The organism is Sphingomonas sp. LaA6.9, from assembly GCF_022601895.1.
In the GTDB taxonomy this organism is placed as follows: domain Bacteria; phylum Pseudomonadota; class Alphaproteobacteria; order Sphingomonadales; family Sphingomonadaceae; genus Sphingobium_A.
The window spans coordinates 1-115,343 of record NZ_JAKVIO010000001.1 but is presented as its reverse complement, the minus strand read 5'-3'; the positions used below and the strand labels follow the sequence as shown (position 1 = coordinate 115,343).

104 protein-coding genes and 2 tRNA genes (1 of these 106 running past the window's edge) are annotated in these 115,343 nt (G+C 64.7%); 46 read left to right on the top strand and 60 right to left on the bottom strand.

Going from position 1 to position 115,343, the window contains the following annotated elements:
- From MKI88_RS00525 to MKI88_RS00475, 11 genes are all read left to right on the top strand, one after another.
- Positions 1-6,364 carry the 3' portion of a hypothetical protein gene (locus MKI88_RS00525; RefSeq protein WP_241628325.1) on the top strand. It extends 1,211 nt beyond the left edge of the window, so only the last 6,364 of its 7,575 coding nucleotides appear in the window; its start codon lies beyond the left edge, outside the window; the stop codon is at positions 6,362-6,364.
- A 162-nt stretch (positions 6,365-6,526) separates the two neighbouring features.
- On the top strand, positions 6,527-7,966 hold the full coding sequence (gene cysS / locus MKI88_RS00520) for a cysteine--tRNA ligase (protein ID WP_241628323.1): 1,440 nt from the start codon (positions 6,527-6,529) through the stop codon (positions 7,964-7,966).
- A 120-nt stretch (positions 7,967-8,086) separates the two neighbouring features.
- A complete protein-coding gene (locus MKI88_RS00515; protein WP_241628321.1) occupies positions 8,087-9,031 on the top strand; it encodes a D-2-hydroxyacid dehydrogenase in 945 nt (314 codons plus the stop codon).
- A gap of 139 nt (positions 9,032-9,170) precedes the next feature.
- Positions 9,171-10,814 carry an acetolactate synthase large subunit gene (locus MKI88_RS00510; protein ID WP_241628312.1) on the top strand — a complete coding sequence of 548 codons (1,644 nt, stop codon included), beginning with the start codon at positions 9,171-9,173 and terminating at the stop codon, positions 10,812-10,814.
- 135 nt (positions 10,815-10,949) lie between these two features.
- Positions 10,950-12,383, top strand: a complete 1,434-nt coding sequence (locus tag MKI88_RS00505) for an aldehyde dehydrogenase family protein (RefSeq protein ID WP_241628311.1) — start codon at positions 10,950-10,952, stop codon at positions 12,381-12,383.
- Positions 12,384-12,490: 107 nt separating this feature from the next.
- A complete protein-coding gene (locus tag MKI88_RS00500; protein ID WP_241628642.1) occupies positions 12,491-13,888 on the top strand; it encodes a cytochrome c family protein in 1,398 nt (465 codons plus the stop codon).
- Positions 13,888-15,858 carry a heme-binding protein gene (locus MKI88_RS00495; protein ID WP_241628308.1) on the top strand — a complete coding sequence of 657 codons (1,971 nt, stop codon included), beginning with the start codon at positions 13,888-13,890 and terminating at the stop codon, positions 15,856-15,858. The genes MKI88_RS00500 and MKI88_RS00495 overlap by 1 nt, the downstream gene beginning before the upstream one ends.
- 2 nt (positions 15,859-15,860) lie before the next feature.
- Complete coding sequence (locus MKI88_RS00490) at positions 15,861-17,786, top strand: hypothetical protein (protein ID WP_241628306.1); 1,926 nt, start codon at positions 15,861-15,863, stop codon at positions 17,784-17,786.
- A gap of 80 nt (positions 17,787-17,866) precedes the next feature.
- Positions 17,867-21,913: a multiheme c-type cytochrome gene (locus MKI88_RS00485; protein WP_241628304.1), complete on the top strand. Its 4,047-nt coding sequence runs from the start codon at positions 17,867-17,869 to the stop codon at positions 21,911-21,913.
- Positions 21,914-21,990: 77 nt separating this feature from the next.
- Positions 21,991-22,266 carry a hypothetical protein gene (locus MKI88_RS00480; protein WP_241628302.1) on the top strand — a complete coding sequence of 92 codons (276 nt, stop codon included), beginning with the start codon at positions 21,991-21,993 and terminating at the stop codon, positions 22,264-22,266.
- A 190-nt stretch (positions 22,267-22,456) separates the two neighbouring features.
- Complete coding sequence (locus tag MKI88_RS00475; protein WP_241628300.1) at positions 22,457-22,582, top strand: entericidin EcnA/B family protein; 126 nt, start codon at positions 22,457-22,459, stop codon at positions 22,580-22,582.
- Positions 22,583-22,648: 66 nt separating this feature from the next.
- Here the strand turns inward: MKI88_RS00475 and MKI88_RS00470 are convergent, their stop codons facing one another.
- The 4 genes from MKI88_RS00470 to MKI88_RS00455 form a co-directional block, all read right to left on the bottom strand.
- Positions 22,649-23,497, bottom strand: a complete 849-nt coding sequence (locus MKI88_RS00470) for a phosphodiesterase (protein WP_241628298.1) — start codon at positions 23,495-23,497, stop codon at positions 22,649-22,651.
- 141 nt (positions 23,498-23,638) lie between these two features.
- Positions 23,639-25,456, bottom strand: a complete 1,818-nt coding sequence (locus MKI88_RS00465; RefSeq protein ID WP_241628296.1) for a cytochrome c3 family protein — start codon at positions 25,454-25,456, stop codon at positions 23,639-23,641.
- Between the two features lie 7 nt (positions 25,457-25,463).
- Positions 25,464-26,339, bottom strand: a complete 876-nt coding sequence (locus MKI88_RS00460) for a hypothetical protein (protein WP_241628294.1) — start codon at positions 26,337-26,339, stop codon at positions 25,464-25,466.
- A 127-nt stretch (positions 26,340-26,466) separates the two neighbouring features.
- Positions 26,467-28,968 (bottom strand): cyclic nucleotide-binding domain-containing protein, encoded by a 2,502-nt coding sequence (locus MKI88_RS00455; RefSeq protein WP_241628292.1) that lies wholly within the window; start codon positions 28,966-28,968, stop codon positions 26,467-26,469.
- A 151-nt stretch (positions 28,969-29,119) separates the two neighbouring features.
- Between MKI88_RS00455 and MKI88_RS00450 the strand changes: the two genes are divergently transcribed.
- The 3 genes from MKI88_RS00450 to MKI88_RS00440 all read left to right on the top strand — a co-directional run bounded on the left by MKI88_RS00450 (position 29,120) and on the right by MKI88_RS00440 (position 31,819).
- Positions 29,120-30,079: a tetratricopeptide repeat protein gene (locus MKI88_RS00450; RefSeq protein ID WP_241628290.1), complete on the top strand. Its 960-nt coding sequence runs from the start codon at positions 29,120-29,122 to the stop codon at positions 30,077-30,079.
- Between the two features lie 127 nt (positions 30,080-30,206).
- Positions 30,207-31,580 (top strand): class II 3-deoxy-7-phosphoheptulonate synthase, encoded by a 1,374-nt coding sequence (locus MKI88_RS00445; protein WP_241628288.1) that lies wholly within the window; start codon positions 30,207-30,209, stop codon positions 31,578-31,580.
- Positions 31,581-31,660: 80 nt separating this feature from the next.
- Positions 31,661-31,819 (top strand): hypothetical protein, encoded by a 159-nt coding sequence (locus tag MKI88_RS00440; protein WP_241628286.1) that lies wholly within the window; start codon positions 31,661-31,663, stop codon positions 31,817-31,819.
- A gap of 315 nt (positions 31,820-32,134) precedes the next feature.
- Here MKI88_RS00440 and MKI88_RS21360 read toward each other — a convergent pair whose 3' ends face one another.
- Both MKI88_RS21360 and MKI88_RS00435 read right to left on the bottom strand, forming a co-directional pair.
- Positions 32,135-32,263: a hypothetical protein gene (locus tag MKI88_RS21360; protein ID WP_281063689.1), complete on the bottom strand. Its 129-nt coding sequence runs from the start codon at positions 32,261-32,263 to the stop codon at positions 32,135-32,137.
- A gap of 74 nt (positions 32,264-32,337) precedes the next feature.
- Positions 32,338-34,656, bottom strand: a complete 2,319-nt coding sequence (locus MKI88_RS00435) for an EAL domain-containing protein (RefSeq protein ID WP_241628283.1) — start codon at positions 34,654-34,656, stop codon at positions 32,338-32,340.
- A gap of 189 nt (positions 34,657-34,845) precedes the next feature.
- Between MKI88_RS00435 and MKI88_RS00430 the strand changes: the two genes are divergently transcribed.
- Positions 34,846-34,920 (top strand) — tRNA-Glu (locus tag MKI88_RS00430).
- Positions 34,921-35,136: 216 nt separating this feature from the next.
- Here the strand turns inward: MKI88_RS00430 and MKI88_RS00425 are convergent.
- Together MKI88_RS00425 and MKI88_RS00420 are read right to left on the bottom strand one after the other, a co-directional pair.
- A complete protein-coding gene (locus MKI88_RS00425) occupies positions 35,137-36,120 on the bottom strand; it encodes an aldo/keto reductase (protein WP_241628274.1) in 984 nt (327 codons plus the stop codon).
- 30 nt (positions 36,121-36,150) lie between these two features.
- Complete coding sequence (locus tag MKI88_RS00420; RefSeq protein ID WP_241628272.1) at positions 36,151-36,639, bottom strand: cupin domain-containing protein; 489 nt, start codon at positions 36,637-36,639, stop codon at positions 36,151-36,153.
- A 458-nt stretch (positions 36,640-37,097) separates the two neighbouring features.
- Here MKI88_RS00420 and MKI88_RS00415 point away from each other — a divergent pair, with 458 nt between their 5' ends.
- Positions 37,098-38,600, top strand: a complete 1,503-nt coding sequence (locus MKI88_RS00415; protein WP_241628269.1) for an arylsulfatase — start codon at positions 37,098-37,100, stop codon at positions 38,598-38,600.
- A gap of 173 nt (positions 38,601-38,773) precedes the next feature.
- Here MKI88_RS00415 and MKI88_RS00410 read toward each other — a convergent pair whose 3' ends face one another.
- From MKI88_RS00410 to MKI88_RS00375, 8 genes are all read right to left on the bottom strand, one after another.
- A complete protein-coding gene (locus tag MKI88_RS00410; RefSeq protein ID WP_241628259.1) occupies positions 38,774-40,252 on the bottom strand; it encodes a phospholipase D-like domain-containing protein in 1,479 nt (492 codons plus the stop codon).
- A 65-nt stretch (positions 40,253-40,317) separates the two neighbouring features.
- The gene (locus tag MKI88_RS00405) at positions 40,318-41,769 is read right to left on the bottom strand and encodes a PH domain-containing protein (RefSeq protein ID WP_241628256.1); all 1,452 of its coding nucleotides are present in this window, start codon (positions 41,767-41,769) and stop codon (positions 40,318-40,320) included.
- Positions 41,766-42,227, bottom strand: a complete 462-nt coding sequence (locus MKI88_RS00400) for a PH domain-containing protein (RefSeq protein WP_241628254.1) — start codon at positions 42,225-42,227, stop codon at positions 41,766-41,768. The genes MKI88_RS00405 and MKI88_RS00400 overlap by 4 nt, the downstream gene beginning before the upstream one ends.
- Before the next feature lie 29 nt (positions 42,228-42,256).
- Positions 42,257-44,056, bottom strand: coding sequence for an acyl-CoA dehydrogenase C-terminal domain-containing protein (locus MKI88_RS00395; protein WP_241628245.1), 1,800 nt, complete (start codon positions 44,054-44,056; stop codon positions 42,257-42,259).
- Between the two features lie 31 nt (positions 44,057-44,087).
- Positions 44,088-44,543, bottom strand: a complete 456-nt coding sequence (locus tag MKI88_RS00390; RefSeq protein WP_241628243.1) for a MerR family DNA-binding transcriptional regulator — start codon at positions 44,541-44,543, stop codon at positions 44,088-44,090.
- 217 nt (positions 44,544-44,760) lie between these two features.
- Positions 44,761-45,204, bottom strand: a complete 444-nt coding sequence (locus tag MKI88_RS00385) for a hypothetical protein (protein WP_241628241.1) — start codon at positions 45,202-45,204, stop codon at positions 44,761-44,763.
- 525 nt (positions 45,205-45,729) lie between these two features.
- The gene (hisI, locus tag MKI88_RS00380; RefSeq protein WP_241628238.1) at positions 45,730-46,092 is read right to left on the bottom strand and encodes a phosphoribosyl-AMP cyclohydrolase; all 363 of its coding nucleotides are present in this window, start codon (positions 46,090-46,092) and stop codon (positions 45,730-45,732) included.
- 63 nt (positions 46,093-46,155) lie between these two features.
- Positions 46,156-46,362, bottom strand: a complete 207-nt coding sequence (locus MKI88_RS00375; RefSeq protein WP_241628229.1) for a Rho termination factor — start codon at positions 46,360-46,362, stop codon at positions 46,156-46,158.
- A gap of 130 nt (positions 46,363-46,492) precedes the next feature.
- Between MKI88_RS00375 and purF the strand changes: the two genes are divergently transcribed.
- The 3 genes from purF (at position 46,493) to MKI88_RS00360 (ending at position 49,243) form a co-directional block, all read left to right on the top strand.
- Complete coding sequence (gene purF / locus MKI88_RS00370) at positions 46,493-47,950, top strand: amidophosphoribosyltransferase (RefSeq protein ID WP_241628227.1); 1,458 nt, start codon at positions 46,493-46,495, stop codon at positions 47,948-47,950.
- Positions 47,951-48,110: 160 nt separating this feature from the next.
- A complete protein-coding gene (locus MKI88_RS00365) occupies positions 48,111-48,824 on the top strand; it encodes an SDR family NAD(P)-dependent oxidoreductase (RefSeq protein ID WP_241628225.1) in 714 nt (237 codons plus the stop codon).
- A gap of 68 nt (positions 48,825-48,892) precedes the next feature.
- Positions 48,893-49,243 (top strand): PilZ domain-containing protein, encoded by a 351-nt coding sequence (locus MKI88_RS00360; RefSeq protein WP_241628216.1) that lies wholly within the window; start codon positions 48,893-48,895, stop codon positions 49,241-49,243.
- A 12-nt stretch (positions 49,244-49,255) separates the two neighbouring features.
- On the opposite strand, the gene MKI88_RS00355 is transcribed toward MKI88_RS00360, so the two are convergent.
- From MKI88_RS00355 to MKI88_RS00330, 6 genes are all read right to left on the bottom strand, one after another.
- Positions 49,256-50,443, bottom strand: a complete 1,188-nt coding sequence (locus MKI88_RS00355; protein ID WP_241628214.1) for a serine hydrolase — start codon at positions 50,441-50,443, stop codon at positions 49,256-49,258.
- Positions 50,444-50,460: 17 nt separating this feature from the next.
- The gene (locus MKI88_RS00350; protein WP_241628212.1) at positions 50,461-51,738 is read right to left on the bottom strand and encodes a cyclopropane-fatty-acyl-phospholipid synthase family protein; all 1,278 of its coding nucleotides are present in this window, start codon (positions 51,736-51,738) and stop codon (positions 50,461-50,463) included.
- A 43-nt stretch (positions 51,739-51,781) separates the two neighbouring features.
- Positions 51,782-53,161 (bottom strand): deoxyribodipyrimidine photo-lyase, encoded by a 1,380-nt coding sequence (locus MKI88_RS00345; protein ID WP_241628210.1) that lies wholly within the window; start codon positions 53,159-53,161, stop codon positions 51,782-51,784.
- A 17-nt stretch (positions 53,162-53,178) separates the two neighbouring features.
- A complete protein-coding gene (locus tag MKI88_RS00340) occupies positions 53,179-54,207 on the bottom strand; it encodes a 2-oxoacid:ferredoxin oxidoreductase subunit beta (RefSeq protein ID WP_241628203.1) in 1,029 nt (342 codons plus the stop codon).
- Positions 54,204-56,078: a 2-oxoacid:acceptor oxidoreductase subunit alpha gene (locus tag MKI88_RS00335; RefSeq protein ID WP_241628201.1), complete on the bottom strand. Its 1,875-nt coding sequence runs from the start codon at positions 56,076-56,078 to the stop codon at positions 54,204-54,206. The genes MKI88_RS00340 and MKI88_RS00335 overlap by 4 nt, the downstream gene beginning before the upstream one ends.
- Positions 56,079-56,153: 75 nt before the next feature.
- Entirely contained in the window at positions 56,154-57,056 is a 903-nt protein-coding gene (locus MKI88_RS00330) for a histone deacetylase (RefSeq protein ID WP_241628199.1), read from the bottom strand.
- Between the two features lie 51 nt (positions 57,057-57,107).
- On the opposite strand from MKI88_RS00330, the gene MKI88_RS00325 reads away from it, so the two are divergent.
- The 3 genes from MKI88_RS00325 (at position 57,108) to MKI88_RS00315 (ending at position 60,134) form a co-directional block, all read left to right on the top strand.
- Complete coding sequence (locus MKI88_RS00325; protein ID WP_241628198.1) at positions 57,108-58,085, top strand: alpha/beta hydrolase; 978 nt, start codon at positions 57,108-57,110, stop codon at positions 58,083-58,085.
- On the top strand, positions 58,082-58,570 hold the full coding sequence (locus tag MKI88_RS00320; RefSeq protein ID WP_241628195.1) for an RNA pyrophosphohydrolase: 489 nt from the start codon (positions 58,082-58,084) through the stop codon (positions 58,568-58,570). Before MKI88_RS00325 ends, MKI88_RS00320 begins: the two co-directional genes overlap by 4 nt.
- 64 nt (positions 58,571-58,634) lie before the next feature.
- Positions 58,635-60,134 (top strand): PAS domain-containing protein, encoded by a 1,500-nt coding sequence (locus MKI88_RS00315; protein ID WP_241628194.1) that lies wholly within the window; start codon positions 58,635-58,637, stop codon positions 60,132-60,134.
- 19 nt (positions 60,135-60,153) lie between these two features.
- On the opposite strand, the gene MKI88_RS00310 is transcribed toward MKI88_RS00315, so the two are convergent.
- On the bottom strand, positions 60,154-60,546 hold the full coding sequence (locus MKI88_RS00310) for a response regulator (protein WP_241628193.1): 393 nt from the start codon (positions 60,544-60,546) through the stop codon (positions 60,154-60,156).
- A gap of 169 nt (positions 60,547-60,715) precedes the next feature.
- On the opposite strand from MKI88_RS00310, the gene MKI88_RS00305 reads away from it, so the two are divergent.
- The 5 genes from MKI88_RS00305 to MKI88_RS00285 all read left to right on the top strand — a co-directional run bounded on the left by MKI88_RS00305 (position 60,716) and on the right by MKI88_RS00285 (position 65,551).
- Positions 60,716-61,657, top strand: a complete 942-nt coding sequence (locus tag MKI88_RS00305) for a YdiY family protein (protein WP_241628192.1) — start codon at positions 60,716-60,718, stop codon at positions 61,655-61,657.
- A 44-nt stretch (positions 61,658-61,701) separates the two neighbouring features.
- Positions 61,702-62,913 (top strand): hydrolase, encoded by a 1,212-nt coding sequence (locus tag MKI88_RS00300; RefSeq protein WP_241628191.1) that lies wholly within the window; start codon positions 61,702-61,704, stop codon positions 62,911-62,913.
- Positions 62,910-63,929, top strand: coding sequence for an arginine N-succinyltransferase (locus MKI88_RS00295; RefSeq protein WP_241628190.1), 1,020 nt, complete (start codon positions 62,910-62,912; stop codon positions 63,927-63,929). Before MKI88_RS00300 ends, MKI88_RS00295 begins: the two co-directional genes overlap by 4 nt.
- A 23-nt stretch (positions 63,930-63,952) precedes the next feature.
- Positions 63,953-65,206: an N-succinylarginine dihydrolase gene (locus MKI88_RS00290; RefSeq protein ID WP_241628189.1), complete on the top strand. Its 1,254-nt coding sequence runs from the start codon at positions 63,953-63,955 to the stop codon at positions 65,204-65,206.
- Between the two features lie 90 nt (positions 65,207-65,296).
- The gene (locus MKI88_RS00285) at positions 65,297-65,551 is read left to right on the top strand and encodes a hypothetical protein (protein ID WP_241628188.1); all 255 of its coding nucleotides are present in this window, start codon (positions 65,297-65,299) and stop codon (positions 65,549-65,551) included.
- Here the strand turns inward: MKI88_RS00285 and MKI88_RS00280 are convergent.
- Together MKI88_RS00280 and MKI88_RS00275 are read right to left on the bottom strand one after the other, a co-directional pair.
- A complete protein-coding gene (locus MKI88_RS00280; RefSeq protein WP_241628187.1) occupies positions 65,525-65,680 on the bottom strand; it encodes a hypothetical protein in 156 nt (51 codons plus the stop codon). The two genes, MKI88_RS00285 and MKI88_RS00280, sit on opposite strands and share 27 nt — an antisense overlap.
- 17 nt (positions 65,681-65,697) lie before the next feature.
- Complete coding sequence (locus MKI88_RS00275) at positions 65,698-66,930, bottom strand: hypothetical protein (protein ID WP_241628185.1); 1,233 nt, start codon at positions 66,928-66,930, stop codon at positions 65,698-65,700.
- 281 nt (positions 66,931-67,211) lie between these two features.
- Between MKI88_RS00275 and MKI88_RS00270 the strand changes: the two genes are divergently transcribed.
- Genes MKI88_RS00270 through MKI88_RS00255 form a run of 4 tightly spaced genes read left to right on the top strand, consistent with a single transcriptional unit; the run spans position 67,212 to position 73,209 of the window.
- Positions 67,212-67,946, top strand: coding sequence for an ImuA family protein (locus MKI88_RS00270; protein WP_241628183.1), 735 nt, complete (start codon positions 67,212-67,214; stop codon positions 67,944-67,946).
- Positions 67,837-69,402 carry a DNA polymerase Y family protein gene (locus tag MKI88_RS00265; RefSeq protein WP_241628181.1) on the top strand — a complete coding sequence of 522 codons (1,566 nt, stop codon included), beginning with the start codon at positions 67,837-67,839 and terminating at the stop codon, positions 69,400-69,402. Before MKI88_RS00270 ends, MKI88_RS00265 begins: the two co-directional genes overlap by 110 nt.
- On the top strand, positions 69,399-72,641 hold the full coding sequence (locus MKI88_RS00260) for an error-prone DNA polymerase (protein ID WP_241628179.1): 3,243 nt from the start codon (positions 69,399-69,401) through the stop codon (positions 72,639-72,641). Before MKI88_RS00265 ends, MKI88_RS00260 begins: the two co-directional genes overlap by 4 nt.
- Before the next feature lie 58 nt (positions 72,642-72,699).
- Positions 72,700-73,209 carry a YidH family protein gene (locus tag MKI88_RS00255; protein ID WP_241628177.1) on the top strand — a complete coding sequence of 170 codons (510 nt, stop codon included), beginning with the start codon at positions 72,700-72,702 and terminating at the stop codon, positions 73,207-73,209.
- Positions 73,210-73,252: 43 nt separating this feature from the next.
- On the opposite strand, the gene MKI88_RS00250 is transcribed toward MKI88_RS00255, so the two are convergent.
- Both MKI88_RS00250 and MKI88_RS00245 read right to left on the bottom strand, forming a co-directional pair.
- Positions 73,253-74,008, bottom strand: a complete 756-nt coding sequence (locus tag MKI88_RS00250; RefSeq protein WP_241628175.1) for an HPP family protein — start codon at positions 74,006-74,008, stop codon at positions 73,253-73,255.
- 203 nt (positions 74,009-74,211) lie between these two features.
- Positions 74,212-74,288 (bottom strand) — tRNA-Arg (locus MKI88_RS00245).
- Positions 74,289-74,371: 83 nt separating this feature from the next.
- Here MKI88_RS00245 and MKI88_RS00240 point away from each other — a divergent pair.
- Positions 74,372-74,890 (top strand): hypothetical protein, encoded by a 519-nt coding sequence (locus tag MKI88_RS00240; protein ID WP_241628172.1) that lies wholly within the window; start codon positions 74,372-74,374, stop codon positions 74,888-74,890.
- Here the strand turns inward: MKI88_RS00240 and MKI88_RS00235 are convergent.
- From MKI88_RS00235 to hemB, 4 genes are all read right to left on the bottom strand, one after another.
- Positions 74,877-75,425, bottom strand: coding sequence for a gamma carbonic anhydrase family protein (locus MKI88_RS00235; RefSeq protein WP_241628170.1), 549 nt, complete (start codon positions 75,423-75,425; stop codon positions 74,877-74,879). The two genes, MKI88_RS00240 and MKI88_RS00235, sit on opposite strands and share 14 nt — an antisense overlap.
- Positions 75,413-75,964, bottom strand: a complete 552-nt coding sequence (locus tag MKI88_RS00230; RefSeq protein WP_241628168.1) for a GNAT family N-acetyltransferase — start codon at positions 75,962-75,964, stop codon at positions 75,413-75,415. Before MKI88_RS00230 ends, MKI88_RS00235 begins: the two co-directional genes overlap by 13 nt.
- A gap of 24 nt (positions 75,965-75,988) precedes the next feature.
- A complete protein-coding gene (locus MKI88_RS00225) occupies positions 75,989-78,181 on the bottom strand; it encodes a fused MFS/spermidine synthase (RefSeq protein ID WP_241628634.1) in 2,193 nt (730 codons plus the stop codon).
- A 104-nt stretch (positions 78,182-78,285) separates the two neighbouring features.
- Positions 78,286-79,278, bottom strand: a complete 993-nt coding sequence (gene hemB / locus MKI88_RS00220) for a porphobilinogen synthase (RefSeq protein WP_241628166.1) — start codon at positions 79,276-79,278, stop codon at positions 78,286-78,288.
- A 78-nt stretch (positions 79,279-79,356) separates the two neighbouring features.
- On the opposite strand from hemB, the gene MKI88_RS00215 reads away from it, so the two are divergent.
- Positions 79,357-80,250, top strand: coding sequence for a diacylglycerol kinase family protein (locus MKI88_RS00215; RefSeq protein ID WP_241628164.1), 894 nt, complete (start codon positions 79,357-79,359; stop codon positions 80,248-80,250).
- Between the two features lie 324 nt (positions 80,251-80,574).
- Here MKI88_RS00215 and MKI88_RS00210 read toward each other — a convergent pair whose 3' ends face one another.
- From MKI88_RS00210 to petA, 5 genes are all read right to left on the bottom strand, one after another.
- Positions 80,575-81,297 carry a peptidase gene (locus tag MKI88_RS00210; RefSeq protein WP_241628162.1) on the bottom strand — a complete coding sequence of 241 codons (723 nt, stop codon included), beginning with the start codon at positions 81,295-81,297 and terminating at the stop codon, positions 80,575-80,577.
- A 166-nt stretch (positions 81,298-81,463) separates the two neighbouring features.
- Positions 81,464-82,012: an adenine phosphoribosyltransferase gene (locus MKI88_RS00205; protein WP_241628160.1), complete on the bottom strand. Its 549-nt coding sequence runs from the start codon at positions 82,010-82,012 to the stop codon at positions 81,464-81,466.
- 13 nt (positions 82,013-82,025) lie between these two features.
- Positions 82,026-82,868: a cytochrome c1 gene (locus MKI88_RS00200; protein ID WP_241628158.1), complete on the bottom strand. Its 843-nt coding sequence runs from the start codon at positions 82,866-82,868 to the stop codon at positions 82,026-82,028.
- Positions 82,869-82,882: 14 nt separating this feature from the next.
- Positions 82,883-84,175 (bottom strand): cytochrome b/b6, encoded by a 1,293-nt coding sequence (locus MKI88_RS00195; RefSeq protein WP_241628156.1) that lies wholly within the window; start codon positions 84,173-84,175, stop codon positions 82,883-82,885.
- Positions 84,176-84,188: 13 nt separating this feature from the next.
- Positions 84,189-84,758, bottom strand: a complete 570-nt coding sequence (petA, locus tag MKI88_RS00190) for a ubiquinol-cytochrome c reductase iron-sulfur subunit (RefSeq protein ID WP_241628154.1) — start codon at positions 84,756-84,758, stop codon at positions 84,189-84,191.
- Between the two features lie 207 nt (positions 84,759-84,965).
- Between petA and MKI88_RS00185 the strand changes: the two genes are divergently transcribed.
- Genes MKI88_RS00185 through MKI88_RS00175 form a run of 3 tightly spaced genes read left to right on the top strand, consistent with a single transcriptional unit; the run spans position 84,966 to position 86,832 of the window.
- Positions 84,966-85,415 carry a tRNA (cytidine(34)-2'-O)-methyltransferase gene (locus MKI88_RS00185; RefSeq protein WP_241628151.1) on the top strand — a complete coding sequence of 150 codons (450 nt, stop codon included), beginning with the start codon at positions 84,966-84,968 and terminating at the stop codon, positions 85,413-85,415.
- Positions 85,412-86,254: an oxygen-dependent coproporphyrinogen oxidase gene (gene hemF, locus MKI88_RS00180; protein WP_241628150.1), complete on the top strand. Its 843-nt coding sequence runs from the start codon at positions 85,412-85,414 to the stop codon at positions 86,252-86,254. The genes MKI88_RS00185 and hemF overlap by 4 nt, the downstream gene beginning before the upstream one ends.
- Positions 86,245-86,832, top strand: coding sequence for a GNAT family N-acetyltransferase (locus MKI88_RS00175; protein WP_241628148.1), 588 nt, complete (start codon positions 86,245-86,247; stop codon positions 86,830-86,832). The genes hemF and MKI88_RS00175 overlap by 10 nt, the downstream gene beginning before the upstream one ends.
- Before the next feature lie 631 nt (positions 86,833-87,463).
- Here MKI88_RS00175 and MKI88_RS00170 read toward each other — a convergent pair.
- Entirely contained in the window at positions 87,464-88,228 is a 765-nt protein-coding gene (locus MKI88_RS00170) for a hypothetical protein (protein ID WP_241628146.1), read from the bottom strand.
- Between the two features lie 101 nt (positions 88,229-88,329).
- On the opposite strand from MKI88_RS00170, the gene lipB reads away from it, so the two are divergent.
- From lipB to MKI88_RS00155, 3 genes are all read left to right on the top strand, one after another.
- Positions 88,330-88,989 carry a lipoyl(octanoyl) transferase LipB gene (lipB, locus tag MKI88_RS00165; protein ID WP_241628145.1) on the top strand — a complete coding sequence of 220 codons (660 nt, stop codon included), beginning with the start codon at positions 88,330-88,332 and terminating at the stop codon, positions 88,987-88,989.
- Between the two features lie 85 nt (positions 88,990-89,074).
- The gene (locus tag MKI88_RS00160; RefSeq protein WP_241628143.1) at positions 89,075-89,380 is read left to right on the top strand and encodes a hypothetical protein; all 306 of its coding nucleotides are present in this window, start codon (positions 89,075-89,077) and stop codon (positions 89,378-89,380) included.
- Positions 89,381-89,576: 196 nt separating this feature from the next.
- Positions 89,577-90,230, top strand: a complete 654-nt coding sequence (locus MKI88_RS00155) for a hypothetical protein (protein WP_241628141.1) — start codon at positions 89,577-89,579, stop codon at positions 90,228-90,230.
- A 24-nt stretch (positions 90,231-90,254) separates the two neighbouring features.
- Here the strand turns inward: MKI88_RS00155 and queE are convergent, their stop codons facing one another.
- From queE to MKI88_RS00120, 7 genes are all read right to left on the bottom strand, one after another.
- Positions 90,255-90,887, bottom strand: a complete 633-nt coding sequence (gene queE, locus MKI88_RS00150; RefSeq protein ID WP_241628139.1) for a 7-carboxy-7-deazaguanine synthase — start codon at positions 90,885-90,887, stop codon at positions 90,255-90,257.
- On the bottom strand, positions 90,884-91,576 hold the full coding sequence (gene queC / locus MKI88_RS00145) for a 7-cyano-7-deazaguanine synthase QueC (RefSeq protein WP_241628136.1): 693 nt from the start codon (positions 91,574-91,576) through the stop codon (positions 90,884-90,886). Before queC ends, queE begins: the two co-directional genes overlap by 4 nt.
- A 238-nt stretch (positions 91,577-91,814) precedes the next feature.
- Positions 91,815-92,234: a hypothetical protein gene (locus MKI88_RS00140; protein WP_241628134.1), complete on the bottom strand. Its 420-nt coding sequence runs from the start codon at positions 92,232-92,234 to the stop codon at positions 91,815-91,817.
- Positions 92,235-92,356: 122 nt separating this feature from the next.
- On the bottom strand, positions 92,357-93,277 hold the full coding sequence (locus MKI88_RS00135) for an Hsp33 family molecular chaperone HslO (RefSeq protein WP_241628632.1): 921 nt from the start codon (positions 93,275-93,277) through the stop codon (positions 92,357-92,359).
- 110 nt (positions 93,278-93,387) lie between these two features.
- Positions 93,388-94,326 carry an ornithine carbamoyltransferase gene (gene argF / locus MKI88_RS00130; RefSeq protein ID WP_241628132.1) on the bottom strand — a complete coding sequence of 313 codons (939 nt, stop codon included), beginning with the start codon at positions 94,324-94,326 and terminating at the stop codon, positions 93,388-93,390.
- Positions 94,319-95,515, bottom strand: a complete 1,197-nt coding sequence (locus MKI88_RS00125; protein WP_241628130.1) for an aspartate aminotransferase family protein — start codon at positions 95,513-95,515, stop codon at positions 94,319-94,321. Before MKI88_RS00125 ends, argF begins: the two co-directional genes overlap by 8 nt.
- A 260-nt stretch (positions 95,516-95,775) precedes the next feature.
- Positions 95,776-96,753, bottom strand: a complete 978-nt coding sequence (locus MKI88_RS00120) for an AraC family transcriptional regulator (RefSeq protein ID WP_241628129.1) — start codon at positions 96,751-96,753, stop codon at positions 95,776-95,778.
- Between the two features lie 112 nt (positions 96,754-96,865).
- Between MKI88_RS00120 and MKI88_RS00115 the strand changes: the two genes are divergently transcribed.
- Together MKI88_RS00115 and MKI88_RS00110 are read left to right on the top strand one after the other, a co-directional pair.
- Complete coding sequence (locus MKI88_RS00115) at positions 96,866-97,174, top strand: CC_3452 family protein (RefSeq protein WP_241628127.1); 309 nt, start codon at positions 96,866-96,868, stop codon at positions 97,172-97,174.
- A 145-nt stretch (positions 97,175-97,319) separates the two neighbouring features.
- Positions 97,320-97,685 carry a hypothetical protein gene (locus MKI88_RS00110; protein ID WP_241628125.1) on the top strand — a complete coding sequence of 122 codons (366 nt, stop codon included), beginning with the start codon at positions 97,320-97,322 and terminating at the stop codon, positions 97,683-97,685.
- 7 nt (positions 97,686-97,692) lie between these two features.
- Here the strand turns inward: MKI88_RS00110 and MKI88_RS00105 are convergent, their stop codons facing one another.
- On the bottom strand, positions 97,693-98,520 hold the full coding sequence (locus MKI88_RS00105; protein ID WP_241628123.1) for an ABC transporter permease: 828 nt from the start codon (positions 98,518-98,520) through the stop codon (positions 97,693-97,695).
- 79 nt (positions 98,521-98,599) lie between these two features.
- On the opposite strand from MKI88_RS00105, the gene MKI88_RS00100 reads away from it, so the two are divergent.
- The 3 genes from MKI88_RS00100 to MKI88_RS00090 all read left to right on the top strand — a co-directional run bounded on the left by MKI88_RS00100 (position 98,600) and on the right by MKI88_RS00090 (position 101,853).
- Positions 98,600-99,277 carry a GcrA family cell cycle regulator gene (locus MKI88_RS00100; RefSeq protein ID WP_241628122.1) on the top strand — a complete coding sequence of 226 codons (678 nt, stop codon included), beginning with the start codon at positions 98,600-98,602 and terminating at the stop codon, positions 99,275-99,277.
- Positions 99,278-99,466: 189 nt separating this feature from the next.
- A complete protein-coding gene (gene parE / locus MKI88_RS00095; protein WP_241628630.1) occupies positions 99,467-101,443 on the top strand; it encodes a DNA topoisomerase IV subunit B in 1,977 nt (658 codons plus the stop codon).
- The gene (locus tag MKI88_RS00090) at positions 101,440-101,853 is read left to right on the top strand and encodes a cytochrome c family protein (RefSeq protein WP_241628120.1); all 414 of its coding nucleotides are present in this window, start codon (positions 101,440-101,442) and stop codon (positions 101,851-101,853) included. Before parE ends, MKI88_RS00090 begins: the two co-directional genes overlap by 4 nt.
- A gap of 2 nt (positions 101,854-101,855) precedes the next feature.
- On the opposite strand, the gene MKI88_RS00085 is transcribed toward MKI88_RS00090, so the two are convergent.
- The 11 genes from MKI88_RS00085 to uvrC are packed head-to-tail and all read right to left on the bottom strand — an operon-like array spanning position 101,856 to position 111,724.
- Positions 101,856-102,110: a hypothetical protein gene (locus MKI88_RS00085; RefSeq protein ID WP_241628118.1), complete on the bottom strand. Its 255-nt coding sequence runs from the start codon at positions 102,108-102,110 to the stop codon at positions 101,856-101,858.
- Entirely contained in the window at positions 102,107-102,625 is a 519-nt protein-coding gene (locus tag MKI88_RS00080; RefSeq protein WP_241628116.1) for a GNAT family N-acetyltransferase, read from the bottom strand. The genes MKI88_RS00085 and MKI88_RS00080 overlap by 4 nt, the downstream gene beginning before the upstream one ends.
- Entirely contained in the window at positions 102,625-103,416 is a 792-nt protein-coding gene (locus MKI88_RS00075; RefSeq protein WP_241628114.1) for a LysR family transcriptional regulator, read from the bottom strand. The genes MKI88_RS00080 and MKI88_RS00075 overlap by 1 nt, the downstream gene beginning before the upstream one ends.
- A 44-nt stretch (positions 103,417-103,460) precedes the next feature.
- The gene (gene apaG, locus MKI88_RS00070) at positions 103,461-103,859 is read right to left on the bottom strand and encodes a Co2+/Mg2+ efflux protein ApaG (RefSeq protein WP_241628112.1); all 399 of its coding nucleotides are present in this window, start codon (positions 103,857-103,859) and stop codon (positions 103,461-103,463) included.
- Between the two features lie 8 nt (positions 103,860-103,867).
- A complete protein-coding gene (locus MKI88_RS00065; RefSeq protein ID WP_241628110.1) occupies positions 103,868-105,076 on the bottom strand; it encodes a PLP-dependent aspartate aminotransferase family protein in 1,209 nt (402 codons plus the stop codon).
- Positions 105,077-105,105: 29 nt separating this feature from the next.
- Complete coding sequence (locus tag MKI88_RS00060) at positions 105,106-106,077, bottom strand: threonine dehydratase (protein WP_241628108.1); 972 nt, start codon at positions 106,075-106,077, stop codon at positions 105,106-105,108.
- 8 nt (positions 106,078-106,085) lie between these two features.
- Positions 106,086-107,129 (bottom strand): 3-isopropylmalate dehydrogenase, encoded by a 1,044-nt coding sequence (gene leuB, locus MKI88_RS00055; RefSeq protein ID WP_241628106.1) that lies wholly within the window; start codon positions 107,127-107,129, stop codon positions 106,086-106,088.
- 48 nt (positions 107,130-107,177) lie between these two features.
- Positions 107,178-107,909, bottom strand: a complete 732-nt coding sequence (gene recO, locus MKI88_RS00050; protein ID WP_241628104.1) for a DNA repair protein RecO — start codon at positions 107,907-107,909, stop codon at positions 107,178-107,180.
- A gap of 14 nt (positions 107,910-107,923) precedes the next feature.
- Complete coding sequence (locus tag MKI88_RS00045) at positions 107,924-108,805, bottom strand: GNAT family N-acetyltransferase (RefSeq protein ID WP_241628096.1); 882 nt, start codon at positions 108,803-108,805, stop codon at positions 107,924-107,926.
- Positions 108,802-109,758, bottom strand: coding sequence for a polysaccharide deacetylase (locus MKI88_RS00040; protein WP_241628094.1), 957 nt, complete (start codon positions 109,756-109,758; stop codon positions 108,802-108,804). Before MKI88_RS00040 ends, MKI88_RS00045 begins: the two co-directional genes overlap by 4 nt.
- A 46-nt stretch (positions 109,759-109,804) precedes the next feature.
- A complete protein-coding gene (gene uvrC, locus MKI88_RS00035) occupies positions 109,805-111,724 on the bottom strand; it encodes an excinuclease ABC subunit UvrC (RefSeq protein ID WP_241628092.1) in 1,920 nt (639 codons plus the stop codon).
- Between the two features lie 127 nt (positions 111,725-111,851).
- Between uvrC and MKI88_RS00030 the strand changes: the two genes are divergently transcribed.
- Both MKI88_RS00030 and MKI88_RS00025 read left to right on the top strand, forming a co-directional pair.
- On the top strand, positions 111,852-112,571 hold the full coding sequence (locus MKI88_RS00030) for an SDR family oxidoreductase (RefSeq protein WP_241628090.1): 720 nt from the start codon (positions 111,852-111,854) through the stop codon (positions 112,569-112,571).
- Between the two features lie 35 nt (positions 112,572-112,606).
- Positions 112,607-113,359, top strand: a complete 753-nt coding sequence (locus tag MKI88_RS00025; RefSeq protein WP_241628082.1) for a class I SAM-dependent methyltransferase — start codon at positions 112,607-112,609, stop codon at positions 113,357-113,359.
- Between the two features lie 72 nt (positions 113,360-113,431).
- Here the strand turns inward: MKI88_RS00025 and MKI88_RS00020 are convergent, their stop codons facing one another.
- The 4 genes from MKI88_RS00020 to MKI88_RS00005 form a co-directional block, all read right to left on the bottom strand.
- Positions 113,432-113,803, bottom strand: coding sequence for a VOC family protein (locus MKI88_RS00020; protein WP_241628080.1), 372 nt, complete (start codon positions 113,801-113,803; stop codon positions 113,432-113,434).
- A gap of 180 nt (positions 113,804-113,983) precedes the next feature.
- The gene (locus MKI88_RS00015) at positions 113,984-114,610 is read right to left on the bottom strand and encodes a F0F1 ATP synthase subunit B (protein WP_241628079.1); all 627 of its coding nucleotides are present in this window, start codon (positions 114,608-114,610) and stop codon (positions 113,984-113,986) included.
- Entirely contained in the window at positions 114,603-115,097 is a 495-nt protein-coding gene (locus MKI88_RS00010; protein WP_241628077.1) for an ATPase, read from the bottom strand. Before MKI88_RS00010 ends, MKI88_RS00015 begins: the two co-directional genes overlap by 8 nt.
- 63 nt (positions 115,098-115,160) lie before the next feature.
- A partial coding sequence (locus tag MKI88_RS00005; protein ID WP_241628075.1) for a F0F1 ATP synthase subunit C occupies positions 115,161-115,343 on the bottom strand: 183 nt, incomplete at its 5' end.

Sequence of the window (115,343 nt, the reverse complement as noted above, 5' to 3'; positions counted from 1 at the left end):
CCTCACCGCCAACCGCGACATGACGGTCTCAGGCAACCTGACACTGGTGGCACGCAACCGCGCAAGCGCGACGCTGGGGGCCGAGAGCGGCTATGGCGGCACGCTCAGCGTCGGCGGCGACATGCTGATCGACGCAAGCGCAACCGGTGCGGCGGGCGGCGGAACCGGAACGGGTGGTATCGCCGAGTTGATCCTTCCCACGGGCTCGCTGTCGGTCACGGGCACGCTCAATATTCTCGCCAATGGCATAGGCGGGCTGGGTGGCGGCGACGGCGCCGGCGGCACCGCGCGGTTTTCGATGACCGGCGGCACCGCCGATCTTGGGGATGTCGTTATCCGCGCCGACGGGTTTGGCAATGGCGACACGAATGCCCCCGTCCTGAACGCGGGTGACGGCAGAGGCGGGCTGGCCGAGTTCACGCACACGGGCGGCGATCTGCTGCCGGCCCCGACCTCGATGACGCTGTCCGCCAATGGCGTGGGTGGGACGAACGATGTCAGCCTGCCCGGCGGTTCGGGCGGCGCGGGCGCGGGCGGAACCGTTCGCTTCACGGGTGCGGCCACGCGCACGGAAATCACCAATTTTCTGGATCTGTCGGCTCAGGGCATTGGCGGCGCGGGCACCGCGACAGGGGGAAGCGCAACCAGCGGCGACGCGCTGGTACAGGTGACCGGCGTTACCGCGCTGGGCTTCCTCACCACGGATATCTCGGCGACCGGAGGGACGGCGGAGCCCGGCGGTATCGATGGCGCGGCCATCGGCACCGGACATGCCGCGCGTATCGCAGTGAACGGCATCGGGGCACGGCTCGATACGGGCGGGCTGGTCGTCGACGCCAATGCCAGCGTCAATGCGGGCGGCGCCAATGGCGGCAACATTGCAGCGGGCAATATCGAAATCATCGCGCAGGGCGGCGGGACCGTCGCCGTGTCGGCCTTTACCCAGATGCTCGCCGAAGCCGGCTCCTCAAGTTCAGCGGAACGCACGGGAACAGCGCAGGGCGGCAACATCACCGTGAGCGCCACGGGTGGCGACGTCCGGTTCCAGGGCTCGGCGCTATTGAGCGTAGAGGCCCGATCGGGCAGCGGCACAGTCAGCAGCGGCGTCGCGACCGGTGGCAACGTCACGCTGTCTGCCAGCGCGGGCGGGACGCTGCAGTCGGGCGACTTTGCCGAGGTCCACGCCAATGCGTTCGGCGGATCGGCGCCCGTGGGCACCAATGCATTTGGTGGCACCATCCTGGCCTTTGCCGAGGACGGCGCGCTCGACCTCGGCAGCTCTACGCTTTTTAGCGCCACGGGCAGCGCGGGCTTCAACACTTCGGGCAGCAACCCCGCGACGGGCACCGGCGGCACGATCACGATCGAAAGCCGCGCGACCGCGGCCAATTTGTCGACGATAACGACGGGCAGCCTCCGCGCTTTTGCCGAGGGCTTCGGCGTCGACGACGGCGACGGCTTCACGCCCAGCAGCGGCGACGCCGGGATCGGCGTGGGCGGCAATGTGGCGGTCAATGTGCTGGGCGGCAGCTTCACCGCCGCGTCGCTCAGGCTCGATGCGGACGCGCTGGGCGGCCTCGCGGAATCGACCGCAAGCGGCCCGGCTTCCACGGGCGGCGACGCCATTGCAGGCAACGTGACATTCACTTTGTCGGGCGGCACCGCGACGATCGATCAGCTGTCGCTGACCGCCACGGGCCGGGGCGGAGATGTGTCGTCGTCAAGCAACAACGCGGTCGGCGGGCTCGCGGGCGCGGGAACGGGCGGCACTGCGCGCATCGATGCGACGGGTGGCACGCTGACCTCGATCAGCGTCGAAGTCGTTGCGGACGGGATTGGCGGCGACGGCGCATTTTCGACCAACGGCATCGCGTCCGCTGGCGGCGTGGGCCAGGGCGGCACCGCGCGCATCAACCTTGGCGCAGGCTCTTCGATCAGCACCAGCGACCTGATCGTCGCTGCAAGCGGTTTGGGCGGTTATGGCGGCGACACCGTCGATTCGACCGCCGGCGCTGGCGGCACAGGGACCGGCGGTGCGGCTGCGATCGAGATTCTGGGCGGGACGCTGACCGCCAGCTTCGTCGAAATCCTGGCCGACGGCGAAGGCGGGTTCGGTGGGCTTTCGCAGGGCATTGGCGCGACGGGCACGGGCGGCATAGGCCGCGGCGGCAGCGCGCGGCTCCATTCCAAGGGCGATTTCTTCACCATCGACGATCTGGCGATCGGCGCACGCGGCCTTGGCGGTCGCGGCGGTGACGAGTTTGGCTATGGCACGGGCAGCGGCGGCGGCGATGGCGGCAACGGTTTCGGCGGCGGCGCTACGCTCGATCTCGACTATGATCCCGTCATCGCGAACCTTTCGATCGACGCCAGCGGCGCCGGTGGCGCAGGCGGCAATGGCGTGATCGGTGGGAATGGCGGCGACGGATTCGGCGGCATCAATACCGCCGGCACCGGCGGGGCGAACCTCAACCTCAGCGCGGGCGCGCTGACCGTCAACAACGCGATCGTCCGGTCCGACGGAACGGGCGGCAATGGCGGCTCAGGCAGCGCCGGCAATGGCGGCAATGGCGGCAGCGGCACGGGCGGCGACGCGCTCATCACAGTGACGGGCGCAGGCGCGGTACTGACGCTCTCGCCCGACAGCGCGACCCAGGCCACGACGCTTTCCGCCAATGGTCTGGGCGGCAGAGGCGGCTTTGGCACGACGCCATCGACGGGAGTGGGCGCGGCGGGCGGCAATGGCGGAAACGGTAGCGGCGGTTCCGTGCGCTTCGATATCCTCGCCGGTGGCCAGGTGCTGGCCGGCCCGTCCGTCATGATCGCGGCCAACGGCATTGGCGGCCATGGGATGCCGGGCACCAGCGGCGCTACAGGTGGCGCCGGGGGCAATGGCGGCATTGGCGCCGGCGGCAGCGCGCTGCTCAACATCGATGGCGGCACATTGCTCGCGTTCGATCCTGCCATATCGCTCGACTGGAGCGTGACCGCCAACGGGGTCGGCGGCGGGATCGACGCGACCGGGGGCAATGGCACCAATCCGGGCAATTCGGGCGGTGCAGGTGGCAGCGGCGGCGCAGGGCGCGGGGGCGTGGCGCAAATCGCCGCGAACAACGCGCGCTACGAACTGGGTATCGTCACGCTTGGGGCAACAGGCATAGGCGGTCACGGATCGCCGGGCGGCAACGGCGCGGCCACGGGCAATGGCGGCGACGGGGTTGGCGGTACAGCGCGCTTCTCCAACAGTGATGACGGCGTGACGCCGCTCGCGGGTTCCCGCAGCATCACGACGCTCACCATGCGCGCCAATGGCAGGAGCGGCCTCGCCGCCGGGGTGCCCAACGGCCTCAACCTGGCCGGCCGTGTAGAGATCGTCGATACGGCGCGCGTCGCTGGCGGGTCGGTCATGTTCGACAGCCTTTCGGTGATCAATGGCGGATTCACGAACACCAATTCCGGCTTCTTCCTGACCTCTACGGGCGGGCCCATCGCGATTGCAGGGACGGCCAGCGTCAATACGGGCGGTCCGGCGACCTTCAGCTTCGATGGCAGCGGACGCCTTGCCGTGGGCGGGACGCTCTCCGTGAACGCGCAGGGCGACATCACGATCACGCATGCCAATCAGCCCGGCACCCCGGTCGATTCGATCAGCGCCGCCACGATCAGCTTCGGCACGCCCGGCAGTTTCAGTGCGGATGCCGCAAGCGTGCTGCGCAGCGGGTCGTCGATCAACCTCTTCACCGGCGGCAATATCGGCGCGGGCAATCTCTTCGCGCTCGACCGGATCACCGCGCAGGCGGGGGGCAATATCACGCTCGGCAACGCGGCGGTCACGGGCGCGGTTTCGCCACCTTTGGGCGGCGCGCCGACCAATGGCGTGATCGACCTGGCTGCGGGCGTCGATTCCTTGAGCGGTTCCACCAGCTTCGTGCCCGCCGACATCACGCTCACGGGCAATATCTCCGCCACTGGTCACATCGTGGCGCAGGCCGGGCGCGACATCATCGTAGCGAGCGGCGCCAATGTGATCTCGGACAACCGCATCACCTTCCGCTCAGGCGACGACATCCTCGTCCGTTCGGGCGCGCTCGTGCGCGCCGCGGCCAACCCGCTGCCCGAATTCGGCTATGGCGTGTCGGGGCCGCTCGACGAACCCGCATTGCTCGATTTCAACGCGGGCGCGATCGCGGTGACGCCTGTCGATCCGACCAATGTCGCGGCGATCATCGTCGACGGCACAATCGGTGCGCCCAACCGTGCGGTGACGCTGACCGCCGGCGCGATCCAGGCCGATGCCAACGCGATCGCTGGGCAGAACTTCTATGCGAACCTGCGCGGGGTGCCCGTGACGGGTGCGCCGGCCAACAATGACGGCGGCCAGCTCCGTACCGATTGCGTGGCTGGCAATATCTGCCTCGGTGCGCTGGGCGCGAGCAACGTCGTCCGGATCGGCCCCGGCAGCGGAACTGTCGACGTGCCCGCGCGCGTGTCGGTCGCGGGCAATATCAACGCGACCGACGTCGTGATCCGTGCGCGCGACGCGCTTGCCTTCAACGGCCCCGCCACGATCCACGGTACCGACCGCTTGTTCCTCGCCGTCCTCAACGGCGACCTGACGGGCAATGGCGCCTTCGCACTGTCGGGCGGCAATCTCGTCAATGTCTATGCGAGCGGCAGCATCATCGCGCCGCAGGGCTCGATCAGCGCCGCGGGCAATCTGGGCCTCGGCGCGAGCGGCGGTGTCGACCTGGCCACGATCCGGGCGGGCGGGCTGCTCCAGCAGATCGACGGCAATGGCGGGGTGACGCAGGCCGACGGGCTGACTCTCGGCGGCGCATTCCGCGCAGGCACGCTGCTCTCGGTGGGGGGCGGCAACCTGCGGGTCACCGCGCCCGGCGGCATCGCGATCGGCACGCTGCAGGTCGCCAATGGCAATGCGCTGCTTCAGGCGTCCAATGGCGCGGTCAGCGTAAGCACCGACGTGGCGACCGCGGGCGGGGTCACCGCCAATGGCCAGTCGGTCACGCTCACCGCGATCGGCGACCTGAACGTCACCGATGCGCTCGCCTCGGCTGGAGCGATCACGCTCACGAGCACGACGGGCAACCTCTCGCTCGGCGCCGCCAATGCGGGCACCGCCTTCACCGCCAATGCGCGCGGCACGGCGAGCTTCAACGGCCAGGTTGCGGCGCAGATCATCACGGTCAATTCGGGCGATATCGCGATCGGCGCGGGCGGCCAGCTCGGCGTGATCGGCCGCACCACCGGCGTTGCGATCACCAACAGCGATGCAACGCGCCAGACCTATATCGGCGGCGCAGATACCAGCGCGGGATACAGCCTGTCGGCGGTCGAGATCGGGCGGATCTTTGGCGACTCGATCGGCGTCACCGCACCCCGCGTATCGACGCTTTCGCCGACGTCGGTCGGCTCGACGCGCGCGCCCGATGTCATCGTCGGCGCTTTCACGCTGACCGGGCGCGCGGGCGGTGCGGGCGGCAATCTCGGTTCGGGCGCGCTCAGCATCACGACGCCGGGCAAGCTGCGCGTGACCGGCGCGGTACAGCTGACCGGTCTGACCGCCGCCAATCGCCTCTCCATCAGCGCAACCGATGCGCTGGAGATTGATGCGGCGTCAGGATCGATCGACCTGCGCGACGCCTCGGGCGGGCTCGGCGGCGTGCTGCAGCTCAGTTCCGACGACATCATCGCGGCCTCGCTCCAGGCGATCGCCGATGTTGGCTCCGCGAGCACGACCGATGCAATCGACGACCGGCTGGCGATCAATGATGGCGCGGTGGATGACGACGGCTATTTCAGCGCCAACCGGATCGAAGTGACCGCGCGCAACGGATTCTACGTCCAGAATTCGGGCGCGACCGACGAATTCGCCGATCGCCGCGGCTTCACCGTGGGCACCGGCGGGATGGCCATCACGACCGGCAGCGCGACGACGCGGATCGTGATCAACGGCCGGCAGAGCGATGGCGCGGGCAGCTTCACGACGGGCACCGACATGATCGGTCTGGTCAGCATCAACGGCCGCACGGGATTGTCGGTTTCGGGCATCGACCGGCGCTCGACGATCAATGGCTGCCTGATCGCCAATCCGCTATGCAGCGGCTTCGTCGTGCCCGGCACACTGCTCAGCCGTGAGGTCTTCGAGGCACCGGTCGATCCCGAAAGCGCGGAAGAAGCGCTCCAGCAGCTCTTCCCGCTGACGCTGATCGAGCTGAAGGAATTCGAGCCCTTCGGCTTCGAGCCGCTGATCGACGAGCCCGTCACCGGCGCGGGCAATGACGATCTGTGGATGCCCGAATGCGACCCGTCGATCGAACAGTGCGAGGCGCCGCCTAGACCTTGATCGCTTCAGGTTGAGTCAACCTGAAGCGTGAATCAAGGTCTCAACCATTTGAATAGAGCCTGATTCACGCTTTCGGTCGAAGCGCAGAGCGTTTCCACCTCAAACGATCAGGCTCTAAGCAGTGAGTTGACGCAAGGCGCTTTTGAGGGGAATGGGCTGGCCATGACCACAGAAGCGCCGCTCGTCCTCTACAACAGCCTCACCCGCTCGGCGGAGCCTTTCCAGCCGATCCACCCCGGCGAGGCGCGCGTCTATACGTGCGGGCCGACGGTCTACAACTTCCAGCATATCGGCAACATGCGCGCCTATGTCTTTGCAGACACGCTGGGGCGCACGCTCAGCTACAAGGGCTTCAAGCTCACCCACATCATCAACATCACCGATGTGGGCCATCTGACCTCGGACGCCGACGAGGGCGACGACAAGATGGAAAAGGCCGCGGCCGCGGCGGGCAAGTCGGCGTGGGACATCGCCAAATTCTACACCCAGGCCTATTGGGCGGACATCGACCGATTGAACATCCGTCAGCCTGCCAAATGGTCGATTGCGACCGACTATGTCCCCGCGATGATCGAGTTCGCGAAGGAGATCGCGGACAAGCATTGCTACGAACTAGACAGCGGCCTGTATTTCGACGTGTCAACGGTGCCCGATTATGGCCGGCTCGCCCGCCACTCGACCGACGAGGGTGAAGGCCGGATCGAGACCGTCGAGGGCAAGCGCCATTCGGCCGACTTCGCGATCTGGCGCAAGACCCCGGCGGGCGAAACGCGTCAGATGGAATGGGACAGCCCATGGGGTCGCGGAGCCCCCGGCTGGCACCTCGAATGCTCGGTGATGTCGGAAGCGCTGCTGGGTCATCCGTTCGACATCCACACGGGCGGCATCGACCACCGCGAGATCCACCACCCCAACGAGATCGCGCAGAACCAGGCGCATAGCTGCGATGCTGACAGCGGCGCACGCATCTGGATGCACAATAATTTCCTGATCGACCGTGGCGGCAAGATGTCCAAGTCGTCGGGCGAGTTCCTGCGACTGCAGGTGCTGGTCGATCGCGGATTCCACCCCCTCGCCTTCCGCCTGCTTGCGCTGCAGGCGCATTATCGCAGCGAGCTGGAATTCTCGTTCGACAACCTCGCGGCGGCGCTGACGCGGCTCAAGCGGCTGGTGATGGCCGTGCAGCCGCTGCGTGTCGCGGTGGAAACCGAGGTCGAGGATCGCCGACTGCTCGACTTGCTCGCGCGCTTCGATGCGGCGATCTCGGACGATCTCAACACCGCTATCGCACTGACCGCGCTTGAGGAGGCGGCGGCGTTCAAGAAGGTCGATACCGGGCAAAAGCGGGCGGTGATTGCGCGCATGGATGCCGTTCTCGGCCTCGACCTGCTCGCGCTCGATCGCGCCAACCTGCGCGTCCGCCCCGCCGATGCGGGGATCAGTGAAACCGAGATCGACGAGCAACTCGCACTCCGCAAGGAAGCACGCGCCAACAAGAACTTCGCCGCGTCCGATGCGATCCGCGACGCGCTGATCGCCAAGGGCGTGGAAGTGATGGACGGCGATCCGCTGGGCTGGGACTGGGCGGTGAAGCTGAACTGATTCATTGCGTCATTCCGGCGAAAGCCGGGATCGAATGCAGTGCGGGTTGCATCCGCCATCTTCCCCGATATCGTCTGGTCCCGGCTTTGCCGGGATGACGACAGAGGGGATCCGAGCCTGATGCCAAAGATCAACGCAGTCATTGCCGGCCTCATCCGCCCGCTGGTCGAGCCGCATTTGCCCGACGACGTCGAGGCGCACTGGTTCATGACAAAGGATCAGGCCTTCGCGCTCGCGCCCGAAGCCGAGATCGGCTGGTTCGACATGTACGATAAGAAGGACATGGGCGAGGCGATCAGCCGCGCGGGCAAGCTGAAATGGCTGAACTCGATCTATGCCGGCGTGGACGGCATGCCGCTGGATCTGCTCCGCGAACAGGGCGTTGCGGTCACCAATGGCGTGGGGATCAACGCGATCACGATCGCCGAATATGTGCTGATGGGCATGCTGACCATCGCCAAGGGGTATCGCCAGGTCGTGCAGGCGCAGATGCGCCATGAATGGCTGATCGATTCGCCGGGCAAGGTCGAACTTTACGGATCAAAGGCGCTTCTGCTTGGCTATGGCGCGATCGGCAAGCTGGTCGAGGAGCGACTGAAGGCCTTTGCGGTCGACGTCACGATCGTTCGCCGTACCCCCGGCCCGGGCATGCTTGGTCCCGATGACTGGCGCGCGCGGCTCGGCGAGTTCGACTGGGTCATCCTCGCGGTTCCCGCAACGGCCGAAACCGATGCGCTGATCGGCGCGACCGAGCTGGCCGCGATGAAGCCGGACGCGGTGCTCGTCAACATCGCGCGCGGAAGCGTGGTGGATCAGGATGCGCTGATCGCCGCGCTGAGCGCAAAGCAGATCGGCGGGGCCTTTCTCGATGTAACCACCCCCGAACCGCTCCCGCCGGGTCATCCGCTGTGGGGTGTCGAAAACGCGCATGTCACGATGCACCTGTCGGGCCGCGCACAGACGCTGATGTTCCAGCGATCGGCCGAGCGCTTCCTGAGGAATCTGGAACGCTATCGCACCGGCCAGCCGCTGGAACACCGGGTCGACCTCGCCCTTGGCTATTGAGGGTGTGACACGCGCCGCAAAGCGCGTTAGACCTTTGGACCGCAGCGCAAATCCGGCGTCATGACCGGGTAACCGCAACATCGCAGGGTCGCAATCCGAACGCAGTTGTCGCTGTCACGCGACGGGGGAGAAAAGCGGCATGACCAAGGCGTCCGACCTGTTCATCCAGTGCCTCGAGGAAGAAGGCGTCGAATATATCTTCGGCGTGCCAGGCGAGGAGAATCTCGATTTCCTCGACAGCCTTTCGCGCTCCGAAAAGATCCGGCTGATCCTCACCCGCCACGAACAGGGCGCAGGCTTCATGGCGGCAACCTATGGCCGCCATACCGGCAAGACCGGCGTGTGTCTGGCCACGCTCGGCCCCGGCGCGACCAATTTCGTCACCGCCGCCGCCTATGCCACGCTCGGCGGCATGCCCATGTTGATGATCACGGGCCAAAAGCCGATCAAGAAATCCAAGCAGGGCCGTTTCCAGATCCTCGACGTCGTCGCGATGATGGGCCCGATCACCAAATACACGCATCAGCTCGCCAGTGCGGACAATATCCCGAGCCGGATCCGCGAAGCCTTCCGGCTTGCCGAGGAAGAAAAGCCGGGTGCGACGCATCTCGAATTCCCCGAGGACGTGGCCGACGAACAGACCGACAGCCGTCCACTCACCCCAAGCCTCGCGCGTCGTCCCTCGGCTGAGGAAAAGGCGGTCCGTGCCGCGGTGAAGATGATCGAGCAGGCAAAGGCGCCGGTGCTCGTCATCGGGGCGGGCGCAAACCGCAAGATGACCGGGCGGATGCTGCTGCAGTTCGTCGAGAAGACGGGCATCCCCTTCCTCACCACCCAGCTCGGCAAGGGCGTGATCGACGAGACGCATCCCAAGTTTCTCGGCTGCGCGGCGCTCTCGGCAGGCGACTTCGTGCACAAGGCGATCGAGGCGTCCGACCTCATCATCAACATCGGCCATGACGTGATCGAAAAGCCGCCCTTCTTCATGAAGAATGGCGGGACCAAGGTGATCCACATCTCGACACGCTCGGCCGAGGTCGATCCCGTCTATTTCCCGCAGGTCGAGGTGATCGGCGACATCGCCAACGCCATCTGGCAGATGAAGGAAGACATCGTCCCCCAGCATTGGGGCTGCGAGAAGATGCTCGCCGCGCGCAAGGCCGAGCTGGCGCATACCGCCTCGCTCGATGGCGACATGCGCTATCCGATCTCGCCGTGCCACCTGGTCAAGAAGGTGCGTGAGGCGATGCCCGCCGACGGGATCATCGCGCTCGACAATGGCGTCTACAAGATCTGGTTCGCGCGCAACTACCCCGCGCGCAAGCAGAACACCGTGCTGCTCGACAACGCACTCGCCACCATGGGCGCGGGGCTGCCATCGGCGATGGCTTCGGCGATGGTCTATCCCGACCGCAAGGTCATGGCGATCTGCGGCGATGGCGGCTTCATGATGAACAGCCAGGAGATGGAGACCGCGGTGCGCCTCGGTCTCAACATCACCGTGCTGATCCTGAACGATGGCAGCTACGGCATGATTCGCTGGAAACAGGCCAATATGGGCTTCAAGGATTTCGGCCTGACCTATGGCAATCCCGATTTCGTGAAATATGCCGAAGCCTATGGGGCGCACGGCCACCGCGTGGAGAGCGCCGAGCATCTGCCCGAATTGCTCCGGCAATGCCTCGACACGCCCGGCGTCCACCTGATCGACTGCCCCGTCGACTATTCGGACAATGACCGGATACTCAACAACGAGATCAAGGAACTGAGCGCGAAGTTGTAACGAGCAGGCCATGGCCCCGCTCATCCTGAGGAGGGACTGAGCGTAGGCGAAGGCCCGTCTCGAAGGATCCTTCGAGACGCCGTTTCGACAGGCTCAACGGCTCCTCAGGATGAGCGGCAACCAGGACGACACGCCATGATCAAGCTCAAGGACACCTACCCGCTCTACCTCAACAATGAGGCGCAGCAGCCCAACACCGATCTGGAAGTCACCGACAAATATACCGGCGAGGTCGCGTTTCGCTGCGCGCAGGCGGACGCGAAGACGATCGATGCGGGCATCCAGGGCGCGGTCGAGGCGGCCGAGCCGATGGCGCGGATGGCGAGCTATGAGCGGCAGGCGGTGCTCCAGCACTGCGTCGATCGCTTCAGGGAGCGTTTCGACGAGCTGGCCTATGCGCTTTGCGTCGAGGCGGGCAAGCCGATCAAGGACAGCGAGGGCGAGGTAGGCCGCCTGATCGACACCTTCCGCATTGCCGCCGAGGAATCGGTACGCATGACCGGCGAGGTCCAGCCGCTCGACATCAGTCCGCGCGCCAAAGGCTATCAGGGCATCTGGAAGCGCGTGCCGATCGGCCCCTGCTCGTTCATCTCGCCCTTCAACTTCCCCTTGAACCTCGCGGCGCACAAGATCGCGCCCGCCATCGCGGTCGGCTGCCCCTTCGTGATGAAGCCCGCCAGCCGCACGCCGCTGGGCGCGATCATCATGGGCGAAGTCCTCGCCGAGACCGACCTGCCCAAGGGCGCCTTCTCGATCCTGCCCGCGCATCGCGAGGGCGCCGACCTCTTCACCGAGGATGACCGGCTGAAGCTGCTCAGCTTCACTGGCTCGCCGGCGGTCGGCTGGGACCTCAAGGCCAAGGCCGGCAAGAAGAAGGTCGTGCTCGAACTCGGCGGCAATGCGGCAGTGATCGTCGACCGGGACGCCAACCTCGACGACGCGCTCGAACGCGTGATCTTCGGCGCCTTCTACCAGTCGGGCCAGAGCTGCATTGGCGTCCAGCGCATCCTGATCCACGCAGAGGTCTATGACCGGTTCCGCGACATGCTCGTCGCGAAAACGAAGACGCTGGTCGCTGGCGATCCGCACGACCGCAAGACCTTCGTCGGCCCGATGATCTCCGAGGGCGAGGCGAGCCGGCTCGATACATGGATCCAGGAAGCGGTCGCCAAGGGCGCGAAGCTGCTCTGCGGCGGCAGCCGCGAGGGCGCAATGCTCGAGGCGACATTGCTCGAAAATGTCGACCGCGACACCAAGCTCAATATCGAGGAAGCCTTCGGCCCCGTCGCCTTCCTCATCAAATTCGACGACTTCGGCACCGCGCTCGACATCGTCAACGACAGCAAGTTCGGGCTTCAGGCGGGCGTGTTCACGCGCGACCTGTTCCAGATGTTCGACGCCTGGGACCGCCTCGACGTCGGCGGCGTCGTCATCAACGACGTGCCCAGCTACCGCGTCGACAACATGCCCTATGGCGGAGTCAAGGATTCGGGGCTTGGCCGCGAAGGCATCCGCTTCGCGATGGAGGACATGACCGAGATCAGAAACCTTGTGATCCGGCGCACCTGACGCTTGCCTCGAATCCGCTAAATCTACATAAACTGTCAAAAATATCGGGTCGCACCGCAAGATAAGACATGCCGGCATCAGGGGCCGGAAACGGGGACATGTTGCGCATGGGTGCTGGGGGGACGTTCGCCCAACGGATTGCCGGTTTCGGACTGCTGATCGCGCTTGTCGCGATGGCGGCGATTGCGCTTGGCATCGGCCTTTCGCCCTCGACCCCGCGCGCCACCGCGCAAAGCCCGGCAAAGGGCGTCCATCTGGGTGTCGCCTCGTGCAGCGGATCGACCTGTCACGGCCGTCAGGAAGCCGATGGCAAGATCGTCCGGCAGGACGAACTGATGCGCTGGCAGGAACCCTCCACCCCCGGCGGCGCGCACAGCCGCGCCTTCAACATCCTCTCCAATGCGCGCAGCCAGCAGATCGCATCGCGGCTCGGAATCGGCGCTGCAACCTCGGCCCCCATGTGCCTTGGCTGCCATTCCGCTCCCGCCAGCCAGCGCGGCCCGCGCTTTCAGGCGGGTGACGGCGTCGGCTGCGAAAGTTGCCACGGTGGCGCGTCAGGCTGGATAGCCGCACATTATTCGGTGGGCGCAAGCCACAAGCGCAATGTCTCACTGGGCATGGTGCCGCTCGAAAATCCGCGCGCGCGTGCTTCGGTCTGCCTCGACTGTCATTTCGGCAGTGCCGACGAGGGGCAGTTCGTCAACCACCGCATCATGGCAGCGGGGCATCCGCGCATCTCGTTCGAGCTCGATCTCTTCTCGACACTGCAACAGCATCACGACGAGGATGCCGATTATGCTGCGCGCAAGGGACGCAGCAATAATGTCCGCTTCTGGGCGGTCGGTCAGGCGATGGCGCTCGACCGCGCGCTGAGCCTCTACGCCAATCCCGGCCTCGGCCAGGAAGGCGTGTTCCCCGAATTCTACTTCTTCGACTGCCACACCTGCCACCGCCGCATCTATGACGGAGAAAACGCGATCAAGACGGGGGTGCGCAATCCCGCGCGACCGATCCCCGAGGGCATGCCCGCGTTCAACGACGAGAACATGATCATGCTCTCGGCGGCCGCACGCGTCGCCGCTCCCGGAATCGCGCAGCGCTTCGACGCCGACAGTCGCGCCTTCCACGCAGCACTCGCGCAGAATCGCGGTGCGGCCGTCGCCGCAGCCGGCAAGCTGCGCACGAGCGCCAATGCACTCGCTGACGCCTTTTCGGGCACCGCATTCGGTCGCGCGCAGACCTTCCAGATCATCGAGACGATCGCGAGCGAAGCGATCAACCCGCGCTACACCGACTATGAAGGCAGCGTGCAGGCGGTGATGGCGGTCGATACGCTGCTCAACGCGCTGGTCAATTCGGGCGCAATCACGGGCAATGCGGCCAGCGCGATCCGCCCCGACATCAACGCAGCCTATGCCGCGGTAAAGGATCCCAACGCCTATAAGCCACTCGAATTCCGCCGTTCGCTGGGCAGCGCGGTCCGGACGATCAGGACTCTCAGGTAATGCGTAATCGTTTCCCGGCGCTGCTTGCAGGCGCGGCCATGATCCTGAGTTCCTGCGGCGGCGGAGGCGGCGGAAGCACCCCGACGCCATCGCCCACGCCGACCCCGACACCTACGCCGACGAGCCTCTACACCGCGCCCGCACAGGAAGCACTGACGGTTTCCGAGGTGCAGCAGATCATCGCACAGGCAGCGGCGGAAGCGCAGGCGCGCGGGCGCCCGGCGAGCATCGCGGTGGTCGATCGGGTCGGCAATGTGCTGGGCGTGTTCGTGATGAATGGGGCGAACCCCAATCTCGCGGTGCCCCGCCCCGCCGATGGCAGCAGCTTCGACCTGCAGGGCGTCAACGTGCCCGGCGCGGTCGCGGGCGCGATCGCCAAGGCAATCACCGGCGCATACCTCTCCTCGGGTGGCAACGCCTTCACCACGCGCACCGCGAGCCAGATCGTGCAGGAGCATTTCCCGCCCGCGCCGAGCACTGTGGGGCTGGAATCGGGGCCCCTGTTCGGTGTGCAGTTCAGCCAGCTCCCCTGCTCCGACCTTTCGGCGCGCTTCACGGCGGGCGGTGGTGCTGCAGCGCTGATCGGGCCCAAGCGCTCGCCGCTCGGCCTCTCCGCGGACGCGGGCGGCATTCCGCTCTACAAGAACGGCGTCGTCGTCGGCGGCATCGGCGTGATGGCCGACGGCGTCTACAGCTTCGACCCCAATATCCTCGACACCGATAATGATGACGAGGAATTCATCGCGGTCGCGGGCACGACCAGCTTCGCAGCGCCCGACACCATCCGCGCCAATCGCATCACCGTCGACGGCACGTCGCTGCGCTATGCCGACGCCACCCCCGCGGGGCTGAGAAGCAATCCCGCCACCGCCCCCGGCTTTGCGGCGATCAACGGCAGTGCGGGCGTACTCACGAGCGTCAACGGCTATTATGATGCGGCCGGCGGCGTGCGGGCTGGTACGGCATACGGCACCGAGGCGTCGGGCATCCGCCGCGCCACCGCCGCCGAATTCAGCAACAGCGACGCCTTCATCCTCACCAACGGCGCGGGCACAAACCGCTATCCGATCCGTGCCGGAACCGATGCCGGCACGGTTTCCGCGCCGCTCAGCGCCGCCGAAGCGCGCGCGATCCTCGAGGAAGCCTTTGCTGTCATGTCGCGGGCGCGCGCGCAGATCCGCCAGCCGCTCGACAGCCGCGCGCAGGTCACGATCTCGCTGGTGGATACGCATGGGGCGGTGCTCGGCATCGTGCGTTCGCCCGATGCGCCGATCTTCGGCACCGATGTCTCGCTGCAAAAGGCGCGGACCGCGATGTTCTTCTCGAACGCGCAGGCGGGCGCGCAGCTTCTCGGCAATCCGAACGCCGATGTGCAGGGCTTTGTGGCGAAGTCGAACGCCTTTTTCGGCGGCAGCGGCGCGCTGACGGGCGGCGTTGCATTTGCCGACCGTGCGATCGGCAACGTCTCGCGCCCCTATTTTCCCGATGGAGAGGTTGGCCGCCCCAACGGCCCCTTCTCGCGCCCGATCGCGAGCTTCAACCCGTTCTCGACCGGGCTTCAGTCCGCGCTGATCAAGGACAATATCCTCCAGCATGTCGGCTTCATCCTCGGCGCGGGGGCCGATACGCCGCAGCGCTGCACCGCGACTCCCGATGTCGTTGCGGGGCAGAACCGGCTGCAGAACGGCATCCAGATCTTCCCGGGTTCGGTGCCGATCTATCGCGGCAGCCAGCTCGTCGGCGGAATCGGCGTCTCGGGCGACGGCATCGATCAGGATGACATGATCAGCTTTCTCGGCCTCCACAATGCAGGCGTTCGGGTCGGCGGTGTCGGCAATGCGGCGCCCGCGATCCGCTCGGACCAGATCACCATTGCAGTGGGCAGCCAGCAGGTACGCCTGCGCTACATCAGCTGCCCCTTCGCGCCTTTCCTCGACTCCACCCAGCAGAATGTCTGCCAGGGCCTTTAGAGATGCCGGTCGCCGCCTCCTTCATTCCGCTGCTGGCCACCATGTCGGGCAATGCCGCTGTCATGGAGGCCGAGGGTCTGGGCGCAGACCTGATCGAGGTGCAACTGGCCTCAAATTTCGCGGGCGAGCAGGAAACGCGGGTCGCGCCGGGCCAGGAAACGCCTGCCGTCACCACGCCCGCCGCCGAACCCGAAATCGAAGCTGACGATGCGCTGATCGAGGGCCGCAAGCGCCCGGGCCAGCAGCGCCAGCTTCCTGACAAGGTAAGCCAGGAAAATCCCGGCGCGGTCCGCCCGCCGCCGCCCGAGGCCTTCCCCGCCGACAGTTTCCCCGTGCCCGATCGCTGGCGGCTGATCGAGAGCCTTGGCCTCGTCAAGGAACGCTGGTTTGATCCCTATCACCAGAACACGCTGAAGGGCGATCGCCCGATCGACCGGAGCAAGGTCAAATGGCTTCCGATCAGGGAGGACGACTGGTTCTTCGCATTGAACGCTGTGTCGGACACCGTGGTCGAACCGCGCAGCTTTCCGATCCCCGTCGGCGTGCAGACCACCGACCGTCCGGGCAGCAACGACGTATTCGGACGCACCAACAGCCTTGTTCTGGCGCAGACCTTCATCGTCGGCGCTGCGCTCATCAAGGGCTCGACCGCATACAAGCCGCCCGATGTCGAATACCGGCTGACGCTCGCCTGGCAGGTCAATCATGTCGACGTTCCCGAACGCCGCGTGCTCTTCGTCGAGCCATCAAAGCCGACGCACCGCACCGACGACTTTCTCGGCGTGCAGGAAGCGTTCCTCGACTATCACCTTGCGAACACCTCGGACCGCTATGATTTTCGCTCGATCCGCGTGGGGATCCAGCCGTTCAACATGGATTTCCGCGGCTTCCTGTTCCAGGATAACCAGCTGGGCATCCGCCTGTTCGGCAACCGCGACAACAACCGCTTCCAGTTCAATCTGGGCGCGATTTGGCGGCTGGAGAAGGACACCAATTCGGGCCTCAACGACGTCACGCAAAGCCCGCGCGACGACTGGACGCTGTTCGCCAACGTCTTCCGACAGGATTTCCCATTCCCCGGCTTTACCAGCCAGCTTTCGGCGACGCTCAACATCAACCGCGAAGCCGATGACATCGAGATCGACGACAACGGCTTTCCCGTCCGCCCCGCGCTGCTCGGGAACTTGCGCGGACGCGATTACGACATCGGCTATATCGGCCTTTCGGGCGATGGCCGTATCGGTCGGATCAACCTGACGCATTCGCTCTATGCCGCGCTCGGCGAGGACCGGAACAGCATCTTCACCGACAGGAAGGCCGAGGTTCGCGCGTTTTTCGCGGCGGCGGAGGCGAGCTATGACGTCAACTGGGCGCGCTTCCGGCTTTCGGGCCTGTTCGCAAGCGGCGACGGCGATCCCTATGACAACACGGAGCGCGGTTTCGACGCGATCTTCGAGAATCCGATCTTCGCGGGCGCCGACACCAGCTACTGGATCCGCCAGACCATCCCCTTTGCAGGCGGTGGCCGCGTGATCGGCATTCAGGGGCGCAACGGCATCCTCAATTCGCTGCGCTCATCCAAGGAACAGGGTCAGTCCAACTTCAACAATCCGGGCACGATGCTGTTGGGTGCGGGCGCGGACTTCGATCTGACCCCCGAGTTCCGCCTGTCGGGCAACGTCAACCATCTGTGGTTCCACAAGACCGAGATACTGCAGGCGCTGCGCAACGAGGGCTCTATCCCCAACGATATCGGCTGGGATCTGTCCACAGCCGCGATCTGGCGCCCCAAGGCGACGCAGAACATCGTGTTTCGATTGTCGGGCGCGGTGCTGGATCCCGGCAAGGGGTTTCGTGACCTCTTCACCAATGCGCGGCGTGACGACCGCTATTATTCCGTCCTCATGAACGCGATCGTGACCTTCTGATGCAAGCGGATCATCCATCGATCCCCGTTCGGGCTGAGCCTGTCGAAGCCCTTTCCTTCTTGTCGGAGAAGGGGAAAAGAATGGGCTTCGACAAGCTCAGCCCGAACGGACTGGGTATTATCTGGAGGCTGGTGGCTACCCTCCTGCTTCTCCTCACCCCCTCAACTGTCTCGCTTGCGTCGGAGAAGGAAAAGCCGGTCAAGCGCGTCTATGCCTTCACTGCGCCCGCGCCGCAGACGCAGGAGCCCGAAGAGGCCGCGCGCAAATCCGAAGGTTGCCTGTCCTGCCACACCGCGTCGGACGCGCCGACGATGCACACCTCGCCGGCGGTCCAGCTGGGTTGCACCGACTGCCATGGTGGCGATCCCATGGTGCGCGGCAATTCGGAACTGCCGCATAACGCGCCCGCCTACGTCGCCGCTCGCGACAAGGCGCACGTGCTGCCGCGCTTCCCAGCGAGCTGGCACTGGCCGAGTTCCGCCAATCCCAAGACGAGCTATACGCTGCTCAACCGCGAGAGCCCCGAGTTCATCCGCTTCGTGAACCCTTCCGACTATCGCGTCGCGCGCGAAAGCTGCGGCGCGTGCCATATGGAGGTGATCGAGGCATCCGAACGCTCGCTGATGGCCTCGGGCGCGATGCTCTGGGGCGGCGCGGCCTATAACAATGGCATCATCCCCTACAAGAACTACGCCTTTGGCGAGGCTTACACCCGCGACGGCCAGCCCGCTAAGATCGTCTCGCCGGGGGAACCGCACGGCACCGTCACCCCCGAGCAGAAGAAGCGCGGCGCGCTCGCCGAGCTCTACCCCCTGCCGACCTGGCACGTGATCCCGCCGGGCGACATCTTCCGCGTGTTCGAGCGCGGCGGGCGCAATATCGGCACGCAATTCCCCGAAATCGGGCTTCCCAATACCGGCGGCACCATCCAGCGTCTCGAAGAGCCCGGACGACCCGACCTCAAACAGTCCAATCGCGGCCCCGCCACGGGCCTGCGCGTCGCGATCCCCGTGCTCAACATCCACAAGACGCGGCTCAACGACCCCTTCACCTGGTTCATGGGAACCAACGACCAGCCCGGCGACTATCGCCATTCGGGCTGCGCATCCTGCCACGTCATCTACGCCAATGACCGGGAGCCGCGGCACAGCCTGATCTACGCGCAGTATGGCCGCGACGGGCAGAGCGTCACGGTCGACCCTACGATCAAGGACAAGCTCGAACCCGAGCATGATGACGAGCACGGATCGGGCCATGGCGCGGTCAAACAGCCCGGCGATGCGCACAAGGAAGCGGTGAAGGAAAAGGGCCATCCGCTGCGCCACGTCTTCACGCGCCAGATCCCCACCGCGCAGTGCATGAACTGCCACATGCACCAGCCCAACATCTTCCTGAACAGCTATCTCGGCTACACCATGTGGGACTATGAGTCCGACGCGCCGCTGATGTGGCCCGAGAAGCAGAAATATCCGACGGCAGCCCAAGTCCACAAGGTGCTCGACCGCAATCCGGAAGGCGCCGCGCCCAAGGGCAAATGGGCCGATCTCGAATTCCTGCGCCGCGTCTATGACGACGTAAACCCCAAGGCGAAGGACACGCAGTTCGCGGACTATCACGGCCATGGCTGGAATTTCCGCGCGATCTACAAGCGTGACCGCGAGGGCAACCTGCTCGATGCAGAGGGCAAGATCGTCTCTCCGCAAGACCCCGAGAAGTTCAGAAAGAAGGACGCCGCCGAATTCGTCCAGCCCGGCGAACAGAAGGGCAAGGCGGTCCATATGATGGACATCCACGCCGAAAAGGGCATGCAGTGCGCCGATTGCCATTTCGGGCAGGACAGCCATGGCAATGGCCTGATCTATGGCGAGGTCGCCAATGCGGTCGAGATCGGCTGCAAGGATTGCCACGGCACCGCCGATGCCTATCCCACGCTGCTGACCTCGGGGCCGGCCGCGCGGCCGCAGGGCAACAACCTCGCGCTGCTGCGCAACGCCGACGGCCAGCGCCGCTTCGAATGGTATTATGACGCGAGCGGCAACCGCGTGCTCATCCAGCGCTCGATCGTCGATCCCAGGCTCGAATGGCGGGTGTCGCTGGTCAAGGACAGCGTCGACCGCAATAACCCGCATTTCAATGCCAAGGCCGCGCGCGCCAAATTGATGAGTCGGACGGGCACCGAGACGGGCGAGTACGGCTTCGGCCCCGGCGTGCCCAAATCCGAACGCGCGCATACCGACGACAATATGGCGTGCTTCACCTGCCACCTGAGCTGGACGACGTCGTGCGGCGGCTGCCATTTGCCGATCGAGGCCAACTGGAAGACCAAGAGCCACAAGTACGACGGCATCGAGAGCCGCAACTTCGCGACCTATAACCCGCAGGTCGCGCGCGACGAGATGTTTCAGCTCGGCCGTCACCAGACGACCAAGGGCAATATCGTCGCGCCCGTCCGCTCGACATCAGCGCTGATCCTCTCGTCGACCAACATCAACCGCGAACGCATCTATGTGCAGCAGCCACCGATCTCCTCGATCGGCTTCTCGTCACAGGCCTTTGCACCGCACTTCCCGCACACGGTGCGCAAGACCGAGACCAAGACCTGCACCGACTGTCACCTGAGCGCGGCCAACGACAACAACGCGATCATGTCGCAGCTCATGCTGCTCGGCACCAATTTCGTGAACTTCGTCGGGTTGCACGCGTGGACGGGGCTTCAGGACGGCTTCGAGGCGGTCCGCGTGACCGAATGGGATGAACCGCAGGCGGTGATCGGCTCCTATCTCCAGCGCTATGCCTATCCCGACTACTGGAAGCTCCACGTCGACCGGAACAAGCGCGAACTGATCGACTGGACGCGCGGTAAGACCTTCGACAAGCGCGGTTCGGGCGAGACGCACGCGCTCGAGGAATTCCGCAATATCACGCAGGGCACGGCGGGCACGGTCGGCTGTTTGCAGCTTCGCGGAGAATATATGTTCGTGGCGGAGGGCAAGGGCGGTTTCCGCGTCTATGACGTCGCCTCGATCGGCAACAAAGGCTTCTCCGAACGCATCGTGACCGCGCCCTTCTCGCCGCTCGGGCAGGACATGCAGGTGAAGTCGAGCAACGCCACCTGCATGGCGATCGCGACCAACCAGCCGATCGCGCCGCTGCGCAACACCCCCGAAATGCGCGCGATGAACGAGGAACAGCCCTTCCACCCGATCTACAACTACGCCGTCGTCACCGACAGCGTGGAGGGCCTGATCCTCGTCGACATCAACACGCTCGCCGATGGCGAATTCCGCAACAACTCGCTGAAGCGCGCTGCGACGTGGAACGCGAACAATGTGCTGGCGGGCGCGCGGCACATCACGCTCGCAGGGCATTATGCCTATATCGCCGCAAGCGCGGGCCTCGTGGTCGTCGACCTCAACGATCCGCTGAAGCCGCGATACGTGACGACCATGCCGCTCACCGATGCACGCGCCTCGGCGATCCAGTTCCGCTATCTCTGGGTGACCGATGCCGAGGGCGTAAAACTGTTCGACGTGACGCGGCTCGACAGTCCCGTTGCCGTGCCCTCGGGCACCATCGCGCTCGCCGATGCCCGTCGCCTCTATCTCGCGCGCACCTATGCCTATGTCGCGGCGAAGCAGGACGGGCTCGTGATCGTCAACATCACCAATCCCGAGGCCCCGAAAATCTACGCCAAGGCGAATTTCGGCGGGCAGATGAACGATGCCGAGGATGTGATCGTCGGCAGCACCAACGCAAGCCTGTTCGCCTATGTCGCCGACGGGCGGAACGGCCTGAAAGTCATCCAGCTCACCTCGCCCGACAGCCAGCCCAATTTCTACGGTTTCTCCCCCGCGCCCGTGCCCGAGCTGATCGCATGGGCGCGCACGCCCTCCCCTGCGCTTTCGCTCTCCAAGGGGCTCGATCGCGACCGCGGCGTCGACGAGACGGGCGGCCAGATCGCGGTCTTCGGCCGGCTCGGCAGCCGCCCCTTCACGCGGGCAGAGATGGAAAAGCTGTTCCTCAACCGCCGCGGCATCCCCTACAAGGTGCGCGACGAGGTCACGATGGAAGACTGGATTCCCGCGCTGATCGCGGCGCGGGACAGGGAATCACCGCCGGCCCCCTGAGCATCCGCGGCTGTAGTTGGTCGAAAAACGCTTGCCTGCGCTCGCCGTCGGCGCAGAGTGCCAACGGACATCGCATCGTGGGGATGGTGATGAGACGTGGCTGTCATCTGGTCGTTATGATCGCACTGGCTGGCCTTTTGCCGTCGGCAGGGGTTGCCGAAACCGAGACCAAATCCAAGGACGATCCTGGCGAGTTGATCTGCCGTTCCGAGCCCGTCCTCGGCAGCCGCCTTGTCAAGAAAAAATATTGCCTCACGCGCTCGCAATGGGACGAGCGGCGCGCCTCGGATCGGCAGATCATCGAAAGGTCTCAAATGACCCCCTGCCTGCCCACCCGCAGCTCGAATTGCTAATAGCGCGGACGCTCTGTATTTTTCTTTTTAATACAGATTATTATGCAGATTCGTTCCGATCCGGTCGACGCCACATGACGCCCTGCACCTTGCGGCCGGCGTCATGATCATCGCGAAAGTCTGATCGGGCCCACGGAAACATGTCATCCGACCTTCGTTGACTCCCTGCAACGACATGAAGGAGGTCCCAATGAAGAAGCTTACCTTGGCGCTCGCCCTGCTGGGCGCCCTTACGATCGCCGCGTGCAACACCGTTTCGGGCGCGGGCGACGATCTGCAGTCCGCGAGCAACGCGGTCGAAAATGAAATGGATTAATCGCTGTACGGCAGGGCGGCGCATAGCGGTCCTGCCGGCCTACCGCCCGCCGACCTGCGCTCCTTTTCAGTTGGGGCGTTCAGCCATCAGCGCGCGCACAAGCGGCTGCATCGAGGCATCGTATTTTGCGAGCATCACATGTTCGTCGGCGGTGTCGAAATGGCTCACCAGTTCGCGCCCGTTCCAGCGATGGAGCGCATAGGCCGGCGGATCGGCGACGATCATCGGGCGATTGTCGGGCTTGTCGGGGTCGATCGGCGCGAGGTCGAGCGCGACCTGCGGCGCGGTCGACGGACAGATCATCACGGTCGTGCCATTCCACGCCGCAACAATCGGGCGGTGAAGATGACCGCAAATCAGTCCCTTGACCTGCGGCTTGCCCGCAATGGTCTCCGCGAAACGCGTCACCCAGGCTTCCTCGGGATGCGTATTCATCCATTCGATGCCGACCTCGACGGGCGGATGATGCATCACGATAACCGTGGACTTCTCGGTCTTTTCGGTCAGCCGCGCTGCCAGCCAGGCCGCGCGCGTCTCGCAGAAACTACCGCCGTGGCGTCCCTCCTCCAGCGTGTCGAGGATCAGGAAGCGTAGCGGCCCGGTGTCGACCTCATATTGCACGAAGCCGTCAACCACGGGGATCTCGGGGAACTGCGCGATGAAGTTCGCGCGCATGTCATGATTGCCGAGGCACGGCCACACCGGAAAGGGGCACGCACTGAGTGCATTGCGCAGCCTGCGATAGCTTTCCGCATCGCCACGGTCGACGAGATCACCCGTCGCGAGCAGCAGATCGGGGCGATTGTGCGGTTCGCACAGATGACGCAACACCACGTCCAGCCGCTTGCGATTGAACTCGGCCGGATTGTCGGGATCGAACCCCAGATGGATGTCGGTGATCTGCCCGATCAGCATAGGCCTCCCCTCACCCTGCCGTCACTAGAGCACTTCCCGAAAAAGTGGGACCTGGTTTTTTCGGTCAGGAAGTGCTCCAGATATTTGAATCGAGAGCCTTTCCTGTCCGGCAAGGCGATTCCGCATTGCCGGGAAAGGCTCTTAGCGCGCGCCCGTTGATTTCGCGGCATTGGTGCCACCCTTGTTATCCGCGACTCGCTGCCGCGTCGACCATGGTGCGCCGTCGTCCATATGGTAGCTGTGACACAGCGCACAGCCCGATGGCACCGGCTTGGCGACGGTCTTGAGCGATGCGCCGCCCTCGCCCACATGGCAGGTCCGGCATGACGCGAGATCGGGGATCAGCAGGTCGGTCGCCGCTTTCGATGTCGGCGCGGCGTGGCAGCTTTCGCAGTCCTCGGTCTTGTGCGCGTCATGATCGAACCAGCCCTTACGGAAATAGCGCGCATTCTGACTGACCGGCTGGACGCGCCATGTGCCGCCCGCCCCCGGCGGGTCTATGCGATGGCAGTCGAAGCACGCGCCACCCGGCGAGAAGATCGCACGGATTGCGGACTCCGCTTGACCCGGCCGCGAACCGACCGCACCGAAATAAGCGTTGTACACCTGCCCCTCGGCGTAGAGCCCCGGGCGCCGGCGCGCCATGCCGCCGAGATTGGCGGGACGCACTGGCCCGGTGCCGCGATAGAATGCGCGGATATCGGCCATCACCTGTGCCGGGTCGCCGTGCCGAAGCGTACGGACTGTGCCGCCGATCTCGTCAAAGGCAAGGCTGTGACACGAGGCGCAGTCCTGCTCCATGTCAACGGGCTGGAACCGCGTGCCGCTGCTGTCTGCACGGTGGCAATCCTTGCACGCCAATGCGTTGCCATAGCCTTTATCGCCCGACAGCGTCTGCGCCATCCGCGCCACGCCGCCCGTTTTCGACAAATGCAGTTCGTGCGGGAATTTCAGGCCGTTATCCTCGGTCGGCTTCCTGTCGAACGAGATGCGCTGCGTGGCCGGATGCGCCCCGCCCGGCCGCACGATCACCGCTGGGCGGAACTCGGGGTGCGCGGTCCCGAAATCGCCCGCGTCGAGCAGCCTGGTGTCGGTCAGCCGCGTCTTCAGGTCGGCATGGCAATCGGAACAGAATTGCTGCGCGGTCGGCTGCATCCTGCCCGCGCCCTCATGCTCGGTATGGCATTCGACGCAGCGGCCCTGCGGCAGATTGAACGCGCCCGCGAACATCATCTGGACGCGCCCGCCCAGCCCCGGCGGCGCCTTGGCCTCCGCAAGCCGCCTGGGATCGGCATGGTCGTGCACCTGCGTATGGCAGGATGTGCATGATGTATCGCGCACCGCCTCGAACGGCTTTACGTGACACGCCTGACAATTGTTCTCGAGGCTCTTGTGCGCGAGCGACAGGCTGCCACTCGACCAGCTCTGGTCGGCATGGAAGCCAACGGGGCGTGTCTTCACTTCGCTATAGGTCGCCCAGCTCCAGATCGGAAAGGCGAGGAAGCAGAGCAGGATGAGCGCGACGAAGCCCCAGGCGCTGATCCGCTTGCCCGGCAGCAGTCCGCGCAGCGAAAAAACCCTGGCCTCGTCCTTATATTCAGACGCGTCGGACAGCGCCTCGACGCGCTCCACGGCAATGGTGACGTTGGCGCTTTCATGGCCGACGGTCAGCCGGTGCCCGCCAAAGCGCAGCTCGGCGCCCTTGGCGCTGTCGATCTCGACCTCTTTGACCGGTCGGCCATCGACATCGAAGTCGAGCCCGCAGGCTGACTTGACGACTATGCGTCTCTGGTCCAGCCGCTCGACCCCGGCATGGCGCGGCGCAACCGCGAGGTCCTGCAGATGGATATCGTTCTCGGCCAGCCGCCCGATGCTGAGCATCGTGCGGTCGATCTCCTGCGGCCGGATGATCTCCCGGCCGTCGGCGGTGCGCGAAATCTGCCTGACGAGAAAACTCATGCGCGCGTCACCAGTAGAAGAATACGGAGATGATGTGCGCTGAGAGCGCCGCGATCAGCGCGAAGGTCATCGGCACATGGACGTAGAGCCACACCTCCAGCAGCGCCTTGAGCCGCAAATGCCGGCGCACACGCGCGAGGATGGCCTCCTTGCGAACGAGCAGCGCATCGACCTTCTCGAGCGGGTCCTCGCCCATATTGGGCTTGTAGGCGGTCTCGCGTCGGATCGCGGCCTGCGCTGCGCGCGTGGCGCAATCCGAATAACGGCCGGAAAGCCGCTCGATCAGCCCGCAGCCGAACGGATCCTGCTCAAGCGAGGATTGCACCAGCGCCGCGAGATTCTGATCGAGCGGCTGCGCCGCGTCGTGCAGCTGCCGGTCGATCGAACGCAGTGAATCGATCATCTGCGGCTGCGTCATCTCCTCGCGATTGTTGCTGAGCGCCGTCGGGATGTTGGCATAGGCGATGATCCCGAAGATGCCCGAGAGGATCACGATCATCATCAGTGTATAGGCGAGCGTATGAACGTTCCAGCCGAACTGGAAGCCCGTGTGGAGCGTCGCGATGACGATCAGGCTCAATCCAAGATAGACATGCGCCGAGGTCCACGCCTTCAGGGACCAGCGACCGCGCGTCATCGCACGCTTGCGCACGCCCAGCAGCGTCAGCCAGAGGATTTGCAGCGCGCCGATCGTGCCGAGCACATAACCATACCAGCTTCCGCCATTATGGCGCGGGGTCACATCGATCAGGAAATAGCCGACAATCACGATCAGCGAGAGCGCGCCCGAGATTTTGAGCCATTTGAAATGCCGGTGGCGCAGGAAGCCGTCGTGCAGCACCTCGCCCTTGACGCGGCCCGGAGTTGCGGCGCGGGTGGCCATTAGAGGTGAACTCCTGCCCGAACCCGTTCGGGCTGAGCCTGTCGAAGCCCTTCCCTTGCCTTCGTGCAAAAGAAGAAGAGCCCTTCGACAAGCTCAGGGCAAACGGGCTTTGGAGTGACATTCTTCATTATGTCTCCTCCCGCTCGAGCCGTGCGACGGTCAGGAAGTCCTCCGGCGCGACGCGAATTGCCGCGCCCGTGGGGCAGGCGCGCACACAGGCCGGACCGCCCTCGATCCCGGCGCACATGTCGCATTTGATCGCCTTTTTGGGCTTTTCGACGCCAGGCTCGGAATGCGCGTAGGACCATTTCTTGCTCGGTTCGCCAGGCCCCGGCCCCAGGCCCAGGAACAGCCATGACAGCAGCGAGGGTCTCTTCGGCGGCACACTGTCCATGCGGATCACGCCGTACGGACAATTCCGCTGGCAGTTGCCGCAACCGATACAGGTCTCGTCGATAAACACCTCGCCATCGGGGCCGCGGTGGATCGCGTTGGGCGGACAGTCGGCCATGCAATGCGGGTGCTCACAGTGCCGGCACGATGTCGGCACGTGAAGATGCGCATATGTACGTCCCGCCTCACGATCGAGCCGCGACAGGCCTTCATGGCTGTCAGCGCACGCCTTTTCGCAATTGTCGCAGCCGACGCACAGATTCTCGTCGATCAGCAGCACGTCGGTCGCCTCGCCGATGCCCTGATCGACAAGGAAATTGGCGACGTTGGAATACATGTCGACGACGCCCGAGAAGCTGTCCTTCTTCGCCTCGATAAAGGCGTTGACGTCCTGCCGGCTCGCCATCAGTTGTTGCGTGCTCTGCTTCAGCCGCGGATTGGCGTCGAGCAATCTGGCGAACGCGGCCCCCTGCAGCCTGATCACCTCGGACTTGATCGCGGCGCGCACCGTCGCCGTACGCCGGCCGCCCGCAATCAGCGCCATTTCGCCCACATAGGAGCCCGCGGGCAGATAGGAGAGGAAGACGGGCTTTCCGCCCACTGTCTTTTCCACCACCATCGAGCCCGAGCGGATGACATAGATGTCGTTCCCCTCCTCGCCCTCGGTGATGATCGGCTGGCCCGCCTTCACCGTCAGGATTTCGGCACCGTCGAGCACATCCTGAAGATCGTCCGATTTCAGGCCCGATCCGAGCATCTGGAGCAATTGCCGCTCGGTCGAGATGCGCGTGATCGCCGCCTTGGCCGCGGGCACCTGGCTCTGGAGCTTGAGCGCGGCCGAACGCGAGATTTCGACGAGGATCGCGTCCTCGCCCGCGCGGATCGTCGCGCCGCGCCTGCGCCCCGAGATCAGCCCCACCTCGCCGAAGATCGATCCCGTGCCGATTGGAACGGTGATCGACGGGTCATCCTTGTCGACCTGCACGAGCACCGATCCGCTCGCGATCGCGAACAGCGATGAACCAGTCTCCAGCCGCTCGAAGATGGTTTCTCCGGCGCGGCAAAAGCGCACGTCGGAATCGAGCATGAACTCGCGCATCTGCAGTGGCGAGACGCCGTTCAATATGCCGACATTCGAGCGCAGGAATTCGAGCCATTCGTTGACGCTCTTCTTGCCCGGCAACGCAGCGAACTTCGCCTCGAGGATCGGCTCGTCCGCGGGCTTCAGCGCGGTATTGCCGTTGATGAACTCGACGACGTCATAGCCCTGATTCATGCAGTGCTTGATGAGCGGATAGCCCGCCAGCGCGCCGATCACGAAGATTCCGGGGACCGTCGACTCAAAGGTCGGCGACAGCTTGGGATAGGAGACACGATCAGCGCTGGAAAACTGGATGCCGGTCCCCGCCGCGATCGCTTTCTTGCCATCCCGCTCTTCGAACTGCGCGCAACATGCCTCGACGAAACCGCGCGGCGGCGCCGAGCCCATGCGAGCGATCACGCGGTCGCAACGCATCTTCTGCTCGCCGTCGCGCGTATCGAAGGTGATCTGTCCCTTGTCGATCGCCGCCGTCGTCGTTTCGCGCTGGATCGTGATTCGTCCCGCGGCTTCGGCGGCTAGCAGCGCCTTGACGTTCGCGTCCTTGGCGGTGGCGAATTCCGCGGAGCGATTGACGATGGTCACGGTGTTGCGCTGCTCGGGATCGGCGGCGAGGCCGAGCGCATTCTCGATTCCCGCATCGCCCGCGCCGATCACGACGATATGCTCGTCGATATATTCGCCCGGATCGTCGAGCTGGTACTGGACGACCGCGCCCTCGCCCACGGGACAGCGGACGAGATTGGGATTGCCCTGTGTTCCGATCGCGAGGATCACCGTTTCGGCATTGATCGCTTCGCCTTTGGTCGTCGTCAGTACGAACGCACCCGCCGCACCGGTGATCGCCTTGATCTCGGCATGGAGCTTCACGTTGATCTTGTGGCGGGCGGCCTGCTCGTCCCAGGTGCCGAGCACCTTCTCGCGCTTGCCCGCCTCGAAATCCATGTCCGAGCGCAGCACAAGCTGGCTCGGCGTCGCCATGACGTGCTTGCCCTTCTGGTATTTGTAGATTGTGTCGGAGAGATGATCGGTCTTTTCGAGCAGTACATGACTCAGCCCAAGCTCCGCAGCACGCGCTGCAGCGCTCAGCCCGGCCGGCCCGGAACCAATGATCGCGATGCGAAAAATGTCGCCCACGCGCTTGCCCCATCCCCCTTCAAGCGGACACGCGCCGCGTATTTTCGTTTGCGTATCCAACAGGCGCGAACCCGATCGGCACTCTATCATCCTGAGCCGGGTGCGCTAGAGTCCTGCGTCACAGTTTTTGACGAAAATCGGGGGTATATTCATGGCCGCGGCGGGCAGTTCCAAAGACGATGGTGCAAATATCGGCCGTATCTCTCTGATTCTGGCGGCGATCATTGCAGTTGTCGCCATAGGATTCGCGATCGCCCGCTCGACGGGGCTGCTCGATTCGGCGCCGGAGACGCCTGCGGCCACGACGCAGCAGACGACCGCCGAGCAAGCTATCGCCCAGCTCGAAGCGCGACTGAAGGAAAAGCCCGACGATGTCGAAGGCTGGCAGATGCTCGGCTGGTCCTTCTTCGAAACCGGACGCTATGCCGAAGCGGCGACCGCCTATCGCAAGGCGATCGCATTGAGCCCCAATAATGGCGAACTCTGGTCGGCGCTCGGCGAAGCGCTGGTGATGGCGGGGTCCGACAAGCAAATGCCCGCCGATGCGGTGAAGGCCTTTGAGACCGCGATCGCGAAGAGCGCGCAGGATCCGCGCGCGCGCTATTTCCTCGCGGTGAACAAGGATCTGAAGGGCGATCACAAGGGCGCGATCGATGATTGGTTCGCGCTGCTGAAGGACACCCCCGCCGGCGCGCCATGGGAAGCCGACCTCCGCCGCACGATCGAACAGGTCGCCGAGCGCGAGAAGATCGACGTCAGGGCCCGGCTTGCCGCGATCACGCCAGCGCCCGCGCCGGCCGGGACGCCGGAGGTGGCCACCGACGCCATCCCCGGTCCCAGCCGCGAACAGATGGCGGCGGCCACGAAGCTTCCGCCCGGCCAGCAGGAGGCGATGGTGCGCGGCATGGTCGACGGCCTCGCCGCGCGGCTGGCGCAGAACCCGCGCGATGTCGATGGCTGGATCCGCCTGATGCGCAGCCGCATGGTGCTGGGTGAAGGCGTGCAGGCCAAGGCCGCGCTCGACACTGCGCTCAAGACCTTCGGTAACGCCCCCGCCGAACGTGACCGGCTGCTCGCCGCGGCAAAGGAGCTGGGGGTTCCGGGCGCCTGAGTCCCGCCCCTCCGAATCCCGGCAAGGGAAAAACCCCAGCTATGCAACGCCCAAGCCATTAGCCATTGCTTTTGGCCCTCGCGTCACGCAAGGAAATTCCCTCTCTCAACCTGTTGGACGAACGAAAATGGCCGCGAAATGGGCCCCCGATAGCTGGACGAACCACGAGGCACGGCAGTTGCCGACCTATCCGGATGCCGCGGCGCTTGCCGAGGCGACCACCACGCTCGGCTCCTATCCGCCGCTGGTGTTTGCGGGTGAGGCGCGCAACCTCAAGGCCGATCTCGCGCGCGTGTCGGAGGGCAAGGCCTTTCTGCTCCAGGGCGGCGATTGCGCCGAGAGCTTCGCAGAATTCCACCCCAACAATATCCGCGACACCTTCCGCGTCATCCTCCAGATGGCGGTTGTGCTCACCTATGCCTCCAAGCTCCCGACCGTGAAGGTCGGCCGCATGGCGGGCCAGTTCGCCAAGCCCCGCTCCGCGGACATGGAGGATATCGGCGGTGTCTCGCTGCCCAGCTACCGCGGCGACATCATCAACGACATCGCCTTCGAGGAAGCGGGCCGCATCCCCGATCCGCAGCGCATGGTAAAGGCGTACAGCCAGTCCGCCGCGACGCTCAACCTGCTCCGCGCCTTCGCGAGCGGCGGCTATGCCAATCTCCATCAGGTCCATCGCTGGACGCATGACTTCATGGGCCGCAGCCCTTGGGCGAAGAAGTACGCCGAAACCGCCGACCGCATCGGCGAGGCGCTCGACTTCATGGCGGCGTGCGGCATCAACCCCGATACGGTCCCCCAGCTTTCGGGTACGCAGTTCTACACGAGCCATGAGGCGCTGCTGCTCCCCTATGAGCAGGCGCTGACGCGGCAGGACAGCCTGACCGGCGACTGGTACGATACCAGCGCGCACATGCTCTGGATCGGCGATCGCACGCGTTTCGAGGGCTCGTCGCATGTCGAGTTCCTGCGCGGCATCGGCAATCCGATCGGCATGAAGTGCGGCCCGAGCCTTGAGCCCGACGCGCTTCTTCGCCTGCTCGACACGCTCAACCCTGCACGCGAGCCCGGGCGCATCACGCTCATCACGCGTTATGGCCATGACAAGATCGAGGCCGGCCTGCCCAGGCTCGTCCGCGCCGTCATGCGCGAGGGGCATCCGGTCGTCTGGAGTTGCGATCCGATGCACGGCAACGTCATCAAGGCGCAGAACGGGTACAAGACGCGTCCCTTCGACCGCATCCTTGGCGAAGTCCGCGGCTTCTTCGCGGTTCACCGCGCCGAGGGCAGCTTTGCGGGCGGCATCCATGCCGAGATGACGGGCCAGAACGTCACCGAGTGCACGGGCGGCGCGGTCGACGTGACCGAACAGAGCCTCGCCGATCGCTACCACACGCATTGCGATCCGCGGCTCAACGCCAGCCAGTCGCTCGAACTGGCGTTCCTGCTCGCCGAGATGCTCAATCAGGAGCTTGCGGAACGGCGCAAGGCGGCCGCTTGACCTCCAGTTCCCCCTCCCGCTTTTGGGAGGGGGCTCCAATGCGCAATAAGCATCGCTCGCTGGATTAGTGGGGGAACATCGTGCGCGAACAGGCCAACACCGCGGTCAAGGCGGGTATCAGTTTCGGCTCTGCGCTGGCGATCGCGATCTCGTGGAGCCTTCACAAATCGATCCTGTGGGCGATCATCCACGGCTTCTTTTCCTGGTTCTACGTCATCTGGTACGCGCTGACGCGCTGACGCGCGCGCGACGTGCCTCGCGGAGATAAGAGCGCGAAGCTCGGTCCGGTCACCGGACAAGGCCGCATGGACTCACTGCCTGCGCGCGCGAATCACCTGCCCGCCGGCGTTGCCAGAAAGTGCCAACTGCCAGCTCCCAACCCCTGATTTCACAGGCGCTTTTCGGCTTCGGCTTCGCGCCTTCCGCTTCGCCATTCAGCCCGTGGCATGAACGGGAGCATCGGACGCCGCGCCGAGCGGCCAGCGACACGGCCAAAAAGAGAAAAGCCCCGGAAACCGGGGCTTTTCAATGTCGATTCAGTATGTTGGAACGGCTTAGCCGCGGCCCATGCCGTCGTCGCCACCGCCCATGAGCCAGTCCCAAAAGGACCAGCGCGCGGGCTGCTGCTGACGCGGCGAACCGACCGGCTGGCGGCGCTCGCGAGGATAGATCTTCTTCATCATGGCCCCCTGAATGAGGTTCAGCCGCACGCGCGGCCAGGGGCACATTAAGGCAAATAAAAATGGTTTACAAGAATTTAACCATCAGCAGCCCGCTTCGAGCTGGGCTCCAGTATCTCCATGAAGCTGAGCCACTCCATCGGCCGGCCGATATGGTAACCCTGTCCGATCTCGCACCCCATGGTTCGCAGCATCTGGAGCGTCTCGGCAGTCTCCACGCCCTCGGCCACGACCTTCATGCCGAGCGTGTGCGCAAGCTCGACGGTCGAGCGCATCACCGCCTGGTCCTCGGGGCTGGAGAGCAATGATGCGGCGAACCGCTTGTCGACCTTGAGCTCGTTCGCGGGAATGCGACGCAGATAGGCCAGCGTCGACATGCCCGTGCCATAATCGTCGATCGAGAGTTCAACGCCCATCGCACGCAATTCCTCGAGCAGTTTGAGCGCGGTCTGGCCTTCCAACATCGCTGCGGTCTCGGTGATCTCGAGCACCAGTGCCGACGCCGGCAGCCTGTGCTTGCGCAGCGCACGGCGCACCATGTCGACAACCTCGCGCGTCGCGAGCAGTTGCGGCGAGATGTTAACCGAGATCGCGAAGGACGGATGATATGCGATCGCCGCGGCCGCAGCGCGCGCTGCCTCGTTGAGCACGAAAGCCGTCAAGCGATCGATCCTGCCGTGCCGCTCGGCCATCTCGACGAATTCGGCCGGGTCGATCGGCCCTCGCGTCGTATGCGTCCAGCGAACAAGCGCCTCTGCGCCGACGATTGCGCCGGTCGCAAGTTCCATCTTGGGCTGGTACGCGACCCAGATGTCGCCTGCGTCGATCGCCTGATCGAGTTCGCCCAGCAGCGACAACGCCCATTCGCGTGCGCCGGTTGAGGACGGATCATGGATCTTCCAGCAACCGCCTTCCTCTGCCACCGCATGCGCGGCGGCGAGCGCACTCGCCAGGCGATGCGAAAGCGGCATATGAACTTCGCGGTCCACGCCGAAGAAAACGTCGACGTCAAAACTCTTGTCGGTGACGCGAATCGGGTTGCGGAAGATCAACTGCAACGCCTTGAACCGGTCAACCACCGAGGCAAGCTCGGCCTCGGGCATCAGCCAGAAGAAATTGCCATCATCGCCATGCAGTAGCTGCGCCTGCCCTGCGCCCATGGCAAGACGCGAGACGACCTGCCCCAGAAGGTCGCGCTCGCTGTCGGGCGGTAGCGTGCTGACGATATCGGCATAACGCCTCAAGCGTACGGCGACCAGGATATTGGGGTCGGAGAGTCCTTCGCGCAGCAGCGCGTTCACGGTCTTCAGTCCCGAAACCGGATTGATCGCACCCTGGCTTTGCTGGGCCGCCCCGAAGCGCTGCCAGCCCACGATGATCATTGTGACGATCGCAAGGAAGAGCGCGGGCGCGACGTCCACGAAGATACTTTTGTACTCCAGTGCGAGTGGAGCGCCAAGCAAGGTCGCAATTCCGAGTGCGCCAACCCCCATTGCCAGCTTGCGCCGCCTTCCCAGCACGAACCAGGCGGTCACACCCACGGCAAACAGCCAGGGCGGAAGCCATCCGAGGACGATGGGCCTCTGCTTCATAAGGGTTTCGGCGCCGACCGCGATGATGAACACGCCCGCGACACGCCCCTGCCCGGGAGCGAGGAATACGTCTTCAAGCAGCGCCGAATTGACTCCCACAATGACGCTCTTGCCCTTCAGGGCACCCGGCCGAACGCTGTCGGTCAGGACGTCGGCTGCACTGACATAGGGCACCGAAGAAATCCGGTAGGAATAATCAATGGGAAACTCTTCACCGGTCTCGCCATCAACGCCGGCGATAGCCGCCTCCATCGCACGAACGACGCGGTCGCCGAACTGCCTGCGATAGGAAACGGTGGTCGCGCCGTTCCAATAGTGGATCCAGCGCATCACGCTGACAGTCTCGGCCCTCGAATCGATTTCGGGCATCGGCAGGATGGGTCTCGACGTGCCCGGCGTGGAGGAATTGTCCAGTCCGCTTGCTACGAAGACGCGGCCACGGTGCCGGTCGAGCACCTCGATGAACTGGCGGTCGCCTTTGGCTTCCATGCGTTGGAAATAGAGATCGAAGAATACGCGATCAGCGCCCTGCTTGAAGAGCCTGTCGGTCAGCGACGCCAGCTCGCGCCGATTCCATTGCCATGGGCCAACATTCGAAAGCGCCTTGTCATCGATCCCGACGACGACGATTTTGCCGCTCACGGATTGGGCGCGCGCCTTGTCGCGCAGGTTGCGCAACGCAAGGTCTAGCGGCTTGCCGAACTCGACCACGCCGAACAGCAGCGACAACAGCACAAGCCAGCCGAGCAGCTTGCGATTGCTGCCGGATGCTTCGGAGTTGCGGCGGATACGTGGACGGCGCATTGGTAAATCCTCAGTCAGCCGCGTTTTACCCGGTGAATGGTTACCGAAGTGCAAAGGAAACCGCGCCTTTCCGGCCTTTGATCAAGCCGCGCGCACAGCAGGCGCGCGATTCCGCGCCCCTGCCCCCTTGACGCCGACGCACGCACCCCATAGATGAGCCGCCTTCGCGCCGCCCAAGGCTGGCGTGCAGGCCCCTTCGTCTAGCGGTCAGGACGCGGCCCTCTCACGGCTGAAACACGGGTTCGATTCCCGTAGGGGTCACCAGCTTTTCCAATGGGTTAGTGCGTGCGCCGCGCAACTCGTCAAATATCCATCAAATATCCAGGCGCGACGCACGTATGTGCGCGGATATTTTTTGATCTTCGGCCTTTCAAAATAGAATTTGGAATGTTCCAGACCCAGGAATCTCGGTTGTCGAAGGAACATGCGCCCCCCGAAATCAGCAAGAAGCGGCCGCTCAGGGGAAGCCCCGCGGATGACTCAGCGGCCGACACGCGCCTGAAGTGCGGCGGGGTAGCGGGCGCCCTGCACCTCAACCGTGGCGAGCGCCTGCTCGATGCGCGCAAGATCGTCGCCCGTCAGTCCGACATTCGCTCCGCCGAGATTTTCCTCCAGCCGGTGCAGCCTGGTCGTGCCCGGGATCGGCACGATCCAGGGTCGCTGCGCCAATAGCCAGGCGATCGCAATCTGCGCCGAGGTGACGCCTTTGGCCCCGGCAATCTCGCCGATCAGGGCGACGAGCGCCTGATTGGCCTTCAGCGCCTCGGGCGAGAAGCGCGGCACGACATGGCGAAAGTCATTGTCGCCGAAGGTCGTGTTCGCATCGATCTTGCCGGTCAGGAAACCCTTGCCGAGCGGGCTGAAGGGCACGAAACCGATCCCGAGTTCTTCGAGCACCGGCAATATCTCCCGTTCGGGCTCGCGCCACCAGAGCGAATATTCGCTCTGGAGCGCCGCGACGGGCTGCGCCGCATGGGCGCGGCGGATGGAAGCCACGCCGGCTTCGGACAGGCCGAAATGGCGAACCTTGCCCGCCGCGATCAGCTCTTTCACCGTGCCCGCGACATCTTCCATCGGAACGTCGGGGTCGACGCGGTGCTGGTAGAAAAGGTCGATGCGGTCCGTTCGCAGCCGCTTCAGCGCCTCGTCGGCGACCTGGCGGATGCGCTCGGGCCGGCTGTCGAGCCCCCGGGCGACGTCGCCGCCGCGAAAGCCGAACTTGGTGGCGATCACGACTTGATCGCGCACCGGCTCCAGCGCCTCGCCGACGACCTCCTCGTTGATGCCGGGACCATAGGCTTCGGCGGTATCGAAAAAGGTCACCCCGCGCTCATGCGCGGCGCGGATCAGCTTGATCGCTTCGCCCCGATCGGTGGCGGGGCCATAGCCATAGCTCAACCCCATGCAACCAAGGCCGATCGCCGAGACCGACAAGCCGCTATGGCCGAGTTCGCGCATCTGCATATCTGTTCTCCTTGTAAATCATCGGGCAGATCAGCGGCCGGACCCGCGATATTGCGCGTCACTGACCTGCTCCATCCACGTCACCGATTGCCCGCCCTGCGCTTCGGCGATCGCCACATGCGCCATGCCATCCGTCGCGCTGGCGCCATGCCAATGCTTCACGCCGGGCGGAATCCAGACGAGATCGCCGACGCCGATCTGCTGGACCGGGCCGCCCCAGTGCCGGACCTGCCCCTTGCCGCCGGTCACGATGAGCGTCTGGCCGAGCGGGTGTGTATGCCAGGCCGTCCGCGCGCCGGGCTCGAAGGTCACGATACCGCCGCCGACGCGTGCGGGAAGCGGCCGCTGAAAGCGCATATCGACCCGGACGGCGCCGGTGAAATTGTCGGCCGCACCGGCCGCGCTCGGTTGCGAGCCCGCCTTGGTCACGACCACGGCCTTGTCCGCGGGCACCGAGGGCTTGCCGCCTTGCGCTTCACCCTCGGCGAAGACGTCGCGCGCGATGCCCACTGCCGTCACCGCATTGGGCCAGCCGGTGTAGAAGGCCAGAAGATTATGTCACGCAGTTCGTCCGGCAGGGCGAGCTGCAATATGTGCTCGACGACTGGTGTCCGCCCTTCGACGGCTATCACCTCTATTGTCTGAGCCGGCGACAGCCGACCCGGGCATTCAGCCTGCTCGTCGAGGCGCTTCGATATCGGCCGGTATGAAGTTTGGCCCGCACCTGCATGCTCTAACGACAAACGGCTGGATCGCGGCCATTGAACCCGCCCGTGCGAAGCGGACGAGTACCGTTGGGTCTATGGCTGTGTGCCATGGCCATCGCTCCAACGGGGCGCCGGATGCGCCAACCGCCCTGCCCCGGGAAGGCCTCGCCCAGTCAGATTTTAGAAAGATGTCGGGGTAAATCCCGATACTGCGTCCACGCGCCAGCCGCCTAGATCAACGCTCCACGTCGAAATGCGAGGAGAGATACGATGGCAAAGAAAAAGCCCAATATTCTCATCATGTGGGGAGACGACATCGGTCAGTCGAACCTCAGCGTCTTCACCAAGGGGATGATGGGCTACAGGACGCCCAACATCGATCGCGTCGCCAATGAAGGCATGCTGTTCACCGACTATTATGCGGAGCAGAGCTGCACCGCCGGCCGCGCCAGTTTCATCACCGGCCAGGGCGGGCTTCGCACCGGTCTCACGAAGGTCGGCATGCCGGGCGCGAAAGAAGGCATGAAGGATTCGATCCCGACCATTGCCACCGTGCTCAAGGAACAGGGCTATGCGACCGGCCAGTTCGGCAAGAACCATCTCGGCGACCGCGACGATCAGCTGCCGACGATGCATGGTTTCGACGAGTTCTTCGGCAATCTCTATCACCTCAATGCCGAGGAGGAGCCGGAGAACCCGGACTATCCCGACCCCAAGGAATTCCCCAACTTCAAGAAGCGCTTCGGCCCGCGCGGCGTGCTCCACTGCAAGTCGGACGGCAAGGGCGGTCAGTCTATCGAGGACACCGGCCCGCTGACGAAGAAGCGGATGGAAACGATCGACGACGAGGTGACGCACAAGGCCGTCGCCTTCATCCGCGCGCAGGTGAAGGCGGGCGTTCCCTTCTTCGTCTGGTTCAACACGACCCATATGCACTTCCGGACCCATGTGAAGCCGGAAAGCAGGGGCCAGGCCGGGCGCTGGCAGAGCGAATATCATGACGTGATGATCGATCACGACAAGGCGATCGGCGTGCTGCTCGACCTCGTCGATGAGCTGGACATCGCCGACAACACCTTCGTCATGTACTCGACCGACAACGGCCCGCACTGCAACAGCTGGCCCGATGCCGGCACGACGCCGTTCCGCTCGGAAAAGAACACCAGCTGGGAAGGCGCCTATCGCGTTCCCGCGATGGTGCGCTGGCCGGGCAAGATTCCGGCAGGGTCGATCTCGAACGACATCGTTTCGCACCTCGACTGGTTGCCGACCTTTGCCGAAATGGCGGGCGCGGGCAACATCAAGGAAGACTTGATGAAGGGCGCCTCGCTCAACGGCAAGAAATACAAGTCCCACCTCGACGGCTTCAGCATGGTCGGCCACCTCACCAAGGGCGAGAAGAGCCCGCGCAAGGGCTTCATCTACTTCACCGACGAGGGCGAAGTCGCAGCGCTGCGCATGGACAACTGGAAGGTCGTGTTCATGGAGCAGAAGTGCGAGGGCACGCTGGAGATCTGGGGACGCCCCTTCGTCACCGGGCGCATCCCCAAGCTCTTCAACCTGCGGACCGACCCGTACGAGTTCGCCGACATCACCTCGAATACCTACTGGGACTGGTATCTCGACCGGGCATTCATCCTGGTCCCGTGCCAGGACATCATCGGTGAATATCTCGCGACGATGAAGGACTTCCCGCCGGCGCAGAAGGCCGGCAGCTTCAATCTCGAGAAGGTGATGGACACGCTCCAGTTCGGCTCCACCGGCGGCGCCTGAGGATTGGATGCCCGCACTGTCCTCGCTGCGCCAGGCCGCAGCGAGGACAGTGGATCGGGAGCATCGGTCTGCAACAAGCTGCCTTGGAAATCCCGTTTCGATAAAGGCTGTTCGCAACACGCTCCAGGCCCTGACGGTTTCAGCGCGAAACGGCTTGAAGCGTAAATCAGGCTCTAGCCGCGTCGGTGCCAGCGAACCCCGCGCCAACGCCTGAACAGGCCGCGATGCGCGATGGATTCGAACATCTCGTCGGGACTTTCGGGATCGAGCAGTTCGTTCTCCGCGATGAAGTCCTCGACGGCATCGGGCTCTTCGAACGTCAGCAGGTCGAGGGTTTTGCCCGAATGCTGCAGCGCCTCGATCGTCGCGACGAGCGATCCCGTCTCATTGAATTTCGCGGCGACCTCCGCCTCTGCCACGTCCAGATGCTCGGCCATCAGCCGCGTCCTCAGCGCGGCGATGCGTTCGCCGGCCTTGGCATTGGCCTCCAGCGCCGTGTCGATCGCGAGGTCGCACTCGCTGTCGAGCCCGAGTGACCGGTTGTTGAGATTGGACGAGCCGATCCGCAAAACGCGATCATCGACGATCATCACCTTGGCATGGACATAGATATCACCGCCCTTGCGCGTCCTGGGCGTATAGATCCGGAAGCGATTGTGCGTATCGACATGGCCGATGGCCTGACCCAGCCGGACACGCGCGCCATCCATCGCCTTCTGTTCCAGCCAGCCTTCGGCGGACAAGGGCATGACTAGGACGAACTCGGGCGGATTCTTCTCGCGCATGCGCGCGGCGATCGCCGCGCCGATCTTCCCCGATGTCAGATACTGGTTCTCGGCATAGATGAAGCGCTCGGCGCGGGCGATCATGTCGAGATAGAGCGCCTCGATCTCCTTCACCTCGGGAGCGCCATCATGTTCGGCGCGCGTCCGCGCGATCGCGACATCGACATTGGTGAAATCGGGCTCCAGCTCGTCGGGCCAGATGTCATCGACGGGCTCGACGGGCTCGATCGCGCGTCCAGTGGCGCGCTCCCAGCGTTTGCGTCCCAGCTCGCCAAGCGCGCGCGCAGCCTCGCCATCGACCACCATCGTGACATCATGCCACGGGCCGTAGAGTTGTCCTCCCGGCCGTCTGCGGCGTGGATCGTCGTCCTTGTGCGCGTTCGTGTCCCAGCGATCGCGTGTCATGTCGATGCCGCCACACACCGCAAAACTGTCGTCGATGATGACGATCTTCTGGTGATGGCTGCAGCCCGCCGGGTGCGCGTGATCGAACTCGAACGTGATCGGCTTCGTCATCGCCCAGCGTGCAAGCGTGAAGATCGCGCGCCCGCGAAAGAACATCTTGAGCGCGCCTACATCCCATTTGAGGATGTCGATCGCGATATCGGGGCGCTGCCTGGCGATATCGAGCAGCAGGCTTCCGAGCGTCTCATCCTCGACGCCGCCGTCCTCGGGGCGTTGCAGATGAATGCGCGGATCGAAATCCCATCCGATCAGCAGGATGCGGCGCCGCGCCCTCAGCATCGCCGCGCGCGCTATGCGAAAATAGTCGCAGGCATCGACGATCACCGCCGCGCGGTTGGCCCGCGCGATCTTCCAGCAATTGCTTCCGGCCGATACCACCGGCTTCGTCTTGCTGCGTGCCATATGGCTCCCTGCCCCGCCGCCGTCCGTCAAACGCATGACCCGGCATTTCGTGCCGCAGGCGTAACTTACCGGCGCAATTGCTCTGCGATCTCGTCGAACAGCATGCGCGTGCGTGCGTCGTCGAGGTCGACGATGCGCGGATCGCTGATCGTGGATGCCCCCGCGGTGTCCACCAGCAACGTCGACAGCCCGAGGATTCGCTGAAGCGGGGAGCGCGTGATCGTCACGGTCTGCGCGCTGCGCACAGGGACGATCCAGAGTTTCTGAGCCCACCATCCCTGGCACACATAGAGCATGTCCCCGACCAGCGCGTAGCGATGCGCGCGACGTTCGAGCACCGCGCGCGCGACCAGCACGGGGATTGCGGCAAGGGCGAAGAGGATCGGCGGATAAAAGATGCTCGCCGTGGCGATCGCCACCAGCGGCAGCGCAATGCTCGCAGCCACCGCCTTCAGGACATGCCTGCGCGAAACGCGGAGCAGCGCGCCCTCGGCGGGCAGGCGCATGGCATTGCATGCCCCAAGGATCGGAATGACCTCGTCGTCGCGCGCCAGCGGGGCCACGCTCTGCTTGCCGCCACCTTCCCGTTCGGCGCTGAGCGTCTGGACCGCAAGCTCGCTGAAGTCGAGCATCCGCTTGAACAGCCCGCGCCGGACGAGCGCCAGCTGCATGCGCCGGCGCGGTATGACGATTTCGGTGTGCGTGAACAGTCCGCGCACCCGGCGCACGCCGGCGGGCACCTCGGTCAGCCGGAAGCCGTAGTCGCGCGCCAGCGTGCGCGCGACGCCGGTGACGACGCCGAGGATCAGCGCCAGCAGGAGCGCCGCCGCGATCATCCCCGGCGTGAAACGCCCCGCCAGCCGATCCTCCGCAAGCCCGATCCACTTCCCCCAGTCCTCAAGGCGAAAGGGCAGGAAGCGCTCGAAAGTCTGGAGCAGCGCGAACAGGCCCGCCAGATACAGCAGCGAGAAATTGAACAGCCCCGAAAGCAGCACGCGGGGAAGCGGCATGGCAAACAGCGCCGGCGCCTCGACAGCTTCATCCTGAACTGCTGCGCCGTGCACTTCATGCGCCTTGCCCGCGCGCAAGGCGGCGCGCAGCCGATCGGCTTCGATCAGGCTCAGACTGTCGAGCACGCCCTCGTCGCCACCCGACCCGCCCGTTTCGATCCGCACCTTGGCAAGCCCGAGCAGGCGCTCGAGCACCCCGCGCTCGATATCGACATCCTGGATGCGTTCGAAGGGGATGCTCCGCCGGTTGCGGTTGAGCACGCCGCTTTCGATGACGATCTCATGCGCGCCCAGACCGTAGCGAAAACGGCTCCAGGAAAGCCAGTTGATCGCAAGCACGCCCACGCCGAACACCGCCGCCATGGCGAAGAAATAGCCGATGCCCTTGTCGTTCAGATATGTGACAAGCGCGGGCAGGCCGAGCAGCGTCGAGGGCAGGTTCTTGAGGTAACGCAGCCCGATCGACAGCGGGTGGAGATGCCGGTCGGTGACAGTGCCACCGTTCACGCCGGATCCTGGCGGATATGCGCGCGGATCTCGTCGCGCAGCCCTTCTGCGGTCGCGCGCGACAGCCCGGGCAGCACGACCTCGCTGTTGGCGGTTCCTGCGGTATGCAGCACCAGCCGCGCCACGCCGAAACTGCGTTCGATCGGGCCTTGCGCGACATCGATATGCTGGACGCGGCCAAAGGGAACGACGGTCTGGACCTGGACGACGACCCCGTGCTGAACGCGCAGTTCCTGATCGCCCGTACCATAGCGCCAGGCGCGAAACCGCCGCGGAGGACCGAGCAGCACCGGATAGGCCAGCAGCAGCGCCACGGGGATGATCACCGTCCCCATCGGCACCGCCAGCGTGGCCAGCAGGACCGCATTGGCGCCCGTCGCCGCGGCCAGCACCACGCCGCCGAAGATCGCGGCATGAATCCGCATCACCGATAGCTGGCCGCGTTCAAGTCCTGTCATACAGCCCCCCTGACGTCAGGGGTAACGGGTTAAGCGGCGAACAGCTCGGGTTCAAGCGCCATCAGCGACTCCGCGCCGCCTTCGATCTTGCGGCGCAGCGCGCCCGCATCGGGCATGATCCGTTCGGCGTAGAAGCGCGCGGTGACGAGCTTGGTCTCATAGAATTTCGCATCGCCCGTGCCCGCCTCGAGCGCGGCCGCCGCGGCGCTGGCCATGCGCAGCCACATCAGGCCGACCGCGACGATGCCCATGATGTGCATATAGGGCACCGCCGCCGCCCCGGCATTGTTGGGATTGGCCATCGCGTTCTGCATCAGCCACATGGTCGCGGCCTGGAGCTCGCCATTGGCCTTTTCGAGCCGCTCCGCAAAATCCCTGAGCCTGTCATTGCCCTTGGCGGCAGCGACCTCTTGCCCGACCAGCGCAAAGAATGCCTGCACCGCGCGCCCGCCATTGAGCGCCAGCTTGCGCCCGACAAGGTCCATCGCCTGCACGCCATTGGTGCCTTCGTAGATCATCGCAATCCGCGCATCGCGGACATACTGCTCCATGCCCCATTCGCGGATATAGCCGTGCCCGCCATAGATTTGCTGGCTTTGGGTCGCGATCTCATAGCCCTTGTCGGTGCCATAGCCCTTGATGACGGGGGTCAGCAGCGAGATCAGGTCGTCGGCCGACTGGCGTTCCTCCTCGGTCTGCGCCTTGTGGCTGAGATCGACCTGAAGCGCGCCCCAGAGGCACAGCGCGCGCAGCCCTTCGGTCAGCGCCTTGCCCTCCATCAGCATGCGGCGGACATCGGGATGGACGAACAGCGTATCCGCCTTCTGGTCGACATCGGCGGGGCCGGTCAGCGCCCTGCCCTGTCGGCGGTCCTTCGCATACTGGACCGCGTTCTGGAACGCGACCTCGCCCTGCGAAAGCCCCTGCAGGCCAACGCCCAGCCGCGCCGCGTTCATCATGATGAACATAGCGGCCAGGCCCTTATTCTCCTCACCGACCATGAAGCCCGTCGCGCCGTCATAATTCATGACGCAGGTCGAGTTGCCGTGGATGCCCATCTTTTCCTCGATCGAGCCGCACGACACCGCGTTGCGCGCGCCGAGTGAGCCATCGTCGTTCACCATGAACTTGGGCACGATGAACAGCGAGATGCCCTTCACATTGTCGGGCGCCGTCGGCGTCTTGGCGAGCACGAGATGGATGATGTTCTCGGTCAGGTCGTGCTCGCCCGACGAGATGAAGATCTTGGTGCCCGTGACCTTGTAGGAGCCATCGGCCTGCGGTTCGGCCTTGGTGCGGATCAGGCCCAGATCGGTGCCCGCATGGGGTTCGGTCAGGTTCATCGTCCCGCCCCACTGGCCCGCGATCATCCTCGGCGTGTATTTTTCCTTTTGCTCCTGCGAGCCCTTGGCGAGGATCGCGGCGACCGCACCGAGCGTCAGCCCCTGATACATGGCAAAGGCCATGTTGGAGCTGATCAGATATTCCTCGAACGCGGTCGAGACCACATGCGGCAGGTTCTGCCCGCCAAACTCCTCGGGCATCGAAAGCGTGGTCCAGCCCGCCTCGATGAACTGGTCATACGCCTCCTTGAAGCCCTTGGGCGTCGTCACCGAGCCGTCAGCATGGCGGGTGCACCCCTCCTCGTCCCCGATCTGGTTCAGCGGAAACAGCACCTCGGCCACGAACTTGCCGCCTTCGCTCAACACCGCCTCGACCGTGTCGGGCGTCGCATTCTCGAAGCCGGGAAGGTTGGAATAGCGGTCGAGCCCGATAACCTCGTCGAGGATGAATCGGGTGTCGCGCACGGGCGCGTTATAGATAGGCATTTGGTGTCTCCGGCTCGGAACTAGGGGGTATTCAGGCCTTCGCGGCCTTTACGGCGGGCTCGCCATCGGCATCGGCCTCCGCTTTCTCGACCATGGCGACAAACCGCGTCAGCTCGTCAATCTGCGCATCGATATCGACACGCTGCTGCTTCAACAGTTCGACGCGCGCATTGCACTTCTCGATCGTCACGCGCCGCTGCACATGGCGCCCGTCGCCGACGTCATAGAGATCGATCATCTCGCGGATCTCGCCGAGGCTGAATCCCACGCGCTTGGCGCGCAATATCCAGGCGAGACGCGCACGATCGCGCTTCGTATAGATGCGCGTCATGCCGCGCCGCATCGGGGCGATCAGCCCCTCATCCTCATAAAAGCGCAGCGCCCGCGCGGTGACACCGAACTCTTCGGAAAGATCAGAAATGCTATAGACATGGCGGTCGCGAACATCCGGCATATCCAGCGTTGCATGAGTCGATTTATAAGCCATGGCGAGCAGTTTATTTTACGTTCACGTTAACGTCAAGACAGCCTATACTTCCTGAACCGAAGCTTCAGGGAAGGTAACCATCACGACGCATTGGTAGAAGGGCTATCGAACGGCATGCACCAGCGCGCGCCGAAATGGCACATTTGTCGTGGAGTCCGGACTGGCAGCTTTCAGGTAGCGAGGGCAAAAAGCAGACCGCGGCTTTCACTGCGTGAGCTTAAGCTGTGTGTCGGCGATCAATCTTAGCAGCGACAAGACCCGCAATCGCGACGACCGCCAACAAGGGTATCCCGATGAAGAACGGCAGAAGCCCAACGGAAAGCGCAGAAGCAGTCCATTTTCTCTCCAGCAACGCGTACTGGGCGACTTGGAATCCGCCAAAGTAGAAATAGGCGAGGGTCGCCATCGAGACACAGAAGATTGCGGCAGCGCTACGGGTGTTTGCTCGTTTATTGGTGCTCGCACAAATAAGGGCGGTGCCTATAAAAGGGAAAAATAGAAGAAGCATGCCTAAAGCCACATCCGAGGCCCATCGCCCATGCTCAGCAACAGCGTTGGTGAAGCTTTCTCCCGCAATGGTCATTCGCGCAATCAGGTCTGATCCGGTCACGGCAACGACGAACACTACCGAGGCACTCAGCAGGTAAGCCTTCGTCTTCATACCGTCCCCGCTCCTTCCTGACCATTGTAGACGGCAGCTTTCACGCGGCGCAAGCGACAGAGGTAATGGCCAAGATGTCGTCGTCAGCGGACGCGTCGTCAATAACGCTCCTTCCCGCATCCCGGGCAGTGTTTGGGCTATGAAAAATAGTTGAACGCGATGAAACCGTGCTCCCGACTGTCCCGCCGGTAAGCAAGGATTCTGCAAAATTCACACCGGACAAACATGATAGCAAGAGCGCAAACGAAGAACAGGACAACCAAGCCGTTGGCAATCCAGTCGGGGATGTCAGGAAGCAACAGGATCAGCGCAACGAGCGTCGCGATTGCTTGGAGACCCCAAAATTTCAGTCTGATAGTGGATTTTCTCACAGTCTCACCCCCGATACTTGCACCCGATCTGTCACAATCCGACCTTTTTCGGCAAGGGGCGCTCACTCTAATAGACTTAGCTGCCGAACAAACGGCAGCTTCTGGAAAGCATGTTTGAAGCGTTGGAGGTCCGAAATGTCGTCGAAACCCGCCCCTACTCAACCCGCTCCAGTGCGCCATCCGCAATCCGACGATAAAAGCAGCTCCGCTCCCCCGTATGGCATGCTGGCCCGGCAGCCTCCGCGATCACCCACAAAGCATCCTGATCGCAGTCAATGCGCATCTCCCGCACGCGCAGCACGTTGCCTGAGGTCTCGCCCTTCATCCAGAGCGCCTGGCGGCTGCGTGACCAGAAATGCGCGATACCCGTCTCGATCGTCTGCGCGAGTGCATCGGCATTCATGTGCGCCAGCATCAGCACGCCACCACCATGTGCATCGGTGACCACCGCGGTGATCAGTCCGTTGGCGTCATATTTGGGGTCGAGCGTGGAGCCGGTTTCGCGAAGGTCTGTCATGAACACGCGCATAGCCTGCGCATGCCCCCATCCTCAACCCTTGGCGCCTCAACCCCCTTGACATCACCCCTTGCGCAACGCCGCGACAAGATCCTCCTTCGTCGCGGTGGGGCCGCCCGAGGCGCCCCGGTCGGCTGCGCCTTCTTCCCACTCGGCGAGCGGATCATGCGTATGCGCGATCCGTGCCGCCTTTTCGGCCGAACAACCCTGCTTCAGCAGCGCCTCGAACAACATATCGTCGCTGATCGTTGGCCCATGTTCTCGCGCCATGCTATCTCTCCTGACTGCTAAAACGCACAGCGCGCCCAACGGCTCCCGGCAATTTTGTTACAAGAGGGCGACAAAGGCGATGACACTCCCTATATGCGCCCCGAACGCTCCCGAGCGACAGGCGAATCACATGCTCACCACGAACCCGTTTGACGACGACAAGCTGCGCGAAGAGTGCGGCATTTTCGGCATTACCGGCGCGGATACGGCCTCCGCGCTTGTGGCGCTCGGCCTCCACGCGCTGCAGCATCGCGGCCAGGAAGCCGCAGGCATCACGAGCTTCGATGGCGATCATTTCCATACGCACCGCGCAATGGGGCATGTCGCCGGCAATTTCGACCGCGACGACGTCATTCGCGGACTTCCCGGGATGGTCGCATGCGGACATGTTCGTTACTCGACCACGGGTGAAACCGCGCTGCGCAACGTCCAGCCGCTGTTCGCCGACCTCGCATCGGGCGGTTTCGCGATCGCGCACAACGGCAACATCTCCAACGCGATGAAGCTGCGCCGCGATCTTGTCCGTCGCGGCTCGATCTTCCAGTCGACCTCGGACACCGAGACGATCATCCACCTCGTCGCGACCTCCGCTTACCGGACGCTGCTCGACAAGTTCATCGATGCGCTGAAGCAGGTCGAGGGCGCCTATGCGCTGATCTGCATGACGCCGGAGGGCATGATCGCCTGCCGCGATCCGCTGGGTATCCGTCCGCTGGTGATGGGCAAGCTCGATGACGCGATCATCTTCGCTTCGGAAACCGTGGCGCTCGACGTCGTCGGTGCAGAATTCATCCGCAGCATCGAGCCGGGCGAGATCGTCATCGTCCGCGAGGGCCAGACCCAGTCGATCCACCCCTTCGACAATGTCGCGAAGCGCCCGTGCATCTTCGAGCACGTTTATTTCTCGCGCCCCGATTCGATCGTCGACGGCTCATCGGTCTATTCGGTCCGCAAGGCCATCGGTGCGCAGCTCGCGATCGAAGCGCCTGTCGAGGTCGACCTCGTCATTCCGGTGCCGGACTCGGGCGTCCCCGCCGCGATCGGCTACGCGCAGGAATCGGGCATTCCCTTCGAGTTGGGCATCATCCGCTCGCATTATGTCGGCCGCACGTTCATCCAGCCGGGGGACAAGGTTCGCCATCTCGGCGTGAAGCTCAAGCACAATGCCAACCGCGCGCTCATCACGGGCAAGCGTGTCGTGCTGATCGACGATTCGATCGTGCGCGGGACCACCAGCCTCAAGATCGTGCAGATGATGCGCGAGGCGGGCGCCGCCGAGGTCCATATGCGCATCGCCAGCCCGCCGACCCGGCATAGCTGCTTCTATGGCGTCGACACGCCCGAACGCGCCAAGCTGCTCGCCGCGCGGATGCAGGTCGAGGAAATGCGCGAGTTCATCCATGCCGACAGCCTTGCGTTCATCTCAATCGACGGGCTCTACAAGGCGCTGGGCGAGGATCACCGGCAGGACTTTCGTCCGCAATATTGCGACGCCTGTTTCACCGGCGACTATCCGACGACGCTGACGGATCACGACGATCTGGCCGTCGAGGATCAGTTCCAGCTGCTGGCAGAGCGCGTGAACTGACCGCGTCCGATCCCCGCGCCTGCCCGTCCCCGAGAAACCTCTGTCCTACATCGTCTGCGATTGTCATGGTCGTCGAAGGGTCGCTCAACCCCGATTTCGTGAAGGCCAACCGGCATGGCGTTTTGTGAGAATTTTGTGAATCTAAGTGAAGCGAGCACCAATGAGCAGCGATAACCCCCTGAAAGGAAAGCTTGCGCTGGTTACGGGCGCAAGCCGCGGCATCGGCGCCGCTACGGCTGAGGCGCTCGCCGCGGCAGGCGCGCACGTCATCCTGACCGCGCGCACTGCGGGCGGGCTCGAGGAGGTCGAGGAGCGCATCCATCAGGCAGGCGGCCAGGCGACGATCGCGCCGCTCGATCTGATCGAGGGCGACAGCATCGCACGGCTCGCCGCCGCGATCTCGGGTCGCTGGGATGCACTCGACATCCTCGTGCTCAATGCCGCGATGTTGGGCACGCTGTCCCCCGTGACCGCGATCGACGCCAAGGAATTCAACAAGGTGCTGGCGACCAACCTGCTCGCGCAGCAGGCGTTGATCACCGCCTTCGATCCGATGCTGCGCAAGAGCGCGGGCGGGCGGCTGATCGCACTGACATCCAGCGTAGGGCAGAACCCCCGCGCCTATTGGGGTGCCTATGGCGCGTCCAAGGCGGCGCTCGAGGCGCTGGTCCTCGCCTATGGCGAAGAGGTGAAGAACATTTCGGCGGTGCGCACCGCTATCCTCGATCCGGGCGCAACCGCGACGAAGATGCGCGCAAAGGCTTTCCCCGGCGAGGACCCTATGACATTGAAAGGACCGGAAAAAGTCGCCGAACGGATTCTGGCGCTCGTGGTAAACGAATTCGAGACGGGGCATCGCGAGCGCGTTAACTAAACCCTTCAATCGGATTCCAACGAATCAGGCGGATGATCGGGGCTTTCCGTTAAGCAAGGAAATTCACGATGACCTCAACGACGGAAACCACGTCCCGCTACCAGATCGTGGCGCAGGAAGATCGTTGCGCGCCGCGCGCGTCGGTCAGCATTCCCGCAACGCTCCGGCCGTCGGGTTCGAGCGGTTTTTCGGTGGTGGTGACCGACCTGTCGGTCGCCGGTTTCGCATGCCAGGCCGTGACCGGCATAAAGCCCGGGATGCTCTGCTGGCTGACGCTGCCGGGGCTGAGCGGGCTTCAGGCCGAAGTCGTCTGGAACAACGGCTCGATGGTCGGCTGCGCCTTTGCCCGGTTGCTCAACCAGGCCGTGCTCGACCTCGTCGTGTCACGGTACCGGACGTCGCAGCCGGAGCTCCGCTGACAGCGAACACCTTCATTGCGGCGCTGCGTCGACCGCAGCGCTGATCTTGCGCATCAGTTCCATGCGTTCTGCGCCGAGCTGCGGATCGGTCGCCTTGGGCCATGCGCCCGACAGCACCACCACCAGTTTGCGCGCCCGATCAATGTAGATCATCTGCCCGAAAATGCCCTGCGCCTGAAAGGTGCCGTCTGCGTTGGTCCACCACTGATAGCCATAGCCCGAGCCCGGACGCCCCGTCTGCGCCTGCGCGCTTGTCGCCGCGGCGAACCAGCCCTCTGGCACGACACGCCTTCCATCGATCACCCCGTCATTCAGCACGAACTGCCCGATCCGTGCATAGTCCCGAAGGCTCGCCGACATGCAGCAGCCGCCGATGGTCTGCCCGCCCGCATCGACCATCCAGAAAAGGTCGCGCTCCATGCCGAAGGGTCTCCAGATCTTCTCCTCGACATATTGCGCGAGTGTCTTGCCCGTGGCCTTGGTGACGAGCACGCCGATCAGGTTGGTCTCACCCGTCTTGTAGACCCACTTCGTGCCCGGCTCGGCCTCGCGCGGCAGCTTCTTCAGATAGGCGATGGTCGGATCGACACCGGGCGGCGGAGCGTCCTTGTACATCGAGGCGACATCCGAAGCCGGATCGGTATAATCCTCGTTCCATCTGACGCCCGAAGTCATCGTGAGCAACTGCTTCACGCTGACGCCTTCATAGGCGCTGCCCGCCAGTTCGGGGATATAGCGCGTCAGCGGATCATCGACCGATTTGATGTAGCCGTCGGCCACCGCCGCGCCGACGAGCGTCGACGTCAGCGACTTGGCGACCGAAAAGGAGGTATAGCGCCCCTGTGCGGAATAGCCGCGCGCATAGCGCTCCAGCCTGATCCTGCCATCCTGCAGCACCAGCAGGCCCGCAACGTTGTGCGCCGCCATATGCGCGCCGACGGGATCGCCCGGTCCAAGGTCGAACGGCTTGCCCTTGCCAAGCCGATAGGGCTCGGCAGCCGCCTTTGCCATCTGCCCGGGAAAGAGCTTGTCCATCTCCGGAAAATTGGCGTCGCGCTCGGCCTGGCTCCAGAACAGGATCTCGGCCCCTGCTTCTCGCAGCTGATCGACATTGCTGTCCGTCACCCGAACAGGCGCCGTCGCGCAGCCGGCGAGCAAAATCGCGGGCAGCGCCCACGCGAAAGTCCGGTTCAGTTTCACATGCCTCTCCCCCGTCCCTATTGTGGCTTGACCAGCGTCACCTGCGCCACGTCGATTCCCTGCCCTCGAAAGCCGCCCTCGCAGTACATGAGGTAGTAGCGCCATAGATCGATGAAACGCTGGTCGAACCCCGCGGGCAACCGTCCGGCGGCGGCCACGGCTTCGAAATTCTCGCGCCAGCGTTTCAATGTCTCGGCATAATGGAGACCAAAGCTTTCGCGATCACGCCATTGGAAGCCAAGCCGCTCGGCAATCGCGCGAAACCGGCTTTCGGACAGCAACATGCCACCGGGAAAGATGTAGGTCTGGATGAAATCGGCACTCGCCGCATAGCCTTCGAAGACGTCGTCGGCGATGAGGATATACTGGATCGCCGCGCGTCCGCCGGGCTTCAGAAGCCGGTAAATCGCGGCAAGGTAATCCTCCCAATATTCATGCCCTACCGCCTCGACCATCTCGACGCTCGCCAGCGCATCATACTGGCCCGTTGCATCGCGGTAGTCGACGAGCTCGAAGTCAACGCGGTCTGCAAGCCCCGATCCGGCGACGCGCTGCTCCGCATAGCGTTTCTGGCTCGGCGAAAGCGTGATGCCGGTCACGAGCGCGCCGTGATCGCGCGCGGCCGCCTCCGCCAGTCCACCCCAGCCCGATCCGATTTCGATGAGCCTGTCCCCCGGCTTCAGCGCCAGCCGGTCGAGCATGTCCGCGATCTTGCGCGCCTGTGCGGCCTCGAGCGTTTCGCCCGGCAGAATCGGCTCGGCAAAGCGCGCGCTCGAATAGGTCATGCTGCGATCGAGCCACAGCGCGTAAAAGTCGTTGCCGAGGTCGTAGTGGAACTCGATGTTGCGCCGCGCCCCCGAACGGTCGTTGCGCCTAAGGCGATGCTGCAGCGAGACCAGCCGCCGGAACAGCCCGCGCGCGCGCCCCGCATTGCCCAGCCCTGCGCGGTTGCGCATGAACAATTCGAACAGCGGCACCGGATCGGCGCTGCTCCACTCGCCCCGCGCCCAGGCTTCGTACCAGCCGACCGATCCCGAACGCGCCAGCCGCGCCAGCGCGGTCCAGCTGCGCAGGTCCACATCCGCTGCCGGACCGGGCGCGCGGCCGCCCAGCACGCGCCGCGATCCGTCGGGCACGCGCACCTCGATCGAACCGGTCACCAGCCCCTGATCTATGCGGTCGAGCACGTGCCGGAAGCCGCGCGCAAAGATCGCGGCGAGCCAGCCGCTGCCGATGGCTCGGGCGCGTCCGGCACGCGCGAACTGGCGTCCGGCTTCGGGGTTCTGGGCGTTCATCGCCGCCAATTCTTACGCAAGCGGAAGGACATCGCAATCGTCCTCACGCGCGCACCAGATTTCCCGCAGCGAGCGCACGCTCACGGCCTTCGCGATGCCCGACGATTTTTGCGGGATAGGAGGGAGGCGCGAGCAATCCCGCCGCTTCGGGATCATGGATCGCATCATCGTCAAGCGCCCCAAGTTCTGGCACCCATCGGCGGATATAGCGCCCTGCGTCGAATTTCCCGGATTGCGAGAGCGGCGCCATGATCCTGCCGAACATGTTCGCGTCGATGCCCGTGCCCGCGATCCACTGCCAGTTGACCGCGTTGTTGCCATAATCGGCATCGACGAGCGTGTCCCAGAACCAGCGCTCGCCGCGACGCCAGTCGATGAGCAGATGCTTTACCAGAAAGCTCGCCGCGATCATCCGCACGCGATTGTGCATCCAGCCCGTCGCCCAGAGTTCGCGCATCCCCGCGTCGACGATCGGATAGCCCGTCCGCCCCCGTGTCCACGCGTGAAAATCGGCGTCGGCTTCGGCGCCTTCGCGCCAGGGCATCGCGTCAAAGGCGGGCCGCCCATTCCTGCGGCCATAATCGGGCAGGATGTCGATTACATTCGCCGCGAAGTCACGCCATGCGACCTCGCGCAGAAACGGTTCGGCACGCGCACCGCAGCGCCTGGCGCAGTGATGCCACAGCTTTGCGGGCGATATTTCGCCAAAATGGAGGTGCGGCGACAGGCGCGACGTTGCGGGCTCGGACGGCAGATTGCGCGCGGTTTCATAGTTTTCGACGTGGTCGAGAAAGTCGCGCAGCGCCGCCCTTGCGCCCGCTTCGCCGGGGTTCCAGACCGAAAAGCCCGCCGCCCAGTCGGGATCGCGGGGCTGCAGCTCCCATGCGTCGAGCGCATCGCTCGCGATATGCGCGCCATGCCCGCGCACCGCTTCGGGGGCGCGTGCGGGAAGCGGCGGCGGCATATGCTGGAGCAATGCGCGCCAGAATGGCGTGAACATGCGGTATCGGCCGCCTCCGCCAGTCAGGATGCGCTCGGGCGGCATCAGCCGCGTGCCGTCGTGAAGGCAAAGATCGAGTGCCCCCGCCACCGCGGCCTCGGCATCCTTCCACCAGGGCTCATAGTGATGAAGCGCGTGGACCCGCCGCACGCCGAGCGCGCGCGCAACGCTGATCAGCTCGCCCGCGCTGTCGCCACGGCGCAGCACCAGCTGCACACCCATTCGGGAAAGATCGGCCGCCAGCGCGGCCAGGCTGTGGTGCAGCCACCAGCGCTGCGCGCCGCCCATGGCCCATTGCCCGCAAATGGCATCGTCGAGCACATAGACCGCAACAACCGCGCCTTCAGCCGCTGCCGCAGCAAAGGCAGCCTGGTCGGACAGCCGCAAATCCTGGCGAAGCCAGACGAGAACCAAATCGGTCATGCGCGGCCTATAGCGCTTCAGTCGACGCGCGGCTGCTTTTCCACCTGCCAGGTCTGTCCCTTGGCGACCAGTTTCTGGAGATCGGGCGCCTTGCCCTCGGCCACCTGCTGATTCTGCGCGACCACCGCCTCCTCGAAGCTCGGGCGCGGATCGTCGTAAAGCACGCCGAGCGCCATCGGGAAGGCACCGAAGGGCAGCTCGACCAGCATGTGCGCGACCGAGCGGTTCGCGACATCGTGCACCTGCACGCCCGCCGCCTGCCAGTCGCCATCGACGACATCGACGATTTCGAGATGAAGGTGATCGAGATTGAGCCGCAGCCCCTTGGTCCCGCCCGCAAACAGCATCGGCTGGCCATGTTCGAGCCAGAGCTGGCCCTCGGCGGCGTTGGCCTTTTCGGTGAAGGGCGCAAAGACATCGTCATTATAGACGATGCAGTTCTGGAAGATCTCGATGAACGCCGCGCCCTTGTGCGCGTGCGCGGCCTTGAGCACTTCGGGCAACTTCTTGTGGACGTCGATCCCGCGCGCAACGAAGCGCGCGCCCGAGCCGAGCGCGAAGGCGCACGGGGAAGCCGGCCGGTCGACCGAGCCGAAGGGCGTCGAGGGCGAGCGCGTGCCGATCCGCGAGGTCGGCGAATATTGCCCCTTGGTCAGCCCGTAGATCTCGTTGTTGAACAACAGGATCTGGCAGTCGAGATTGCGGCGGAGCAGGTGCATGGTGTGGTTGCCGCCGATCGACAGCGCATCGCCGTCCCCCGTGATGATCCACACATCGAGGTCGGGATTGGCGAGCTTCACCCCCGTCGCGATCGCAGGCGCGCGACCGTGGATCGTGTGGAAGCCGTAGGTTTCCATGTAATAGGGAAAGCGCGACGAGCAGCCGATGCCCGAGATGAAGACGGTATCCTCCGGCCTGACGCCGAGTTCGGGCATCGTCCGCTGCACCGCCTTCAGTATGGCGTAGTCACCGCAGCCGGGGCACCAGCGGACCTCCTGGTCGCTTTCCCAGTCCTTTGCGGTGCCGATCTTCGTCATCTCGTTCATGCGAGCGCCTCCTCGATCGCCGCTTCGATCTCCGCGATGCGGAAGGGCTGGCCGCTGATCTTGTTGAGCGGCTGCGCGTCGACCAGATACTGGTCACGCAGCACCGTCTTTAACTGCCCCGTATTCATTTCTGGTACGATGATCTTACCGTAACCCTTTAGCAATTCACCGAGATTGCGGGGCAATGGCCAGATATGGCGCACATGGACATGGCTGACATCCCTGCCCTTTGCGCGCTGGCGGCGCACGGCCTGATGGATCGGACCAAAGGTCGATCCCCAGCCGACGATAACGAGTTCGCTGCCAGCTTCGCCCAGCGTCACCTCCTGCTCGGGCACATGGTTCGCGATGCCGAGCACCTTGTCGCGGCGGATCTCGGTCATCGCCTGGTGGTTGGCCGGCGCATAGTCGATATGGCCCGTATCCACCGCCTTCTCGATCCCGCCGATGCGGTGCATCAGTTCGGGGGTTCCGGGCTTGACCCAGGGCCGCTTGAGCTTGTCGTCGCGCGCATAGGGCTTGAAGCCGTCCGCGGGCGCCTCGGTCATGAAGTCGACCGCGAACGGCGCGTAGCCACCCATATCGGGCACCCTCCACGGCTCGGCAGCGTTGGCGATATAGCCGTCGGTCAGCAGCATGACGGGCGTCATGAACTGCACCGCAATCCGCACCGCCTCGATCGCGCAGTCGAACGCGTCGGCGGGTGAGCGCGCCGCGATCACGGGCATCGGCGCGTCGCCATTGCGCCCGTAAACGGCTTGATACAGGTCCGATTGCTCAGTCTTGGTCGGTAGGCCGGTTGAAGGGCCGCCGCGCTGCGAATTGACGATCACCAGCGGCAGCTCGGTCATGATCGCAAGTCCGATCGCCTCGGTCTTGAGCGCAATCCCCGGCCCCGAGGATGAGGTGACGCCCAGCGACCCGGCATAGGATGCGCCGATAGCGCTCGCGATCGCGGCAATCTCGTCCTCCGCCTGAAAGGTGGTGACGCCATATTCCTTGAGCCGCGAAAGATGGTGCAGGATCGCCGACGCAGGCGTGATCGGATAGCCGCCAAAGAACATCGGCAGGTTCGCCAATTGCGCGCCCGCCACCAGCCCGAGCGAAATCGATTCCGCGCCCGTGACCGTCCGATACAGCCCCGGTTCGGCAGGTGCAGCGGCGATGTGATGCTGCTTCATCGGCCCGCCGATCTCGGCGGTTTCGCCGTAAGCATGGCCCGCATTGAGTGCGGCGATATTGGCTTCTGCGAGTTCGGGCGCCTTGGCGAACTTGGCGTGGAGCCAGTCCACAATCGGCTTGCGCTCGCGGTCGAACATCCAGAGCGCGAGCCCCAGCGTCCACATATTCTTGCAGCGCAGCGCCTCCTTGTTGCCAAGGCCGAAGGGCTTCACCGCATCCAGGGTGAGCTGCGAAATGTTGAAATGGACGAGCTGCCATTTGGCGAGCGACCCATCCTCCAGCGGATTGGCATCATAGCCCGCCTTGGCGAGATTGCGCGAGCTGAACTCGCCCTCATCGGCGATGATCAGACCGCCGGGCTTGAGCACACCCACGCTCATCTTCAGCGCGGCGGGGTTCATCGCGATCAGAACGTCGGGCGCATCGCCCGCGGTCTCGATCGCGGTCGATCCGAAATTGATCTGAAAAGCCGACACGCCAAAGGTCGTGCCCTGCGGCGCGCGGATCTCGGCCGGAAAATCGGGGAAGGTCGCAAGGTCGTTTCCGGCGAGCGCGGTCGACAATGTGAACTGCCCGCCGGTCAATTGCATCCCGTCGCCGCTGTCGCCAGCAAAGCGGACGACCACGGCCTCGGGTTCAGGGTGTGAGGATGCCTCTTCCGGGCTTACCTCGTGGACGGCAGATGCCATAAGCGATCGTCCTTCCTGTGTCTCTCCATGAACATGCTAGGCGCGTAATGGCTCCGCCGCAAAGGAGAAAACGCATCAGCCGCCGGCATGGCCCGCCGCTACCGAAAGCATCGACGCCATGTGGCGGCGTGCGACGGCCATGCGGTCCTCGCCATAGCCTCCTCCCAATGCACTCGCGATCGGGATGCCGCGCCTTGCGGCTTCGCGGCCGATGAAGCGATCTCGCGCGGCCAGGCCGTCATCGGTCAGCGAAAGCCGCCCCAGCCGATCATCGACATGCGGATCGACACCCGCCTGGTAGAGGATGAGGTCGGGCGCGAAGCCGTCGATGAGCTTTGGCAAATGCTCTGCGAGCGCGGCAAGATAGTCGTCGTCGCCGGTGCCGTCTGCGAGACCCACATCGAGCGTCGATCGCGCCTTGCGCGTCGGGAAGTTCTTTTCCGCATGGATGGAAAAGGTTGCGATTCCGGTCTGTCCGGCAAGCAACGCCGCGGTCCCGTCCCCTTGGTGGACGTCGCAGTCGACGATCAGGATATGGCGCGCATCGCCCTCCTCGATCAGCCGCTGCGCGGCCACTGCCAGGTCGTTGAACACGCAATAGCCCGCACCCGTATCGTAAAGCGCGTGATGGCTGCCCCCCGCGGCATTGGCGGCATAGCCGTGCGCCAGCGCCAGCTTCGCTGCCAGCCATGTGCCCCCCGGAGTCATCTGCGCACGCCGCGCGACGTGCTCGGTAACGGGGAATCCGATGCGCCGCGCCTTTTCGGCAGGCATGCGCATTTCAACCACCTCGGCGACGTAATCGGGGCAGTGCACCGCCTCGATATGCTGGCGGGGCATGGGCTGGGGCCGGTGGATGGTGTGCGCGACACCAGCCTCCCCCAGCGCCGCCATGACAAGGCCGTATTTGTCCCATGGAAAGCGCGAACCCGGCGCGGCCGGGGTCACATAATCGGGGTGATGGACGACATGGAGCACAGCCCCTAATTAGGTGGCGGCCGCCCAAGAGCCAATGCGCAGGAGAGTCATGTGACCGAATTCTACACTCGCCCCGACACACACGCATTTCTGACTTTCCTGAACGCGCTGCCGGGGCCGAAGATGCACGAACTGTCTCCGCCCGAAGCGCGCCAGGCGATGCGTGCGATGCGCGACGTGGCGGATGCGCCCGTGGGTGAACTCGCGCTGATCCGCGACCTTACGATCGACGGCCCGGCGGGGACGATCCCTGCGCGGCTTTACGATGCGCGCGAAAGCCGTGCGCCGGGGCCGGTAATGGTCTTCTTCCACGGCGGCGGCTGGGTGATCGGCGATCTCGAAACGCACGCCCCCTTCTGCGCCGAAGCCGCGCGGCTGCTCGACCTGCCGGTCATCGCCATCGATTACCGGCTTGCGCCCGAACATCCCTGGCCCGCCGCCCCCGAGGACTGCGAAGCCGCGGCGCGCTGGGTTGCCGAAAGCCCCGCAGCGCTTGGCCGTGGGGTAACCGGCCTGATCCTCGCCGGAGACAGCGCGGGCGGCAATCTGACGATCACAACGGCGATGGCGTTGCGCGATTCGCCGGCTCAGGCGCCTGTCATCGCGCAGTTTCCGATCTATCCCGCGACCGATTTTTCCAAACCCTATGAAAGCTATGAGAAATTCGCCGAGGGTCGCCTGCTGACGCATGAGGCGATGGAATGGTTCGCAGCGAATTATGCGGCAGACGTCGATCATGTCCGCGCGTCGCCGTTGCTCGGCGATGTCGCTGGCCTGCCCCCGGCACTGGTGCTCACCGCAGGGCTTGACCCGATCCGCGATCAGGGCCGCGCCTATGCCGCCGCGCTGATCGCCGCCGGCATCCCCGTCATCTTCCGCGAGGCCAGGGGCAACATCCACGGTTTCATCAACCTGGCGCGGGGAATCCCCTCATCCACCGGCGACATTGCGGGCGCTCTGCGCGCGCTCAAGGACCTCGTGACTGAAGCCGAGGCCGGCCGGGTGCTTGGGCAGGCGGCGGCGGAATGAGCAACGCCAGCGACCTTCCCTATCGCCTTTGCGCCGGGGTGATGCTCATCAACCGCGATGGCAGGGTCTTTGTCGGCCAGCGCCTCGATTCGACGCTTGAGGCCTGGCAAATGCCGCAAGGCGGCATCGACGACGGCGAGGACGCCGAAGCTGCGGCCTTGCGCGAGATCGGCGAGGAAACGGGCATCAGCGCCGGACTGATCGAAATCATCGCGCGTGCGCGCGAGGAGCTCTTTTACGACCTGCCCGAAGAACTGATCGGCAAGGTGTGGAAGGGGCGCTATCGCGGGCAGCGGCAACACTGGTTCCTCGCCCGCTTCCTCGGCACCGACGAAGACATCGATATAGAAACCGACCACCCCGAATTTCGCGCCTGGAAATGGGCCGATCCCTTCGATCTGCCCTCCCTGATCGTGCCGTTCAAGCGCAAGCTGTACGAAGATGTCGTCGCCGAGTTCTCCCCCTGGCTTGAGTCTGCGACCTGAAGAGTAATTGCCGCCAGTTGCTCAACCGTGCGAAGGCTTGTGCGGTTCGATTGCCGGAGCCTGCATGACCGCAATCCTCGACGAACAGAAACGGGCGCAGCTGCTGGCCGACTATGCCGTGCTCGACAGTACGCCAGAAAGCGACTTCGACGCCATCGTCGAATTCGCGGCCTCGCTGTGCGACGCACCGATCGCCCTGATCTCGTTCGTCGGGTCGGATCATCAATGGTACAAGGCGCGTCATGGCACCGACATTTGCGAAACGCCGCGCGAAACCTCCTTCTGTGCGCTGGCGATGCTCGGGCACGCGACGATGATTGTTCCCGATGCGTCGCGTGATCCGCGCTTTGCCACCAACCCGCTCGTCATCGGTCCTCCCGGGATCCGCTTCTACGCTGGCGCGCCGCTCGTTTCGCCCGAGGGGGTGCCGCTCGGTTCGCTCTGCGTTATCGATACCGAGCCGCGCGATGGACTGACGCCCCTGCAGCGACAGGGGCTCGACGTCCTCGCGGCGCAGGTGATGGCGCTGCTCGAAGCGCGACGTCGCCTTCGACTGATCGAGGAGCATGACCGCCTGCTCACCGAGAGCGAACACAAATTCCGCATCCTCGCCGACACCATGCCTCAGATGATGTGGTCGGCGCTCCCTGACGGCCACGCCGATTACTTCAACGCACGCTGGTACGAATTCACTGGAGTTGCCAAAGGCGATTCCGACGGAGAACGGTGGGAGTCGGTGCTCCATCCAGACGACCGGCCACGTACCTGGGCGGCCTGGCGGCATTCGCTCGCCACGGGAGAAACCTACGAGATAGAATATCGCATTCGCCACCATAGCGGCGAGTATCGCTGGGCGCTGGGCCGCGCGCTGCCGATGCGCGACGCCGAAGGGCGCGTCACGCGCTGGTTCGGAACCTGCACCGACATCCATGAAACCCGCCTGGCGGCCGAACAGCGCGAACTGGTCGCGCATGAGCTGAGCCATCGCATCAAGAACATCTTCGCGGTCATCGCGGGGCTCATCAACCTTTCGGCCCGCACGCGGCCCGAGATGCGCGACATGGCTGAGGATCTGCGGACTCGCGTGCTGGCGCTCGGCCGCGCCCATGATTTCGTCCGCCCGCGCAGTCATGCTGCACAGCAAGGCGTGGATAATAGCCGTTTGCAGGGCCTCCTGACCGAGTTGTTCGTCCCCTATAACGACGCCGGCCAACCACGTGTGCGCGTGACCGGCGCGGATCCCGCAATAGACGACCGATCAGCGACGCCCCTCGCCCTTCTCTTTCACGAACTGGCGACCAACGCCTCGAAATATGGCAGCCTTTCCGTCGCCACCGGATCGGTCGAGGTCATAATCGAACTCGAAGGCCACGATTGCGTGATACTCTGGCGCGAACATGGCGGCCCTTCGGTGGACCACATCCCGGAATTCACGGGTTTCGGCTCGCGGCTGATCGCGCTCAGCATCGGCGCGCAGTTGCATGGCTCGATCGACAAGCACTGGACGCCAGGCGGGCTCTCCGCCTGCATCCGCATTCCGATGGAATCGCTGGCGCGCCGCTAGGCGCCGAACGTCACCGCCATCATCCGAAGAGATGGAGTTCGCGCGGCGGCCTCGCCGCGGCATTTCCGTTGCGTCGCGCAAGATAGTCCACGGTCGCGCCTATGCAGCGCTCTGAAAAGGGCTTGGTCATCACGCCGGTCGCCCCCTCCACGCCCTCGCCCAACAACCCGGGATTGGCGGTGATGAAGATGACGGCAACGCCGTGATCCACGGCAAGACTACGGCCAATGGCAGGACCTGTCTGACCATCCCGCAAGTTGATATCGACGAGCGCGAAATCCACCTGATCGGCGTAGCGCATGGCCGTGGGCCTGTCGGCGGCGATGGCGATCACCTCGATACCCTGATCTCGAAGCACGCTTTCGATATCAAGTGCTACGAGGATTTCGTCCTCAACGATCAATGCACGCAAACACATTCCCGGGATATGATCCTGTCTCAGCCGAACGCACGAATGCATGAGCGGCACTTTGTATCCATTGGCCGCAAAAAAGCGCGCTCCTGCGAGAAGGGGTTGCCAAGACCGCTCGCGGCCTGAAAGAATAGGGACTCTCCTCCACCCCGTTGATGATTTTGGAAAGATGCGCGTACTTGCACGATCCCTCATCGCCCTGACGGGCATGACAGCGCTGGCATCGCCCGCGCTGGCGATGCCCGACGCCGCCCGCGAGATCATAGAGGCGGCAATTGCCGGCGGCGACGAACGCGAAATCGCGACCGTCGCCAAATATGCCGAGAAGGCATGGCCCGACGCTACCGCCGATATCAGCGCGCGCATCGCCGCGTGGCGGGTCGAACGGATGGTGGCCGCAATGCCTGCGGGCACACCCGTAAAACCCGAGGAACCGGCCAAGGCAGTCGCGGAGAAGGCTCCCGCGCCGCCAGTGCCCTGGAAAGGCAAGGGCGAGCTTGGTGGCTATTACGCGACGGGCAATTCCAATTATTTCGGCGTGAGCACAGGCGTGAAGCTTACGCGCGACGACCCCGTATGGCGCCACGCGATCATCGTTCAGGCTGACTATCAGGAAAATGATGGCCAGACGACGCGCGAGCGCTACCTCGTCTCCTACGCGCCCAACTATCGATTCAACGCGCAAACCTATGTCTATGGCCTCGGCCAGTACGAACATGACCGCTTTCTCGGTTATGACAGCCGCTATGCAATTTCCGCAGGAATCGGCTATCGAACGCCCAACGGAAAGCCGTTGAGCGTCGAACTCGAAGCCGGCCCCGCCTATCGATTCACGGAATTCGTTGATGGCGGCGCTGAATCCACGGCGGCCGGCCGTGGCTCGATCAGCGTCGAATGGAAAATCGCGCCCTCGCTGACTTTCAACCAGGACGCAGCGATCTATGTCGATTCGCTCAACAGCACGATCAACGGGACAAGTGCGCTCAACGCAAAGGTGTACGGTCCCCTTTCGGCCCGGCTGAGCTACAATGTGCAATTTGAAAGCGCTCCGCCGACAGGCAGGGAAACCACGGACCGGCTAAGCCGGGTCTCGCTCGTCTACGATTTCTGATCGCGGGGGTTCACCCTCGGACATTCGCTGACTAGAAGCAGCGGATGACCACGCTGTCCAAAGCCGAGAGCGCCACGATCGAGGCCGCCCGGAATGCTCCCATGCTCGAGCAGGTCGAACGCTGGGCTGCGATCAACAGCGGTACGCGCAACCTTGAAGGTCTGAAACAAGTTGCGGGCTTGCTGGCGGACGCCTTTGCGCCACTGCCGGGCGAACTGTCGCTGATCGATCCCGATCCCGTCGAAAGCGTAGCGCCCGACGGCAGCGTCAACACCATCGCTCACGGCCAACATGTGCATTTGCGAGTTCGCCCCGACGCTCCCGTCCAGATGCTCTTCACGGGCCATATGGATACGGTCTTTCCCGTGGATCATTCGTTTCAGGCGCTGACCTGGCTTGAGCCGGGCGTGCTCAACGGCCCCGGCGTCGCCGACATGAAGGGCGGGATAGCGGTCATGCTCGCGGCGCTTCGGGCCGTCGAGACCTCCCCGAATGCGCCCCGGATCGGATATGAGGTCATTCTCAATTCGGACGAGGAAACCGGGTCGGCCGCGTCCGCAGCGCTCATCGCGCGCGCCGCGCAGGGCAAGATCGCGGCCCTCACCTACGAGCCTGCCGCCCTGCCCGACGGCACACTTGCCGGAGCGCGCGCCGGCAGCGGCAATTTCTCGGCGATCGTCACGGGCCGCAGCGCTCATGCAGGCCGCAACCCCGAGGAGGGCCGCAATGCGCTTGTCGCCGCCGCCGATCTCGCGCTTCGCCTGAAGCGTGCAGTGGCGCCGGGCCTTGCGGTCAATCCTGCCAGGATCGACGGCGGCGGGCCCAACAATGTGGTCCCCGACCATGCCATACTGCGCGTCAATTTCCGTCCTGCCACGCCCGAGGACGAGGTGAAGGCGCAGGCGCTGCTCGATCGCCTCGTCGCCGAAGTCGCGGCCGAGCATGACGTGCGCATCCACCTGCACGGCGGCTTCGGTCGCCCGCCCAAGCCCTTCGACGCCAAGGCCGAGCGTCTGTTCGGGCTGGTGAAGCAGGCGGGCGCCGATCTGGGCCTCGACATCGGCTGGAAAGCGACCGGCGGCGTGTGTGACGGCAACAATATCGCCGCATGCGGCGTGCCGGTGGTCGACACGATGGGCGTGCGCGGCGGCGCGATCCATTCGGCGGACGAATATCTGATCGTGGACTCGCTGCCCGAACGCGCGGCGCTGTCCGCGCTCACCATAATGAGAATAGCCGAGAGGGGATCGATTTGAGCTTCCGGATGAGGGCGGCGCATCAAGGCGACCTGCAGCATCTCTATGAAATGGCGAAACTGACGGGAGGCGGATTCACCAATCTGCCCCCCGACAGGAAATCGCTCGCCGCAAAGCTGGAACGCTCAGCAGGCGCCTATGCGCGCGACGACGATACGCTCGACGACGATCTGTTCGTCCTCGTCCTCGAGAATACCGAGACCGGCGAAGTGCGCGGCACATGCCAGCTCTTCTCGCAAGTCGGACAGCGCTGGCCCTTCTATTCCTATCGCATCGGCACGCTGACGCAGCATAGCGAGGAGCTGAAGCGTACCTTCCGGGCCGACATGCTGACGCTGTCGACCGATCTGGAGGGCGCGAGCGAAGTAGGTGGACTGTTCCTCCACCCTGGCGAACGCGCGGGCGGATTGGGCCTGTTGATCGCGCGCAGCCGCTATCTCTTTATCCGCGAACACCGCGCGCGCTTCGCAGACCGCATCCTGGCCGAACTCCGCGGCGTGATCGACGAGGCCGGCGGCTCGCCCTTCTGGGACGGGCTTGCAGGGCGCTTTTTCGGAATGAATTTCCAGGACGCCGACCAGTTCAATGCCGTCCACGGCAACCAGTTCATCGCCGATCTGATGCCCAAGCACCCGATCTACACCGCGATGCTCCCCGAAAGCGCGCGCGCGGTGATCGGGATACCGCATCCCAGCGGACGCGCCGCGATGCGGATGCTCGAGAACGAAGGCTTTGCCTTTGAAAACTATATCGACATCTTCGACGGCGGCCCGACGATGACCGCACGTACCGACGCGGTGCGATCGATCCGCGAAGCCGAGGATTCGGAGATCGTCGCGATCGGCAGCGAGGGCGGCGAAAAGGTGCTCGCCGCGCATGGCCGCCTCGCCGATTACAAGGCGACCTATGCCTTTATCGAGCGCCATGAAGGCGGTGGCATCGCTATCGACGCGGAGGCCGCGGAGGCACTCGGCGTCGGCGTTGGCGACACGATCGCGCACGTCGCGCGCTGGTAATGCCCGATCACACGGAGTTCTGAATGTCCCTCAGCGAAATCAATTTCGACGGCATCATCGGGCCGAGCCATAACTATGCCGGCCTGAGCATTGGCAATCTTGCCTCGGCGCGCAACGCCGGGCATGTCTCGCAGCCGCGCGCCGCGGCGATCCAGGGGTTGGCCAAGATGCGCGCGAATATCGCGCTGGGCCTCACTCAGGGCATCCTTCTCCCGCATGACCGTCCCAATAATGGCTGGCTGGAAAGCCTCGGCACCGATTTCGCGCGCGCCGAAGCGCATATCCGTGCCTGCGCCTTCTCGGCCTCGCCCATGTGGGCGGCCAATGCCGCAACCGTGTCGCCCGCGCCCGACACGGCCGACGGCACCTGCCATTTGAGCGTCGCCAATCTGGTGACGATGCCGCACCGCAGCCATGAATGGCCCGGCACGCTCGCACAGCTTCGCATCGCCTTCGCGGGACCGGCATTTACCGTTCACGGCCCCGTCCCCGCCCCCTTTGGCGACGAGGGTGCCGCCAACCATATGCGGCTATGCGCGAGCCACGGCGCGGCCGCGATCGAGGTCTTCGTCTATGGCAAGAGCGGCGGCCCCTTCCCCGCGCGCCAGCATGTCGAGGCATCGAAGGCGATTGCGCGTCGCCACGGGCTCGATCCCGTGCGCACGCTGTTCGTCCAGCAATCCGAAGGGGCAATCGCGGCGGGCGCCTTTCACAACGACGTCGTGGCCGTCGCCAATGAACGGGTGCTCTTCACGCATGAGGACGCGTTTGCGGACAAGCACGCTTTCTACGCCGATCTGCGCCGCCTCATGCCCGAGGTCGAGATCGTCGAGGTACCCGCGGCGCGCGTCAGCCTTGCCGACGCGATCACCTCCTATCTCTTCAATGCGCAGCTCGTCACCCTGCCCGGCGGGGCGGGTATGGCGCTGATCCTCCCCACCGAGGCGCGCGACACGCCTTCGGTGTGGAACTGGCTTGAGGAGCACGTGGCTGGGAATGGCCCGATCCGGCGGCTCGAACCCGTCGATGTCCGCCAGTCCATGGCCAATGGCGGAGGCCCGGCCTGCCTGCGCCTGCGCGTCGTGTGCGACCCGGCAACGGTCGATCCGCGCTTTCTGGTCGATGACGCCCGCCTTGCAGCGATCGAGGCGGTCGTCGCGGCACACTGGCCCGAGACGATCGACGCAAGCGCGATCGATTCCCCTGCGCTGGTCGATCAGGTGCGCGCGGCGCGGCGCGCCTTGCTGGAGGTGCTCGATCTGGTGGAGCTGGCCTGAAGCCGTCGGATTAACTTACAGCTAACCATTGCCGTTAAGAAATTGGCGCGGGATTCAGCGACTGGCGCGCCCCTTGCTTAACTCTCGGGCATGTGGACCCGGATCAAGCGACTCTTCGTCATCAAAACCCGTTTCGAAGCCTGCCTTATCATCTACGCGCTCGCAGCCGGCGCGATGGAACGCGGCAAGGACTATATGGCCCAGTTTCCGGGAGTCGGCGGCTATCTGCTGTGTCTGGCATGCACCGGTGCGGTGTTCATGGCCGGCGCAATGATCTTCGACGCGCTCGCGCTCAGGCGTGCGGGGGCCAGCGCCCATTCAGCTGTCGCTGCGCACCACCCATAGCACCGCGGCAGCCGCGGCGGCCATTCCGCCGACGATGAAGAGTACCGGAATCCCCATCGAGATCCCGACGCCGAACGCAAAGAACGACAGGCCCGCCAGCAGCGCAATCGTGGCGTCAACGCGCTTCATGCGCGTTGATATCCATGTCAGCAGCCGTCGCCGGGGACGCCCAATGCGCCGCTGAGCACCCCGCCGAGACCACCAAGGCCGCCCTTCTTCTTGCACTTCTTCTTTGGCTGCGCCTCCCCGGTATCGTCCGCGGCCGACATGTCACCCATGTCGCCCATGTCGGGACCGCCGATCATCCACATCGTCGTCGAACGGAAGCGCACGCGCGTCGTCCATTCGGGCTTCCACGGCGTCGCGGGATTTGCCGGACGCGGCGGATAGGCGAAGTTGGCCTCGGGGCCGTAAGCGTAAAGGCTCGACATCAGGAAGCCCGGAGCGGCCGCCTTCACCTCGGCAGGAATGGTGCAGCTCGTCTGCGTCGGCGGCATGACCACCTTTTCACCGATCAGGCGGCGTACGGTCTCAGGGGGCAACCAGTCCCACAGCCCACCTCCGAATTCGCGTGTCGCGGAGGACGTCCACCAGACGAAATCGCCGGTGTTTCCACCGTCGGTCTTGGCGCCGAAGGCCCAGGCGTAATAGCCCGTGGCGCCCGTCACCGAATTCCAGCTGATATTGGTGGCGCCGCCCGGCAGTTCGTTGGAACGCCCTGTGATTCCGGGCATGTAATCCTGCGCGAGGTTGAACTTGATCTCGGGCGTATAGTTGCCGGCGACACGATGCTCACCGATGAGCGTCGATCCCTTGCCGGGTTGCTGCCCGCCCTTGGCGCTCGGCCACCAGCCAAAGGTCTTGCTGTTGGATGCCGATGGCCCCTGATCGACCGGAACGCGCGTGGAGAAAAAATTGGGCGGCATCTGGCCCGCTGCCACCTTAGCAAAATCGATGATGACAGGCTGGCCCGGTCCGGCCTTTGCGCCGCAGCCCCAGTACAGAAGCAGGCGCCCCTTGGGCCGTTCAAACTGCGTCGTCTCTTCGGACGTGCCAGTGGACGGCGTGACAAGCGGCAGCACCTTGCCCATCCTGGCGGTTTCGGGCGGGAAATGATCCGCCTTGGGAGCTCCGGGCGGTGCTGCGTTGCGTGAGCCCAGTCTCAGCGCGACTGTGTGGGTCTCGCGATTGGCGCCACCGCCCATCATCATGCTGATTGCACTGGCGCCGCCCATGCCGGTCGTCGTGCTGACGTTCATGACATAGCGCGCGATCGGAGGCGTGGCTGCGGTCTTCTGGGCAATGGTGGGGCCGAAAGCGATCCAGCCGGCCGCCAGCGCCGTGCCCGAAATCAGTCCAATACGTGCATACCGGTTCATGCAAAAGCTCCCTGAATCTGCGCGACCCGGCATTTTTCTGCGCCGTGACATATGCATGCGTAATTACTGGAGGGTGTCGGGTTCCGCAATGCGCCAGCGCACAGTTGCACAATGGCGTGCAGTTTTTTCGGGAATTGCGTGCATCACCCCTTTTTGTGGCGTCGAGGTTCGCTTGACAAAGGACGATCAAAAGGCGCAATTGGAACATAACGTGAACATATATGAGAGAGTCGTCCAATCCTATTGCCATGTTGAGGCGCCGCATCGCCGGAATCTCCGGTGTGCACCAGGTCCACCAGGACGGGCGCTTCCCCACCGGGCATGATGCGCTCGATACAGCGCTAGGTGGCGGGCTGGCGCGCGGGCGGGTTCATGAGCTGTTCGCGGACGAACATAACGACGCCGCCAGCACGGCCGGATTTGCTGCGATGCTCGCGCTGCGTTCGCGTCATTCCGGCGCACCGATCCTGTGGCTCAGGACCGATGAGGCCGAACGACGTTGCGGACGACTTTACGCGCCGGGACTGGCCGAGCTGGGAGGCGATCCCGACGCCTTGCTGATCGCGCTCGCACCAAACCCGGCCGAGCTTCTCCGTGGCGCCGCAGATGCCGCACGATGCGTAGGTCTGGGAGCGCTGGTCGTCGAATGCTGGGGGCAATGCCCCGCGCTCGATCTTACCGCGAGCCGGCGACTGGCGCTTGCCGCCGAACAATCGGGGGTGACGGTGATCCTGCTCCGGATCGAGGCGCGCGCCATGCCGAGCGCGGCCGATACGCGCTGGGCGGTTCGCTCCGCTCAATCCGTCGCGCTCGAAGCCGATGCGCCCGGGCCGGCGTTGTTCGAAATCGAATTGTTACGCCGGCGCTCGGGTCCATCGGGCATGCGCTGGCGCGTGGAGTGGGACCGTGACCAATGTGTCTTCCGTGAACCGGCGCTATCTGGCGCTCTGGTTCCCCTTTCTACCCACGGATCGGCTGAGGCGCCGGCCGCCCGGGAACTGCGCCGCAGCGCCTGATGCGCCGCTGGCCTTTGTCGAAAAGATCAAGGGCGCGCTCAGGCTTTCGGCAGTGGACAGGCGTGCGCAGTCGCTTGGGCTTATGCCCGGCATCGCGCTTGCCGACGCACGCTCGCGCGTCCCCGATCTGCTCATTTTCGAGCGCGACGACCATGCCGATCAGGACTGGCTGGAGCGCATTGCCGGTGGTTGTACGCGCTATACGCCGATGGTGGCGCTCGATCCGCCCGACGGGCTGATCCTCGATATTGCGGGATGCGCGCACCTGTTTGGCGGTGAGCGCGCACTTGCGGCGGATCTCGAGGCCCGCTGCGCCGCGCTGGGGGTGACCTTGCGTCATGCGACTGCTGCCACCCCTGCCGCAGCGCATGCGCTTGCGCGCCATCAGACGCTGCCCGCACCCGACGAGGCAGCGGCCATTCGGCGGCTGCCCGTTGCGGCGCTTGAGCTTGCGCCAGAGGCGACGCAAGGGCTGATACGCGCGGGGCTGAAGACCATTGGCGATCTCGCATCGCGACCGATGGCTGCGATCGCTGCGCGCTTCGGAGGCGATGCTGTCGATGCATTGCGCCATCTGCTCGGCGAGGCCCACAGGCCGATTGCACCGCGCCATGCGCTACCGATGATTCTGGTCGAACGCCGTTTCGCGGAACCCATCGCACGTACCGAATATGCACTTGCCGTGCTCGGCGAACTCGTCGCCGAGGCAGCATGCCAGCTCGAGGAACGCAAATGCGGGGGCCGACGTTTCGAGGCGGCATTCTTCCGCAGCGACGGGCTCGCGCGTATGCTTGGCGTGGAAACGGGGCAGCCGACACGCGATCCCAGGCGCGTGATGCGGCTCTTCCGCGAAAGGATCGACGCGCTCTGCGATCCGATCGATCCGGGTTTCGGCTTTGATCTGATCCGGCTGGCTGTACCCGTAGTCGAGCCGTTGGCGGCCGCGCAGCTCAAGCTCGAAGGCGGCGCGGCCAACGAGGCGCAGGTCGCCGCGCTGATCGACCGGCTGAGCACAAGGCTGGGGCGCGGGCGCGTCCGTCGTTTCATATCGCACGACACCCATATTCCCGAACAGGCGCAACTCGCATTGCCCGCGGTCGAGACGGGCACGCCGACCTCCCTCTGGCCCGTTTCCATGCCCGGTGAGCCGCAGATGCGCCCGCTCCATCTGTTTGATCCGCCCCAACCGATCGAGGTGATCGCCGAGGTGCCCGACGGTCCGCCGCACCGTTTCCGCTGGCGACGCGCGCTGCATGAAGTCCGTCGTTTCGAAGGCCCCGAACGGATCGCAAGCGAATGGTGGCGCAGACGCGATGGCGCTACCGACAAGCCCGGCCTCACCCGCGACTATTACCGCGTCGAGGATGCGCGCGGCCGCCGCTTCTGGATCTTCCGCCACGGCCTGTACGAACAAAAGCCCGACCCCGGCTGGTACATGCACGGTCTGTTCGCATGAGCACGCGCTTCGCCGAACTGGTCGCCGCGACCAATTATTCCTTCCTGCGCGGCGCGTCGCCTCCATCGGATATGGTCGGCCATGCGATAGACCTCGGCATGACGGGCATCGGCATCGCCGATCGCAACACCGTTGCGGGCGTGGTGCGCGCGCACGTTGCGCTGCGCAAGGCTCGGCAGAAGCGGGGCGATCATATCGATTTCCGCCTGATCGTCGGCGCGCGGCTGGTCTTTGCCGACGGAACCCCCGACATCATCGCCTATCCGGCCACCCGCTATGGCTGGGGACGACTGACGCGGTTGCTGACGCTGGGCAATCTGCGCGCCGAAAAGGGCGACTGCATCCTGCGCTTCGACGACCTCCTCGTGCATTGCGAGGACCTGCTGCTGATCGCGATGGCCGACGAACAGCACGAGTTCGTGCTGCGCCGGCTCGCGCGCGAACGCCCGGACGCGGTGTGGCTGGGCGCGACTATGCTGCGCCAGGGCCGCGACCACCGGGTGCTGGCGAGCCGAATGCAGCTCGCCGCGCGCACGGGAATCCCCCTGATCGCCACCAATGATGCGCTTTACACCGCGCCCGAACAGCGTCCGCTCCACGATATCGTCACCTGCATCCGCGAGGGCGTCACGATCCGCAACGCGGGCCGGCTGCTCGCGGCCAACGCCGAACGCCATCTGAAAGCCCCCGAGGAAATGGCGCGGCTGTTCCGCGATTGCCCCGAGGCCGTCGCCGAGACTTGCAGGTTGCTCGAGCGCATCTCTTTCACGCTCGACGACCTGCGCTACGAATATCCCCACGAGCCCGTGCCCGAGGGCTGGAGCCCGCAGGACTGGCTCGAACATATGGTGATGGCCGAAGCGCATCGACGCCATCCCAAGGGCATTCCAGCGCGCTGCTGCGAGGTGCTGGACGAAGAATTCGGCCTCATCCGCAAATGCGGCTTCGCCTGCTATTTCCTGACCGTCCACGACATCGTGAACTTCGCGAAGACCAGTACACCGCCGATTCTCTGTCAGGGGCGTGGATCGGCGGCCAATTCGCTGGTCTGCTATCTGCTGGGCATCACCGCGATCGACCCGATCGAAAACAACCTGCTCTTCACCCGCTTCCTTTCCGAGGAGCGCGGAGAGCCCCCCGATATCGACGTAGATTTCGAGCACGAGCGCCGCGAGGAGGTGATGCAATATGTCTATCGCCGCTACGGTCGCGCGCGCGCGGGGATCGCCGCGACGGTGATCCATTACCGCTCGCGCAGCACGATCCGCGAGGTCGGCAAGGCGCTGGGGCTATCCGAGGACGTGACCGCGCAGCTCGCCAATACAAGCTGGGGCAGTTATGCGAGCGAGATTCCGGATCAGCGCTACGCCGAGGCGGGGCTCGATCTCGCCAATCCCGAGATTGCGCGGCTGAAGGCGATCGTGGAGCAACTCCTCGAATTTCCACGCCACCTTTCGCAGCATGTCGGCGGCTTCGTGCTCACCGAGGACCGGCTCGACGAGACCGTCCCGATCCACAATGCCGCGATGGATGACCGCACCTTCATCGAATGGGACAAGGACGATATCGACGCGCTCGGGCTGATGAAGGTCGATGTGCTTGCGCTGGGCATGCTCACCTGCATCCGCAAGAGCTTCGACCTGCTGCGCGAACAGGAACTTGGCGATTACCAGCTGAGATCGCTGCAGGAGACCGATCCCGCAGTCTACGACATGCTCTGCAGGGGCGACAGCATCGGCGTCTTCCAGGTCGAAAGCCGCGCGCAGATCAACATGCTGCCGAGGCTGCGCCCGCGCGAATTCTACGATCTCGTCATCCAGGTCGCGATCGTGCGCCCGGGACCGATCGAGGGTGACATGGTCCATCCCTATTTGCGGCGGCGCAATGGCGAGGAACCCGCGATCGTACCCTCTCCCCGCGCGCCCTACCCGGCCGATGAACTCAGGAACGTTCTCGACAAGACCTTCGGCGTGCCGCTGTTTCAGGAACAGGCGATGAAGCTCGCGATCGTGGCTGCGAACTTCACCCCCGACGAAGCCAATGGCCTGCGCCGCGCGATGGCGACCTTCCGCAATGTCGGGACGATCCACGAATATCGCGACAAGCTGATCAACGGCATGGTCGCGCGCGGCTATGAGCCCGATTTCGCGGCACGCTGCTTCAAGCAGATTGAGGGTTTCGGCAGCTATGGCTTTCCCGAGAGCCATGCCCAGTCCTTCGCCAAGCTCGTCTATGTCTCGGCGTGGATCAAATGCCATCATCCGGCTGTGTTCACCTGCGCGCTGCTCAATTCCCAGCCCATGGGCTTCTACGCGCCCGCGCAGCTCGTCCGCGACGCGCGCGAACATGGCGTCGAGGTGCGCGGCGTCGACATCAATGCAAGCGGCTGGGACAATAGCCTTGAACACCGCGACGCTGGCCAGCTCGCGCTCAGGCTGGGCTTCCGCCAGATCGAGGGGTTTCGAGAGGATTGGGCGAATGCACTGGCCGGCGCTCGTGGCTCCGGCTTCACGCAGATCGAGCAACTGGCGCAACGCGCGGGCCTTCCCTCGCGCGCGCTGCGTCTTCTTGCCGACGCCGATGCTTGCGGCTCGATCGGGCTCGGCCGACGCAACGCGCTATGGGAGGCGCGGCGCACGCCGCAGGGCGCGTTGCCGCTCTTCGCCGCGGCGCACGCAGCCGAACTGGCCGAAGAACCCGATGCCGATCTACCCGAAATGCTGCCGGTCGACCATGTCCTCACCGACTACCAGATGACGCGCCTGTCGCTCAAAGGCCATCCCATGACCTTCCTGCGCAGCGATTTCGTGCGCGAGGGCGTGTTGAGCTGCGCCGACACTGCTGCTGCGCGCAACGGCGCGCTGGTGCGGACTGCGGGCATCGTCCTGATCCGTCAGCGCCCGGGCAAGGGCAATGCGATCTTCATCACGCTCGAGGATGAGACGGGGATCACCAACGTGCTGCTCTGGGCGCGGCAGTTCGAACGCTATCGTCGTGCGGTGATGTCGGCACGACTGATGCTCGTCGAGGGCGAGGTCCAGCGCAGCAAGGAGGGCGTCATCCACCTGATGGCCAACCGCGTGCACGATCGCACCGCTATGCTCGACGGGCTTTCGGAAGGCCCGCCCGTCCGCCCCGAACTCGCACATGCCGATGAGGTGACGCACCCCCAGATCCCGCGCGGCCACAGCCATCCGCGCAATGTGCGGATTTTGCCCAAATCACGCGATTTTCATTGACCTTGCCCGGCGAGGTGCCGCGCCATTTTTGCATCGGGAAAACCCCGGATTTAAAGCGATGCGCTGCCGGATTACGATCGCCAGCAACGGCATGGCGATTGTGCCTTCGTCGTTACAACATTCGCTGGTCGAGCAAGCGGTCCAGCCACGACATGTCCGGGAGATCTCGATGGCGGCGGCGGAAACGGGTTCAGCACATAAGCGGCACGCGCTGCCCAGCGACATGGGTGAGATGCGCACTGTCATGGCGGCCGATCGCACGCTGATGGCGTGGATCCGCACCTCGCTGTCGATGCTCAGCTTCGGCTTCACGATCTACAAGTTTCTGGACGCTCTGGCGGAGCACAATGAAATCGCTGCCTCGCACAGCCCCCAGCGCGTGGGCTTGTTCCTGGCAGGCATGGGCACGGCAGCGATGGTGCTTGGAACGATCAGCTACTGGACGACACTCAGGGATCTGAACAGGGTCGAGGAGTTCAGGCTGGGGCGCCCCGTCCTGATAATGGCACTCGTCATGTCGTTTGCCGGCATTGCGCTGTTCGTCAGCATTGCCGGCAGGCTCGTCTAGCGTCCAACGGGAGCCGCGCGGCCGATCTCTGGCGAGGCGCGATCTATGCCCGCTTGCGCCAATCCGGCGCCCCGACAACTGCCGGCCCAGCCATCTCGGTCGCCGCCAATCGACTTCGGCGACGATCGGCGTGGACCTCCGCACGCGCGAGCAGCACGGCAAGATCCTCACGACTGACGTCGAAGGTTTCGCCCAGTTCCTCAAGCGCCTTGTCGATATCGTCCAGCAACACTCCGGCCGCTGGCGCGGGCGGCAGTTCTTTCCACATCACGGGCACGGCGCGATGCGGATAGGAGTGGCCCGAATAGCGGTGGAAGAACCACCCGATCAGGACGAGGGCCAGAGAGTTCACGACGACCGGTGCGGCAACGACGATATGATCGGCGGCGGTCAGCATGTCGCTACTGCCCAATACGACGCTCAGCGCCACAGCCCCGCCCGGCGGATGAAGACAGCGCAGCACGGACATCGCAAGAATGGCGCCGGAAACCGCGAGCCCGGCCTCGACCAATGGCCCGGCATCGAGATGCGCGATCGCAATGCCCACCGTCATCGACACGATATTGCCGCCGATGATCGACCAGGGCTGCGCCAGAGGGCTCGACGGCACGGCGAACAGAAGCACCGCCGATGCGCCGATCGGCGCAATCAGCGTGACCGATGCGAGTGGTGACATCTCGACGCAGGTGATTGCCGCAAGCGCGATGCCGATAAAGGCTCCGAGACAGGCGATCAGCCTGTCGCGCAGACTGGCGCCCGCCAGCAATGGCCCGAACAACAGATGCGACAGATCTTTCATGGTGGCGCCCGATACATGTGTCGCCACCGCTCGTCTGGGGTCATGTCGGAAGGCCGCCGCTCAATATGGCGGATCAGCCCCGGAGCGAAGCCAGAAAGGCTAACAGCGTTGCAACTTATTGTTCGATCCCGCCGGTGCCATGGGCGGCCGGGTTGAAGGGACGCGACCTTCAGGTCGCGGAGCATCGTTGCTGTTGGAAAAATTGGCGCGCCCGGAACGATTCGAACGTCCGACCCTCAGATTCGTAGTCTGATGCTCTATCCAGCTGAGCTACGGGCGCGCGGTGTGGAGGGGCTCTTACGGGGCAAGCGCAGGTAGCGCAAGTCCGTTGCAGCCATTTTCTTGCGCGTTTAGGTAACGGACATGAAAAAAATCCGCGTCTCCGCATTCGTCCTCCCATATCTGCTCGTTGGCTGCGCCACCGAAGGCGCGGATTCCCCTTCGCTTGCGCCGCGCCCGATCGAACAGCGCACCGATGCGATCGAGACGCCGGAACCTGCTCCGCCAGCGCCCGCCGATGCGGCGCTCAAAGCCGATCTGGGCCGGTTGCTCAAGCAGGCGCGCGACGGGGAATCGGCCTTTGCGGCCATTCTCGGCCAGACCGAACGCGCCGTCACCGCCGCGCGTGGCGCCGCCGCCGCATCCGAATCATGGATTGCTGCGCAACAGCAGCTTTCTGCGCTGGACGGCGCGCGCGCTCCGACCGCGGCCGCACTGGCAGAACTCGACTCGCTCTATGTCGCGCTCGCCGACAAGGCGACGCAGGACGCCAGGGTAGGCGGCATAGAGGAGGCATTCGCCGCGCGTGGCGAGGTCGAATCGCTCAACAACCGGCAGATCGCGCGGCTCGCAGCGCTTCAGGCGGCGCTCAGCAACCCTTGATCTCGGCCTTGTGCGCCTTGGCGAGCATCACATAGCCCCCCACGCCCAGCAGATTGCCCGCCACCTGCTCTTCGGTGAGCGTGCGCATCAGTTTGGCGGGGCGCCCGCCCCACATCTCATTTGCGCCGATCGACTTGTGCGGGGTCAGCATGCCACCCGCGGCGAGCATGCCGCCCGATTCGATGACCGTGCCGTCCATCGCGATCGCACCCAGCCCTACAAAACCGCGATCCCTGACTGTCGTGCCGTGGAGCATCGCCATATGGCCGACAAGGACGTCGTCGCCTATGATGGTCGGGTAGCCACCGGTGCCCGTGCGACCCGAATCGCAATGGATGACCGTGCCATCCTGGATATTCGAGCGCGCGCCGATGCGGATGAAATTCACGTCGGCCCTGAGCACGCAATTGTACCAGATGCTCGCCTCGGGCCCGATCTCGACATCGCCGATCAGACGGACGCCGGGCGCGACAAAGGCGGAAGGGTCGATCTTCGGGGTCTTCCCGTTGAAGGGAATGATGCTCACGCCTTCCATTGATCGCTCCCGATTCTGTAGATGATTGTCGGATTGAGCTCCGGGCCATAGCGCGGATCGACGAAGTCCAGATCCGTGCGCCGCTCCATGCCCAATCGCTCCATCAGCCGCCATGAACCCGCATTGCCCTGTACCGTAAGCGCCACCACAAAGGGCGCGCCAAGCACGTCGAAGGCGTAGTCGAGCGAGGCGATCGCCGCCTCGCGCGCATAGCCCTTGCCCCATGCATCCTCGCGCAGCCGCCAGCCGATCTCGAAGCTCCCTGTGAGATCGCTGCCCTCCGAATTGAAGCGCTTCAGCCCGCAAAAGCCGAGCAGTTCGCCGTCATCCTTGCGCTCTACGATCCAGAAGCTGTGGCCGTGTTCCGCCTGCGAGGCGGTGATGCGCTGATACGCCGCTTCATAATCCGCGCGCGTCTGCACTCCGCCTAGCCAGCGCATCACCGCGGGCGTGTTGAGATGCGCCATGAAGGCGTCGATATCGGCCTCGTCCCATGTGCGCAGCATGAGCCGCTCGGTCTCGGCGATGATCGCGCCCATTGTTTCTCCGATGTCCGACTCGTCTCACTTTACGAGTAGCGGCAATATGCTGGAGAAGTCATCCGTCCAAGGCCGGATGTCCGGCCGGGATCGCAATGTTCGCCAATCTGGATCGTCCGCGGAGAGGCGCGTAATGGTGTCGGCGTCGGGCGAAAGCGCGACCCAGTGCGACACCGCGCTGAAATAGCGACGCTGCGCCTCGGCATCGGGGCGATAGTCGAGCCGCCGCGCATGCCACTGCGGCATCGCGGTTACCGCCAGCATGGGTTCCAGATCCAGATAGTGATTGGAAATGTGAACCATGATCAGCCCGTTGGGCGCAAGGACGCGGCGATAGCTTTCAAGTGCCTCGCGCGTCAGCAGGTGCGCCGGAATCGCATCCGATGAAAAGGCGTCGAGAACCAGAAGATCAAGACTGCCCGGAGCCGCTGCAGCAAGCGTCAGCCGGGCATCCCCGATATCAACCGGTACGTCGGGCGTGCAGCGCGAGAGAAAGCTGAACTGCCCTGAATCACGAGCGATCCGCACGACTTCCGGATCAATCTCATAGAAACGCCATGCCTGTCCGGGTCTCGCATAACAGGCGAGCGTGCCGGCGCCGAGCCCGACCACGCCGATGCGGGCGTGAGGACCGAAGAGTGGCTCGACATGCGTCATTGCACGGCCGATGCCCGAAGCCCGGGCGTAATAGGCGCTGGGCTCGGTCTCGTCGCCCTGTCGCAGCGACTGGATGCCGTGGACGGTTGTGCCGTGCGAAATCTGGCGTTTGTCGCCGGCGCTTTCCGTGATGGTGTAGACGCCGAAATAGCTCCGGCTGCGCAGTTCACCGCGGAGAGAAAGCTGGATCGACTGGAGGCCGCCCCAGATCAGGAGCGATGCGGCGACGGTCGCGGTGAACGCGACCGGATTTCCAATCGCGATGAAGCCAAGCACGTACAGCGTCGTCATCGCCAGCGCGCCGATCAAACCACTGCCCTGAAACACCGTCACTGACATCACCGCGACCGATGCGAGCAGCGCTACCAGCAACGTCATGATCCTCCGCCGCTGTCCTGTTCCCCACAGCCGGCCCAACCTCGCGGTCAGGGCGTGTTGCGGCACCAGCAACGCCGCCGCCAGTATCAGCAGCGGATGCTCATAGGTCCAGTCGAAGACGACGGGCGCGATCAGCGCCGCGAACAGCCCGCCGACCACACCCCCGACTGACATCGCAAGGTAGAATCCGGTCAGGCGATCCGCTGCCGGGCGCAGACGATACATCTGGGTGTGCAGCGCGGTGGCGACGACAAAGAGCAGCGCCAGCCCAAGGCCCGCTGCGACCAGCGGGTCATAGGGATTCGCGATCGCCATGCCGCCGAAAACAAGGATCACGAAGGGCCCAAGTCGCGTCACCATATCGGCTAGCCCGCGCCTCTCGGCAAATGCCACGCTGAAGCTCAGCAGATAGAGACCGAGCGGGATCACCCAGAGCAATGGCATCGCCACGATATCGGTGGTCATATGCGTGGTCGTCGAAAGCATCAGCCCCGACGGCACCGCGGAAAGGAGTACCCAGTGGAGTTGCCGCCGACGCCCCGGTCGTACGCTCGGCTGCGCCGACGCCACCGGTTCGCCGGGCGACCCGGCGCGCGGCAGCAACAGCGCACAGGCGACAACCAGCACGCCAAGCGCCGCATAGCCCGTGCTCCAGAGCCAGCTCTGTTGCGCAAGCGTCATCCGCGGCTCGACGATCAGGGGATAGGCGATCAGCCCGCCGAAGCTCCCCAGATTGGAGGCCGCGTAAAGCGCATAAGGATCCCGCCCCCCGCTCGCGATACCGTACCAGCGCTGCATGAGCGGTGCCTGCGCCGCGACCGCGAAGAAGAGCGGCCCGATCGAGAGCGCAAGCAGCCACGGCACCCACAGAACCGGGCTGGCATCGGCGGGCGGGTTCGTCGCGGCAAGCCCGATGGGCAGCCAGAGCGCGGCGGCGGCGAGCAACGCGACATGGATCATCGCCTGTCGTACGGGGCGAAACCGACCAAGCGCGTGCGCATAGGCATAGCCGCCCAGCAGCAGCGCCTGATAGACCAGCATGGCGCTGTTCCATACCGCCGGCGCGCCGCCAAGCCGTGGCAAGGCCATCCGCGCGATCATCGGCTGGACGAGGAACAGCAGGAAGGATCCGGTCAATATGGTGGCGAGGAAGACGGCCCCGCCGATGCGGAAGCGCGTCATTGCCGGTGCCGCAGCCAATGTTGCCACTCGTTCCCCCGTCATGCCGGCCAATACAAACCGTCTAACAGGGCTATGGTTAATATCCCGTTCGCTTTAACCCCAACTCAGCGCTGAAGCAGTCGCGCGGCGTGGGCTGCGTGATAGGTGAGCACGCCCGAACAGCCCGCGCGCTTGAACGCCATCAGTGTTTCCAGAACCATCGCGTCGCGATCGGCGGCGCCCGCGGCGACGGCGGTCTCGATCATCGCGTATTCGCCCGACACCTGATAGGCGAAGACGGGCACCTGGAAGGTGTCCTTCACGCGGCGGATGATGTCGAGATAGGGCAACCCCGGCTTCACCATCACGCTGTCCGCGCCCTCGATCAGATCGGCCTCGACCTCGCGCAGCGCCTCCTCGGCATTGGCGGGATCCATCTGATAGGTCTTCTTGTCGCCCTTCAGCAGCCCCCGCGAACCTACCGCATCGCGGAAGGGACCGTAGAATGCCGAGGCGTATTTGGCCGAATAGGCCATGATCTGGACGTTGACGAAGCGCTCGTCCTCGAGCGCCTCGCGGATCGCGCCGACGCGGCCGTCCATCATGTCGGAGGGCGCGATGATGTCCGCGCCCGCGCGCGCCTGGTTGAGCGCCTGTTTTACCAGGACCTCGCTTGTCTCGTCGTTGAGCACATAGCCGGCTTCATCGACCAGCCCGTCATGGCCGTGCGCGGTATAGGGATCGAGCGCGACGTCGGTAAGGATGCCGATCTCGGGCACGGCATCCTTGATTGCGCGCGTCGCGCGGCACATCAGATTGTCGGGATTGAGCGCCTCGGCGCCATCCTGGCTGCGCAGCCCGTGCGGCGTGTTGGGAAACAGCGCGAGGCACGGAATGCCAAGGTCATGCGCTTCGCGCGCACGCTCGACCATCAGGTCGACCGACCAGCGCGACACGCCGGGCAGGCTCGCCACCGGCTCCTCCTGCCCCTGCCCTTCGCAGACGAAGAGCGGCCAGATCAGATCGGCGGGGGTCAGCACCGTCTCGGCGTGGAGCGCGCGGCTCCAGGCGGTGGCACGGGGACGACGAAGGCGGAGCGCGGGGAAGGATGCAGTCATGGCGCTACGCTTTCGACCATCGCGCGAGTCGGTGCAAGTTGCTTGCGCCAACAGCGAATTTGACGCGTTATGCGCGCGATGCGCACCATTCGTTCCGCGGCCCTGATCGTCAACGCCAAGTCGCGCAAGGGTCGCAAGCTCTTTCGCAGGGCGCGCGAACTCGCAAAGAGGCTCGATTTTCCGGTCAAGGCCTATGCCGTGCGCAAGCCAACCATGCTCGACGCAACGGTCAGGCGCGCGCTCGACGAGAATCCCGATCTGCTGATCCTCGGCGGCGGCGACGGGACGATCAGCGGCCTCGTCGACCATCTTGTCGGGCACGGCGCCGCGCTCGGCGTACTGCCGCTGGGGACCGCCAACAGCTTCGCGCGCACGCTCGGCATCCCGCTCGACCTCGAGGGTGCGATGGACGTGATCCGCACGGGTCATTTCCGGCGAATCGACCTCGGCAGGATCGACGGCGACTATTTCGCCAACTGCGCCGCGATCGGAATCTCTCCGCTGATCGCCGAGACCGTGCCGCACGGGCTGAAGGCATGGCTCGGGCGCTTCGGCTATCTGCTCTGGGCGAGCTGGCAGTTCTTCCACTTCAAGCCGTTCACGCTGATCGTCGGCGAAGGGGCGGATGCCAAAAGATTGAAAGTGGTCGAGGTGCGCATCGCAAATGGCGGCCACCATGGCGGCACCGAACTGGTCGACGACGCCCGACCCGACAGCGGCGAGATTGTGGTCCAGGCGGTGACGGGTCATGTGAAGCGCCACCTGATCTGGAACTGGTTTACCAGCTTCTTCCGGCTGGAAGCGCGCAAGGAAACGGTCGAGAGTTTCGCCGGGCAGCGGCTGCACATCGCGACCGAACCGCCGCTCGCCATCTCGATCGACGGCGAGGTGCTGGCGAAGACACCCGTCACCGCGACGATCGCCGCGGGGATCATCGAGGTGGCGGCGCCGCCGCCCCGATCCGCGCCTTAGATTCACGAATCCGCCTCTTAGATTCACAAACTTCTCACAAAGCGCCATGTCGATCCTTCCCCGCCACGAGGCCGGCATAACGAGCCGGGCGCGGAACATGACATGAACATGATGTGTAGGACAGCGGCGGCGCGATGTGCGGCACGGGGCTGAGCGGACTGGCGGCTGGCGGCCCTGAGATCGACCACCGGCGAGAGCATCACCGCGCAGGCGAGCGAACGATCGCTTCCAGACAGGGACCGCGATGGCGCGTTGACCGAGATCGGGTGCACGCAGCCCTTTCGCGTTAGACGTCGGGACACACCGCATTGCCGGCGTTAGCCCTCAATCCCGCTGGCGGGATCCGCCACCGCGACCGGTGCTGCTCCTCTCGCCCGAACGTGCGCGCGCCGACATGCCCCTGCCCTCGCCGCGCTCGACGCGCTGCGGCTGCGCACGCACTGCCTCGCTGCGCTGGCGCCCTGGGGACCGGTCGACACCGCGGCCCGGATCGGCGCGGTCCTGAGCACGCGGATCGCGACGGAAGCCGCCCCGATCCTGCCTGCTCACCGCAGATCGGTCTACGCCGCGGCCGGGGTTGGCAAAATCCTCGGCGCGCAGGTCACGCCTGGCATCGCCTCGGTCGCGGCGGAAATCGCGCCGGTCTTCGCCGCGCCATGCCGGACGACCGTCGGCGCGGCCGGGATTGGCGAGATCCCCCGCCTGCAGGTCACGACGGTAACCGCGCCAGTTTTCGCGCGGCCCGTCGTCATTGCCGCGCCATGCATGCCGGCGGCCTTCCCAGTGGCGGCGATGCCCGTCGGACCAGCGATGGCGATGGCCCTTGCGGTCATAAACATAATAACCGGCGCCCGGATAATAGAAGCCGTCATACCATCCATAATGGCGGGGATAATAATCGTCATAATACCAGGGGTCGTACCACCCGCCCGTGCCATAGCCGACCGAAACGCCGCCATAGCCATAGCCGTCATCATAGGCGCAGCCCGCGAGGCCCGCGGAGGCGGCAATGATCAGTACGAAGGTACGAAGGCGCGCCATATGCATGGGACTTCTCCAGCCATCCCCTGTCTTGCAAAGATGGTGGGCAATACGCGCTGAATACGGTCTGAACCGTTCGCGACAGGAAAGGCCGTGCGCTGAACGGGATAGGGCGTGGGGTTCAGAGCCTGATCGGTTGAAGTGGAAGCGTGAATCAGGCTCTATTCAAGGTCTAGTCGCCTTCGAAGGCGATCAGGCTGTGCGTCTCGACGCCGGCGTCGCGCAGTCGCGCCGCGCCGCCGAGATCGGGCAGGTCGATCACGAACAGCGCGCCCGCGACGACGCCGCCGTGATTGCGGATGAGCTCGGCGGTGGCCAGCACCGTGCCGCCCGTCGCGATCAGGTCGTCGACGATCAGGACGCGCGTCGCGGGCTGGAGGTCGTGCGCGTGCATCTCGAGCCGGTCGGTGCCGTATTCGAGCGCGTAATCGACGCCGACGGGCGTTCCGGGAAGCTTGCCGGGCTTGCGGATGGGAAGGATGCCGACGCCAAGCGCCTTGGCAAGCGCGGCGCCGAAAAGGAAGCCACGCGCCTCGACCGCGGCGATCAGGTCGAGCCGGAGCGGCTCGGCAACGGTCACAAGACGGTCGATGCAAACGGAAAAGCCTGCCCCGTCAAGGAGCAGGCTTGTGATATCCCGGAACTGGATCCCCGGCTTCGGAAAGTCGGGGATGGTCCGGATGAGCGCCTTCAGATCGTCATTGCCGCTGAAGGCGCTCATCGGCCGTGGTCTCTCAGTGCTTCTTGTCGCGCCAGATGTTCTGGTACGCCATGTAGGTCAGAACCGTGAGGAACAGCAGGAAGATCAGAACCGTGAGACCCGTGCTGTGACGGCTCTCCAGCTTGGGCTCCGCGGTCCAGGTGAGGAATGCCGAGACGTCCTTCGCCATCTGGTCGACGGTCGGTTTGGTGCCGTCCGAATAGCTGACCTGACCTTCGCTGGTGAGCGGCGGCGCCATCGCGAGGTTGAGGTTCGCGAAATACGGGTTGTAGTGCAGGCCAGCGCCGGTCTTGGAGTCGGGGAACTCCTTAAGAAGCTCCGCCGGCTGGTTCTGGAAGCCCGTCAGCAGCGAGTAGACGTAATTCGAGCCGTCGTGACGCGCCTTGGTGAGTAGCGAAAGATCGGGCGGCAGTGCGCCGGCATTGCCCGCACGCGCCGCGACTTCGTTCGCGAAGGGTGCCGGAATGCGATCGGCGGGGATCGACTTGCGCGTCGCCGCTTCACCCGTTTCGGGGTTGATCGACGGCGTTTCGACCGCCCATTCGCTCGCGATGGTCTTCACCTGGCCCTCGGAATAGCCGAGATCCTGGAGGTCGCGGAAGGAGACGAGGCGGAGCGAGTGGCACGCCGCGCAGACTTCCTTGTAGACCTGAAAACCACGCTGGAGCTGGCCACGGTCATATTTGCCGAGCGGGCCGTTGAACGACCAGTCGATCTTCTTGGGGTGAAGGTGGAACTCGTGCTCCGCGGTCGGCTGCGGCGGTTCCTTCACATAGGCTACCGCACCCCAGAGGAGCGACCAGAGCAGGACCCCGACAAAGCCGAGGCCGACGAGAAATCCGATAGGACGGACCATGTTGCGTGTACCCCTTATTCGGCCGGTGCGAGGGCGGCTTCGCCCGTCGACTGCCCGTGCTTAGCCAGCACGGCTTCGGTGATGGAATTCGGCAGCGGAAGCGGCCGTTCGATCCGCGAGATGATCGGGATGATGATCAGGAAGTGCGCGAAATAGTACGCCGACGCGATCTGCGAGATCATCACATAGGGCTCTTCAGCCGGCGCACCGCCGCAATAGCCGAGCACGGCGATGCAGGGGACGAGACCGAACCAGAAGAACTTCTTGAACACCGGACGATAACCACCCGAACGCACGGGCGACTTGTCGAGCCAGGGCAGGAAGAACAGCAGCAGGATCGACGCGAACATCGCGATCACGCCCCAGAGCTTCGCGGGCAGGATGAAGTCGACGGTGAAGGCGCGCAGGATCGCGTAGAAGGGCCAGAAATACCATTCGGGCACGATATGCGCGGGCGTCGAAAGCGGGTTGGCCGGGATATAATTGTCCGGGTGGCCGAGCGCGTTGGGCGCGAAGAAGAGCAGCACCGCAAACACGATCAGGAACACGCCGAGGCCGAGACCGTCCTTCGCCGTATAGTAGGGGTGGAAGGGAACGGTGTCCTGCGGCCCCTTCACGTCGACGCCGGTCGGGTTGTTCGAACCCGGAATGTGCAGCGCCCAGATGTGAAGGATGACCACGCCCACGATCACGAAGGGCAGCAGATAGTGGAGCGAGAAGAAGCGGTTGAGCGCGGCGTTATCCGGCGCGAAACCACCGAGCAGCCAGGTCTGGATCGGCTCGCCGACCAGCGGGATTGCACCGAACAGGCCGGTGATCACCTTGGCGCCCCAGAAGCTCATCTGACCCCAGGGAAGGACATAGCCCATGAAGGCGGTCGCCATCATGAGGAGGAAGATGACGAGGCCCAGCAGCCACACCATCTCGCGCGGAGCCTTGTAGGATCCGTAATAAAGGCCGCGGAAAATGTGGACATAGACGACGATGAAGAACATCGATGCGCCGTTGGCGTGCGCATAGCGCAGCAGCCAGCCCGAGTTCACGTCGCGCATGATGTGCTCGACCGAATCGAACGCCACCAGCCCGTTGGCCGCATAGTGCATCGCAAGCACGATGCCGGTGACCAGCTGGATGACCAGCGCGGCGCCCGCGAGGACGCCGAAATTCCACCAGTAGTTCAGGTTGCGCGGCACCGGATAACCGGGACCCGTCGCATTGTAGATCAGCCGCGGAATCGGCAGCTTTTCGTCCATATAGCGCATGAAGGGATGCTTCGGCGCATATTGCTCAGCCCAGGGAAAGCCCATCTCTATCTACCCCTCAACCGACCTGAACGACGGTATCTGTCGTGAATGCATATTCCGGCACCTCGAGATTCTTCGGGGCCGGGCCTTTGCGGATGCGACCCGCGGTGTCGTAGTGCGAGCCATGGCAGGGGCAGAAATATCCGCCGAACTCGCCCTTGATCTCACCCTCGCCCGCGCCCAGCGGCACGCAGCCCAGGTGCGTGCAGACGCCCATGGTGATGAGCCACTGCTGCTTGCCTTCCTTGGTGCGCTCCACGAGTGTCTCAGGATCGCGCAGCGCGTCAAGCGCCACCGCATCGGCCTCCGCGATTTCCTTCTCGGTCAGGTGACGCACGAAAAGCGGCTGCTTGCGGAAGATCGTCTTGATCGCCTGGCCAGGCTGGATCTGCGAGATGTCGACCTCGATCGAGGCCAGCGCCAGCACGTCGGCCGACGGATTCATCTGGTTGACGAGCGGCAGGACCACAGCGGCCGTGCCAACGCCGGCGAAACTCACCGCCGCGATATTGATGAAGTCCCGGCGCCTGACGCCCTCGTCGGAGGGGGCGGCCTCGGCCGGTCCGGTTGTTTCAAGCGTAGCCATTCACCTGCCCTTGCGCTTCGAATCGAATTGCCGAGGCCAGCGGCTCATTGCCGTTGAGCAAATAACCAGACCCCTGCACGACCGCCCTCGTGCCCTATTACGGGTCTCCCGGCGGTTCACGCGCCTGATAGCCAAGGAATCATCAAAAAGCCAACAGCCAATTTGACCGGCTTGTGACGCAGCGCGCCGCTGCTTAAGGCGAGCGCCATGCGGATCGCGCTCTATCAGCCAGAGATCGCCGGAAACGTGGGCGCAATCCTGCGTCTTTCGGCGTGTTTCGGCGTGCCCGTCGATATCATCGAACCCTGCGGATTCGCCTTTTCGGACAAGCGACTCGCGCGCGCGGGAATGGATTACGCCGCCGAGGCCGAAATCAGGCGCCATGCCGACTGGGATGCATTCGAATCTGTCCGCACAGGACGGCTTGCGCTGATGACGACACGGGGCAGCGTTTCGCTCTATGACGCCGCCTTCCGCCCCGACGATATCATCCTGCTGGGCTCCGAGGGCGCGGGCGTGCCGGATGCGGTGCACGAACGCGCCGACCTGCGCATCCGCATCCCGCTGCGCGCAGGCTTCCGCTCCTTGAATGTCGGCATGTCGGCCGGCATCGCGCTCGCCGAGGCGCTCAGGCAAACGAAAGGCTTACCCCAATGATCGAGCTCGATTCCGAACAACAGGCCGCGCGCGACTGGTTCGAACGCCTGCGCGACAGTATCTGTGCGGAGTTCGAGGCGATCGAGCGCGAAGCCGGCAGCGACGCCGCCTTTGACTATATCGCATGGGATCGCACCGACCCGAGCGGCGAACCCGGCGGTGGTGGCGTGCGCGGCGTGATGAAGGGCCGCGTGTTCGAAAAGGTCGGCGTCAACGTCTCGACCGTCGGCGGCAGCCTCGACGGCGACTTCGCCAAGACCATACACGGGGCGGCAGAGGATCCCGGTTTCTTCGCGACGGGCATCAGTCTGGTCGCGCACATGGCCAACCCGCACGTGCCCGCGGTCCACATGAACACGCGCTTCCTCGTCACGACAAAGCGATGGTTCGGCGGCGGCGCCGATCTCAACCCGCCCATTCCCTATGACGAGGATACGCGCGACTTCCACGCGCGGCTGAAGACGGCGTGCGATGCGCATGACCCGGCGCATTATCCGCGCTTCAGCAAATGGGCCGACGACTATTTCTACATCCCGCACCGCCAGGTGCATCGCGGCGTCGGCGGCATTTTCTACGATCACCTCGAAGGTGATTTCGACGCCAATTTCGCGTTCACCCGCGCGGTCGGCGAGGCGTTTCTCGACATCTTCCCGCAGATCGTGCGGCGGCGCATGGGCATGTCGTGGACAACCACCGAAAAGGCGCAGCAGCTCGAATGGCGTGGACGTTATGCCGAGTTCAATCTCGTCTATGACCGGGGCACGCTGTTCGGCCTGAAGACCGGCGGCAATATCGACGCGATCCTGATGAGCCTGCCCCCGGAGGCGACATGGGGCTGAGCGCGGTTCCCAAGGGGCAGGTCGCGGCGATCGTCACCTCGCTCGAAATGCTGACGCCTCCCGCGCGCAAGCCCCTGCCCGCCTCCCCGCTGCGTCTCGAACGCTGGAAGGCGCCACCGGTCGAGAAATATCGCGCGCTGTTCCGCCGTATCGGCGAGCCCTGGCTGTGGTTCTCGCGACTGATCATGGACGATGCGCGCCTGATCGACATCATCCATGACGAACGCGACGAGATCTATGCCGTGGTCGACGCGCAGGGCATCGAGGTCGGCATCCTGGAACTCGATTTTCGCGAGGAAGGTCAGTGCGAGCTGGGCTTTTTCGGGCTGGTGCCCGAGCTGTCGGGCAAGGGCCATGGCCGCTGGCTGATGGCGCAGGCCATGGCGCTGGGCTGGCGCAAGGGCGTGAAGCGACTGTGGGTGCATACGTGCACGCTCGATTCCCCCGGTGCGCTGAATTTCTACCGCCGCGAGGGCTTCGTCCCGTTTGCGCGCTCGGTCGAGACCTTCGACGATCCCCGCCTCCACGGCTGGCTGCCGCGCGAAGCTGCGCCGCATATTCCGATCATCGAGGGGTGACACGCAGACGGCGCTATGTCGTGAAGCCACCCAATGCTGGACGATCAACAGGATCGATGCGGCTCCCAAAAGCCGACAACTTTTATCGTCTCGGCCAAGTCTGAAATGGCCCCGGCAAACCTCCGACGGACCCAAAAATTAACGACCTCATCTGCAAAATGAGTAAGTTGGCCGATAAATGCGCCGCTTAACGTTTTGCGGAGAAGTGCCTTGGACCGGAAATCCTTCTTGCCGCTAGTGTTGCTGTCGTTGGCAGCCGCCACAACAGCAGGAGCGGTGCCTCTGGCACAGGTATTCGCCGAGCCCGCAAAATTTGCAGATCGGGAATTCATAACGTGTGGTGACTTTGATGCACTCACCGACCGAATTTACGTTCCCGATACGCACGACGGTCGGACGGGTCGCCCCGGTTTCAATCTCGACCTCCCCCACTTGCCATTGGGACCGTGCGTCAAAGCCATAATCATTCGTGACGCCAACTTTGACCCAAACATCGTCATTGCCGACGGACCCGGCGTATCGCGAGAATGGAAATTGAGAGTGCTCGGCACAGTCAAACCATAGGTCCGCAACTCAAGGTTTCGGCCAAAAAGCGGACCTTCCGCAATCCACGACAAAGCAGACATCAACGCTAGGCCAGCTGCGCGTAGATCCGCGCGATCGCGGCGGTCACGAAGACCGAGACGATCGCATTGAGCAGCCCGCTCAGAATCAGGATCAGCACCGCGGGCAGACTGCCGGGATCGGGCTGGCCGACGGCCAGCGACACGAAGATACCGCCGATCGCGTTGACCGCAATCGCGACGACGACCACGACGATCGTGACGACCATGAGAAAGCCGAGCAGCTTCCAGAAATGCCCTGCGGTGAGCGCCCAGCTCCGCCTGAGCATCGCAAACGGTCCGATCACCTCGTTTGCGCCCACCACATTGACCAGCATCAGCCGCACGCACACGAAAAGCAGCACCGGAATCGTCGCGAAGAGCAGCAGCCCGACCAGCCCCGCCCCGATCCCGACCTGCGCGCCTGCAGAGGCGACCGCGATCGGCGTCGCGATCAGCGCGACGACGAGCCCGAACAGGAAGATCGCACCGAACACAGGCAGCACGCGACGCGACGCGCCGGCGATCGCATCCTTGACGATGGTGCCGGGGTGCAGCGCCATGATCGTGAGCGTCAACGTTCCGAGCAGCGTCACGAGCAACATCGGCAGGAAGAAGAGCGGCCAGAAGCTGGGCTCGGATTGCTCGCCGGGCACGGGTACGGGCGCGGTCGCCTGGAACAGGATGCTCGGCAGCGCGATCAGCGCGAACGCCACGGGAAAAAGGAGCGATCCCTCACGCTTCACGAAGGCCGAGGCTTCGTTCCACGCCGCCGAGATCGATAGGGTTTTCATGAGAATCCTTCCTGTTGCCCGAGGCCGCTTATGCGCAAAGCCGCGTTGACGCACAATCCGCCCCTTGCCAGCGCGCCGGACGAGCGCCAATTAGCCGGGCAATGACCGATATTTCCGCGATCGAATGGCTGCAAAGCACGGGCCATGTGCCCTATCCCGAGGCCTTGGCGGACATGGAGGCGCGCGCGACCGCAATCTATGCCGGCGAGGCCGGCGAGCGGGTCTGGCTGCTCGAACACCCGCCGCTCTACACCGCGGGCACGAGTGCAGACCCCGCCGAACTTCTCGACCCGCGCTTTCCCGTCTATCCGGCGGGGCGTGGCGGGCGCTACACTTATCACGGCCCGGGCCAGCGTGTCGGCTATGTCCAGCTCAACCTCGCCAATCGCGGGCGCGACGTACGCTGCTTCGTGAGCGCGCTCGAGGGTTGGGTGATCGCGGCGCTTGGCGAACTCGGCGTCGAGGCGTGGCGCGCACCCGGACGGATCGGCATCTGGACCGACGACAAGGGCCGCGAGGCCAAGATCGGTGCGATCGGCGTGCGCGTGCGACGCTGGGTGACGCTGCACGGCTTTTCGCTGAACGTCGATCCCGATCTGACGCATTTCGGCGGTATCGTGCCCTGCGGGATTGCCGAACATCCCGTGACCAGCCTCGCTGCGCTTGGCAGAAATCCGGGCATGGATGCGGTGGATACAGCGCTCAGGCGCAACTTTCCCGCCTTCCTTGCCTCGCTGGACTGCGCAGAAAGAAGCAGTTGAGGCGCTTCAACTTTCTGTTTAGTCTCCGCGGCGATTTGGCAGAAGGCCACAGGCCACCAGATCAAGGGCAAATAGGGAGTTTGAAATGCGTGACATTCTCGCAAAGCTGTTGACCGGCTCGATGATGGCCGGCGCGGCGCTGATGGTTTCGGCTTGCGGTAAAACCGAGCCCGTGACCAACGACACCGCCAATGCCGTTGAGATGAATGCCGAAGATTCGATGATGAACGGCACCACCAGCGACATGATGACCAACACCGACGCCGCGATGGCCAATGATGCAGGCATGGCCGCCGATGCTGCCAATGCCGCTGCCAATGCCAGCAACGCCGCGGCGAACGTCGCCAACGCTGCTGCGAACGTGGCAACCAACGCTACCAACGCGAATTAAGCCGCGTTTCCGAATTGGTGGACAGGGCCGTCCGGCGATCCGGGCGGCCTTTTTAATGGAGCGCCCGGCCCGGCGCAGAAAAAGAGGCCCAAACGTGCCCGACAGCGGACGAATACCGACTTCGCGCTTGAGCCGGACTCGCAAAGAATCTAGGCATGTTTGCATGTTCGGGGTCGCGAATTTCAGGCGGGAAAAGATGATGACGGGGATCAGGGCCGCGGCGATAGCCGTAGCGGCATTCGGTTTGACAATGGCAGCGCCGGCATCGGCGCAGATCTTCCTGAAATCACCGAATTTTGCGGGCGCGCGCGTGACGGGAGCCGAACCGGGGGTGCTGCTGCCGCTGCCCGATGCGCGCCCCGAAGAGCTGCGCGCGGCGATGGTCTGGAGCATGCGCGCGGGATTGAACGTCGCTGCGCTGCAATGCCAGTTCGCACCCACGCTGCTGACGCTCAACCAGTATAACTACATCCTCGCCGATCATTCGGCCGAGCTGGCCAAGTCCTATGAGACGCTGCACGGCTATTTCAAGCGCAGGAACAAGAACCCCAAGGCCGCGCTGACCGCGCTCGATCAATATGGCACGCGCACCTATCTGGGCTTTTCGACGGTGCACGGCCAGCTTGGCTTCTGCCTGACCGCAAGCCGGATCGGCAGCGCGGCGATGTTCGCGCCCAAAAATGGTCTCGCAGAGCTCGCCGCCGCGCGGATGATGGAGTTCCGCAACAGCCTGAAGCCCGCGGGCGAACAGCAGTTCCCGATGTTCCTGGTCTATGACCAGCAGCGCCTGCCGCGTCTCGACAAGGCATGCTGGGACGGCAAGAATCAGTTGAAGAAGAACTGCCGCTGACCACACGACCGGCGCTTGGGCAGGCTATCTCAGCCCGAGCAGCTTGTGCGTCTGGAGCGAGAGCCGCCATCTGGGCCGCGCCATGGCAAAGTCGATCGCCGCGCGGACATTGGCCTCGCCACGCGCATCGTCCATCGGCTGGATCAGGAAGTGGCGGAAGTCCCAGCCTTCCATCGCCTCGAAATCGCTGCCTGGCTGGGGCCAGACCAGCTTCAGTTCGTCGCCGGAACGCTGGACGACCTCGCTGCCCGCCTTGGGGCTGACGCAGATCCAGTCGAGCCCCGCGGGCGCCGCGATGGTGCCGTTGGTCTCCACCGCGATCTCGAAGCCCTCGGCGTGGAGCGCGTCGATCAGCGGCGTGTCGAGCTGGAGCAGCGGCTCTCCGCCCGTGCAGACGATATAGGCGCGCGCGCGATCCTCGCCCCAGAGCGCAGCGACGGCGCGTGCAAGCGCAGCTGCGTCGGCGAACTTGCCACCGCCGGTGCCGTCGGTTCCAACGAAATCGGTGTCGCAGAACTGGCAAATCGCCTTTTCGCGGTCCTGCTCGCGCCCCGTCCAGAGATTGCACCCCGCAAAGCGCAGGAACACGGCGCGGCGTCCCGCGCGCTGCCCCTCGCCCTGAAGCGTGAGGAACATTTCCTTGACCGCGTAGGTCATGGTGCGCCCGTGTCGACCAGTCCGGCGTCCGCGAAACCCTTGGCGCGCAGGCGGCAGCTGTCGCACTGGCCGCAGGGCTTGCCCTCGGGCGTCGGGTCGTAGCACGACCAGCTCAGGCCGCTCTCGAGCCCCAGCCGCGCGGCCTCGCGCGCGATCTCGGCCTTGCCGAAATGCTGGAGCGGGGCGTGGATCCTGAAGGGCTGCCCCTCGACGCCCGCCTTGGTGGCAAGCTCGGCCAGTCGCTCGAAGCCCTCGATGAATTCGGGACGGCAATCGGGATACCCTGAATAATCCAGCGCATTGACGCCGACGAAGATGTCGCGCGCGCCCGCGGCCTCCGCCCAGCCGAGCGCGACCGAGAGGAAGATCGTATTGCGGGCCGGAACATAGGTGACGGGGATCGCCCCGTCTTCGACGCCATCCTTGGGCACGGCGATGTCGTCGGTCAGCGCCGATCCGCCGAAGCCGCGCAAGTCGAGCGGCAGGACGATGTGACGTTCGGCACCGATCGTTTTCGCGATGCGCGCCGCTGCTTCGAGTTCGATGCGGTGGCGCTGGTTATAGTCGATGGTGAGCGCGAGTACGCTGAAGCCCGCTTCCTTCGCCAGCCCTGCACAGACCATCGAATCCAGTCCGCCCGAGAGCAGCACCACTGCGCGCCTGACGCCATTCGTTGCATTGCTATCCATGATGCGCGGCGCGCTACGCCTTGCGTGCCGCGCTGGCAAGGGCCGACCTTGATAGTATCAGGCCGAATGACGGGTTCGGGCTGAAGCGGCAATCAGGCTCAAAAACAACGGGCCGCGTCCTGAAGAGGAAGCGGCCCAGTTCCGGCCTTGCGGCCTGCTAGGGAGGAAAGCGTGTCGAACCCGACACAAGGCATATCCTAACCAATAATGGTAAACGACGCGTTAACGGCGGTGGCCATCAGCCGCAATTGCCCAAGCGGCGCCCCTCATAGGTGACGTTGAAGGGCGAATTGTCCGCGATCCCCTGCGAATCGATCTGGATAAGCCGGCTGCTTTCGAGGCGGATCGTGGTGCGACCATGGCCGGCGCCGGGGCATGTATAATGCACCGTCGCGCGATCGGGCTTGCTGTCGATCACGAAACGCGAACAGGCGGTTCCGCCATGACGGATCTGGATCAGCGCGAATGCGTCGGCAACGCAGATCCTGCGTAGCGCGGCGCTCGACCCGCGCTCGCGCAATTCCCACATCCCCTTCTCGATCCCGGCGAGCGCGGGCAGCGCCGGTGCGTGCGCAGGCTGCCAGGCGGCAGGGGCCGCGGCCGCGGTCAACGCGCCAACCGCAAACAGCGAAAAACGGGACAGGGACGCACGCTTCATTCCGACTTTCCTCAATACCGACCAAAGCCGGCCCGTCGCGGCGGCGATCCCAGATGCCGCGGCGGGTGGTTGTTACTTTTAGATAATGTCGGCTTAATTAACGGCAAGCCGCAAATAAGCGATTATTCGCCCGCCTCGGCCAGCGGGATCGGGAAGCTGCGCGCGCAGAATGCGCAATCGACGCGGATGATGCCATCGTCGCCCGCCATCGCGGCGCGCTCGTCCTCGGGAAACTTGCCGATAACAGACCCGATATGCGCGACGTCGCAGCGACACCCCCTGGTCAGCACCTGCCCGCCGAGCAGCCGCACCTCGTCTTCCTCGTTGAACAGCCGCCAGACGATCGTCTCGAGCGGCAGCGCGGGATCGGTGAGTTCCTCGACGCTGATCGTCTCGCCCAGCATGCGGACATGCTCCCATTCGGGATGGTCCAGCCGCGTGTGAAGGCGCTCGCGCCCCTCCTCGCCCTCGGGGAGATGCTGGAGCAGCATGCCGCCCGCGCGACAGCCACCGGCCCCGCCCTGTGCGGCCGCAAGGCGAATGATGCTCGGGATCTGTTCCGACTGGCAGAAATAATTCTCCGCCGCCTCGGCGAGCGATGTGCCTTCGAGCGGGACGATTCCCTGATAACGCTCGCCCGAAACCGCCTGGTCGAAGGTGATCGCGAGATAGCCCTTGCCGAACAGCGCGAACAGCGTCGGGTCGGCCGGCACTTCGGCAAGGCGGTCGGCGTCGAACTTCACATAGCCGCGGACCTCGCCCGCGCGGTAGTCGCACACGAGCAGTTCGATCACGCCGCTCTCGGTCTGCGCCTGAAGCGTCATCTGCCCCTGATCACCCTTGAGCGTCGAGCCGAGCAGCGCGGTCAGCGCGAGCGCCTCGGCAAGCACCTTCTCGATCGCGGGCGGATAGCCGTGCGCGGCAAGCACCTGGTCGAGCACGGGACCAATCCGCACCAGCCGCCCGCGCGCATGGCGGCCGGGAATGGTGAAGCCAAGCTGGCGATCGAGTTCGGCTTCGAAATTTGGGGTAGAGGACACCAGAATGCTCCGTTCGTCCGCGCGGAAACCGCGCGACGTCAGTTATCGCAATATCGTGCGCAGGCATGGCCCGGCACGGACGACCCATTTAGATAGGCCGCCCGGCCGAATTCTCAACCAAGCTTGCCCAGCGCCCAGAGCAGCACCGATTTCTGGGCGTGGAGGCGGTTCTCCGCCTCGTCCCAGATCACCGAGCGCGGCCCGTCGATCACCGCATCGACCACTTCCTCGCCGCGATGCGCGGGCAGGCAGTGGAGGAACAGCGCGTCGCGCTTCGCATGCGCCATCAACTCGCTGGTGACCTGATAGGGCATCATCGCCGCGAGCTTCGCTTCCGCATGCGCCTGTCCCATCGAGATCCAGGTGTCGGTGACGACGACGTCGGCGTCCCTGACCGCCTCGTGCGCGTCGCGCGTGATGCGGATATCGGCACCGCGCGCGCGTGCGGCTTCGACATAATGGTCGTGCGGATCATAGCCTTCGGGGCAGCCGATGCTGACGTTGAAGTGCAGCAACCCCGCCGCCTCGACGATCGAGTGGAGGACGTTGTTGCCGTCGCCAAGCCACGCCCATCTGGAGCCTGGCAGCGCCTTGCCGTGCTCGATCACGGTCAGCAGGTCGGCCATGATCTGGCAGGGATGCGACGCGTCGGTCAGGCCATTGATGACGGGCACCGATGCGTAGTCCGCCATCTCGCGGATCTTCGCGTGATCGTCGGTCCGGATCATGATCGCGTCGATATAGCGCGAAAGCACGCGTGCGGTGTCCGCCACGGTCTCGCCGCGCCCGAGCTGCATGGTTCCCGCATCCATCACGATCGGCGTGCCGCCCAGCTGACGCATCGCCGCATCGAACGAGACGCGCGTGCGCGTCGAGTTCTTCTCGAAGATCATCGCGAGCGTGTGCCCCGCAAGCGGCGCATCCTTGTCGGCCGCCCCCTTGGGACGCCCCTTGCGCGCGGCCTTACGATCGAGTGCGTCGTTCAGCATCGCGGCGATCGCATCGCCGCCCGCATCGGTGAGATCCAGGAAATGCCGCCGCTGCTCAGTCATCGCTCGGAATCCCGAAAGTCCGCGCACCCTCGCTCAGCCGCTCGATGCACTCGGCGATATGATCTTCCCCGATCACCAGCGGCGGCAGGACGCGGAACACATTCTCGCCCGCGGCAACGGTCAGCAGGCCGTGATTGTCGCGCAGATGCGCCACGAAGTCGCGCGACACCGCCGGCTCCTTCATCTTGATGCCGAGCATCAGCCCCTTGCCGCGGATCTCGTCGAACAGGTGATCATGGTTGGGGATCAGCTGCTCGAACGCCTGGCGCAGTCGCTCGCCCATCTTGACGACATGATCCAAGAAGCCGGGCTCGAGCATCACGTCGAGGATCGCCTGCCCCGCCGCCATCGCCAGCGGATTGCCGCCATAGGTCGAGCCGTGCGTGCCGATCACCATGCCCTTGGCGGCTTCCTCGGTTGCGAGGCAGGCGCCGAGCGGAAAGCCGCCGCCGATGCCCTTCGCCGCGGTCAGGATATCGGGGGTGATGCCATAATGCTCATAGGCCCACATCTTGCCGGTGCGGCCATAGCCGCACTGGATCTCGTCGAGGATCAGCAGCAGGCCATGCTCGTCGCACGCCTTGCGCAGCCCCTGGATGAATTCGGGCGTGCCCGCGGTCATCCCGCCCTCGCCCTGCACCGTCTCGACGAGGAAGCCCGCGGTCTCGTCGTCGATCAGCGCCAGCGCGCCCTCGAGATCGTTGAACTTCGCATAGTCGAAGCCCGGCAGCAGGGGCTCGAAGCCGTCGCGCATCTTGGGCTGGTCGGTCGCCGAAATCGCGCCGATCGAACGGCCGTGAAAGGCGTTCTTGAAGGTGATCAGCTTGTGGCGCTTCGGGTTGCCGTTGACATAGTGATAGCGACGCGCGGTCTTGATCGCGCATTCGATCGCCTCGACGCCCGAATTGGTGAAGAACACGGTGTCGGCAAAGCTGTTGTCGACGATGCGCTGCGCCAGCGCCTCGCCCTGCGGGGAACCGTACAGGTTCGACACGTGCATCAGCGTCGCGGCCTGCTCCTGGATCGCTTTGGTCAGATGCGGATGGCCATGGCCCAGCGCGTTCACCGCGATGCCCGCCGCGAAATCGAGATATTTCTCGCCGCGTTCTCCGTAGAGATAGCAGCCCTCGCCTCGGACCGGACGCACGCCACACCGCGGGTAGACGGGCATGAGGGGCGTGATGGTCATCGCAAGGACTCCTTCTTCTGCGGGTTTAGAAACGCAAAAAGGCGACCCCCAAGGTCGCCTGACGGACTGCCCTATACAGAAAGGGGGCTTTGCCGGTCAACTCGGGGCGCGAGCAACAAAACAACCCGCTCATCCTGAGTAGAGACCGAGCTTGTCGAGGGCTCGTATCGAAGGACCGACCCCGTGCGTCCTTCGATACGCCGTTTCGGCAAGCTCAACGGCTACTCAGGATGAGCGGTAAATTTGTGAGCACCACACCGTTAAGCCGCGACCGCCGGGCGTCCATCGGCGCGCGGATCGATCTCGATCTTCACCTGCGCCGCCTCGCCGGCGGTGCGCCGCCATGCACCCGGAGCGACCCCGGTCACGCGCTTGAACGTCTTGGAAAAGGCCGATTCCGATTCATAGCCGACCGCAAATGCGATCGCGGCGGTCGACTGTTCGCCCTTGCGCAGCAGGTGGCCCGCGCGGAACATCCGCCAGTGCGTCAGATATTCGAGCGGCGCCGAACCCACCGCCTCCTTGAAATGCGCGGCAAAAGCCGATCGCGACATGCCCGCGACCGCGGCGAGCGCGTCGACCGTCCAGTCATGGTCGAGCGCCTCATGGATCGCGCGGAAGACCGGGCCCAAGCGCCGATCGCACAATGCGCCGAGCCAGCCACCCGCCGCGGCGCCGGCCTTTGCCGCATGCGCACGGATCGTCTGGATGAACAATATGTCGGCCAGCCGGCTGATCATGATCTGCGAGCCCAGTCCCTTTTGCTGCGTCTCGAGCGCCAGCAGCTGCAGCGTCGCCTGAAGGATCTGCGAACGCTGCGCATCCATCCGCGTCTGGATGAGCGCGGGCATCAGCTCGACCAGCGGCCGCGCCGAAATCGCGTCGTAGAGGAACCAGCCCGTCACCACGGTCGTCGCCTTCCCGCCGCCGCCCAGATGGACGACATGGTTCTCGTCATAATCCCTGAGCGCGTGATAGCAGTTCTCGACGGCGGAGCCGGGATGATCGCGCAGCGAATAGCGCGTCCCACGCAGGATGACGTAGCAGTCCCCCGCGCCGAGCGGGATCGGATCGGATTTGCCCTCCACCTCCAGCCAGCAATTGCCTTCGATCACCAGACCGAAGCGCGCGGCCTTGCCCGCCACGAAATTGACGCCCCAGGGCGCGGTCGCCTCGATCCGGGCATGGATGGCGCGATGGACGCGCATCGCGGAAAAAATGTCATCAATCGGGTCCATGGAGCGGCCTTCTGGACGATTGGCAAAGATTAATGGCGATATAACGCTATATCGTCCGAATTTCCAGTTTTATTGAGAAACTGTTCTTCCCCCAGGAACCGGAGTTTTCCCAATGAGACTGGCAGCATCGCTTATCCTGCTCGCCTCGCCCGTCGCAGCCATGGCGGCTTCGGCGCCGGGCACGGCGACAATCAACCACGGCACCCCGCTCCCCGAGCGCGTGATCGTGGGCAATAATTTCTGGAGCTGCGCCGAGGGCGCATGCCGCGGGCCCGGCGACGATCGCCGCGTCGCGGTCGAGCGCGCCTGCCGCGACCTCGCCAAACGCATCGGCGCGGTTGACGCTATCACCGTCGGCAGCACCGTGCTCGACCAGACGCAGCTCGCCGCATGCAACAAGGACGCGCGCGGCAAATCCTGAATTATGAAGAGGCTCTCCTCGCGCCCGGACTGCCAAGCGGCCCGGGCGCTTTTTTTCGCCTCGCCATGTCGACATTGTGGCAAGCCAATGAAAATGCTGCCCTAACCCTGCCTCATTGTTGGCCGATCGAAATGAACGGCCGGCCATGGAGCACTGCATGTCGTGGGCATATATGTTGCTTGTTCAAGCGCCGGCGGCGACCGCAGAGCCGGTTGCCGCGCAGGATTTCGACCTGCGTGACATGGTACAGCAGGACACCGATACGCGCTTGAGCAGCCATTCCGATGGTTGCGACAGCCGCGACGAGACGGAGATCGTCGTGTGCGCTCAACGCGGCCCGAAGGACGGACAGCGGCTTCCATCGCTTCCGTCGGGGTTCGACGAAAAGCCCCTTGTGGCGGAGACCGGATTGTTGGGCGACATAACGGGGAAGGTCTCGGTAGAGACCGTTGAGTTTCCCGGCGGCGTGGAGAGCAATCGCGTCATGTTCACGATCAAGACGCCGTTCTGAGTCGGCCTCAGTTCCGGATCTTCCAGCCCTTGCGCAGCAGCCAGTAGCATAGGCTGCCGAGCGCGATGTTGAGCACGAGAACCAATAGTCCGCCCAACAGGATCGGCGAATCCGCTTCGCTCAGGAAACCGTAGCGGAAGCCCGAGATGATGTAGAAGAACGGGTTGGCGTGGCTGATCGTCTGGAACAGTGGCGCGAGCTTGTCGACCGAATAGAAGGTGCCCGACAGCAGCGTGAGCGGCGCGACGACGAAGTTGGTCACCGCGGCGGTGTGATCGAATTTCTCCGCCCAGATCGAGGTCAGCACCCCGAGGAAGCTCAGGAACAGTGCGCCCATCAGCCCGAACCAGACGATCGCCCACGGATGCTTCGGCGTGACATGCACGCCCGGCCAGAACGCCATCGCGACCCAGACCGCGCACCCGACCAGCACCGCGCGCGTGACCGCGCCGCCGACCAGCGCGGCGAGCAGCTCGGCCATCGAGAGCGGCGGCATCAGATAGTCGACGATCGTGCCCTGAATCTTGCCGACGAGCAGCGAAAAGCTGGAATTGGCGAAGGCGTTGTTCATCATCCCCATGGCGATCAGGCCGGGTGCGATGAAGTCCGCAAAGGGCACGCCAAGCACCGTGCGGCCGCTGCCGCCCAGCGCCACCGTGAAAATCACGAGGAAAAGCAGGGTGGTTATCGCGGGCGCCCAGATTGTCTGGAGCTGCACCTTGAAGAAACGGCGCACCTCCTTGATATAGAGGGCACGAAGCCCGCCCCAGTTGACATTGCGGATCACCGGAACGCCCGGTTCGCTGCGGATCGCTGATTCAGGCTGGCTGTTCATCACCCGATCGCCTATCGGCTGTCGGCTTAAGCCGCAAGCGATGAGTTTGCGTCACGAGATTGAAGTCAAGGGAGCTTAAATGGCCTGGACCGACGAACGCATCGATCAGCTCAAAACGATGTGGGAAAAAGGCATGACCGCAAGCCAGATCGCCGACGAGCTCGGCGGTGTCAGCCGCAACGCCGTGATCGGCAAGGCGCATCGCCTTGGCCTGCAGTCGCGCCCCTCGCCCGTGAAGGACAAGGAGGGCAAGGCGCCCGCGCCCAAAAAGGCCGCGCCCGCGCCCAAAAAGGCCGAGCCCGCCCCCGCGCCTGTGCAGCACGCCCCCAGGCCCGCCGCGCCCGCACCGCAGGCCGCGCCCAAGCCGGCAGCCGCGGCCCCGGCTGCGGCCGCACCGGCAACGCCGCGCGATCCTTCCGAACCCGTGCTGCGCTCGATCGGCCCCGGTGGCTTCCTGCGCCAGGGCCCCGGCGACCAGCAGGCACCGATCCCGCCCGCGCCGCCGCGCCGCCTGGTGCCCGCAAAGCCCAGCGCCGACATCGCCGGCAAGACGACGCTGCTCGATCTCAACGACCGCATCTGCAAATGGCCGCTGGGCCATCCCGGCGAGCCCGATTTCCACTTCTGTGGCGATCCGGTGAACCCGGGCTTCCCCTATTGCGTCGCGCATTGCGGCCACGCCTATCAGGCGCAGCTGCCGCGTCGCGACCGGCGCCCGCCCCCGCCGATGCCCTTTGGCGGCCCGCGCGTCCGCTGATCTGAAATAGTGAATCCGATCCGCTCATCCTGAGGAGGGACTGAGCGCGGCGAAGGCCCGTCTCGAAGGACTGCATCAGGCAAATCCTTCGAGACGCCGTTTCGACAAGCTCAACAGCTCCTCAGGATGAGCGGCGTTCTGATCGGGGTGGGCTTGCCACGCCGACTCCAGCACCCCTATAGCTGTGCCATGTCCGACGACCTGTTCGCTTCCGCGCCCCAGACTTCCGGTACCTATGACGCATCGGCCATCGAGGTTCTCGAAGGCCTCGAGCCCGTCCGCCGCCGGCCGGGGATGTATATCGGCGGTACCGACGAGCGCGCTTTCCATCACCTCGCGGCCGAAGTCCTCGACAATTCGATGGACGAAGCAGTGGCGGGACATGCCAGCCGGATCGAGGTGACGCTGGAGCCGGGCAACCGGCTGACGATCATCGACAATGGCCGCGGCATGCCCGTCGATCCGCATCCCAAATTTCCCGACAAGTCGGCGCTCGAGGTCATCATGACCATGCTCCATTCGGGCGGCAAGTTCGCGGGCAAGGCCTATGCCACGTCGGGCGGTCTCCACGGCGTCGGCGTCAGCGTCGTCAATGCGCTGTCGTCCGAAACCGTCGTCGAGGTCGCGCGCAACAAGGAAGTGTTCCGCCAGACCTTCTCGCGCGGACACGTCGTAACGGGCCTCGAGCGGCTGGGTCCGACGCAGAACCGGCGCGGGACGACGGTCAGCTTCGTCCCCGACACCGAGATCTTCGGCGAGATGCACTTCAAGCCGCAGCGGCTCTACAAGCTCGCGCGCTCCAAGGCCTATCTGTTTGCGGGCGTCGAGATCCGCTGGAAATGCGCACCCGAGCTGATTTCGGACGATACCCCCGCCGAGGCGGTGTTCCAGTTCCCCGGCGGGCTCGCCGACCATCTGAAGGAACAGATCGGTACGCGCGAATGCGCGACAGCCGAGTTCTTCGTGGGGCGACAGGAGTTTCCCGACGGACAGGGCTCGGTCGAATGGGCGGTCGGCTGGCCGCTCTGGTCCGAGGGCAGCTACAGCTATTACTGCAACACCATCCCCACCCCCGATGGCGGCACGCACGAGGCGGGGCTTCGCGCCGCGGTGGTCAAGGGCATCCGCGCGTTCGGCGATCTGGTGGGCCAGAAAAAGGCCAAGGACATCGCGGCCGAGGACATCATGACCGGTTCGGAGCTGATGCTCTCGGTCTTCATTCGCGATCCGCAGTTCCAGAGCCAGACCAAGGACCGGCTGACCAGCCCCGAGGCTGCGCGCCTCGTCGAAAATGCGATCAAGGATCATTTCGACCATTTCCTCGCCGACCATATGGACCGCGGCAAGGCGCTGCTCGGCTTCGTGCTCGACCGCATGGACGAGCGCCTGCGCCGCAAGGCCGAGCGCGAGGTCAAGCGCAAGACCGCGACCTCGGGCCGCAAGCTGCGCCTGCCCGGCAAGCTCACCGACTGCTCGGCGGACGATCCCGCGGGCACCGAGATCTTCATCGTCGAGGGGGACAGCGCGGGCGGCAGCGCCAAGCAGGCGCGCGACCGCAAGACACAGGCGATCCTGCCGATCCGCGGCAAGATCCTGAACGTCGCATCGGCCAACAGCGCCAAGATCCTCGCCAATCAGGAAATCGCGGACCTGATCCAGGCGCTGGGCTGCGGCACGCGCGACAAGTGCATCCCCGACAACCTGCGCTATGAGCGCGTCGTGATCATGACCGACGCCGATGTCGACGGCGCGCACATCGCGACGCTGCTGATGACCTTCTTCTTCCAGGAGATGCCCGAACTCGTTCGCCGCGGGCACCTCTATCTGGCACAGCCGCCGCTCTACCGCCTCGTTTCGGGCAGCAAGAGCGCCTATGCGCGCGACGACGCGCACCGCGCCGAGCTCGAAAGGACCGAGTTCAAGGGCAAGAAGGTGGAAGTGGGGCGCTTCAAGGGGCTTGGCGAGATGAACCCCGGCCAGCTCCGCGAGACGACGATGGACCCCAAGACGCGCAGCATGATCCGCATCGTGCTGCCGCAGGAATATGAGGAGCGCATGGTCGTGCGCGATCTCGTCGAGCGGCTGATGGGCAAGAACCCCGAGCACCGCTTCCAGTTCATCCAGGAAAACGCGGCGCGCGTGGACGAAGAGGTTATCGACGCATGACGAAGGCGCTTGTCGTTCTGGGCGCACTCGCGCTGCTCACCGCGTGCGGCAAGGCCGAAAAGGCCGAGGAAACCGCCTCCGGCGCCACCACACCCGCAGCCGAGATCGCGAGCGCGCGCCCCGTCGAGTTCCAGCCCTGCACGGTTTGCCACACCGACAAGAAGGGTGATCCCAACCGGCTCGGCCCAAATCTGTTCGGCGTGGTCGGCGCCAGGGCCGGCGCTCATGCGGCAGGCTTCAATTATTCGCCGGCCATGAAAGAGGCGAATTTCGCCTGGGATCGCGCCAAGCTCGACGCCTATCTCGAAATGCCGGCCAAGGTCGTTCCCGGCACGCGCATGGTCTATCCGGGCCAGAAGGACCCCACCAAGCGCAAGATCATCATCGACTATCTCGAAACGCTGCACTGAGCCTATTCGGCGTCGCGCCGTTTTTCCTCTTCGGCAAGCAGATCGAGCTTCTGGAACGCCATCCGATGCGTGATCGCCGCGAGCAGCAGCGTCACGCCGAAGAGGATGACGCCGAGCGCGACCCATTTGAGCGCGGGCATGTCGGGATTGCGCTTGCCGGCGACAGCGAGCGCAAAGCCCGCCATCGCGAGAATGAACCCCAGCCTCCGCGCGCGGCCGACGATGGCGTGAATTTTGAAATGGCCCGGCTCGTTCATCGCCACTCGTCCCTGAGCAGCCCGAAGATCAGGCTGTCGCGGATGCCGATATGCGTTTCCCATTCGGCACGCAGATGACCCTCCTGACGGAATCCGAGCCGTTTCAGCAACCCTACCGAAGCGGCATTCTCCGGATCGACGTCGGCGAAGACGCGGCGCAGCTTCATCGCGCCGAAGGCGTGGTCGAGCACGGCGCTCGCCGCTTCATGCGCATAGCCGCGGCCCCAGCGATCGCGGCGCAGGATATAGCCGAGCTCGCGAATGCCCTCGCGGTGCTCGCCGAGGACGACCCAGCCCAGCGCCTCTCCGCCATCCTCGGTGATCGCCCAGGTGAGCCAGGCGCCCTCCGCAGCGTTCGCCGCGACATATTCGCGCGTACGCTCAAGCGTCCTGTGCGGGGCGCTCGACCACCAGTGCATCAGGTCGACGTCGGACATGGCGATATGCATCGCCTCGGCATCGCCCTCGACCAGCGGCCTGAGGACCAGCCGTTCGGTTCGCAATGTCGGCAGCATCAGCGCGTCAGCGCTTCGACCAGCGCCTTGACCTTCTTCTGCCGCCATTGCGGCAATGGCGCGATCAGCCAATAGGCAAGCGGCGACGGGAGTTCGTCCTCGACAACGCGCACTCGGCCCGCAGCGATGTCCGATGCAGCGAGCAAATGGGGGACGCAGGTGCGCCCGAAACCACTGGCCGCCGCATCTATGGCAAGTCCGGCATCGGCTACGCGCAGCGAAACGCTGTCCTCATCGGCGGGGCAGCCCGGCCATGCGATCCGGGTATCCGCGGCGCCGTCGGGCGCAGCTATAGTCACGAAGGCGCCATCGGCCAGCTTGATCCCCTCATTCTCGCCGGGGCCCTCGGACAGCCGGATCGCGAGATCGAGATTGGCTTCGGTGAAATCGAGATCGCTCTCGCTCGAGATCAGGGCGAAACGCAGTTCGCCATCGGAGCGGCCATAATCGGCAAGACGCTTCGCCAGCCACTTCGCGGTGAAGTCGCGCGGTGCCGCGATGGTGAGCGACTTGGAGGATTGCCCCGCCTGCATGGCGCGCACCGATTCCTCGAACTGGAGGAACCCCGCACGCAGCGCGTCGAGCCCCGCCTCGCCCTCGGGCGTCAGTTCAAGCCCCTTGGCGGTGCGGCGGAAGAGCACGACGCCAAGCGTATCCTCAAGGGCGCGGATCTGCTGGCCGACAGCGGCCGGCGTCACCGCCAGTTCGTCAGCGGCGCGCGTGAAGCTCAGATGGCGCGCGGCGGCGTCGAGCACGCGGAGACCGTTCAGGGGGAGATGCGTACGCTTCATGGCAGCGCCCTAATGCCGCCGCCGCAGCGCGAAGTCGAGAGCGCTCATTGCGCGTTGACCGGCGCGATCAGCGGAAAGCGCGGTATCTTGACGTCGAAAGCCGATCCATCCTCGCACACCATGTGGTAGCTGCCCTGCATCTGGCCCGTCGGCGTCGAGAGCGGGCAGCCCGAGACATAGTCGTACGACTCGCCCGGCGCGATCATCGGCTGCTCGCCGACCACGCCCTCACCCTCAACCGAATGGCGCGCACCGCGCCCATCGGTAATCACCCAGTGGCGGTTGATGAGCTGGACCGCACTCGCCCCCTCATTCTCGATCCGGATATGATAGGCCCAGAACCACCGGCCGCGATCGGGTTCGGACTGCTCGGGCAGATAGCTGACCGAAACGCGCACGGTGATCGTGCGCGTCGTCTCGGCATAGCTGAACAGGCCCTTCACCTCGGCCCCTAAAGACCCGCGGATCGCAGCGCCTGATCGAAATCCTCGATCAGGTCCTGCGGGTCCTCAAGGCCGACATTGAGGCGCAACATCCCCTCGGTGACTCCCATGTCGAGCCGCACATCCTCTGAAAGGCCGGCATGCGTGGTGGATGCAGGGTGTGTCATCAGCGAGCGGCTGTCCCCGATATTGTTCGATATGTCGACGAGCTTCAGCGCGTCGAGCAGAGCATGCGCCTGCTTGCGGCCGCCGTCGAGATAGATCGAGAAGATCGGTCCTGCTGCGTCCATCTGCGACATCGCCAGATTGTGCTGGGGATGGCTTTCGAGCGCCGGGTAAAGCACCCGCGGCACGCGCTGTTCGAGGAAGCGCGCGACGATCAGCGCATTCTCGCTCTGGCGACGAATGCGGAGGTCGAGCGTCTCGATCCCCTTGAGCACGACCCAGGCGTTGAACGCCGACAGCGTCGGCCCGGTGTTGCGCGTAAAGGGCAGCAGCGTGTTGTTGATGAATTCATCGCTGCCGCAGACGGCACCCGCGAGTACACGCCCCTGCCCGTCCATCATCTTGGTCGCCGAATAGGCGACGACGTCTGCGCCGAAATCCATCGGCCGCTGGAGCGCGGGCGTGGCAAAGGCGTTGTCGACCACGCTCGTGATGCCCGCATCCCGCGCGATGCCGCACACCGCCTTGAGATCGACGATATCCATCGTCGGATTGGCCGGCGTCTCGAAGAAGAAGACCTTGGTGTTCGGCCGGATCGCGTCTTTCCACGCATCATTGTCGCGCGCGTCGATGATGGTCGTGGTGATCCCGAAGCGCGGCATCAGCGTGTCGGTCAGCCAGCGGCACGACCCGAAGGCCGCGCGGCCCGCGACGACGTGGTCGCCCTGCGAAAGCTGGCAGAGCAACGCCGCGGTCATCGCTGCCATGCCCGATGCCTGGCAGCGCGCGGCCTCGGCACCTTCCAGCAGCGCGATGCGCTGTTCGAGCATCTCGACCGTGGGGTTCTGCAGGCGGCTATAGGTCATGCCCTGCTGTTCGCCCGCGAAGCGCGCCGCGGCGTCGCCCGCGCAGTCATAGGCATAGCCCGAAGTGAGGAAGATCGCTTCCGAGGTCTCGCCATATTCGGAGCGCGCGGTGCCGCCGCGGATCGCCTGCGTCGCGGGGCGCCAGTTCTGCGTGATCGAACGATCCTGGCCGGTCTTTTTCTTCATCGTGTGGTTCTTTTCGGTCTGGTGGAATTTCAGGTCAATGGCGTGCCGCCGGCCATGATGGTCGCGACGTGCCGAGTGTCGATATTGCCGCCGGACAGGATCACGCCGACGGAACTCCCACGCATTCGATCGGCCTCCTGGATCAGCGCCGCGAGCGGACAAGCGCCCGCGCCCTCGGCCAGATTGTGCGTGTCCTGCCAGTAGATGCGCGTGGCCTCGGCAATCGCCGCGTCAGGCACCGCGACGATGCGGTCGGCGCCCTTCGCATAGATGTCGAACGCCGCCCGCACGGGTACGCGGACCGCGACGCCATCGGCAAAACTATGCGCGCCATTGGTCTCGATCAGCTCGCCTGCCTCGAAGGACAGTTTCGCCGCCTGCGCGCCGGTCGAAACGACGCCAACCACCTTGGTGTCGAGCCCGAGCGCGTTGCGCGCGGCGATCGTGCCGCAAATGCCCGATCCGCAGCCGATCGGCACATAGACCGTATCGAGCGGCGGCGCGGCGCGGAACAGCTCCAGCGCATAGCTCGCCACGCCCAGCGCCAGCGCGTCGTGGAAGGGCGGCACCATGAACCACTTGCCGTCGGCAGCGCGGCGTTGCGCCTCCTCGCGCGCTTCGTCGAAATCCTCGCCATGCTCGATCAGCTCGGCGCCGAACGCGCGCATCGCGGCATTCTTCTCGACCGAATTGCCGCGGGGCACGAGGATCGTCGCGGTCAGCCCCGCGCGTTTCGCGGCAAAGGCCTGCGCCTGCCCGTGATTGCCGCGCGTCGCGGTGATGATGCCCGTGGCCTCGGGATGTTCGCGACGCAACCAGTCCATGAAGGTGATCGCGCCCCGCGCCTTGAAGGCACCCGTAGGGGTATGGTTCTCATGCTTCACCCAGACGTCGCAGCCCGTGCGTTCTGCAAGCAGCGGCCACGCATATTGCGGGGTCGGCGGCATCACCGCGTGGACGAGCGCGGCGGCTTCTTCCAGCGCCTGGAGCGAATAGGGCATCGGGTTTCCTACAAGGCTGCGATCACGGCATCGCCCATCGCAACGGTGCCCATCGTCCCGCCGAGATCGGCGCTGCGCGCGCCGCTCGCCAGAGCCCTGGCCACCGCCGCTTCGATGCGGTCGGCATCGTCGGGCTTGCCCAGCGAATAGCGCAGCATCATCGCCGCCGACAGGACCGTTGCGAGCGGATTGGCCTTGTCCTGTCCGGCAATGTCTGGCGCGCTGCCGTGGATCGGCTCGAACAGCCCCTTGTTGGCGCTGTTGAGCGTGGCAGAGGGCAGCATTCCGATCGAGCCTGCGCACATCGAGGCCTGGTCGGAGAGGATGTCGCCGAACAGATTGCCCGTGACGATGACGTCGAACTGGCCAGGATTGCGCACGAGCTGCATCGCGGCATTGTCGACATACATGTGGCTGAGCTCGACATCGGGATAGTCGGCGGACACCTCGATCACCACGTCGCGCCAGAGCTGCGAGGTCTCGAGCACATTGGCCTTGTCGACCGAGCAGAGCTTGCCGCGGCGTGCGCGCGCGGTCTCGAAACCGACCCGCGCGATCCGCGCCACCTCGGCCTCGTTGTACGACATCACGTCATAGCCCTCGCGCAGCCCGTCGGCGGTCTTGCGATGGCCCTTTTCGCCGAAATAGACGTCGCCATTGGTCTCGCGGACGATCACGAGGTCGATCGCGGTCGCTACCTCGGGGCGCAGCGCCGACGCGTCGGCGAGCTCGGGAAACAGCTTTGCCGGGCGGAGATTGGCGAACAGCTCCAGCTCCTTGCGCAACCCGAGGATTGCCTGTTCGGGGCGCAGATGGCGTTCGAGCGCATCGCACGCCGGATCGCCCACCGCTCCGAACAGGATCGCATCGGCGCGCCTTGCCAGTTCGAGCGTCTCAGGGGGCAGCGGATGCCCCTTGGCCTTGTAAGCGGCGCCGCCCACAGGCGCTTCCTCGAAGGTGAGCCCCGACACGCCGGCCGCCTCGAGCACGCGCATGGTCGCCGCGATAATTTCAGGACCGATTCCGTCTCCGGGTAGCAAGGCAACGAGCATTGGGTCTCCCTTTCTTGAAACGAAATGCCCTTGCCCGGTGGGATCGGTTCACGCAACCGCCCTTTTGAGCCTTTCGACAAGCCGCTCGCGGGCGGCCGCCACATCCGCACGGCGGTCGATGAGGATATCGCGCGACAGGAAGTGCCCGGTCAGCCTCAGTCCATCGAAAATGGCATCCCAGTCGGCCTCGCCCCCTTCGCTCAGGAAACGCGGAAAACGGAGCAGCTTGTCGGCATAGTCCTGCCCGGCGACCGCGCTCACCGCGCGCCCGCTTTTGGGACTGACCCAGACAAGTTCCTCGCTGCTGTCGGTGACCGCGCAGCGCTCGAGATCGAGCCCGAAGCCCATTTCGGCGAGCAGCAGCAATTCGTAGCGCACCAGCGCCACCGCCCAGCCGCGCGCCGCGGGCGCCGCCTCGATCGCCCCGAGCACGCCGTCCAGTGCGGTGTGGAGGTGGGGATAGGGCTGCGCCTCGGGCAAGGTCGATGCCGTAAGCGCGGTCGCCCAGTCGAGCGCGGCCGCGGCCAGCGGCTCACCCATCAAGGGCGCGCGACTGTGGACGAGCTCGACGGTCAGCCCGGCGAGTTGTTCCTCGGTCCGTGCGCGGAACCCGGCCATCACGACGTTCGCCGGAATCAGCACGGGCCGCAGCCGCCGCGAATGGCCGCCGCGCACATAGCCCGACAACAGGCCATGCTCTGCGGTCATGGCGCGCACGATCGCACCATGCTCGCCATGTGCGCGGACCGCACAGATGATCGCCTCAGCCTCGATATGCATCGAGGGGGGCGATACTATCGTTTGAGGCGGCGGGCAAAATTCGAGGGGATGGTCCGCTTCGCCAGCGCCACGAGCCGGTCGAAGCCCGTCAGCGCCGCCACGAGCAGGCGGTTGCCAACACCCGGTCGGAGCAGCAACAGGTCCACGCACGCGACAGCGTCGGTTGCGAACTGGCGCTTGTGCTGTCCGTCGCCCTCGGTGAAGTCGAAGCGAGCAAAGCGCCCCTCGGCGAAAATCGCCTTCATTGCCTCACACTGGAGCACCGCGCCGGGCGAATAGTCTGCCCATTCGGGATCGTAGCCGAGATGCGCGTAGATCAGCGTGTCGCCCTCGGCCGGCGTATGGAGATAGGCGATCGGACGCCCGTCGGCGAATAGCAGCCAGGCACGCACGCGATCCCCGGCCGCGCGTTCGAGCATATCGGATGCGTCGACGGGAAGACCGGCGCCCAGCAGCCGGTCCTGATAGGTCTTGCGCGAAAGCGGCAGCGCAAGCGCATGAAACGCGGCGATCTCGTCGGGCGTGCGATAGCCGATGACCTCGATCCGCGCTGCAGCAGCGAGCTTTTTCGCCTTGCGACGAAGCGCGGAGCGCGTGTTGGACGAAAGCCCCGCAAAATAGGCTTCGAAATCGCCCGAAAGCGCCGCAAAGCGGCGGCTGTAGCGCTGGCGCACGAGCGCAATCTCACCTGAAAATGCGGCGCGCACGGCATCGAGATGGCGCTCGGGCATCGACGTGACGAGATAGCCTTCACCCTCGCACACGGGCAGACGCGGCGGCGCCTCCGCCAGCGCGTCATCGAGGGTGCAGCCCACACGCACCAGCCGCCGTCGTACCGTGAAGAGCGTTCGTGCGCCGATCGTGAAACGCAGTGGCAGGAGCGCGGCGAGAGTCACAGCCGGCGCTCATAGACGAGGTTGGACACAAGCTGCTCGCCCATCCGGCCGAGCGTGCGAAACAGCCTCGGCGGGACCGGCCTGGCATCCGCATGGATATCGAGGCCGTCGAGATCGCTGAAAAAGCTGGTCGGCGCGCGGTCCGCGTTGGCGGCCAGCTGCTCGCAAAGCCTGTCGAAGCGGCGGCGTACCAGCGAATTCACCCGCAGGCCATTTCGCGTGGCGAGCTCGAAGCTGTGGCTGACGATCGTCAATATCGCGTGGCCGTTGTCGATCGCATGGTCGATCGCGGCCGCGATTTCGGCGCTGGACAGCGCGCAGATCTGGCAATGGCGCAGGCGCCCCTCGCGATCCTCGATCAGCGTGACCGGAAGCTCCACCACGCCCCGGTAGGTGACGGGCGCGATCTGGGTGCGTGCGAGGCTGATCGCGCTCGGCCATGGGCTTTCGGAGCCGTTATGGCTGCTGTCGTAGCGGAAGCCGAGCCCCGCCAGCACGCGCAGGGTCGTGTCGTTGGCCGAATAGCTGCCCGCGCGGAACGCGATCGGTGCGGGCGCCCCCGCCTTGACCAGCCACTCGGCCGCTTCGACGATGAGCGCGCGCTGCGCTTCCTCCGAATAGTCGATCAGTTCGAACCGGGCATGCGCCCTGCCCCCGTCGTCGGCTTCGGCACCCACCCAGTTCGGATGCAGGTGAAGCTGCACCTCCTGCCCCGCCTCGAGGATCGGAGCGACGATGCGCTTGACCACGTCCAGTCCGAACACCGTTGCGGGCATCGGGTCGACGAAAAAGCAGGCCTTCAATCCATGTTCACGCAGCACCGAGAGCTGATAGCCGAGACCGACGCCCGCAGGCTCGATTGAACGCTCGAAAACCTGCGCCAGCGGCAAGCCCGCGGCATGGTGGCGCCAGGCGAGCTCGGTGTCGACGGTCAGGAGGACGCGCGTCTGCATCCTTCCGGGTTAGCCCGTCATGGTGAAGGAAAGGATAAATCCGCGCTTATCCCCCGTGGAAATAATCGAAAATGCTCTGCGCCATCGCCTTCGACACGCCGGGCGCCTTTTGCAGATCCTCGAGCGCGGCATTCTTCACCGCGCGCGCAGTGCCGAAATGCATCAGCAGCGCCTTCTTGCGCGCGGGGCCGATGCCGGGAACCTCGTCGAGCGAGCTGACGCCGATCGCCTTTGCCCGTTTCTGCCGGTGCGCGCCGATCGCGAAGCGATGCGCTTCGTCGCGCAACCGCTGGAGGTGGAACATCACCGGCGCGTTGACGGGCAAGGTGAATTCACGGCCGTCGGGAAAGTGGAAGGTCTCGCGTCCCGCGTTGCGATCAGGCCCCTTGGACACGCCGATAAAGGGCACGTCCTCGATCCCGAGTTCGTCGAGCACCGCCTTCACCGCGCTCACCTGTCCCTTGCCTCCGTCGATCAGCATCAGGGCGGGCCATTCCTTGCCCTCACGATCAGGATCTTCGCGCTGGGCGCGACCGAAGCGACGCTCCATCACCTCGCGCATCATCGCGAAGTCGTCGCCGGGGACGGTTTCGGCGCGCCTGATGTTGAACTTGCGATATGCCCCTTTGCGAAAGCCCTCCGGGCCCGCGACGACCATCGCGCCAACCGCATTGGTGCCCTGGATATGGCTGTTGTCGTAGATCTCGATCCGGTCGGGCGGCCCTTCGAGCTCGAACAGCTCCGCCATTTCGCGGAAGATCTTCGCCTGCGTCGTGCTTTCGGCCTGGTGCCGGTCGAGCGCTTCTTCGGCGTTGCGACTGGCCTGTTTGATCAGCCGTACGCGGTCACCGCGCTGCGGAACCGAGAGCGCAACCTTGCTCCCCGCCCGTTCGGTCAGGGCCTCCTGAAGCAGCTCGGCCTCGGCAAGCGCACGATCGACGAGGATCGTCTTGGGCGGTGGCACGTCTTCGTAGAACTGCATCAGGAAGCTGGCGAGAACTTCGTCTTCGGGCACGTCGGCAGTATGTGCGGGGAAGAAGCTGCGATGGCCCCAGTTCTGCCCGCCGCGGATGAAAAAGGCCTGGATGCACATCACGCCGGACTTGCTGGCGAGCGCAAAAATGTCGGCATCGCCCACACCCTCGGCATTCACCGCCTGACTGCCCTGGATGAAGGTCAACGCCTTCAGGCGGTCGCGATAGACCGCGGCCATCTCGAAATCGAGGTTGGTGCTCGCCTGCTCCATCGCCTTGCCGAGCTTGGCCTGGACGCGTGTCGACTTGCCCGTGAGAAAGTCCTTGGCGTCGCCCACCAGTTCCGCATAGGCCGCCGCGTCGATCCGGTCGACGCACGGCGCCGAGCAGCGTTTGATCTGGTAGAGCAGGCAGGGCCGGTCGCGATTGTTGAAGAAGCTGTCGGTGCAGCTTCTGAGCAGGAACAGCTTCTGCAGCGCGTTGAGCGTCCGCCCCACCTCCCCCGCGCTGGCGAAGGGGCCGTAATACTCGCCCTTGTACTTGCGCGCGCCGCGATGCTTCTGGATGCGCGGAAAGGCGTGGTCAGCGCGCAGCAGGATGAAGGGGAAACTCTTGTCGTCGCGCAGCAGCACATTGTAGGCGGGCCGGTAGCGCTTGATGAGCTGCGCCTCGAGCAGCAGCGCCTCGGCCTCATTGTTGGTCGTAACGATGGTCATCGACCGCGTCTGCGCCACCATGCGCTGGAGCCGCTTGGGAAGTCGATTGACCTGCGTATAGTTGGTGACGCGGCTTTTGAGCGAACGCGCCTTGCCGACATAGAGCACGTCGCCGCGCGCATCGTGCATCCGGTACACGCCCGGCCGCGTCGGCAGCGTCTTGAGCACGTTACGGATCGCCGCCACACCCGCATCAAGATCAGGCTTGTCGGCGCCTTTCACCGCATAGGTGGCTTTTTCCTCATTGAAACGGTCGGGCGCGGATGGAACGGACATGATCGCGATTTAGGCATGATCGCCGCATCGCGCCAGCGGGCTTGCGACGATGCTGCCAAAGTTGACGGGTACGGCGAGAATGACAGACACTCCTGCCGCATAACAACAACGACATGGGAGAGCGGCAATGGATATTGCGGGCAAGACGGCGCTGGTAACGGGCGGCACGGACGGCATCGGGCTCTGGACCGCGCGGCTTCTGAAAGCGAGCGGCGCCACCGTCATCATCTGCGGCCGCAACGATGAAAGGCTGGCGGCCGCGCGCGGAGAAGGGCTTGAGGCAATCAAGGCCGACCTGTCCTCGGCCGAGGGCTGCGAGGCGCTGGTGGCGGCGCTCGGTGACCGTCCGATCGATATTCTGGTCAACAATGCCGGCGCGTCCGAAGTGTCGAAGATCGGCGCGGAGGTGGATCTCGCCTCGATCGATCGCACATTCTTTCTCAACCTTCACGCACCGGTGCACCTGATCCTGAAGCTGCTCGACGGCCTGCGCGCGCGCCCCAAGGCGACCATCGTGAACGTGACCTCCGGGCTGGCGATCGCGCCGCGCGGCGACGGCCCCTTTTACTGCGCCACCAAGGCAGGGCTCAGAAGCTTCACGCAGACGCTGCGCCACCAGATGCGCGACACGGGCATAACCGTGATCGAGGCGCTGCCGCCGATGGTCGACACCGCGATGACCGCGGGGCGCGGCAGCAACAAGATGAGCGCGAAGGATTGCGCGCAGGCGATCGTGACCGCGATCGCGCGCGGTCAGGAAGAAGCCTGTATCGGCCAGACCAAGGTTCTGAAGCTCGTCCACTCGATGTCACCGGCACTCGCACGGCGGATCATGCTTCGCTACTAAGGCACGCGACCGTCTCAAGCGCAGGGAGAATTCCCATGAAGCTCATGATCGTTCCCATCGTCGCCGCACTCGCCCTTGCCCATCCGATCGCGGCAAAAGCGCAGAACGCTTCGCCCGAGATTCAGGCGGCGCTCGCGGACGCCGGCCGGCCGGCCGACGACAAGGTGCGCGATGCCGCGCGCCATCCCGGCGAGATCCTCGCCTTCGCAGGCATCAAGCCGGGCGACAAGGTCGCCGATTTCATGATGGGCGGCGGATACTGGACGCGCATCCTTGCGAAGACGGTGGGCGACAAGGGACATGTCTATGGCTATCAGGCAAAGCAGTTCATCGACTATCGCGCTGCCTATGCCGAGGAGCAGAAGGCCGCGGTCGCGGGCCATGACAATGTCACGCCGAGCAGCGATTCACTCGCGAGCTTCAGCTTCCCCGAGCCGCTCGACGCGGTGATCACCGTCCAGAACTGGCATGATCTGCATCTGGCGTTTGCACCCAAAGGCTTTGCAGAGACCGTCGCCAGGCGGCTTTATGACACGCTCAAGCCCGGCGGCGTGCTGCTGGTGGTCGACCATGTCGCTGCAGCCGACCCGGACTTCGCGGTGCCCGACAAGCTTCATCGCATCGACCCCGCCGCCGCGCGCGCCGAAATCGAAAAGGCCGGCTTCAGATTCGACGGCGAGCTCAACCTGCTGCGTAACCCCGCCGACCCGCACACGGCAAACGTGTTCGACGCCTCGATCAAGGGCAGGACCGACCAGTTCGTCTACCGCTTCCGCAAGCCGGGGTGATGCGATGTCCGGTCTCGACCAGTGCCGCACGAAACCCACGAAAAGGACTTTCAACTTTCCGGATTAAGGTTGTCAGCCGTCTGCAAAATTCAGTTCGAGCATGACGCCGTGCGGATCAGGGAAGAAAATCTGGACAACGCCCGGAACGAGGTTGTCTGCCTCGGTATATTCGATCTCCAGTTCGTCAAGCCGGGCCTTTACGCGCGCCCGGTCCCGGCAACGAAGCGCGACATGGTCTATCGCGCCGGAGTGGGTCGCTCCCGGCTCCATCACCCTGAAGTGGATCAGGGCATTGCCGTCGTCGTCATAGAGCCAATGTGCATGGCCCCCCATGATGGCCGGCCCTTGCTGGTAGGTGAGCCCCAACACCTCCTCATAGAACTTCGCTGAGGCAGCAACGTCTAGGGTCCTGATATTCACATGGTCCAGCCCGACGACGCCCATGATCTTACCTCCCTAATTCGGGTTGGGGGCCCGTATTAATCGGCCACGCCCCCGATGGGCAACTGCTCATGCTCATGCACATTCACGTCCGCCGACCGCCTCATTTCGGAGATTCCGCACCACAAACGAAAACGGGCAGCCATTGGCTGCCCGCTTCGTGTTTCGCGATGATGCGCCCGGTCAGTTGAGGCGCGTGCCCAGACCCGCGATGGTCTGATCGACCAGCGCCTTGTCCTGCGTAGCACTGTGCCCTTCGGCGATCAGCGCGGCCGCGGCGTTGGCGGCCGCTTCGACGGCCTTGGCGCGAACCTCGGCGATCGCGGCACGCTCGGCGGCCGCAATCTTGTCCTCGGCCATCTGGGTGCGACGGGCGGTGAGATCCTTGGCGTGCTCCTTCGCATCGACGAGGATCTGCTTGGCTTCGGCCTCGGCATGCTCGCGCATCGTCACGGCCTCAGCCTCTGCGGCCTTCACCTTGGCTTCATATTCCGCACGCAGCGCTTCGGCCTCGGCGCGGAGCTTCTTGGCCTCGTCGAGATTCTGCCGGATTTCGGCGATCTTTTTGTCGAGCCCTGCGCCGATTAGGGCGGGCACCTTCTTCCAGATGAGGATGCCGAAGAAGACGGCGACCGCGAGCGAAACCCAGCCCGTCGCGTCCATGAAGAACGCGGTAGGTTCGGCATGTGCCGCAGCACCGCCATGTGCCTCGGTGGTCGCGGTGTGTTCGAGCGCTTCGCCCTGACCATGTTCCGCCGCAGTGAGGTTGGCAGCCACTTCGGCCGATCCGTTTGTTGCCGTCTCAGACATTTGCAAGCGCTGCCTTCACTGCATTGGCCGCCTGGGCCGAGGTTACCTTGGCGCCCGAAAGCTTGGCGACCATTTCCTGCGTGGCTTCGGCGGCCACGGCTTCGACGTCCGACATCGCCTTGGCGGTTGCCGCCTTGATGCGCGCCTCGGCGGCGCTGACATGCTCGGCGATTTCCGCGTCGGCCTTGGCGAGCGTCTTTTCGGACTCTGCCGCGCCCTTGGCCTTTGCGGCCTGGGTGATCTTGAGCGCCTCGGCACGGTTCGCCTCGGACTTGACCCGATAGGCTTCGTCACGCGCGTTGGCTTCCGCACGCGCACGTTCAGCGGCGGCGAGGTCGTCGGCAATCTGCTTGTCGCGAAGGCCCACCGTTCCTTGGACCTTCGGCACCATGCCGAGACCGATCACAACGAAGACGAAGCCGAAGGTCAGCAGCAGCCAGAAGATCTGCGACGCATAGGTTGCGGCTATCTGGGCAATCTGGGGCATTTCACCTGTATCCGTATCCTGCCGCCCGGGAACGCGCCCCGGGCGGAGGTTTCAGTATCGTTGTTACGCGACGAAGATCAGGATCATCGCAACGACGAACGCGAGCAGACCGAGAAGCTCGGCGGCCGCGAAGCCGATGAACAGGCGGCCCTGCTGGCCGTCGGCGGCCGCGGGGTTGCGGAGCGCGCTCTCAAGGAACGAGCCGAAAACGTTACCCACGCCGATGGCGGCCATGCCGGCGCCGAT

Coding starts and splice junctions, on each gene's coding strand:
- cysS (WP_241628323.1), top strand. CDS start 6,527: ATGACCACAGAAGCGCCGCTCGTCCTCTACAACAGCCTCACCCGCTCG.
- MKI88_RS00515 (WP_241628321.1), top strand. CDS start 8,087: ATGCCAAAGATCAACGCAGTCATTGCCGGCCTCATCCGCCCGCTGGTC.
- MKI88_RS00510 (WP_241628312.1), top strand. CDS start 9,171: ATGACCAAGGCGTCCGACCTGTTCATCCAGTGCCTCGAGGAAGAAGGC.
- MKI88_RS00505 (WP_241628311.1), top strand. CDS start 10,950: ATGATCAAGCTCAAGGACACCTACCCGCTCTACCTCAACAATGAGGCG.
- MKI88_RS00500 (WP_241628642.1), top strand. CDS start 12,491: ATGGGTGCTGGGGGGACGTTCGCCCAACGGATTGCCGGTTTCGGACTG.
- MKI88_RS00495 (WP_241628308.1), top strand. CDS start 13,888: ATGCGTAATCGTTTCCCGGCGCTGCTTGCAGGCGCGGCCATGATCCTG.
- MKI88_RS00490 (WP_241628306.1), top strand. CDS start 15,861: ATGCCGGTCGCCGCCTCCTTCATTCCGCTGCTGGCCACCATGTCGGGC.
- MKI88_RS00485 (WP_241628304.1), top strand. CDS start 17,867: ATGGGCTTCGACAAGCTCAGCCCGAACGGACTGGGTATTATCTGGAGG.
- MKI88_RS00475 (WP_241628300.1), top strand. CDS start 22,457: ATGAAGAAGCTTACCTTGGCGCTCGCCCTGCTGGGCGCCCTTACGATC.
- MKI88_RS00470 (WP_241628298.1), bottom strand. CDS start 23,497: ATGCTGATCGGGCAGATCACCGACATCCATCTGGGGTTCGATCCCGAC.
- MKI88_RS00465 (WP_241628296.1), bottom strand. CDS start 25,456: ATGAGTTTTCTCGTCAGGCAGATTTCGCGCACCGCCGACGGCCGGGAG.
- MKI88_RS00460 (WP_241628294.1), bottom strand. CDS start 26,339: ATGGCCACCCGCGCCGCAACTCCGGGCCGCGTCAAGGGCGAGGTGCTG.
- MKI88_RS00450 (WP_241628290.1), top strand. CDS start 29,120: ATGGCCGCGGCGGGCAGTTCCAAAGACGATGGTGCAAATATCGGCCGT.
- MKI88_RS00445 (WP_241628288.1), top strand. CDS start 30,207: ATGGCCGCGAAATGGGCCCCCGATAGCTGGACGAACCACGAGGCACGG.
- MKI88_RS21360 (WP_281063689.1), bottom strand. CDS start 32,263: ATGATGAAGAAGATCTATCCTCGCGAGCGCCGCCAGCCGGTCGGTTCG.
- MKI88_RS00435 (WP_241628283.1), bottom strand. CDS start 34,656: ATGCGCCGTCCACGTATCCGCCGCAACTCCGAAGCATCCGGCAGCAAT.
- MKI88_RS00425 (WP_241628274.1), bottom strand. CDS start 36,120: ATGCAGATGCGCGAACTCGGCCATAGCGGCTTGTCGGTCTCGGCGATC.
- MKI88_RS00415 (WP_241628269.1), top strand. CDS start 37,098: ATGGCAAAGAAAAAGCCCAATATTCTCATCATGTGGGGAGACGACATC.
- MKI88_RS00410 (WP_241628259.1), bottom strand. CDS start 40,252: ATGGCACGCAGCAAGACGAAGCCGGTGGTATCGGCCGGAAGCAATTGC.
- MKI88_RS00400 (WP_241628254.1), bottom strand. CDS start 42,227: ATGACAGGACTTGAACGCGGCCAGCTATCGGTGATGCGGATTCATGCC.
- MKI88_RS00395 (WP_241628245.1), bottom strand. CDS start 44,056: ATGCCTATCTATAACGCGCCCGTGCGCGACACCCGATTCATCCTCGAC.
- MKI88_RS00390 (WP_241628243.1), bottom strand. CDS start 44,543: ATGGCTTATAAATCGACTCATGCAACGCTGGATATGCCGGATGTTCGC.
- MKI88_RS00385 (WP_241628241.1), bottom strand. CDS start 45,204: ATGAAGACGAAGGCTTACCTGCTGAGTGCCTCGGTAGTGTTCGTCGTT.
- hisI (WP_241628238.1), bottom strand. CDS start 46,092: ATGACAGACCTTCGCGAAACCGGCTCCACGCTCGACCCCAAATATGAC.
- MKI88_RS00375 (WP_241628229.1), bottom strand. CDS start 46,362: ATGGCGCGAGAACATGGGCCAACGATCAGCGACGATATGTTGTTCGAG.
- purF (WP_241628227.1), top strand. CDS start 46,493: ATGCTCACCACGAACCCGTTTGACGACGACAAGCTGCGCGAAGAGTGC.
- MKI88_RS00365 (WP_241628225.1), top strand. CDS start 48,111: ATGAGCAGCGATAACCCCCTGAAAGGAAAGCTTGCGCTGGTTACGGGC.
- MKI88_RS00360 (WP_241628216.1), top strand. CDS start 48,893: ATGACCTCAACGACGGAAACCACGTCCCGCTACCAGATCGTGGCGCAG.
- MKI88_RS00350 (WP_241628212.1), bottom strand. CDS start 51,738: ATGAACGCCCAGAACCCCGAAGCCGGACGCCAGTTCGCGCGTGCCGGA.
- MKI88_RS00345 (WP_241628210.1), bottom strand. CDS start 53,161: ATGACCGATTTGGTTCTCGTCTGGCTTCGCCAGGATTTGCGGCTGTCC.
- MKI88_RS00340 (WP_241628203.1), bottom strand. CDS start 54,207: ATGAACGAGATGACGAAGATCGGCACCGCAAAGGACTGGGAAAGCGAC.
- MKI88_RS00335 (WP_241628201.1), bottom strand. CDS start 56,078: ATGGCATCTGCCGTCCACGAGGTAAGCCCGGAAGAGGCATCCTCACAC.
- MKI88_RS00320 (WP_241628195.1), top strand. CDS start 58,082: ATGAGCAACGCCAGCGACCTTCCCTATCGCCTTTGCGCCGGGGTGATG.
- MKI88_RS00315 (WP_241628194.1), top strand. CDS start 58,635: ATGACCGCAATCCTCGACGAACAGAAACGGGCGCAGCTGCTGGCCGAC.
- MKI88_RS00305 (WP_241628192.1), top strand. CDS start 60,716: ATGCGCGTACTTGCACGATCCCTCATCGCCCTGACGGGCATGACAGCG.
- MKI88_RS00300 (WP_241628191.1), top strand. CDS start 61,702: ATGACCACGCTGTCCAAAGCCGAGAGCGCCACGATCGAGGCCGCCCGG.
- MKI88_RS00290 (WP_241628189.1), top strand. CDS start 63,953: ATGTCCCTCAGCGAAATCAATTTCGACGGCATCATCGGGCCGAGCCAT.
- MKI88_RS00285 (WP_241628188.1), top strand. CDS start 65,297: ATGTGGACCCGGATCAAGCGACTCTTCGTCATCAAAACCCGTTTCGAA.
- MKI88_RS00280 (WP_241628187.1), bottom strand. CDS start 65,680: ATGAAGCGCGTTGACGCCACGATTGCGCTGCTGGCGGGCCTGTCGTTC.
- MKI88_RS00275 (WP_241628185.1), bottom strand. CDS start 66,930: ATGAACCGGTATGCACGTATTGGACTGATTTCGGGCACGGCGCTGGCG.
- MKI88_RS00260 (WP_241628179.1), top strand. CDS start 69,399: ATGAGCACGCGCTTCGCCGAACTGGTCGCCGCGACCAATTATTCCTTC.
- MKI88_RS00255 (WP_241628177.1), top strand. CDS start 72,700: ATGCGCTGCCGGATTACGATCGCCAGCAACGGCATGGCGATTGTGCCT.
- MKI88_RS00250 (WP_241628175.1), bottom strand. CDS start 74,008: ATGAAAGATCTGTCGCATCTGTTGTTCGGGCCATTGCTGGCGGGCGCC.
- MKI88_RS00240 (WP_241628172.1), top strand. CDS start 74,372: ATGAAAAAAATCCGCGTCTCCGCATTCGTCCTCCCATATCTGCTCGTT.
- MKI88_RS00235 (WP_241628170.1), bottom strand. CDS start 75,425: ATGGAAGGCGTGAGCATCATTCCCTTCAACGGGAAGACCCCGAAGATC.
- MKI88_RS00230 (WP_241628168.1), bottom strand. CDS start 75,964: ATGGGCGCGATCATCGCCGAGACCGAGCGGCTCATGCTGCGCACATGG.
- MKI88_RS00225 (WP_241628634.1), bottom strand. CDS start 78,181: ATGACGCGCTTCCGCATCGGCGGGGCCGTCTTCCTCGCCACCATATTG.
- hemB (WP_241628166.1), bottom strand. CDS start 79,278: ATGACTGCATCCTTCCCCGCGCTCCGCCTTCGTCGTCCCCGTGCCACC.
- MKI88_RS00215 (WP_241628164.1), top strand. CDS start 79,357: ATGCGCACCATTCGTTCCGCGGCCCTGATCGTCAACGCCAAGTCGCGC.
- MKI88_RS00210 (WP_241628162.1), bottom strand. CDS start 81,297: ATGCATATGGCGCGCCTTCGTACCTTCGTACTGATCATTGCCGCCTCC.
- MKI88_RS00205 (WP_241628160.1), bottom strand. CDS start 82,012: ATGAGCGCCTTCAGCGGCAATGACGATCTGAAGGCGCTCATCCGGACC.
- MKI88_RS00200 (WP_241628158.1), bottom strand. CDS start 82,868: ATGGTCCGTCCTATCGGATTTCTCGTCGGCCTCGGCTTTGTCGGGGTC.
- MKI88_RS00195 (WP_241628156.1), bottom strand. CDS start 84,175: ATGGGCTTTCCCTGGGCTGAGCAATATGCGCCGAAGCATCCCTTCATG.
- petA (WP_241628154.1), bottom strand. CDS start 84,758: ATGGCTACGCTTGAAACAACCGGACCGGCCGAGGCCGCCCCCTCCGAC.
- MKI88_RS00185 (WP_241628151.1), top strand. CDS start 84,966: ATGCGGATCGCGCTCTATCAGCCAGAGATCGCCGGAAACGTGGGCGCA.
- hemF (WP_241628150.1), top strand. CDS start 85,412: ATGATCGAGCTCGATTCCGAACAACAGGCCGCGCGCGACTGGTTCGAA.
- MKI88_RS00175 (WP_241628148.1), top strand. CDS start 86,245: ATGGGGCTGAGCGCGGTTCCCAAGGGGCAGGTCGCGGCGATCGTCACC.
- MKI88_RS00170 (WP_241628146.1), bottom strand. CDS start 88,228: ATGAAAACCCTATCGATCTCGGCGGCGTGGAACGAAGCCTCGGCCTTC.
- lipB (WP_241628145.1), top strand. CDS start 88,330: ATGACCGATATTTCCGCGATCGAATGGCTGCAAAGCACGGGCCATGTG.
- MKI88_RS00160 (WP_241628143.1), top strand. CDS start 89,075: ATGCGTGACATTCTCGCAAAGCTGTTGACCGGCTCGATGATGGCCGGC.
- MKI88_RS00155 (WP_241628141.1), top strand. CDS start 89,577: ATGATGACGGGGATCAGGGCCGCGGCGATAGCCGTAGCGGCATTCGGT.
- queE (WP_241628139.1), bottom strand. CDS start 90,887: ATGACCTACGCGGTCAAGGAAATGTTCCTCACGCTTCAGGGCGAGGGG.
- queC (WP_241628136.1), bottom strand. CDS start 91,576: ATGGATAGCAATGCAACGAATGGCGTCAGGCGCGCAGTGGTGCTGCTC.
- MKI88_RS00140 (WP_241628134.1), bottom strand. CDS start 92,234: ATGAAGCGTGCGTCCCTGTCCCGTTTTTCGCTGTTTGCGGTTGGCGCG.
- argF (WP_241628132.1), bottom strand. CDS start 94,326: ATGACTGAGCAGCGGCGGCATTTCCTGGATCTCACCGATGCGGGCGGC.
- MKI88_RS00125 (WP_241628130.1), bottom strand. CDS start 95,515: ATGACCATCACGCCCCTCATGCCCGTCTACCCGCGGTGTGGCGTGCGT.
- MKI88_RS00120 (WP_241628129.1), bottom strand. CDS start 96,753: ATGGACCCGATTGATGACATTTTTTCCGCGATGCGCGTCCATCGCGCC.
- MKI88_RS00115 (WP_241628127.1), top strand. CDS start 96,866: ATGAGACTGGCAGCATCGCTTATCCTGCTCGCCTCGCCCGTCGCAGCC.
- MKI88_RS00110 (WP_241628125.1), top strand. CDS start 97,320: ATGGAGCACTGCATGTCGTGGGCATATATGTTGCTTGTTCAAGCGCCG.
- MKI88_RS00105 (WP_241628123.1), bottom strand. CDS start 98,520: ATGAACAGCCAGCCTGAATCAGCGATCCGCAGCGAACCGGGCGTTCCG.
- MKI88_RS00100 (WP_241628122.1), top strand. CDS start 98,600: ATGGCCTGGACCGACGAACGCATCGATCAGCTCAAAACGATGTGGGAA.
- parE (WP_241628630.1), top strand. CDS start 99,467: ATGTCCGACGACCTGTTCGCTTCCGCGCCCCAGACTTCCGGTACCTAT.
- MKI88_RS00090 (WP_241628120.1), top strand. CDS start 101,440: ATGACGAAGGCGCTTGTCGTTCTGGGCGCACTCGCGCTGCTCACCGCG.
- MKI88_RS00085 (WP_241628118.1), bottom strand. CDS start 102,110: ATGAACGAGCCGGGCCATTTCAAAATTCACGCCATCGTCGGCCGCGCG.
- MKI88_RS00080 (WP_241628116.1), bottom strand. CDS start 102,625: ATGCTGCCGACATTGCGAACCGAACGGCTGGTCCTCAGGCCGCTGGTC.
- MKI88_RS00075 (WP_241628114.1), bottom strand. CDS start 103,416: ATGAAGCGTACGCATCTCCCCCTGAACGGTCTCCGCGTGCTCGACGCC.
- MKI88_RS00065 (WP_241628110.1), bottom strand. CDS start 105,076: ATGAAGAAAAAGACCGGCCAGGATCGTTCGATCACGCAGAACTGGCGC.
- MKI88_RS00060 (WP_241628108.1), bottom strand. CDS start 106,077: ATGCCCTATTCGCTCCAGGCGCTGGAAGAAGCCGCCGCGCTCGTCCAC.
- leuB (WP_241628106.1), bottom strand. CDS start 107,129: ATGCTCGTTGCCTTGCTACCCGGAGACGGAATCGGTCCTGAAATTATC.
- recO (WP_241628104.1), bottom strand. CDS start 107,909: ATGCATATCGAGGCTGAGGCGATCATCTGTGCGGTCCGCGCACATGGC.
- MKI88_RS00040 (WP_241628094.1), bottom strand. CDS start 109,758: ATGCAGACGCGCGTCCTCCTGACCGTCGACACCGAGCTCGCCTGGCGC.
- uvrC (WP_241628092.1), bottom strand. CDS start 111,724: ATGTCCGTTCCATCCGCGCCCGACCGTTTCAATGAGGAAAAAGCCACC.
- MKI88_RS00030 (WP_241628090.1), top strand. CDS start 111,852: ATGGATATTGCGGGCAAGACGGCGCTGGTAACGGGCGGCACGGACGGC.
- MKI88_RS00025 (WP_241628082.1), top strand. CDS start 112,607: ATGAAGCTCATGATCGTTCCCATCGTCGCCGCACTCGCCCTTGCCCAT.
- MKI88_RS00020 (WP_241628080.1), bottom strand. CDS start 113,803: ATGGGCGTCGTCGGGCTGGACCATGTGAATATCAGGACCCTAGACGTT.
- MKI88_RS00015 (WP_241628079.1), bottom strand. CDS start 114,610: ATGTCTGAGACGGCAACAAACGGATCGGCCGAAGTGGCTGCCAACCTC.
- MKI88_RS00010 (WP_241628077.1), bottom strand. CDS start 115,097: ATGCCCCAGATTGCCCAGATAGCCGCAACCTATGCGTCGCAGATCTTC.